Source organism: Anaerobacillus sp. ABA4_114 (assembly GCF_056159065.1).
On the sequence record NZ_JBSWUM010000001.1, the window covers coordinates 286,801 to 402,143 of the forward strand.

115 protein-coding genes and 1 riboswitch (1 of these 116 running past the window's edge) are annotated in these 115,343 nt (G+C 43.6%); of the genes, 91 read left to right on the forward strand and 24 right to left on the reverse strand.

Annotation, left to right across the window (positions count from 1 at the left end):
- The first annotated feature begins 58 nt into the window (after positions 1-58).
- Entirely contained in the window at positions 59-487 is a 429-nt protein-coding gene (locus ACXAEY_RS01460; protein ID WP_474809970.1) for a YwiB family protein, read from the forward strand.
- Positions 484-2,145, forward strand: coding sequence for an arginine--tRNA ligase (gene argS / locus ACXAEY_RS01465; RefSeq protein WP_474809972.1), 1,662 nt, complete (start codon positions 484-486; stop codon positions 2,143-2,145). The genes ACXAEY_RS01460 and argS overlap by 4 nt, the downstream gene beginning before the upstream one ends.
- 41 nt (positions 2,146-2,186) lie before the next feature.
- On the opposite strand, the gene ACXAEY_RS01470 is transcribed toward argS, so the two are convergent.
- On the reverse strand, positions 2,187-2,657 hold the full coding sequence (locus tag ACXAEY_RS01470; RefSeq protein WP_474809974.1) for a nucleoside deaminase: 471 nt from the start codon (positions 2,655-2,657) through the stop codon (positions 2,187-2,189).
- A gap of 245 nt (positions 2,658-2,902) precedes the next feature.
- Here ACXAEY_RS01470 and ACXAEY_RS01475 point away from each other — a divergent pair, with 245 nt between their 5' ends.
- Both ACXAEY_RS01475 and ACXAEY_RS01480 read left to right on the forward strand, forming a co-directional pair.
- The gene (locus ACXAEY_RS01475) at positions 2,903-3,073 is read left to right on the forward strand and encodes a XapX domain-containing protein (protein ID WP_474809976.1); all 171 of its coding nucleotides are present in this window, start codon (positions 2,903-2,905) and stop codon (positions 3,071-3,073) included.
- Between the two features lie 136 nt (positions 3,074-3,209).
- Positions 3,210-3,935 carry an alpha/beta fold hydrolase gene (locus ACXAEY_RS01480; RefSeq protein WP_474809978.1) on the forward strand — a complete coding sequence of 242 codons (726 nt, stop codon included), beginning with the start codon at positions 3,210-3,212 and terminating at the stop codon, positions 3,933-3,935.
- Here the strand turns inward: ACXAEY_RS01480 and uvsE are convergent.
- Positions 3,898-4,854, reverse strand: coding sequence for a UV DNA damage repair endonuclease UvsE (gene uvsE / locus ACXAEY_RS01485; RefSeq protein ID WP_474809980.1), 957 nt, complete (start codon positions 4,852-4,854; stop codon positions 3,898-3,900). The two genes, ACXAEY_RS01480 and uvsE, sit on opposite strands and share 38 nt — an antisense overlap.
- 75 nt (positions 4,855-4,929) lie before the next feature.
- On the reverse strand, positions 4,930-6,108 hold the full coding sequence (cls, locus tag ACXAEY_RS01490; protein ID WP_474809981.1) for a cardiolipin synthase: 1,179 nt from the start codon (positions 6,106-6,108) through the stop codon (positions 4,930-4,932).
- Positions 6,109-6,356: 248 nt separating this feature from the next.
- Between cls and ACXAEY_RS01495 the strand changes: the two genes are divergently transcribed.
- From ACXAEY_RS01495 to ACXAEY_RS01540, 10 genes are all read left to right on the forward strand, one after another.
- Positions 6,357-8,462 carry a (Fe-S)-binding protein gene (locus ACXAEY_RS01495; RefSeq protein WP_270180641.1) on the forward strand — a complete coding sequence of 702 codons (2,106 nt, stop codon included), beginning with the start codon at positions 6,357-6,359 and terminating at the stop codon, positions 8,460-8,462.
- 151 nt (positions 8,463-8,613) lie between these two features.
- Complete coding sequence (locus ACXAEY_RS01500) at positions 8,614-9,792, forward strand: acetyl-CoA C-acetyltransferase (protein WP_474809983.1); 1,179 nt, start codon at positions 8,614-8,616, stop codon at positions 9,790-9,792.
- A gap of 19 nt (positions 9,793-9,811) precedes the next feature.
- A complete protein-coding gene (locus ACXAEY_RS01505; RefSeq protein WP_474809984.1) occupies positions 9,812-10,666 on the forward strand; it encodes a 3-hydroxybutyryl-CoA dehydrogenase in 855 nt (284 codons plus the stop codon).
- A 20-nt stretch (positions 10,667-10,686) separates the two neighbouring features.
- Positions 10,687-11,823 carry an acyl-CoA dehydrogenase gene (locus ACXAEY_RS01510; protein ID WP_474809986.1) on the forward strand — a complete coding sequence of 379 codons (1,137 nt, stop codon included), beginning with the start codon at positions 10,687-10,689 and terminating at the stop codon, positions 11,821-11,823.
- A 583-nt stretch (positions 11,824-12,406) separates the two neighbouring features.
- The gene (locus ACXAEY_RS01515; protein ID WP_270180409.1) at positions 12,407-13,549 is read left to right on the forward strand and encodes an acyl-CoA dehydrogenase; all 1,143 of its coding nucleotides are present in this window, start codon (positions 12,407-12,409) and stop codon (positions 13,547-13,549) included.
- A gap of 14 nt (positions 13,550-13,563) precedes the next feature.
- Positions 13,564-14,514, forward strand: coding sequence for a methylmalonyl Co-A mutase-associated GTPase MeaB (gene meaB / locus ACXAEY_RS01520; protein ID WP_270180408.1), 951 nt, complete (start codon positions 13,564-13,566; stop codon positions 14,512-14,514).
- Positions 14,515-14,556: 42 nt separating this feature from the next.
- Positions 14,557-15,174, forward strand: a complete 618-nt coding sequence (locus ACXAEY_RS01525; protein ID WP_270180640.1) for a TetR/AcrR family transcriptional regulator — start codon at positions 14,557-14,559, stop codon at positions 15,172-15,174.
- Between the two features lie 13 nt (positions 15,175-15,187).
- Positions 15,188-18,451, forward strand: coding sequence for a fused isobutyryl-CoA mutase/GTPase IcmF (gene icmF, locus ACXAEY_RS01530; RefSeq protein ID WP_474809988.1), 3,264 nt, complete (start codon positions 15,188-15,190; stop codon positions 18,449-18,451).
- A 284-nt stretch (positions 18,452-18,735) separates the two neighbouring features.
- Complete coding sequence (gene rpoE, locus ACXAEY_RS01535) at positions 18,736-19,242, forward strand: DNA-directed RNA polymerase subunit delta (protein ID WP_474809990.1); 507 nt, start codon at positions 18,736-18,738, stop codon at positions 19,240-19,242.
- A gap of 273 nt (positions 19,243-19,515) precedes the next feature.
- A complete protein-coding gene (locus ACXAEY_RS01540) occupies positions 19,516-21,129 on the forward strand; it encodes a CTP synthase (protein ID WP_270180405.1) in 1,614 nt (537 codons plus the stop codon).
- 35 nt (positions 21,130-21,164) lie between these two features.
- Here ACXAEY_RS01540 and ACXAEY_RS01545 read toward each other — a convergent pair whose 3' ends face one another.
- On the reverse strand, positions 21,165-21,695 hold the full coding sequence (locus tag ACXAEY_RS01545; RefSeq protein ID WP_474809991.1) for a DUF2529 family protein: 531 nt from the start codon (positions 21,693-21,695) through the stop codon (positions 21,165-21,167).
- A gap of 140 nt (positions 21,696-21,835) precedes the next feature.
- Between ACXAEY_RS01545 and ACXAEY_RS01550 the strand changes: the two genes are divergently transcribed.
- From ACXAEY_RS01550 to ACXAEY_RS01590, 9 genes are all read left to right on the forward strand, one after another.
- On the forward strand, positions 21,836-22,204 hold the full coding sequence (locus ACXAEY_RS01550) for a response regulator (RefSeq protein WP_270180403.1): 369 nt from the start codon (positions 21,836-21,838) through the stop codon (positions 22,202-22,204).
- Positions 22,205-22,487: 283 nt separating this feature from the next.
- Positions 22,488-23,351, forward strand: coding sequence for a class II fructose-1,6-bisphosphate aldolase (fba, locus tag ACXAEY_RS01555; protein WP_270180402.1), 864 nt, complete (start codon positions 22,488-22,490; stop codon positions 23,349-23,351).
- A gap of 189 nt (positions 23,352-23,540) precedes the next feature.
- The gene (gene fsa / locus ACXAEY_RS01560; protein ID WP_270180401.1) at positions 23,541-24,194 is read left to right on the forward strand and encodes a fructose-6-phosphate aldolase; all 654 of its coding nucleotides are present in this window, start codon (positions 23,541-23,543) and stop codon (positions 24,192-24,194) included.
- A 114-nt stretch (positions 24,195-24,308) separates the two neighbouring features.
- Positions 24,309-25,598, forward strand: coding sequence for a UDP-N-acetylglucosamine 1-carboxyvinyltransferase (locus tag ACXAEY_RS01565; protein WP_270180400.1), 1,290 nt, complete (start codon positions 24,309-24,311; stop codon positions 25,596-25,598).
- 88 nt (positions 25,599-25,686) lie between these two features.
- Complete coding sequence (gene glpX / locus ACXAEY_RS01570) at positions 25,687-26,655, forward strand: class II fructose-bisphosphatase (protein ID WP_270180399.1); 969 nt, start codon at positions 25,687-25,689, stop codon at positions 26,653-26,655.
- Between the two features lie 409 nt (positions 26,656-27,064).
- The gene (rho, locus tag ACXAEY_RS01575) at positions 27,065-28,330 is read left to right on the forward strand and encodes a transcription termination factor Rho (protein WP_270180398.1); all 1,266 of its coding nucleotides are present in this window, start codon (positions 27,065-27,067) and stop codon (positions 28,328-28,330) included.
- Positions 28,331-28,801: 471 nt separating this feature from the next.
- Positions 28,802-29,008: a 50S ribosomal protein L31 gene (rpmE, locus tag ACXAEY_RS01580; protein ID WP_270180397.1), complete on the forward strand. Its 207-nt coding sequence runs from the start codon at positions 28,802-28,804 to the stop codon at positions 29,006-29,008.
- A 128-nt stretch (positions 29,009-29,136) separates the two neighbouring features.
- The gene (locus ACXAEY_RS01585) at positions 29,137-29,754 is read left to right on the forward strand and encodes a thymidine kinase (protein WP_270180396.1); all 618 of its coding nucleotides are present in this window, start codon (positions 29,137-29,139) and stop codon (positions 29,752-29,754) included.
- Positions 29,755-30,201: 447 nt separating this feature from the next.
- A complete protein-coding gene (locus tag ACXAEY_RS01590; protein WP_270180395.1) occupies positions 30,202-30,579 on the forward strand; it encodes a hypothetical protein in 378 nt (125 codons plus the stop codon).
- Between the two features lie 34 nt (positions 30,580-30,613).
- Here the strand turns inward: ACXAEY_RS01590 and ACXAEY_RS01595 are convergent, their stop codons facing one another.
- Positions 30,614-31,948 carry a CoA-disulfide reductase gene (locus ACXAEY_RS01595; RefSeq protein WP_474809996.1) on the reverse strand — a complete coding sequence of 445 codons (1,335 nt, stop codon included), beginning with the start codon at positions 31,946-31,948 and terminating at the stop codon, positions 30,614-30,616.
- Positions 31,949-32,088: 140 nt separating this feature from the next.
- Here ACXAEY_RS01595 and prfA point away from each other — a divergent pair, with 140 nt between their 5' ends.
- The 5 genes from prfA to ACXAEY_RS01620 all read left to right on the forward strand — a co-directional run bounded on the left by prfA (position 32,089) and on the right by ACXAEY_RS01620 (position 36,443).
- A complete protein-coding gene (gene prfA, locus ACXAEY_RS01600; protein WP_270180393.1) occupies positions 32,089-33,159 on the forward strand; it encodes a peptide chain release factor 1 in 1,071 nt (356 codons plus the stop codon).
- 4 nt (positions 33,160-33,163) lie between these two features.
- The gene (gene prmC / locus ACXAEY_RS01605) at positions 33,164-34,009 is read left to right on the forward strand and encodes a peptide chain release factor N(5)-glutamine methyltransferase (protein ID WP_474809999.1); all 846 of its coding nucleotides are present in this window, start codon (positions 33,164-33,166) and stop codon (positions 34,007-34,009) included.
- 93 nt (positions 34,010-34,102) lie between these two features.
- Positions 34,103-34,705, forward strand: a complete 603-nt coding sequence (spoIIR, locus tag ACXAEY_RS01610; RefSeq protein ID WP_270180391.1) for a stage II sporulation protein R — start codon at positions 34,103-34,105, stop codon at positions 34,703-34,705.
- A 76-nt stretch (positions 34,706-34,781) separates the two neighbouring features.
- Positions 34,782-35,216 carry a GNAT family N-acetyltransferase gene (locus ACXAEY_RS01615; protein ID WP_474810001.1) on the forward strand — a complete coding sequence of 145 codons (435 nt, stop codon included), beginning with the start codon at positions 34,782-34,784 and terminating at the stop codon, positions 35,214-35,216.
- Between the two features lie 186 nt (positions 35,217-35,402).
- Positions 35,403-36,443: an L-threonylcarbamoyladenylate synthase gene (locus ACXAEY_RS01620; RefSeq protein ID WP_474814704.1), complete on the forward strand. Its 1,041-nt coding sequence runs from the start codon at positions 35,403-35,405 to the stop codon at positions 36,441-36,443.
- Between the two features lie 88 nt (positions 36,444-36,531).
- Here ACXAEY_RS01620 and ACXAEY_RS01625 read toward each other — a convergent pair whose 3' ends face one another.
- Positions 36,532-36,792 (reverse strand): DUF2533 family protein, encoded by a 261-nt coding sequence (locus ACXAEY_RS01625; protein WP_474810003.1) that lies wholly within the window; start codon positions 36,790-36,792, stop codon positions 36,532-36,534.
- Positions 36,793-36,933: 141 nt separating this feature from the next.
- Here ACXAEY_RS01625 and ACXAEY_RS01630 point away from each other — a divergent pair, with 141 nt between their 5' ends.
- Positions 36,934-37,491 carry a manganese efflux pump MntP gene (locus ACXAEY_RS01630; RefSeq protein WP_474810005.1) on the forward strand — a complete coding sequence of 186 codons (558 nt, stop codon included), beginning with the start codon at positions 36,934-36,936 and terminating at the stop codon, positions 37,489-37,491.
- Between the two features lie 33 nt (positions 37,492-37,524).
- Here the strand turns inward: ACXAEY_RS01630 and hflC are convergent, their stop codons facing one another.
- Together hflC and hflK are read right to left on the reverse strand one after the other, a co-directional pair.
- Entirely contained in the window at positions 37,525-38,457 is a 933-nt protein-coding gene (gene hflC / locus ACXAEY_RS01635) for a protease modulator HflC (RefSeq protein ID WP_474810006.1), read from the reverse strand.
- On the reverse strand, positions 38,450-39,403 hold the full coding sequence (hflK, locus tag ACXAEY_RS01640; RefSeq protein WP_474810008.1) for an FtsH protease activity modulator HflK: 954 nt from the start codon (positions 39,401-39,403) through the stop codon (positions 38,450-38,452). Before hflK ends, hflC begins: the two co-directional genes overlap by 8 nt.
- 158 nt (positions 39,404-39,561) lie before the next feature.
- Here hflK and ACXAEY_RS01645 point away from each other — a divergent pair, with 158 nt between their 5' ends.
- The 15 genes from ACXAEY_RS01645 (at position 39,562) to ACXAEY_RS01715 (ending at position 51,591) form a co-directional block, all read left to right on the forward strand.
- A complete protein-coding gene (locus ACXAEY_RS01645; protein ID WP_474810010.1) occupies positions 39,562-40,194 on the forward strand; it encodes a low molecular weight protein arginine phosphatase in 633 nt (210 codons plus the stop codon).
- The gene (gene rpiB / locus ACXAEY_RS01650) at positions 40,191-40,631 is read left to right on the forward strand and encodes a ribose 5-phosphate isomerase B (RefSeq protein WP_474810012.1); all 441 of its coding nucleotides are present in this window, start codon (positions 40,191-40,193) and stop codon (positions 40,629-40,631) included. Before ACXAEY_RS01645 ends, rpiB begins: the two co-directional genes overlap by 4 nt.
- Before the next feature lie 14 nt (positions 40,632-40,645).
- Positions 40,646-41,218 (forward strand): TIGR01440 family protein, encoded by a 573-nt coding sequence (locus ACXAEY_RS01655; protein ID WP_474810015.1) that lies wholly within the window; start codon positions 40,646-40,648, stop codon positions 41,216-41,218.
- A 206-nt stretch (positions 41,219-41,424) separates the two neighbouring features.
- Complete coding sequence (glyA, locus tag ACXAEY_RS01660) at positions 41,425-42,672, forward strand: serine hydroxymethyltransferase (protein WP_474810017.1); 1,248 nt, start codon at positions 41,425-41,427, stop codon at positions 42,670-42,672.
- A gap of 204 nt (positions 42,673-42,876) precedes the next feature.
- Positions 42,877-43,506: a uracil phosphoribosyltransferase gene (gene upp / locus ACXAEY_RS01665; protein WP_270180381.1), complete on the forward strand. Its 630-nt coding sequence runs from the start codon at positions 42,877-42,879 to the stop codon at positions 43,504-43,506.
- Positions 43,507-44,185: 679 nt separating this feature from the next.
- Complete coding sequence (locus ACXAEY_RS01670; protein ID WP_270180638.1) at positions 44,186-44,374, forward strand: AtpZ/AtpI family protein; 189 nt, start codon at positions 44,186-44,188, stop codon at positions 44,372-44,374.
- Complete coding sequence (locus ACXAEY_RS01675) at positions 44,375-44,743, forward strand: ATP synthase subunit I (protein WP_270180380.1); 369 nt, start codon at positions 44,375-44,377, stop codon at positions 44,741-44,743. It abuts the gene before it with no gap.
- 19 nt (positions 44,744-44,762) lie between these two features.
- Positions 44,763-45,476 (forward strand): F0F1 ATP synthase subunit A, encoded by a 714-nt coding sequence (atpB, locus tag ACXAEY_RS01680; RefSeq protein WP_270180379.1) that lies wholly within the window; start codon positions 44,763-44,765, stop codon positions 45,474-45,476.
- 70 nt (positions 45,477-45,546) lie between these two features.
- Positions 45,547-45,759, forward strand: coding sequence for a F0F1 ATP synthase subunit C (gene atpE, locus ACXAEY_RS01685; protein WP_224884350.1), 213 nt, complete (start codon positions 45,547-45,549; stop codon positions 45,757-45,759).
- Between the two features lie 110 nt (positions 45,760-45,869).
- Positions 45,870-46,385 (forward strand): F0F1 ATP synthase subunit B, encoded by a 516-nt coding sequence (gene atpF / locus ACXAEY_RS01690; RefSeq protein ID WP_474810021.1) that lies wholly within the window; start codon positions 45,870-45,872, stop codon positions 46,383-46,385.
- Complete coding sequence (locus ACXAEY_RS01695) at positions 46,382-46,936, forward strand: F0F1 ATP synthase subunit delta (RefSeq protein WP_270180377.1); 555 nt, start codon at positions 46,382-46,384, stop codon at positions 46,934-46,936. The genes atpF and ACXAEY_RS01695 overlap by 4 nt, the downstream gene beginning before the upstream one ends.
- Before the next feature lie 19 nt (positions 46,937-46,955).
- The gene (gene atpA / locus ACXAEY_RS01700; RefSeq protein WP_270180376.1) at positions 46,956-48,464 is read left to right on the forward strand and encodes a F0F1 ATP synthase subunit alpha; all 1,509 of its coding nucleotides are present in this window, start codon (positions 46,956-46,958) and stop codon (positions 48,462-48,464) included.
- Positions 48,465-48,514: 50 nt separating this feature from the next.
- Entirely contained in the window at positions 48,515-49,378 is an 864-nt protein-coding gene (locus tag ACXAEY_RS01705) for a F0F1 ATP synthase subunit gamma (RefSeq protein ID WP_270180375.1), read from the forward strand.
- A 181-nt stretch (positions 49,379-49,559) separates the two neighbouring features.
- Positions 49,560-50,972, forward strand: coding sequence for a F0F1 ATP synthase subunit beta (gene atpD, locus ACXAEY_RS01710; RefSeq protein WP_474810024.1), 1,413 nt, complete (start codon positions 49,560-49,562; stop codon positions 50,970-50,972).
- A 217-nt stretch (positions 50,973-51,189) separates the two neighbouring features.
- On the forward strand, positions 51,190-51,591 hold the full coding sequence (locus ACXAEY_RS01715; RefSeq protein ID WP_270180373.1) for a F0F1 ATP synthase subunit epsilon: 402 nt from the start codon (positions 51,190-51,192) through the stop codon (positions 51,589-51,591).
- Positions 51,592-51,610: 19 nt separating this feature from the next.
- Here the strand turns inward: ACXAEY_RS01715 and ACXAEY_RS01720 are convergent, their stop codons facing one another.
- The gene (locus tag ACXAEY_RS01720) at positions 51,611-52,087 is read right to left on the reverse strand and encodes a YbgA family protein (protein ID WP_474810026.1); all 477 of its coding nucleotides are present in this window, start codon (positions 52,085-52,087) and stop codon (positions 51,611-51,613) included.
- Positions 52,088-52,268: 181 nt separating this feature from the next.
- Between ACXAEY_RS01720 and ACXAEY_RS01725 the strand changes: the two genes are divergently transcribed.
- The 23 genes from ACXAEY_RS01725 (at position 52,269) to ACXAEY_RS01835 (ending at position 73,047) form a co-directional block, all read left to right on the forward strand.
- Entirely contained in the window at positions 52,269-52,598 is a 330-nt protein-coding gene (locus ACXAEY_RS01725; RefSeq protein ID WP_270180637.1) for an NADH-quinone oxidoreductase subunit A, read from the forward strand.
- Positions 52,589-53,107 carry a NuoB/complex I 20 kDa subunit family protein gene (locus tag ACXAEY_RS01730; RefSeq protein WP_270180371.1) on the forward strand — a complete coding sequence of 173 codons (519 nt, stop codon included), beginning with the start codon at positions 52,589-52,591 and terminating at the stop codon, positions 53,105-53,107. Before ACXAEY_RS01725 ends, ACXAEY_RS01730 begins: the two co-directional genes overlap by 10 nt.
- Complete coding sequence (locus ACXAEY_RS01735; protein ID WP_474810028.1) at positions 53,104-54,330, forward strand: NADH-quinone oxidoreductase subunit C; 1,227 nt, start codon at positions 53,104-53,106, stop codon at positions 54,328-54,330. The genes ACXAEY_RS01730 and ACXAEY_RS01735 overlap by 4 nt, the downstream gene beginning before the upstream one ends.
- 2 nt (positions 54,331-54,332) lie before the next feature.
- Positions 54,333-55,433, forward strand: a complete 1,101-nt coding sequence (locus tag ACXAEY_RS01740) for an NADH-quinone oxidoreductase subunit D (protein ID WP_474810030.1) — start codon at positions 54,333-54,335, stop codon at positions 55,431-55,433.
- Positions 55,430-56,437 carry an NADH-quinone oxidoreductase subunit NuoH gene (gene nuoH, locus ACXAEY_RS01745; protein ID WP_474810032.1) on the forward strand — a complete coding sequence of 336 codons (1,008 nt, stop codon included), beginning with the start codon at positions 55,430-55,432 and terminating at the stop codon, positions 56,435-56,437. Before ACXAEY_RS01740 ends, nuoH begins: the two co-directional genes overlap by 4 nt.
- A gap of 34 nt (positions 56,438-56,471) precedes the next feature.
- Positions 56,472-56,891: an NADH-quinone oxidoreductase subunit NuoI gene (gene nuoI / locus ACXAEY_RS01750; RefSeq protein WP_270180367.1), complete on the forward strand. Its 420-nt coding sequence runs from the start codon at positions 56,472-56,474 to the stop codon at positions 56,889-56,891.
- Positions 56,888-57,403 (forward strand): NADH-quinone oxidoreductase subunit J, encoded by a 516-nt coding sequence (locus ACXAEY_RS01755; protein ID WP_474810035.1) that lies wholly within the window; start codon positions 56,888-56,890, stop codon positions 57,401-57,403. Before nuoI ends, ACXAEY_RS01755 begins: the two co-directional genes overlap by 4 nt.
- On the forward strand, positions 57,400-57,714 hold the full coding sequence (gene nuoK, locus ACXAEY_RS01760) for an NADH-quinone oxidoreductase subunit NuoK (RefSeq protein ID WP_270180365.1): 315 nt from the start codon (positions 57,400-57,402) through the stop codon (positions 57,712-57,714). Before ACXAEY_RS01755 ends, nuoK begins: the two co-directional genes overlap by 4 nt.
- 16 nt (positions 57,715-57,730) lie before the next feature.
- A complete protein-coding gene (nuoL, locus tag ACXAEY_RS01765; RefSeq protein WP_474810037.1) occupies positions 57,731-59,593 on the forward strand; it encodes an NADH-quinone oxidoreductase subunit L in 1,863 nt (620 codons plus the stop codon).
- The gene (locus ACXAEY_RS01770) at positions 59,590-61,074 is read left to right on the forward strand and encodes a complex I subunit 4 family protein (protein WP_474810039.1); all 1,485 of its coding nucleotides are present in this window, start codon (positions 59,590-59,592) and stop codon (positions 61,072-61,074) included. Before nuoL ends, ACXAEY_RS01770 begins: the two co-directional genes overlap by 4 nt.
- A gap of 4 nt (positions 61,075-61,078) precedes the next feature.
- Positions 61,079-62,602: an NADH-quinone oxidoreductase subunit NuoN gene (gene nuoN, locus ACXAEY_RS01775; RefSeq protein ID WP_474810041.1), complete on the forward strand. Its 1,524-nt coding sequence runs from the start codon at positions 61,079-61,081 to the stop codon at positions 62,600-62,602.
- 196 nt (positions 62,603-62,798) lie between these two features.
- Complete coding sequence (locus tag ACXAEY_RS01780; protein ID WP_270180361.1) at positions 62,799-63,032, forward strand: DUF1146 family protein; 234 nt, start codon at positions 62,799-62,801, stop codon at positions 63,030-63,032.
- A 110-nt stretch (positions 63,033-63,142) separates the two neighbouring features.
- The gene (locus ACXAEY_RS01785; protein WP_474810044.1) at positions 63,143-63,889 is read left to right on the forward strand and encodes a YwmB family TATA-box binding protein; all 747 of its coding nucleotides are present in this window, start codon (positions 63,143-63,145) and stop codon (positions 63,887-63,889) included.
- Positions 63,890-63,918: 29 nt separating this feature from the next.
- Positions 63,919-65,241, forward strand: coding sequence for a UDP-N-acetylglucosamine 1-carboxyvinyltransferase (gene murA, locus ACXAEY_RS01790; RefSeq protein WP_270180359.1), 1,323 nt, complete (start codon positions 63,919-63,921; stop codon positions 65,239-65,241).
- Between the two features lie 260 nt (positions 65,242-65,501).
- A complete protein-coding gene (gene spoIID, locus ACXAEY_RS01795; protein ID WP_474810046.1) occupies positions 65,502-66,509 on the forward strand; it encodes a stage II sporulation protein D in 1,008 nt (335 codons plus the stop codon).
- Between the two features lie 166 nt (positions 66,510-66,675).
- Positions 66,676-67,590 carry a peptidoglycan DD-metalloendopeptidase family protein gene (locus ACXAEY_RS01800; RefSeq protein WP_474810048.1) on the forward strand — a complete coding sequence of 305 codons (915 nt, stop codon included), beginning with the start codon at positions 66,676-66,678 and terminating at the stop codon, positions 67,588-67,590.
- 415 nt (positions 67,591-68,005) lie between these two features.
- Positions 68,006-68,305, forward strand: coding sequence for a DUF4212 domain-containing protein (locus ACXAEY_RS01805; RefSeq protein WP_474810050.1), 300 nt, complete (start codon positions 68,006-68,008; stop codon positions 68,303-68,305).
- A gap of 14 nt (positions 68,306-68,319) precedes the next feature.
- Positions 68,320-69,981, forward strand: a complete 1,662-nt coding sequence (locus tag ACXAEY_RS01810) for a sodium:solute symporter family protein (RefSeq protein WP_474810051.1) — start codon at positions 68,320-68,322, stop codon at positions 69,979-69,981.
- Positions 69,982-70,496: 515 nt separating this feature from the next.
- Positions 70,497-70,769, forward strand: coding sequence for a sporulation transcriptional regulator SpoIIID (gene spoIIID / locus ACXAEY_RS01815; RefSeq protein ID WP_224880233.1), 273 nt, complete (start codon positions 70,497-70,499; stop codon positions 70,767-70,769).
- Positions 70,770-70,904: 135 nt separating this feature from the next.
- The gene (mreB, locus tag ACXAEY_RS01820) at positions 70,905-71,906 is read left to right on the forward strand and encodes a rod shape-determining protein (RefSeq protein WP_270180354.1); all 1,002 of its coding nucleotides are present in this window, start codon (positions 70,905-70,907) and stop codon (positions 71,904-71,906) included.
- Between the two features lie 51 nt (positions 71,907-71,957).
- The gene (locus tag ACXAEY_RS01825; RefSeq protein ID WP_474810053.1) at positions 71,958-72,236 is read left to right on the forward strand and encodes a DNA-directed RNA polymerase subunit beta; all 279 of its coding nucleotides are present in this window, start codon (positions 71,958-71,960) and stop codon (positions 72,234-72,236) included.
- 18 nt (positions 72,237-72,254) lie between these two features.
- Entirely contained in the window at positions 72,255-72,677 is a 423-nt protein-coding gene (fabZ, locus tag ACXAEY_RS01830; RefSeq protein ID WP_224880227.1) for a 3-hydroxyacyl-ACP dehydratase FabZ, read from the forward strand.
- Between the two features lie 196 nt (positions 72,678-72,873).
- Entirely contained in the window at positions 72,874-73,047 is a 174-nt protein-coding gene (locus ACXAEY_RS01835; RefSeq protein WP_474810055.1) for a hypothetical protein, read from the forward strand.
- Between the two features lie 39 nt (positions 73,048-73,086).
- Here the strand turns inward: ACXAEY_RS01835 and ACXAEY_RS01840 are convergent, their stop codons facing one another.
- Positions 73,087-73,419: a helix-turn-helix domain-containing protein gene (locus tag ACXAEY_RS01840; RefSeq protein ID WP_270180351.1), complete on the reverse strand. Its 333-nt coding sequence runs from the start codon at positions 73,417-73,419 to the stop codon at positions 73,087-73,089.
- 289 nt (positions 73,420-73,708) lie between these two features.
- On the opposite strand from ACXAEY_RS01840, the gene ACXAEY_RS01845 reads away from it, so the two are divergent.
- From ACXAEY_RS01845 to ACXAEY_RS01855, 3 genes are read left to right on the forward strand one after another with little or no spacing between them, the layout of a single operon-like run.
- The gene (locus ACXAEY_RS01845; protein WP_270180350.1) at positions 73,709-73,831 is read left to right on the forward strand and encodes an anti-repressor SinI family protein; all 123 of its coding nucleotides are present in this window, start codon (positions 73,709-73,711) and stop codon (positions 73,829-73,831) included.
- A gap of 12 nt (positions 73,832-73,843) precedes the next feature.
- The gene (locus ACXAEY_RS01850) at positions 73,844-74,107 is read left to right on the forward strand and encodes a hypothetical protein (protein ID WP_474810058.1); all 264 of its coding nucleotides are present in this window, start codon (positions 73,844-73,846) and stop codon (positions 74,105-74,107) included.
- On the forward strand, positions 74,104-74,421 hold the full coding sequence (locus tag ACXAEY_RS01855) for a DUF5658 family protein (protein WP_474810059.1): 318 nt from the start codon (positions 74,104-74,106) through the stop codon (positions 74,419-74,421). The genes ACXAEY_RS01850 and ACXAEY_RS01855 overlap by 4 nt, the downstream gene beginning before the upstream one ends.
- A gap of 46 nt (positions 74,422-74,467) precedes the next feature.
- On the opposite strand, the gene ACXAEY_RS01860 is transcribed toward ACXAEY_RS01855, so the two are convergent.
- Positions 74,468-74,803, reverse strand: coding sequence for a helix-turn-helix domain-containing protein (locus ACXAEY_RS01860; protein WP_270180347.1), 336 nt, complete (start codon positions 74,801-74,803; stop codon positions 74,468-74,470).
- Between the two features lie 100 nt (positions 74,804-74,903).
- Complete coding sequence (sinI, locus tag ACXAEY_RS01865) at positions 74,904-75,041, reverse strand: DNA-binding anti-repressor SinI (RefSeq protein WP_270180346.1); 138 nt, start codon at positions 75,039-75,041, stop codon at positions 74,904-74,906.
- 21 nt (positions 75,042-75,062) lie between these two features.
- Positions 75,063-75,159, reverse strand: a riboswitch (cyclic di-GMP riboswitch).
- A gap of 213 nt (positions 75,160-75,372) precedes the next feature.
- Here sinI and ACXAEY_RS01870 point away from each other — a divergent pair.
- The 17 genes from ACXAEY_RS01870 (at position 75,373) to ACXAEY_RS01950 (ending at position 108,392) form a co-directional block, all read left to right on the forward strand.
- Complete coding sequence (locus tag ACXAEY_RS01870) at positions 75,373-76,140, forward strand: SDR family oxidoreductase (RefSeq protein ID WP_474810061.1); 768 nt, start codon at positions 75,373-75,375, stop codon at positions 76,138-76,140.
- A 49-nt stretch (positions 76,141-76,189) separates the two neighbouring features.
- Positions 76,190-76,576 (forward strand): SMU1112c/YaeR family gloxylase I-like metalloprotein, encoded by a 387-nt coding sequence (gene gloA2 / locus ACXAEY_RS01875; protein ID WP_270180344.1) that lies wholly within the window; start codon positions 76,190-76,192, stop codon positions 76,574-76,576.
- Positions 76,577-76,747: 171 nt separating this feature from the next.
- Positions 76,748-82,273, forward strand: a complete 5,526-nt coding sequence (locus ACXAEY_RS01880) for an alpha amylase N-terminal ig-like domain-containing protein (protein ID WP_474810064.1) — start codon at positions 76,748-76,750, stop codon at positions 82,271-82,273.
- 731 nt (positions 82,274-83,004) lie between these two features.
- On the forward strand, positions 83,005-83,862 hold the full coding sequence (locus ACXAEY_RS01885; protein ID WP_474810065.1) for a DNA-processing protein DprA: 858 nt from the start codon (positions 83,005-83,007) through the stop codon (positions 83,860-83,862).
- Positions 83,863-84,203: 341 nt separating this feature from the next.
- Positions 84,204-88,166, forward strand: coding sequence for a cell wall-binding repeat-containing protein (locus tag ACXAEY_RS01890; protein ID WP_474810067.1), 3,963 nt, complete (start codon positions 84,204-84,206; stop codon positions 88,164-88,166).
- An 88-nt stretch (positions 88,167-88,254) separates the two neighbouring features.
- Positions 88,255-90,702, forward strand: coding sequence for a cell wall-binding repeat-containing protein (locus ACXAEY_RS01895; RefSeq protein WP_474810068.1), 2,448 nt, complete (start codon positions 88,255-88,257; stop codon positions 90,700-90,702).
- A gap of 137 nt (positions 90,703-90,839) precedes the next feature.
- Entirely contained in the window at positions 90,840-92,462 is a 1,623-nt protein-coding gene (locus tag ACXAEY_RS01900) for a cell wall-binding repeat-containing protein (protein ID WP_474810070.1), read from the forward strand.
- 94 nt (positions 92,463-92,556) lie between these two features.
- A complete protein-coding gene (locus tag ACXAEY_RS01905) occupies positions 92,557-94,353 on the forward strand; it encodes a cell wall-binding repeat-containing protein (RefSeq protein ID WP_474810072.1) in 1,797 nt (598 codons plus the stop codon).
- Positions 94,354-94,388: 35 nt separating this feature from the next.
- On the forward strand, positions 94,389-94,511 hold the full coding sequence (locus ACXAEY_RS01910; RefSeq protein WP_474810073.1) for a hypothetical protein: 123 nt from the start codon (positions 94,389-94,391) through the stop codon (positions 94,509-94,511).
- Between the two features lie 219 nt (positions 94,512-94,730).
- A complete protein-coding gene (locus ACXAEY_RS01915; RefSeq protein WP_474810075.1) occupies positions 94,731-96,596 on the forward strand; it encodes a C40 family peptidase in 1,866 nt (621 codons plus the stop codon).
- Between the two features lie 121 nt (positions 96,597-96,717).
- Positions 96,718-98,583: an LTA synthase family protein gene (locus tag ACXAEY_RS01920; RefSeq protein WP_474810077.1), complete on the forward strand. Its 1,866-nt coding sequence runs from the start codon at positions 96,718-96,720 to the stop codon at positions 98,581-98,583.
- 181 nt (positions 98,584-98,764) lie between these two features.
- On the forward strand, positions 98,765-100,192 hold the full coding sequence (locus ACXAEY_RS01925; protein ID WP_474810079.1) for a cell wall-binding repeat-containing protein: 1,428 nt from the start codon (positions 98,765-98,767) through the stop codon (positions 100,190-100,192).
- Positions 100,193-100,482: 290 nt separating this feature from the next.
- The gene (locus tag ACXAEY_RS01930) at positions 100,483-101,862 is read left to right on the forward strand and encodes a cell wall-binding repeat-containing protein (RefSeq protein WP_474810081.1); all 1,380 of its coding nucleotides are present in this window, start codon (positions 100,483-100,485) and stop codon (positions 101,860-101,862) included.
- A 77-nt stretch (positions 101,863-101,939) separates the two neighbouring features.
- Complete coding sequence (locus ACXAEY_RS01935) at positions 101,940-102,962, forward strand: D-glucuronyl C5-epimerase family protein (RefSeq protein ID WP_474810082.1); 1,023 nt, start codon at positions 101,940-101,942, stop codon at positions 102,960-102,962.
- 73 nt (positions 102,963-103,035) lie between these two features.
- Positions 103,036-105,267, forward strand: a complete 2,232-nt coding sequence (locus ACXAEY_RS01940) for a cell wall-binding repeat-containing protein (protein WP_474810084.1) — start codon at positions 103,036-103,038, stop codon at positions 105,265-105,267.
- A 236-nt stretch (positions 105,268-105,503) separates the two neighbouring features.
- Entirely contained in the window at positions 105,504-106,907 is a 1,404-nt protein-coding gene (locus ACXAEY_RS01945; RefSeq protein WP_474810085.1) for a cell wall-binding repeat-containing protein, read from the forward strand.
- A 201-nt stretch (positions 106,908-107,108) separates the two neighbouring features.
- Complete coding sequence (locus ACXAEY_RS01950) at positions 107,109-108,392, forward strand: D-serine ammonia-lyase (protein ID WP_474810086.1); 1,284 nt, start codon at positions 107,109-107,111, stop codon at positions 108,390-108,392.
- 50 nt (positions 108,393-108,442) lie between these two features.
- Here ACXAEY_RS01950 and gvpU read toward each other — a convergent pair whose 3' ends face one another.
- The 12 genes from gvpU to gvpJ (ACXAEY_RS02010) all read right to left on the reverse strand — a co-directional run bounded on the left by gvpU (position 108,443) and on the right by gvpJ (ACXAEY_RS02010) (position 113,934).
- Complete coding sequence (gene gvpU, locus ACXAEY_RS01955; protein WP_474810088.1) at positions 108,443-108,862, reverse strand: gas vesicle accessory protein GvpU; 420 nt, start codon at positions 108,860-108,862, stop codon at positions 108,443-108,445.
- Positions 108,863-108,889: 27 nt separating this feature from the next.
- Entirely contained in the window at positions 108,890-109,213 is a 324-nt protein-coding gene (locus ACXAEY_RS01960; RefSeq protein WP_270180327.1) for a gas vesicle protein, read from the reverse strand.
- A gap of 27 nt (positions 109,214-109,240) precedes the next feature.
- The gene (locus tag ACXAEY_RS01965; RefSeq protein WP_270180326.1) at positions 109,241-109,525 is read right to left on the reverse strand and encodes a gas vesicle protein K; all 285 of its coding nucleotides are present in this window, start codon (positions 109,523-109,525) and stop codon (positions 109,241-109,243) included.
- Positions 109,491-109,757 carry a gas vesicle protein gene (locus ACXAEY_RS01970; RefSeq protein WP_270180325.1) on the reverse strand — a complete coding sequence of 89 codons (267 nt, stop codon included), beginning with the start codon at positions 109,755-109,757 and terminating at the stop codon, positions 109,491-109,493. Before ACXAEY_RS01970 ends, ACXAEY_RS01965 begins: the two co-directional genes overlap by 35 nt.
- Before the next feature lie 17 nt (positions 109,758-109,774).
- Positions 109,775-110,569 (reverse strand): GvpL/GvpF family gas vesicle protein, encoded by a 795-nt coding sequence (locus ACXAEY_RS01975; RefSeq protein ID WP_474810091.1) that lies wholly within the window; start codon positions 110,567-110,569, stop codon positions 109,775-109,777.
- Positions 110,570-110,578: 9 nt separating this feature from the next.
- Positions 110,579-110,833, reverse strand: coding sequence for a gas vesicle protein GvpG (locus ACXAEY_RS01980; RefSeq protein WP_474810093.1), 255 nt, complete (start codon positions 110,831-110,833; stop codon positions 110,579-110,581).
- A complete protein-coding gene (locus ACXAEY_RS01985; RefSeq protein ID WP_474810094.1) occupies positions 110,830-111,594 on the reverse strand; it encodes a GvpL/GvpF family gas vesicle protein in 765 nt (254 codons plus the stop codon). Before ACXAEY_RS01985 ends, ACXAEY_RS01980 begins: the two co-directional genes overlap by 4 nt.
- A 15-nt stretch (positions 111,595-111,609) precedes the next feature.
- Positions 111,610-112,530: a gas vesicle protein GvpN gene (gene gvpN / locus ACXAEY_RS01990; protein ID WP_474810096.1), complete on the reverse strand. Its 921-nt coding sequence runs from the start codon at positions 112,528-112,530 to the stop codon at positions 111,610-111,612.
- A 21-nt stretch (positions 112,531-112,551) separates the two neighbouring features.
- Positions 112,552-112,818 carry a gas vesicle protein GvpO gene (gene gvpO, locus ACXAEY_RS01995; protein WP_474810098.1) on the reverse strand — a complete coding sequence of 89 codons (267 nt, stop codon included), beginning with the start codon at positions 112,816-112,818 and terminating at the stop codon, positions 112,552-112,554.
- 66 nt (positions 112,819-112,884) lie between these two features.
- Positions 112,885-113,145 (reverse strand): gas vesicle protein GvpJ, encoded by a 261-nt coding sequence (gvpJ, locus tag ACXAEY_RS02000; protein WP_270180319.1) that lies wholly within the window; start codon positions 113,143-113,145, stop codon positions 112,885-112,887.
- 21 nt (positions 113,146-113,166) lie between these two features.
- Positions 113,167-113,619: a gas vesicle protein GvpQ gene (gvpQ, locus tag ACXAEY_RS02005; RefSeq protein WP_474810099.1), complete on the reverse strand. Its 453-nt coding sequence runs from the start codon at positions 113,617-113,619 to the stop codon at positions 113,167-113,169.
- A 57-nt stretch (positions 113,620-113,676) separates the two neighbouring features.
- Positions 113,677-113,934 carry a gas vesicle protein GvpJ gene (gene gvpJ, locus ACXAEY_RS02010; RefSeq protein WP_270180317.1) on the reverse strand — a complete coding sequence of 86 codons (258 nt, stop codon included), beginning with the start codon at positions 113,932-113,934 and terminating at the stop codon, positions 113,677-113,679.
- Positions 113,935-114,135: 201 nt separating this feature from the next.
- On the opposite strand from gvpJ (ACXAEY_RS02010), the gene ACXAEY_RS02015 reads away from it, so the two are divergent.
- The 4 genes from ACXAEY_RS02015 to ACXAEY_RS02030 all read left to right on the forward strand — a co-directional run.
- A complete protein-coding gene (locus ACXAEY_RS02015) occupies positions 114,136-114,435 on the forward strand; it encodes a hypothetical protein (protein WP_474810101.1) in 300 nt (99 codons plus the stop codon).
- Positions 114,436-114,463: 28 nt separating this feature from the next.
- Entirely contained in the window at positions 114,464-114,862 is a 399-nt protein-coding gene (locus tag ACXAEY_RS02020) for a nucleoside 2-deoxyribosyltransferase (protein ID WP_474810103.1), read from the forward strand.
- Complete coding sequence (locus tag ACXAEY_RS02025; RefSeq protein WP_474810105.1) at positions 114,846-115,166, forward strand: nucleoside triphosphate pyrophosphohydrolase; 321 nt, start codon at positions 114,846-114,848, stop codon at positions 115,164-115,166. Before ACXAEY_RS02020 ends, ACXAEY_RS02025 begins: the two co-directional genes overlap by 17 nt.
- Positions 115,167-115,332: 166 nt before the next feature.
- Positions 115,333-115,343 carry the beginning of a hypothetical protein gene (locus tag ACXAEY_RS02030; protein ID WP_474810106.1) on the forward strand. Its footprint extends 406 nt past the window's final position, so only the first 11 of its 417 coding nucleotides appear in the window; its start codon is at positions 115,333-115,335; its stop codon lies beyond the right edge, outside the window.

The following is a 115,343-nucleotide window of genomic DNA, read 5'->3' on the forward strand; positions in this document are numbered from 1 at the left end:
TACAGCCTCTTTTTCTCATATAATAAGAAAGTTAACGATGTGTAAGGACGTGAATGCGATGAGTGATCATCCGATCGATTTAACGATTGAATCTAGAATTCAATCAGGTAGAGAAAAAGAATCTTCTAATCATACCGTTCAAGGTAAACTCGTTGAGAAGGGCGACTCCCTGTATCTGCGATATGAAGAAAACCTTGAGATTGGACAGGTTTCCACAACTGTGAAAATAGATAACGAGCAGGTAACGGTGATCCGTAGAGGAGCACTTTCGATGCGCCAGGGATTTGCGCCTGGACAGCTCTCTGAAAGTTTATATAAAACGCCGTTCGGTTCCATGCCGATGCAGATTCGTACAGAACGAATCGAGCAGCTGGTCGATCGAGAAAAAAACAAAGGGCGTTTGACCCTTCGCTATATTCTTTATCTAGAAGAAGATGAAACACAGCGACACGAGCTGTCGTTAAGCTGGAAAGGAGCAAGGCAATGAATAGTGTTGAACAAAAGAAAGAACAGTTAAAAGAGCAGATTAAACTTGCCGTCATTCAAGCGGGACTCGCAAGTGAAAATGAGATTCCAGAAGTCATTCTAGAATCACCTAAAGATAAGGCTCATGGGGACTATGCAACGAACATGGCGATGCAGCTCGCGCGTATTGCGAAAAAAGCGCCTAGAGCGATTGCGGAAGACATTAAAGCAAATCTAGATATGGACAAAGCATCCATCAAGCAAATCGATATCGCTGGCCCAGGCTTTATCAACTTCTTTATGGATACGAGCTACTTGAATGAGCTTATTCCGACGATTTTAGAAAAGGGCAGTGATTACGGGAAATCTGCCAGCAAAAACGAAAAGATCCAAGTAGAATTTGTTTCAGCTAACCCTACCGGAAGTCTTCATTTAGGCCATGCACGTGGTGCGGCTTACGGTGACACGCTTTGTAATATCCTTGACCGTGCAGGATATGACGTTTCAAGAGAATACTACATCAACGACGCAGGTAATCAGATCCATAACCTGGCTCTTTCTCTTGAAGCACGTTACATGCAGGCTCTCGGTCAAGAAAAAGAAATGCCTGAAGATGGCTATCTAGGTCAAGACATCGTTCAGTTCGGAAAAGATTTAGCCGAGAAAGAAGGCGACCGTCTTTTAGAGCTCGAAGAAAAAGAACGTTACAATTACTTCCGTGAATACGGACTTGAACGCGAACTTGAGAAATTGAAAAAAGACCTTGCTGAATTTGGCGTTGAGTTCGATGTTTGGTTCTCTGAAACATCTCTTTACACGTCCGGTAAGATCGATAAGGTACTGAAAAAGCTTCATGAGCGCGGAGAAACATTTGAAGAAGACGGCGCTACATGGTTCCGCTCAACTGAATATGGCGATGATAAAAACCGTGTCTTAATCAAAGGCGATGGTTCATATACGTACCTAACACCAGACATCTCGTACCACCAAGATAAGCTCGATCGTGGCTTCGATAAGCTCATCAACATCTGGGGTGCAGATCACCACGGCTACATTCCTAGAATGAAAGCGGCGATCGAAGCGCTAGGATATAAAAAAGAGCAGCTAGAAGTAGAAATCATTCAGATGGTCAACCTGTTTAAAGACGGCGAAAAGATGAAGATGAGTAAACGTACGGGTAAAGCGGTTACCCTTCGTGAATTGATGGACGAAGTTGGCATCGACGCGATGCGTTATTTCTTCTCTATGAGAAGCTCAGACTCTCATCTCGATTTCGATATGGACCTTGCCGTGTCTAAATCAAATGAAAACCCGGTTTATTATGTGCAATACGCTCATGCGAGAGTGTGCAGCATGCTCCGTCAGGGAAGAGAGATGGATCTTAGTGATGATGCAGATCTTTCACTCATCACGTCAGAAAAAGAGATCGACCTTCTGAAGAAACTTGGAGAGCTTCCTGAAGCAATCTCTGAAGCAGCTGAAAAACGCATGACACACCGCATCACGAACTATGCGTTCGAACTTGCGGCGGCGCTGCATAGCTTTTACAATGCGGAGCGCGTACTAGATCCTGAGAATCTAGAGCTTAGTGCAGCTCGCTTCAAATTGATGAAGGCAGTTCAACAAACGATTCAAAACACGCTTGAAATCATCGGTGTAACAGCACCTGAAAAAATGTAAGTCACACAAAAACGTCAGGATTGCTCCTGACGTTTTTGTACTTAATAATGGATTCGACTATTGTTGCTTCCCCACACGTCAAAAGGATCTTTGCTTTCCATTAAACCGATGTGATGAAAGGGAATGATGCGTTTCTCAGGCGGTTTTTCTATTTCATTATAGATCAGCGCATCATCAAAACCTGACGCTGCAGCTTCAAGTCGAGTAGCAGCAAAATATACCGTATCGGTCCTTGACCAGTAAATGGCTCCAAGACACATCGGACATGGTTCGCAGCTAGAATAGATCGTGCATCCAGAAAGCTGATGAGATCCAATGTTCGTGCATGCATTTCGTATCGCAACAACTTCCGCATGAGCGGTAGGGTCGTTCATAGACGTCACTTGATTATTCCCTTGACCAACGATTTGTCCGTTTTTTACAACGATGGCACCAAAAGGTCCGCCTTGATTGGTCACAACGCTTTTTGTTGCAAGCTTAATCGCCTCTTTTAACCAGTCTTCATGTGTCATCTTCACCACACTCCTTGTAATACACTATTAGACAAAGAAGAGGATATACCTATCGTTAGTATCTTTTGTAAGCGACAACGTTATGTAAATAATTCCATGGCTTCAAGGGTTATGTTTTTGATAGAATAGTCAAGTTGCAACTTTGAGCGGATTAACAACCAAGCTTTTGAAAGCCAGAGTGCTTCAAACGTCTTCATATTCCTCTTTAACTACGGGGATACTATTAAATAAAAGGAGCGATTTTTATGAAAATGGTTTTACTTGCAATTTTGACCGGATTTATTGTCGGTTTGGTATTTGCGATTTTTAAGCTACCGATTCCTGCTCCTCCAGCATTTGCAGGGATTGCAGGGATTATTGGTATTTACCTTGGCTTTAGGGCTTATGAGTATTTCTCAGGAGCTTTCTTTAATTAACAATTATTTTGTAAGATAACAATGCTTTCGTTCAAACCTGACGAAAGCATTTTATGTATTCAAGATAAGGACTGATGATATGCCATATGTACATTCTAAAAACACCCGAATATTTTATGAAGACGAAGGAGAAGGTTTGCCATTAATTTTTCTTCATCCTCCTGGAATGGGGCATGCTGTTTTCCATAAACAGAAGGAACTCACACGTTTTTTTCGTGTTCTTCTGTTTGATATGAGGGGACATGGAAAGAGCTCATCTGGTAACGATGAGCTATCAATCTCCCTGCTTGCAGATGATCTGAAAAACTTCATGGATGCTCTTCATATCGATCGAGCTGTTATTATTGGTTATTCCAGTGGAGGCAGTATCGCTCAGGAATTTGCCATTAATCATCAACATCGCGTGGTTGCCCTTGTGTTATGTGGCGGGTTCCCTGAGGTGAATGACCCTTTTCTTAACCTGGAGTTTAAAGCAGGAATTTCTCTTGCATATAACCTGAAGGCTCTTTCCTGGATTGTAGCGAAAAGCCATGCAAAAACGGAGGCTGAGTTTCGAATACTACGATCTTATTTTCAATTGACAGATCCAGAGGTATTAAAACAGTTTTATGTGAAAGGGCGCTTGTACACCTGTGTAGAAAAGCTTCCCAATTTACACATTCCGATATTACATTTAACGGGTGAATTTGCATTTTATTTTCATCATTATCAGACGATGTATGAAAAAGCTGTTCCGTCTGTAAGGACTGTTAGGGTATCAAATACATTTCATGAAATACCAACAAAATCATTTAGAGAATTTAATCATGCCGTACTCGCATTTCTCACTTCCATAAAAGCGTACTCCCATCCAATCGTTTAACTCCACGAATCGATGAAAGATCTTCTACCAGTTTAAGGGCTGCAAGGTCTTTTTTCTTTGCTTCGATCATAATATCCGCATCCTCACCATATTCCTTAAGCATTTTTATAAAAGGTATGGCGAACTCTGGATCAACGTAGTCCGCATGGCTCCGGTAGGCACTTTCTGATTTAGGCGACGATAAGTGATACTTCACCGGAACGCCTCGACCTTGCCACGTCTTTTCAACTCGTTCGAAAAAATCATTTGATAGGCCGTTTCCTTCATTGGCCATATGATGGTGATAATCAAAAATAAACGGTACTCCCGTTTTTTCACAAACTTCAAGTGTTTCTTCGGCGTCGTAGGTTTTGTCGTCGTTCTCAAGCGTAATCCTTTCCTTTATTCGGTCCGATACTGAGTTGAAGTTTTCATAAAAACGTCCTAGCGTTTCTTCTTTGTCACCGTATGCACCACCTATATGAATGTTTGTAATCGATCGATTATCGAGTCCCATCAGTTCAAGCATGGACGTGTGATAATCCAAGTCTGTGATGGCATTTTCGGTTACCTGCTTCCTAGGACTTGTGAAAAGTGTGAATTGATTCGGGTGAAAGCTCACTCTAAGGTTATGTTTTTTAACGAGGTCACCAATTTCTTTAAACTTATCTCGAAATGGCGTTTTATAATCCCACTTCGCTTCAGGGTGTGTAGCGAGGGGAACGATTGAAGAAGACATTCGATAAACTTTTATTTCATGTGCGATATTATAATGCAGTGCACGTAATGTATTCGTTAAGTTTGCATCCGTAACGGAAAGAAGCTTTTCCATTCGTTCTTCTTCAGAAAGTTTACTATAGCGAGCAAACGTCATCGTTCGAGCAGGGGTTGCTTCATATAGTGCAAGTGCATGTGAGACATAGCCAAACCGCAGTTTCATTAAGAGCATCCTTTCATGTGTGTTACTACTTTCATTCCCTCGTACAATTGAACGAAACCGTTCGTAGAGCGTCGCTTATAGAAACGGAGAGAGTACCCTCGCAAGCGGTCCGATCAGGCGGTTTTTCAACGTCCGATTTTTGAGCCTTTTCATATCCAGTAGTTCTGACTGAACGATGTCTCTGTCGATCGTTTCTTTGATTTGTTTGAGCATCTCTTTATCACGAAAAATGCAGTTGATTTCACCGTTAATCGTAAAACTTCTTCGATCGAAATTAGCTGTTCCGATGTCACATATTTCTTTATCGATCAACAGCACTTTAGCGTGAAAAAATCCATTCATGTACTGGTGAATTTCACAGCCGGCTTCAATAAGTTCTGTCAAATAAGGATACGATGCTTCTTGCACGAAAGGATGGTCCGCTCGAATCGGAAGGATAATCTTCACACTCACGCCTCGATGAATCGCATTCAGTATCGTTTTCTGTAATTGAGATCCTGGAATGTAGTAAGGTGTTCCGATATAGACGGTGCTCGTAGCTTTGTCGATAAGAGAGCAAAACACCTCTTCGACGTTGTTCCCATCCGTAACGTGAAGTTTCACAGTTGTTTCTCCTTTAGTTAAGGGTGGAAATAGGGCATCAGCTAGTTTGGCATCAGGATTTTCAAGTGACCAGTCTTTGAAAAACTGTTTTTGAAGTTCGTGGACCACTTCCCCTTTTAGACGCAAGTGGTAGTCACGCCAGTAGCCGAACTTCGGATCTTTTCCTGCATATTCATTTCCAATATTAAAACCGCCCATATACCCGATTCTTCCATCGATTACGGTAATCTTCCGATGATTTCGTTCGTTTAAAGACGTAAACAGAAGAGGAAATGATGCTTTTTTAGAATATGAGAAGCGCACACCGCATTCCTTCATCCGTTTAATTGTCGAACGTTTGATGCTTTTACTTCCTATAAAATCAGCTAACACGTTTACGCTCACGCCTGATGACGCTTTTTCACAAAGCTTATCGATGAACTCATTTCCTGTTTTATCATCTCGAATAATAAAAAACATCATATGGATGGTATTTTCGGCTGCATCAAGGTCTTTAAGCAGTGATCGAAAGAAATCGTCACCATCTGCGAAAAATTCCAGGTCGGCCTGTACAGACTTCATAGACGAACCGTTTTTTCTTCGTTTTCTTGCACCTAGAAAAAGGTCCAATCCGATCCATAACACGAAAGCAATCACTAATAAAAAGACCATTCAACACACCTCGATTCAACTAAAATCCATAAAAATAGTTTGCCCAAAATAATAAAAACTAAAAAAATCCCTGACTGAATGCTCATTCAGTGAAAAATATGTTATACTTTATTCAGAAAATTACTTTCATTCTGACTTAAAAGCGTTTTCATAAAATGTTCGAACAGTCGGGGAGCACAACTCTTGTTCAACATCCAAGGTAAAGCGTTCTTACAAGAAGGAATGACATGAAAGGAGATTTTGCCAACATGGATGTTTTATTGATCATCAACTGGATTGCTTTCATTGTTGTAACCGCTTACGCATTCTTTTTATTTGGGTACGTTGTTAAAACGCGTTATGAATTTATTAAGCTAGGAAAGAAAGCAGAATTCGATCGCTCCATGAAAGAACGCATCGAAGCGATCGTCGTAAAAGTATTTGGGCAAAAGAAATTGTTAAAGGATAAGAAAAGTGGAACGATCCATGTCATGATGTTCTATGGATTCCTTCTCGTCCAATTCGGCGCGATCGACATGGTCATCAAAGGTCTTTCGCCTGGATCTCATTTACCGCTCGGACCACTGTATCCAGCGTTTACGTTCTTCCAGGAACTTGTGACCGTCATGATCCTCGTAGCCGTAATCTGGGCGTTTTACAGACGATACATCGAAGCGATCGCTCGTTTGAAAAAAGGATTTAAAGCAGGACTCGTTTTACTTTTCATCGGATTGTTGATGGTTTCTGTTCTTTTTGGGAACGGGATGGAAATCATTTGGCATGAAATCGGCTATTCGTGGAGTGCACCTATCGCATCTGCGATCGCATTTCTTTTTTCTTGGATCAACGAGACTGCGGCTATCGCACTATTCTTTTTCTCATGGTGGATTCACCTTCTCGTACTGTTAACGTTCCTTGTGTATGTACCTCAGTCCAAGCATGCTCACTTAATCGCTGGACCTGTAAACGTATTTCTTGGTCGTACACATAAGGTTGGACAGCTTGCTTCGATCGATTTTGAAGATGAAAGCAAAGAAACATACGGCGTTAACACGATTGAAGATTTTAACCAAAAGCAGCTCGTCGATCTCTATGCGTGTGTAGAGTGTGGCCGTTGTACAAATATGTGTCCGGCGACAGCAACTGGGAAAATCCTTTCCCCGATGGAGCTGATCGTAAAGCTACGTAACCATCTAACAGAAAAAGGTGCAGCGGTAACGTCAAGAACACCTTGGATGCCAGCATATGCTTTCTCAGATACATCTGGTAATCAACTCGCTTATCAAGCGCGCGGCCAGCAGGAAACAGCAGCTGCAGCGGAAGGTCTTGTAAGTGATGAGTTGATTGGAAACGTTATCACAGAAGAAGAGATCTGGGCTTGTACGACTTGTCGTAACTGTGAGGACCAGTGCCCGGTCGAAAACGAACACGTAGATAAAATCATCGACATGCGACGTCACTTAGTCTTGATGGAAGGTAAGATGGATAGCGACGTTCAACGTGCGATCACAAACATCGAGCGTCAAGGTAACCCATGGGGCATCAGCCGTAAAGAGCGTGAAAACTGGCGCGATATGCGTGATGATATCGTCGTGCCTACAGTAAAAGAGAAAGAAAAAGCAGGGGAAGAGTTTGAGTACCTCTTCTGGGTAGGTTCGATGGGCTCTTACGATAACCGAAGCCAGAAAATCGCAGCTTCATTCGCTAAAATCATGAACGAAGCAGGGATTTCATTCGCAATCCTAGGTAACAAAGAGAAGAACTCGGGAGATACGCCTCGTCGTGTCGGAAATGAATTCTTGTTCCAAGATCTTGCACAGAAAAACATCGAGACGTTCCAGAAGCATAATATATCTAAAATCGTTACGATCGACCCTCATGCTTATAACTCGCTTAAAAATGAATATCCAGAGTTTGGACTTGAAGCAGAGGTTTATCACCATACAGAGCTTTTATATGACTGGATTAAAGAAGGAAAACTGAAGCCGAAGCACGAAGTGAATGAACGAATCACCTATCACGATTCTTGTTATTTAGGAAGATACAACGAGGTTTATGATCCTCCGCGTGAAATCTTACGTAGTATTCCAGGGGTTGAAGTCATCGAGATGGATCGCAGCCGTGAGAATGGAATGTGCTGTGGTGCAGGCGGTGGCCTCATGTGGACAGAAGAAGACACAGGTTCACGAATCAACGTAACACGAACTGAACAGGCACTAAGCGTTAAGCCGTCCGTTATCGGAAGTGCATGTCCTTATTGCTTAACGATGATGAGTGACGGAACAAAAGCAAAAGAAGTAGAAGAAGATGTATCAACGCTAGATATCGTCGAAATTCTTGAACGTTCGATCGTGCAGCGTGAAATCGTTCAATAGTCAGCACAAAAGGTAGCTTATGCGGGAGGAGACTCCGGCATGAGCTCCTTCCTTTGTGTGTTATGAAGTGGATACACGGTGAACGAGCGTTCAGTCGCTAAATAACTTGTATTTTGACAGCGTTTTCAACTATATTGAGGAGGTTTTCAAGATGGGCAAAACAGTAATCGTAAGCGGTGTTCGAACACCATTTGGAAAATTTGGAGGTGCACTCAAGTCACTAGAAGCTCCTGAGCTAGGCGGTATTGCGATCAAGGAGTCCTTGAAACGAGCTGGTATCGAAGCAGATCAAGTCGGTGAAGTAATCATGGGTTCCGTTCTCCAAGGTGGTCAAGGTCAGATTCCTTCGCGTCAGGCGGCGAGACACGCAGGAATTCCATGGGAAGTAAAGACAGAAACGATCAATAAAGTATGTGCGTCAGGTTTACGCAGTGTCACGATGGCGGATCAAATTATTCGCGCAGGTGATGAAGAAGTGATCGTTGCAGGTGGAATGGAATCGATGAGCAATGCCCCTTACATTTTGAAGGACGCGCGCTGGGGCATGCGAATGGGTGATAAAAAAATCGTCGACCTTATGGTGCACGATGGCCTGACGTGTTCGTTCGATGGATGCCATATGGGCGTGTACGGAAATACGACAGCAAAAGAATATGAAGTATCTCGAGAAGACCAGGATAAATGGGCGTTCAGAAGCCAAGAGCGTGCTGTGAAGGCAATGGAAGAGGGGATTTTTGCAGAAGAAATCGTACCTGTAGAAGTGCCTCAGCGTAAAGGGGATCCTCTATTGGTGGAACATGATGAAGCGCCTAGAAAAGGAACGACTGTTGAACAGCTTGGTAACCTGAAGCCTGTTTTTGGTGCTGACGGTACAATCACTGCAGGGAATGCACCTGGTGTGAACGATGGAGCGGGTGCTCTTGTATTGATGTCTGAAGAACGTGCTGAGAAAGAAGGAAAGCAGCCGATGGCTACAATTCTCGCTCATACAGCGATCGCAGTAGAAGCGAAGGACTTCCCACAAACGCCAGGACTTGTTATCAATGCGCTATTAGAGAAAACAGGGAAAACACTTGAAGAAATCGACTTGTTTGAAATTAACGAAGCGTTTGCGGCCGTTGCACTCGCTAGCGGAAAGATCGCTTCGTTAGATGAAGAGAAGGTGAACGTTCATGGCGGTGCAGTGGCACTAGGCCATCCGATCGGAGCGAGCGGCTCTCGTATCTTGATCACATTGATCCACGAGCTTAAAAGACGCGGCGGTGGCGTAGGTATCGCAGCGATTTGCAGTGGCGGCGGTCAAGGCGACGCAATCATGGTGCAGGTATAACGGAAAGGGAGGAATGAACATGGAAATCAAATCAGTAATGGTGATCGGTGCAGGACAAATGGGATCTGGGATCGCGCAGGTGTGTGCGATGTCTGGCTACAAGGTGTATTTAAACGACCTTAAGCAGGAGTTTATTGATAAAGGTCTTTCAAGAATCGAAAGCAACCTTTCGAAACAGGTGAAAAAAGAGCGGATTTCTCAACAAGATTTGGTCGCAGCGATGGATCTTCTGCAAGGTACGACAGATCTAAATGATGCAAAAGAAGTTGATATCGTCATCGAAGCAGCGGTCGAAAACATGGAAGTAAAGTGCAACCTCTTTTCACGACTTGATGAAATTGCAAAAGACCATACGATTCTTGCGACGAACACCTCATCTCTTCCGATCACTGAAATCGCGGCGGCTACAAAGCGTCCAGGTAAAGTCATCGGCATGCACTTCATGAACCCTGTACCTGTCATGAAGTTAGTTGAGATCATCAAGGGTCTTGCAACGACTGATGAGACGTTCTCTGCTGTAGAAAACCTTGCTCATGACCTTAAAAAATCGCCAGTTGAAGTGAATGACTTTCCAGGTTTCGTATCGAACCGCATCTTGATGCCGATGATCAACGAAGCGATCTATACCGTTTATGAAGGTGTTTCTTCACCAGAAGATATCGATCAAGTGATGAAGCTCGGTATGAACCATCCCATGGGACCACTTACTCTTGCTGATTTTATTGGACTCGACACGTGTCTATATATTATGGAAACGCTCCATGAAGGCTTTGGGGACGATAAATACCGCCCATGCCCGCTTCTCCGCAAATATGTGAAGGCCGGCTGGTTAGGACGTAAGACTGGAAGAGGATTCTACCAGTATCAGGATTAACATCACGAGGAGGAACAGAGATGGAGCTTGTTTTTACAGAAGAACAAAAAATGATGCAGAAGATGGTCAGAGATTTTGCTGAAAAAGAAATTGCGCCATTCGTAGAAAAAATGGAGGAAACGGATGAGTTCCCGCGCGACATCATCAAGCGAATGGGTGAACTTGGTTTGATGGGAATCCCTATTCCAGAAGCATTCGGTGGAGCTGAAATGGACTATACGTCTTATATCATCGCGATCCATGAGCTTTCAAAGGTTAGCGCAACGATCGGTGTCATCCTTTCGGTGCATACCTCTGTAGGCACTCTTCCGATTCTTAATTTTGGAACAGAAGAGCAGAAACAGCGTTTTGTTCCGAAGCTCGCTTCAGGTGAGTACCTTGGCGCGTTTGCACTGACTGAAGCTAGCTCAGGATCCGATGCGAGCAGCATGAAAACTCGTGCTGTCCGAGACGGTGATCACTATAGACTGAACGGGTCCAAAGTCTTCATCACAAACGGAGGCGAAGCAGACACATACGTCGTGTTCGCACGTACGAATCCTGATGAAAAAGGAAGTAAAGGTGTTACAGCGTTTATCGTTGAAAAAGACACTCCAGGCTTCAGTATTGGAAAAAAAGAAAAGAAAATGGGCTTGAACGGTTCAAATACAGTGGAGATCATTTTCGAAGATGCTCGCGTACCTGTTGAAAATCGCCTCGGTGAAGAAGGGCAAGGCTTCAAAATCGCAATGGCAAACCTCGAGAGCGGCCGGATCGGAATCGCCGCACAATCTCTTGGAATTGCAGAAGCTGCATTAAATTATGCCGTTTCCTATGCAAAAGAAAGACAGCAATTCGGAAAGCCGATTGGCCAAAACCAGGGTCTTGGCTTCAAGCTTGCCGACATGGCAACAGAAGTAGAAGCTGCAAAACTACTAACCTATCGCGCAGCAGATCTCAAAAACCAGGGCATCCCATGCATGCAGCAAGTATCCATGGCAAAACTATTCGCCTCAAAAGCAGCCGTAAAAGCATCGATCGAAGCCGTCCAAGTATACGGAGGCTACGGCTACACAAAAGACTACCCAGTAGAACGCCTCTTCAGAGACGCAAAAGTCTGCGAAATCTACGAAGGCACGAGTGAAATACAGAAGATCGTGATTAGTAGGGGGTTATAACGAAAAGCGGAAGCGCCCGTTAAGCCCCGACAAGCGCTGGAACCTTTCAAAATGAACACGCTCTTTGTGTTCAATTTGAAAGGTGAAGCGACTCGAGGGGCTGGGCGCTGCAGCTGGACAAGAAAAGCGGAGGGGAGCGTTCAGAAACGGCAATATTGGAACTCTTGAATGGGAACACGTTCTTTGTGTTCCTATGAAAGAGTGAAATATTGAAGTTTCTGCGACCCGCAGCTAGACAAGAAAAGCGGAACGGGCCGCTTAGCCCCGACAGGCGCTGGAGCCATATCAAATGAACACGTTTTTTGTGTTCAATTGAAATGGTGAAGCGACCCGAGGGGCTGAGCGGAGGGGAGCCCACATCCCCCTCTCAACCCTAGAACAATCCCAATTAGCTAATAAAATCAAATATTAGACAATAAATCTCGTTTTTGGACAATAAATTCTCATTTTAGCTAATAAATCTCAGTTTTGGACAATAACCTGTCCATCGCACCGTCAAAACGCTAATCCAGGAGCCGCAACCAAGACGATCACCATGACAAAACGCTCCACCGACACCTAAATCAAAAGGAGAGAACCTCATATGAACTTTCAACTTTCAGAAGAACACGAAATGCTACGGAAAATGGTCCGTGATTTTGCAAAGAAAGAAGTAGAACCAACAGCGGGTGAGCGTGATGAAGAAGAACGCTTCGACCGTGAACATTTTACGCATATGGCTGAGCTTGGCTTAACAGGTATCCCGTGGTCAGAAGAATATGGCGGCATTGGGTCTGACTATTTGAGCTATGTGATTGCTGTTGAAGAGCTTTCGAGAGTGTGTGCTTCGACAGGGGTTACACTTTCAGCACATACGTCTCTCGCTGGTTGGCCAGTAAATGCATTCGGAACGGAAGAACAGAAGCAGAAATTCCTTCGTCCGATGGCAGAAGGAAAGATGATGGGGGCGTATGGCTTAACGGAGCCGGGCTCTGGTTCAGATGCTGGCGGCATGAAAACGACCGCTAAACTAGACGGAGATCATTACATCCTCAATGGCTCAAAGATCTTTATCACAAATGGCGGCGAAGCAGAAATCTATATCGTCTTTGCACAAACGGACAAAGAAAAGCGTCATAAAGGGATCACAGCGTTTATCGTAGAGAGCGATACGCCAGGGTTCTCTGTAGGGAAAAAGGAGAAGAAACTAGGAATCCGTTCATCTCCAACGACTGAAATCATCTTTGAAGACTGCCGTGTTCCGGTTGCGAACCGTCTTGGCGAAGAAGGGCAAGGGTTTAAAATCGCAATGAAGACGCTAGATGGTGGTCGAAACGGAATTGCGGCTCAAGCAGTTGGAATTGCTCAAGGAGCACTAGATGCTGCTACGGCATATGCAAAAGAACGGAAGCAGTTTGGGAAACCAATCGGTGAAAACCAAGGGATCGGCTTCAAGCTTGCTGATATGGCGACAAAGATCGAAGCAGCAAGACTATTAACCTACCAGGCAGCTTGGAAAGAGAGTCAAGGACTTCCGTACGGAAAAGAGTCCGCGATGTCCAAGTTGTATGCAGGCGATATCGCGATGGAAGTAACAACAGAAGCGGTTCAAGTGTTCGGAGGCTATGGTTACACGAAAGATTACCCGGTTGAACGTTTTATGAGAGATGCAAAGATCACTCAAATCTACGAAGGAACAAACGAAATTCAGCGTCTAGTTATTTCAAGGATGCTATTGGCTGATTAAGAAGGATGAGTAGCATGGATTCTCTTGCACAACGAATTTCAAAACGCGATGAACGTGCACTTGCGAAAGCGATCAGCTTAGTTGAAAACGATGCAGAAGGAAAACTAGAGCTGTTAAAGGATATCCATTCGATGACAGGTCACGCACATTACATCGGATTAACAGGATCTCCGGGGGCAGGAAAGAGTTCACTCGTCAATCGACTCATCACCTACCTCAGGAAGCTTGATCTCACTGTTGGCGTTGTAGCAGTCGATCCAACGAGTCCATTCAGTGGGGGTGCGCTTCTGGGAGATCGCGTTCGAATGGCAGAGCATTTCACTGATCCAGGAGTCTTTATTAGAAGTATGGGTACACGAGGTAGTCTTGGGGGGTTATCACGTACGTCAAAAGAAACGGTACGGCTAATGGATGCGTACGGATTCGATGTCATCTTGATAGAAACCGTAGGAGTCGGACAGTCAGAACTAGACATCATGAAGATCGCTGATTCCATTGCTGTGTTATTGAATCCTGGAAGTGGTGATGTGGTGCAGGTGTTCAAAGCTGGCATCATGGAGATCGCAGACATGTTCATCGTGAACAAAGCGGATTTGTCAGGTGTACCGAAATTACTAGCAGAGCTTGAAAGCATGCTGGATATTGTAAAGCACGATGCAGATTGGCGCCCACCGATCGTGAAGACGGTCTCGGTTCAAAACCAAGGCATCGATGAGGTATGGGAGCGGTTGAAGGAGCATCTCGCTTATTTGAAAAAGTCTGGTGAGCGAGAGCGACGCCGTAAAACATCGCTAGAACGTGAAGTGATCGAAGTCGTTCATGCTGAAATGATGAAGCGGCTAATCGAGCAAGAGAAAGAGAACAGAAGCTGGGTAGAAGAAGTTAAGGAGGGGTCGATCGACCCTTATTCAGCTGCAGTCAGACTACTGGATGACTATTACGGAGAAAAAGTAGACAAAAGCTGACGGGAAGGGGCTGGGTATGCGGTGAGAAAGAACGTTCCTTCGATGGTGAAGGATGAAAAGCTGATTCAGAAACGACGGGAACAAATGATAAAAGCGGCTGTGAGCCTTTTTAAAGAAAAAGGGTTTCATCGAACGACGACGCGGGAGATCGCTCGGGTAGCGGGCTTCAGTATTGGAACGCTTTATGAATACATTCGAAAAAAAGAAGACGTTCTCTATCTCGTATGTGACAGTATCTACGATGAAGTTAGAGAGCGGTTAGAAGAACAGATCAAGCCGGGTGTGAAGGGAATCGATCGTTTGAAGCAGGCGCTGCATGCGTTTTATCAAGTGATGGATGACTTTCAAGATGAAGTGCTCGTCATGTATCAAGAAGCGAAGTCATTACCGAATGAAACGCTGCCTTACGTGTTGAAGAAAGAGATCGGAATGGCAGAAATCTTTGAGAAGTTGATTCAAGATTGTGTAGATGAAGGCATGCTTCAGTTAACTGAAGAAGAAGTATACGGAGCATCCCACAACATTCTTGTGCAAGGGCAGATGTGGGCGTTCAGGCGTTGGGCGCTCCGCTCTCATTACACGATCGAAGAATTTACGAAGATGCAAGAAGCGTTCATCATTCAAGCGCTTAACCCTATTAATACTGCGAATAGAACGTGAAGGAGGAAACAGTGTGAGTGTAACTGAAACGAAAAAGCCTGTTAACCATGTCCGTTTTGTAACGGCTTCTAGCTTGTTCGATGGTCATGATGCGTCGATCAACATCATGCGCCGCATTCTACAAGCGAGTGGTGCAGAAGTAATCCACCTAGGTCACAATCGTTCCGTAGAAGAAGTTGTAAACGCTGCCATCCAAGAGGATGTTCAAGGAATCGCGATCTCTTCTTACCAGGGCGGTCACATGGAATATTTTAAATACATGTACGATCTATTGAAAAAAAATGGTGCGTCTCATATCCGCATTTATGGTGGAGGCGGCGGTGTTATCATTCCAAAGGAAATCAAAGAACTTCATGAATATGGGATTTCGAGAATTTTCTCTCCGGACGATGGGAGTGACCTCGGTCTTCAAGGCATGATCGATCTTATGATGAAGGAATGTGACTTCCCAACATTTAAGCAAATCGATAATCAGCTTGAGCGCGTGAGCAAGCGTGACCCTCAGGCTGTATCAAGCTTGATCACTCTTGCAGAGAGTTTTGGTGCTAAGCGATCTGAAGAAGTAGCTGCAACGGCTGAGAAAGTCTTCACAGAGCTTAAAGGAATGGAAACATCAGCGCCTGTCATCGGAATCACCGGTACAGGTGGTGCTGGTAAGAGTTCATTAACGGACGAATTGGTTCGTCGATTTATCAATGAATACGAAGATAAAACTGTTGCGATCCTTTCGATCGATCCAACGAAACAAAAAACGGGTGGTGCACTTCTTGGTGACCGCATTCGTATGAATGCGATCCATAACGATCGCGTCTTCATGCGGAGCCTTGCTACGAGGAAGTCTAAGACAGAGCTATCTCTTTCCATTCGAGAGGCGATGGCTGTCGTCAAAGCGGCTGGCTATGATCTCATCATTATCGAAACGAGTGGAATCGGGCAAGGCGATGCAGAAATCGCTGAGATCGCGGACGTTTCAATGTACGTGATGACAAGTGAATTTGGTGCCCCTTCGCAGCTAGAAAAAATCGACATGATCGATTTTGCTGACCTTATCGTAATCAATAAGTATGAGAGAAAAGGCTCAGAGGATGCACTTCGTGATGTGAAAAAGCAATACCAGCGCAGTCATATGCTGTTTGAACAGGACCTCGATAAGATGCCTGTGTATGGAACGATTGCGAGTCAGTTCAACGACCCTGGAACGAACACGCTGTTCAAAGCTTTGATCGATACGATTCAGAGGAAGTGTGGGAATGACTGGGCAACCAATATCGAAACGAGTGAGATCGTTGAAAAGCTCAACCTGATCATTCCTCCACAGCGCCAGCAGTACTTACAAGACATTTCAGGCTCTGTACGCCGCTATCATGAGTATGTTGAGAAGCAGGTACAGCTCGCACGTAAAGCCTTCCAGCTTCAGGGTACGATCGAGATGCTTCAAGGGAAAGAAGAAAACGAAGAAACGATCAAGATGCTTTCCAAGATGAAGGATGACAACATGGATGACATGCATCCTGAAACGAAGAAAATTATTGAGAGCTGGCCAGAGGTTAAAGAAAAGTATAGCGGTAAAGAATTTGTCTCTGTAATACGTGACAAAGAGATCGTAACGGAGCTTACGACGAAGAGTTTGTCAGGGATCGATATCCCGAAGGTTTCTCTTCCGAAATACGAAGATTGGGGAGAAATTGTCCGTTGGGTATTAAAAGAAAACGTTCCTGGTTCGTTCCCTTACACTGCTGGCGTGTTTCCGTTTAAGAGAAAAGGAGAAGATCCAAAGCGCCAGTTTGCTGGTGAAGGTACTCCTGAACGGACGAATCGCCGCTTCCACTATCTATCAAAAGATGATGACGCAAAACGTCTGAGTACGGCTTTTGATTCCGTGACGCTTTACGGAGAAGACCCTGACTACCGCCCTGATATTTACGGGAAAGTTGGAGAGAGCGGTGTAAGTATATGTACACTCGATGATATGAAGAAGCTGTACGCCGGATTTGACCTTTGTGCGCCATCAACGTCCGTTTCAATGACGATCAACGGGCCTGCGCCTATCATCCTCGCAATGTTCATGAACACTGCGATCGAGCAGCAGGTTCAGCGATTCGAAGAAAAAGAAGGGCGTAAGGCGACAGAAAAAGAGCTCGCCGAGATTAAGGCGATGACGCTCAGCACCGTTCGTGGAACGGTTCAAGCTGATATTTTAAAAGAAGATCAGGGGCAGAATACGTGTATCTTCTCTACTGAATTTGCACTTCGTATGATGGGTGACATTCAGGAATACTTCATTAATAATGAAGTTCGAAACTACTATTCGGTCTCTATTTCCGGATATCATATCGCTGAAGCTGGCGCGAATCCGATTTCGCAGCTCGCATTTACACTTGCGAACGGGTTTACGTACGTTGAGTATTACTTGAGTAGAGGAATGGACATCAACAAGTTTGCACCAAACCTTTCATTCTTCTTCAGTAACGGATTGGATCCTGAATATACGGTGATCGGTCGTGTAGCAAGACGAATCTGGTCGACTGTGATGAGGGAGAAATATGGTGCGAACGCTAGAAGTCAAAAGCTTAAGTACCATGTTCAAACGTCAGGACGCTCTCTTCATGCACAGGAAATGGACTTTAACGACATTCGTACAACGCTTCAGGCGCTGATGGCGATTCAGGATAACTGTAACTCACTTCATACAAACGCGTATGATGAAGCCGTTACGACACCTACGGAAGAATCCGTGCGTCGAGCGATGGCGATTCAGATGATCATTACAAAAGAACACGGACTCAGTAAGAACGAAAATCCACTTCAAGGATCTTTTATTGTTGAAGAACTAACGGATCTCGTTGAGGAAGCGGTTCTGACAGAATTCGAACGCATCAATGCACGCGGAGGCGTTCTCGGTGCGATGGAAACTCAGTATCAGCGCGGTAAGATTCAAGAAGAATCGATGTATTATGAGATGCTGAAGCACACGGGTGACCTTCCGATCGTAGGGGTGAACACATACAAGAATCCAAATCCACCTGCTGAGGAAGAGTGGAACATGGAGCTTGCAAGAGCAAGTAAAGAAGAGAAAGAACAGCAGATTTCAAACCTTAAGGAATTCCAGGAAAGAAATGCTGGTGAAACGGAAGATGCTCTTCGCCGTTTGAAGCAAGCTGCTCTTACGAAAGGAAACATCTTTGAAGAATTGATGGAAACGGTAAAAGTGGCGAGCCTCGGTCAGATCACGACTGCGCTCTATGATGTCGGTGGGAAATACCGTCGAAATATGTAGACGGGTAATAGCTTGTCAAACGAATCGGTTCATATTATTGTAGGAGGAAGGATAGTCCTTCCTCCTATTACGTTTGCGAATAGACGCCTTTTTTGGACAAACCCTTCGATTGAACTAGATTTGTTTAAAAATCGTAGCATAGATTGAGGAAATTTGTTTATAATGAATGGTATGATTTTTATAAAATAAGAAAAACTATCTATTTGGATACCTAACATAGCTTGTTTTTCATATCATTCGGGTAAAGTATTCAGAGGAGAGAATTGAAAGGGAGTGCCGATACTATGAGTACCTTAAATCAGTTGTCTGCTGATGACATTCAAGAGACATCAATGATCGATATTATGTTTTATATTTTGCAAGATGAGAGAAAACCAGTTTCTTTCTACACGCTAATGAGCCAGATTGGAGATATGAAGGGACTTTCATCTGAAGAGGTTCAGGGACGTCTTGCTGAAGTTTATACGAACCTAAATACAGATGGTCGCTTCGTAACACTTGGCGATAATCAGTGGGGTCTGAAAAGCTGGTACCCTGTTGAGCAATCCCAGGAAGAGCTCGCTACGACGATCAAGCCAAAGAAACGCAAGAAGTCTGAAGACGACGAAGACGTCTTCGATGATGACCTTGAGGACGAATTGGATGATCTAGAAGTTGACGATCTTGACGATGACTTCGATGCAGATTTCGATGACGATGATGCAGAAGAGTTTGATGATGAAGATATCGACGATGAAGACGATGATGATGATGACGAAGACTTTGAAGATGACGAGGAAGACACCAAATAATTTGTGTCAGTTCTTGACTTTCAGGCTCGAAGTCGGTAGAATCATTTTTGGGCTTCACCAATAAACGAATAATATAATGATTAATATAAAACAAAAGTGCCCCCCATCTATGGGACAGGTGTCACTTTTGTTTTTTTTATTTTATTAAAAAGCACCTGACAATACATTCGAATAGGAACACGTCGGTCAATCGTCTTTTAAGAAACAATGGCAATCGAATGAATCCTTTCCCTTTTTATAAGGGTAGAATACTAACAACGAGGGGGCATAAATATGACAACAGGTAAGCAGAAGAAGTATATATTTGTAACAGGCGGGGTTGTATCGTCACTTGGAAAAGGGATTACAGCAGCATCACTCGGCCGCCTTCTAAAAAATCGCGGAATCAGCGTAACAATTCAAAAATTCGATCCTTACATCAACGTTGACCCTGGAACGATGAGTCCATATCAGCATGGTGAGGTATTCGTAACAGACGATGGAGCGGAGACTGACCTTGACCTAGGGCACTATGAGCGTTTCATCGATATTAACCTTTCGAAGAACTCGAACGTAACGACTGGTAAAATCTACTCATCCGTTCTTCGTAAAGAGCGTAGAGGAGATTACCTTGGAGGAACAGTTCAGGTAATCCCACACATCACGAACGAAATCAAAGAGCGCGTCTTCCGTGCGGGTAACGAAACGAATGCTGATGTCGTGATCACTGAAATAGGTGGAACAGTCGGTGACATTGAAAGTCTTCCTTTCCTAGAAGCGATTCGTCAGATCAAGAGCGATATCGGTAAAGAAAACGTGATGTACATTCACTGTACGCTCGTTCCATACTTGAAAGCTGCTGGTGAGATGAAAACTAAGCCAACTCAGCACAGTGTGAAAGAATTGCGTAGTCTTGGCATTCAGCCAAACGTCATCGTTGTGCGTACAGAACAGCCGGTTCCTCAAGATATGAAGGATAAGATCGCATTGTTCTGCGACATCGATCCTCATGCTGTAATCGAAGCACAAGATGAAGAAACACTTTATCAAGTACCACTTTCTCTTCAAGCACAGAAGCTAGATGAGATTACGTGTAACCACCTTAAGCTAAACTGTCAGGAAGCAGACATGGTAGAGTGGAAGCAGCTTGTTGAAAAGGTACAAAACCTTTCTAAGAAAACGAAGATTGCCCTTGTTGGTAAATACGTTGCCTTACAGGATGCTTATATTTCCGTTGTTGAATCCATGAAGCACGCAGGATACGCGTTCGATGCAGATGTGGATATTAAATGGGTAAACTCTGAGCATGTTACGCCTGAAAACGTACATGAATTGCTATCAGATGTTGATGGTATTCTTGTGCCTGGTGGATTCGGAGATCGTGGAATCGAAGGAAAAATCACGACGATTCAATATGCTCGTGAAAACAAGGTTCCTTTCCTTGGAATCTGTCTTGGTATGCAGCTAGCTTCTGTTGAGTTCGCACGAAACGTTCTTAACCTTGAAGGAGCTCACTCTGCAGAAATTAAACCGACGACAAAATATCCGGTCATCGACCTCTTGCCTGAACAAAAAGACGTTGAAGATCTTGGTGGAACGCTTCGTCTCGGACTCTATCCTTGTAAGCTTGTTGAAGGAACGAAAGCTTTCGCAGCTTATGAAGATGAAGTTGTCTACGAGCGTCACCGTCACCGCTACGAGTTCAGTAACCAGTACAGAGCTGAAATGGAAGAGGCAGGATTCATCTTCTCAGGTACAAGCCCTGATGGCCGCCTAGTTGAAATTGTGGAAGTTCAGGACCATCCTTGGTTCGTGGCATCTCAATTCCACCCTGAATTCACATCAAGACCAACTCGCCCTCAGCCATTGTTCAAAGAATTTATCGGTGCATCAATTGAAAATCAATAATAAAAAACAGGGTGTCAGCTGACACCCTGTTTTCTCTATATCTCGACTCCGTGCTCATCAAGAATTTCCTTTGTTGTTAAATAAATCGCATGGTATACAAACAGCGCGACAAGAAGGGAAGGGTGACCGATCCGTTCACCGTCTTCGTCCGGAACGAGTCCTGTTGTAAGCCCTGTGTTAATATAAAAGTGAACTGTGTCTTCGAGAGCTTGAGCTTCATCTTTACGACTTGCGGCAACACCTACGACGGATGCTCCACTTTCTTTATACTCTGTAGCGAGCTGTGCAAATGATGAGTCGTCATTAAACTTGCCAAACATCAAGACGGTATCGCGATCAGTCAGCTCTGTGTTCGGTTCAAGAATAGCGCATGATGGGAGAGCGTCCGCTCCATCGATCGCTTCGAGAGCAACGCCCTGAAGTTCGTTTTGCCCTTTAAAATAAACCTTACCGCCACCGGTAATCGTTTGAGCTAACAGGCGTGATATATCTTCAATGACCATCTCGTGGTTATCTTGTATATGTTTGAACTTACCCATCAATTGCGTTGTAAATATCTTTAGCATAAGGTCACTGCCTTTCTTTAAAAATGGTTCGATACATATTATAACGTGATAGCAAGATGGAAGCGAGCCGTGACAAGAAGGATAATGCTTGTAAATAGCGAATTCATACTAAATAGAATCTGTAATCGGGAGGCAATGATATGAAAAAGAAAATCTTAATAGTTGATGACCAATACGGAATACGGATCCTCCTTAATGAAATTTTTCAAAAAGAAGGCTACCAAACTTATCAAGCTGCCAATGGAGTTCAAGCATTGGATATCGTGAAGAATGAAGATCCTGATCTTGTGATTCTGGATATGAAAATTCCAGGCATGGACGGATTGGAAATCTTAAAACGGATTAAGAAGATGGAAGCAAGAGCACTCGTCATCATCATGACTGCTTACGGTGAGCTCGACATGATTCATGAGGCGATGGATCTCGGAGCGATCACGCACTTCCCGAAACCTTTTGATATCGATGAAATTACAGAAGCTGTAAAAAAAGAATTGTCTGCGATCTCTTAGCAGAAGAGGTAGCGCTTACATAAACAAATCCTATTAAATCAAGCTTTTTCCCCTTCTTTTGTAGATTTGATATGCTATAATAGAACCGTGTTTTTGGAGTGTTTGCACAAGTGACGATTGAAATTTCACGGTACATACATAAAATTTATGTGTTTGTGCCATCTTGAATAAGACCGATTATTTCGAGAAGGCATTTTGTGAGCTCTAACAACAAGTATCTCTTTAACAACGATGCTTTAGGTTCCGACCGAGCAATCTTATTTAATATCAAGGAGGAAGTACCATGCCTTTAGTTTCTATGAAAGAAATGCTAGAAAAAGCTAAAGCAGAAGGCTACGCTGTTGGCCAATTTAACCTGAACAACCTTGAGTTCACTCAAGCGATCCTTCAGGCTGCTGAGGAAGAAAAATCTCCAGTAATCCTTGGAGTATCCGAAGGTGCTGCACGTTACATGGGTGGTTTCAAAACCGTTACGACTCTAGTGAACGCATTGATGGAAGAATACAACGTAACAGTTCCTGTTGCGATTCACCTTGACCATGGATCAAGCTTCGCTAAGTGTATGCAAGCGATCAACGCTGGCTTCACTTCTGTTATGATCGACGGCTCTCACTACCCGCTAGATGAGAACATCGCTCTAACTTCAAAAGTTGTTGAAGCTGCACACGCAGTAGGCGTTTCAGTTGAAGCAGAGCTTGGCCGTATCGGCGGACAAGAAGACGACGTTATCGTTAGTGATGCAGAAGCTGCATACGCGATCCCTGAAGAGTGTGAGCGTCTAATCAACGAAACTGGTGTGGATTGCTTCGCTCCAGCACTTGGTTCTGTACACGGTCCATACAAAGGTGAACCAAACCTTGGATTTGACCGCATGGAAACAATCAGCAAGATGACTGGTGTTCCTCTAGTTCTTCACGGTGGTACTGGTATTCCAACTGCTGACGTGAAAAAAGCGATCAAATTTGGACATGCGAAAATTAACGTTAACACTGAAAGTCAGCTTTCTTCTGCAAAAGCAGTTCGCTCTGTACTAGAAGAAAAGCCAGAACTATACGATCCACGTAAATACATGGGACCTGCACGTGATGCGATTAAAGAAACAGTAATCGGTAAAATGCGTGAATTCGGTTCTTCTCAAAAAGCATAAATCTTCATAAAAGATGGAGATAGTATAAACCGCTCGAATCCGGGCGGTTTATAATTTCCATAAACTTCCCCTTCCACCTACTTGACGACTATTTTTCAACTAATTTTAGGCAAACCCGTAAATCAGATAGAAATTTATGTTAAAATTTTTTAGTAAACGCTTTCTAAACAACAGAGGAGGACGTACACAATGAAAATTTTTATAGATTCTGCTAATTTAGATGATATCAAACAAGCTTATGATATGGGAGTTGTAGCTGGAGTAACGACTAATCCATCACTTGTTGTTAAGGAAAACGTAGACTTTCATGATCGTTTGAGAGAAATAACAGACTTGGTGAAAGGCTCAGTCAGCGCTGAAGTCGTATCCATGAAAGCTGAGGATATGATCGAAGAAGGCAAACAGCTTGCAAACATCGCTCCGAACATCACTGTAAAAGTACCGATGAACCAGGAAGGTCTTAAAGCAGTAAAGGCATTTTCTGAGTTAGGAATAAAAACAAACGTAACGCTAGTCTTTTCTTCAAATCAAGCGCTACTTGCAGCTCGTGCCGGTGCTTCTTATGTATCACCGTTTCTTGGAAGACTAGACGACATCGGACACAACGGGTTAGATTTAATCTCTGAGATTTCTGATCTATTTGCTGTACATGGAATTGAAACTGAAATCATTGCCGCATCGATTCGCCACCCGCTTCACGTATCTGAAGCAGCATTAAGAGGAGCAGACATTGGTACGATGCCACTGAAAGTTGTTCTACAAATGCTAGAGCACCCTCTTACAGACAAAGGTATCGATAAGTTTCTTTCTGATTGGAACGAAGTACAAAAAGACTTGGATTAATCGAGATGGAATTGGCATGAACTTCCTGTTTTTGCCCATACTATTCTTATGGAGTTTCACATTTCGACAAATCCATTGCCAGGAATAAGATGCGGACGAAGAAGGGAGACCATTATGGAAAAGTTGATGATCGCCGGAGGCCATCGCTTAAGTGGAACCGTTCAGGTGAGCGGGGCCAAGAATAGTGCGGTAGCACTCATCCCGGCGGCTATATTAGCCGAATCCACTGTCACGATCGACCACCTGCCTAACATATCAGACGTTGGAATCCTACGTGATCTTTTAGAAGAAATTGGGGGACAAGCTGAGCTGGATGGCAATACGCTTACGGTAAACCCTCAAGAAATGATTGCAATGCCGTTGCCTAACGGAAAGGTTAAGAAACTACGTGCCTCTTATTATTTGATGGGCGCGATGCTCGGACGATTTAAAAAAGCAGTTATAGGCCTGCCTGGTGGATGTAACCTAGGGCCACGTCCAATCGATCAGCATATCAAAGGTTTTGAAGCCCTCGGTGCGAAGGTGACGAATGAGCAAGGTGCGATCTACCTTCGTGCCGACGAATTGAAAGGCGCGCGTATTTACCTTGATGTAGTTAGCGTTGGCGCAACGATCAATATCATGCTCGCTGCCGTTCGTGCAAAAGGACGAACAGTGATTGAAAATGCTGCAAAAGAACCCGAGATCATCGACGTTGCCACATTGCTTTCTAGCATGGGTGCAAAGATCAAGGGGGCTGGAACGGACGTTATTCGAATCGATGGAGTCGACGAACTTAACGGTTGCTATCATTCTATAATTCCTGACCGTATCGAAGCAGGCACCTACATGATCATGGCAGCAGCAATGGGGGACGAGGTCGTAATCGACAACGTCATCTCACAACACTTAGAGTCACTCATCGCGAAGCTTCGTGAAATGGGCGTAACGGTCGAAACGAATGAAGATCAAGTGTACATCAGTTCACCACGTCAAGGGTGGAAGAGCGTCGATGTCAAAACGCTCGTATATCCTGGTTTTCCAACTGATCTTCAACAGCCGTTCACCTCACTCCTCACAAACGCAGAGGGTAGTAGTGTTGTAACCGATACGATCTACGGAGCGAGATTTAAGCACATTGATGAGCTTCGTAGAATGGGAGCGAATGTTAAAGTTGAAGGTCGTTCTGCTATCATCAACGGAGCAACGAGACTTCAAGGTGCAAAGGTTCGTGCATCAGACCTTCGCGCAGGAGCGGCCCTTGTCGTAGCTGGATTGATGGCTGAAGGCGTAACGGAAGTATCTGGGCTTGAACACATCGATCGTGGTTATGAACGACTTGTGGAGAAGCTCAGTGACCTTGGCGCACGCGTTTGGCGTGAGAAGTTGGATCAAGAAGAGCTAAAAGAAGTAGAGAATACGTAAGAAACAGAAGAAGCGGTTTGAGCCGCTTTTCTGTTTTTAATAAAAATGAAAGCGTTTTACTGCTGGGTACATTGGGGAGGAGAGCATAATGGAAAGAAGTTTGTCGATGGAACTCGTTCGAGTAACAGAAGCTGCCGCACTTGCTTCTGCTCGTTGGATGGGTCGTGGGAAAAAAGAAGAGGCAGATGATGCTGCTACGTCTGCTATGCGCGATGTGTTTGATACCGTTCCGATGAAAGGAACCGTCGTGATCGGAGAAGGAGAGATGGACGAAGCACCGATGCTTTATATTGGTGAAAAGCTAGGTACAGGTTATGGTCCACGTGTGGACGTTGCTGTCGATCCACTCGAAGGAACAAACATTGTAGCTGCCGGTACATGGAATGCTCTCGCTGTCCTTGCTGTTGCGGACCATGGAAACTTGCTTCATGCACCTGACATGTACATGGACAAGATCGCGGTAGGACCAGAAGCTGTTGGAAAAGTCGATATTAATGCTTCTGTTCTAGATAATCTAAAAGCAGTAGCAAAAGCAAAAAATAAAGACATCGAAGACTGCGTGGCGGTCATATTGGATCGCAAACGTCACGAACAGATTATAGAAGAGGTACGTTCTGCTGGTGCAAGAATCAAGCTCATCACAGATGGAGATGTCGCAGCTGCGATCAATACGGCTTTTGAAGATACTGGAGTCGACATCCTGTTTGGTTCAGGGGGAGCCCCTGAAGGTGTCTTAGCTGCAGTTGCACTCAAGTGTCTCGGTGGTGAGATCCAAGGTAAACTGCTTCCACAGAACGAAGAAGAGATGCGCCGCTGCCGTGAGATGGGAATCGTAGACGTTTCTCGCGTATTGCGCATGGAAGACCTCGTTAGAGGAGAAGACGCCATTTTTGCTGCAACAGGCGTGACTGACGGTGAGCTATTGAAAGGCGTTCGCTTCAAAGGAACGGCTGGAACGACTCAATCTGTTGTTATGCGAGCAAAATCTGGAACCGTTCGCTTCATAGATGGCAAACATAGCTTGAAAAAGAAACCCGACTTAGTGATAAAGCCTTAATTTTTGGAAAGAGTGGTGCTGTGATAGCAGCATCGCTCATTTCATGTTGAATATTCTTAAAGAATCTGGTAAAACTATAAGGTGCTACATTATTTTGCTGTACTTTAAGAAGATTTAACCCTATCATGAGGTTTAACCTATAAAATTTTAAACTATGTTTAATTGAGCACAAGAGAAACGATCGTTTAGCAATACCTTCGTTGTGCACTTCCTCTACTCTCACATAAGAGATACCTGCATGGAAAAGAATACTAGCCTCTCATGGGATCTCACAAACTCTTTCTTTTTTCGTACGTAACTTTAGTTAGAAAGCAATAACAGCTATTCATATCCGTAGTACTCTCTTCTCCTTTAATCCTTTTTTCTAGGAAAAACTAGCATTATTATAAATTAAAAGTGTGGTGTCAACATGGCAGTAAATTTATCTGATTTAGAACAAATGAATTTAAAAGAACTGTATGAGCAGGCTAGGAAATACAAAGTCTCCTACTACAGTAAGCTGAACAAAAAGGAACTTGTATTTGCGATACTAAAAGCGCAGGCAGAGCAGTCTGGTCTTCTTTTCATGGAAGGAATTCTTGAGATTATTTCATCTGAAGGATTTGGCTTCTTACGTCCGATCAACTATTCACCGAGTGCCGAAGATATTTATATATCTGCATCTCAAATCCGTCGATTCGACCTTCGAAACGGTGATCGCGTATCTGGTAAGGTGCGTCCACCGAAAGAAAACGAACGTTACTATGGTCTTCTCCATGTAGAAGCAGTTAATGGGGATGACCCAGATTCATCAAAAGAACGCGTTCATTTTCCGGCTCTAACGCCTCTGTACCCTGAGAAGCGAATGGAATTTGAAAACAAGTCCAATAACCTTTCGACTCGTATTATCGATATGATCGCTCCTGTAGGATACGGTCAGCGTGGTTTAATCGTTGCACCTCCTAAGGCTGGTAAAACGATGCTTCTAAAAGAAATCGCAAATAGTATTACAACGAACCACCCTGACACGGAGCTCATAGTTCTTCTGATCGACGAACGACCTGAGGAAGTAACGGACATCGAACGTTCCGTAGACGGAGACGTTGTTCACTCGACGTTCGATGAGACGCCAGATAACCATATTAAAGTAGCCGAGCTCGTCCTTGAACGTGCGATGCGTCTTGTTGAACATAAAAAAGACGTTGTCATCCTTCTCGATAGTATTACACGTCTTGCTCGTGCTTATAATCTTGTGATTCCACCAAGTGGAAGAACACTTTCTGGTGGTATCGATCCAGCAGCATTCCATAGACCAAAACGATTCTTTGGTGCTGCCCGTAACATCGAAGAAGGCGGAAGCTTAACGATCCTTGCAACTGCACTTGTGGATACAGGCTCTCGTATGGATGACGTCATCTATGAAGAGTTCAAAGGAACAGGTAACATGGAGCTTCACCTCGATCGCAAACTGGCTGAGCGCCGCATGTTCCCGGCAATCGATATTCGCAGATCCGGAACAAGAAAAGAAGAACTTCTTCTTCCAAAAGAACAGCTTGAAATGCTCTGGACGATCAGAAAGAGCATGGACGACTCGTTTGAATTTGTCGATAACTTCCTGAAGCGACTAAGAAAGACAAAGACAAACGAAGAAATGTTCAACTTGTTTGAGAAAGAGAAAAGCGGAGCTGGCCGTTAAGACCCTAAGGCGGTGGAAGCTTTTCGAAGGAACACGATTTGTGTGTTCAATCGAAAAGGTGAAGCGCCACGAGGGTCTGGCAAGCGAAGCTGGATCAAGAAAAAGCGGAGCTGGCCGTTAAGACCTGAAAAGCGAAACGAGCCCGTTTAAATCCGTAGGTCGTTGGAGCCCGCGAGGATGAGACGTTTTTTGTCTCGCCCGAGGGGGTGAAACGGCCGAAGGATTTGGCTTGTGTAGCTGGACTTCGACAAGCGGTGGAAGCTTTTCGAAGGAACACGAAACACGAGGGTATAGCCTGTTTAGCTAGATCCCCAGCGGAAAGACAACTGAAAATGGCTTTCTTATGATCGATTGCATTGTGGTATGCTCCCTGCTATAATACTTCTGTATGTGCAGAAAACCGTCAGCTTCGTTTGTCGGTTTTAGATAACTCTGTTTCCTAAGGAATCAGGGCGGAAGGAGATGAAATTCATGAAACAAGCAATTCACCCAGGTTATGAGAAAGTAATGGTTAAGTGTGCTTGCGGTAACGAATTCGAAACAGGATCTACAAAACAAGACGGGGTCAACGTTGAGGTTTGCTCAGAGTGTCACCCGTATTACACAGGACGTCAGAAGTTTGCTGACGCTGGTGGACGTGTAGATAAGTTTAGAAAAAAATACAACCTTAACGGTTAATGATAAGAACAGGCAAGTATCCTTCTTGCCTGTTTTTTTAACACTTCAAGGAGTTTTAAACCTTTAAAAGGGGAATATATAGATTAGACGATGTCTTTTCGGGATAGGGAGAAAGGAGAAGCGGTTGCATGCATGTCATGAAACACAACGGCTGGATTGAGGTCATTTGCGGTAGCATGTTTTCTGGAAAATCAGAAGAATTGATCCGCCGTGTAAGAAGAGCAACTTATGCGAAACAGAAAGTTCAGGTCTTCAAACCAAAAGTTGATAACAGATATAGTGAAGAGTCCGTTGTGTCTCATAATGGCACATCGGTTATTGCTGTGCCGGTAAACGACTCAACAGCGATACTTGATCGTGTGGCTGAAGATACAGATATGGTCGCAATCGATGAAGTGCAATTTTTTGATGATGGAATTGTGGAAGTTGCCCAGCAGCTTGCTGACGAAGGCGTGCGCGTCATCGTGGCAGGTCTTGACCAGGATTTCCGTGGTAAAGCATTTGGACAGGTTCCAGAGCTTCTCACAGTAGCTGAGTCCGTTACAAAGCTTCAAGCCATTTGTGTAGTCTGCGGCTCACCAGCAAGCAGAACACAGCGCCTGATCGACGGCAAGCCAGCTCACTACGACGACCCGATCATTCTAGTCGGAGCTTCAGAGTCATACGAGCCACGGTGCCGCCACTGCCACAAGGTTCCAGGCAAACCAACGGCTAGAGATTTACAACAAGAAGAAGTTACAAGATAGTTAGAAGAAAAACCCGGGGAACCGGGTTTTTTTAGTTAGAAGTTAGAAAAGCGGAAGTGAGCGTTTAGAAACGGATATATTGGAGCTCTCGAAAAGGAACACGTTCTTTGTGTTCCATTGAGAGAGTGAAATATAGGAGTTTCTGCGAACTGCAGCTAGCCAAGAAAAGCGGAAGCGTCCGCTTAGACCCGCTCCCAAACGATAATCACTCTAATTAGCTAATAAAAACTCATTCTGGACAATAAAACCCCCGATTTGGCTAATAAAATTTCATTTTAGACAATAAATCACGATTTTGGACAATAAACACTGCCCACTCCGGCCCAAGAACCCCCATTCCCGCACAAAACCCCTCACAGCAACTCGAAATCGCCCTCTAACTAACATAATTTAACTGCTTTACCCTCCTATAAAATCGGACACCTTAAGAACAGGAGGTGTTTTAGAATGAAAGTGGTTTGCGCAGTTTTACTCTCATCACTAATGCTTTTCACTTCGGCATGTTCCCCTCTTAAGCCACCTGAATCAAATGGTGCAGCTGGTGAAGGTCAACAATTGAACACGGATATCAATCTGAACCCAAATTCGTACCGAAATATGGGTGTAGAAAAGCCGACGATCAGTGATGACCAGAACAAAATACGTGAAGTAGTGGAAGCAGAAGGGCTAGATGCTGGCGCTGTTTCGATCAATGGAAATCACGTGTGGGTGAATGTGAAGTTTGAATCCGTAGAAGCGATGGATTTGAATGAGCAGCGACGAAGATTAGCTAAGAAAATTTATCAAGCGGTGCCAAGATACAAAGTGCACGTTCGAGCTAGATAAAAGCCCTCTCCCAACTATGTGGGAGAGGGTCATTTTAATGTTGTGCTCTTCTTGCTCCTTGTTGAATCGGGTCCCATACGCTGTTATATGGAGGAGCGTATGCGAGGTCAAGGTCTTCGATATCATGAAGCGTCATTTGGTGGAAAAGGGCAGTGGCGAGAACGTCGACGCGTTTATCCACGCCATGCTTTCCGATAAACTGACCTCCTATAATGCGTTCGTTGTCATCGCGGTAAATGAGCTTTACATTAAGCTCTCTCGCGTCTGGGTAGTATCCAGCAATATCAGTTGCCCGAGTTGAGCAACTTGTGAACGGTAGATTTAGCTCTTCTGCTTCTTTAGAAGATAATCCAGTTCGTCCTAATGTTAAGTCGAAGAATTTAATAACGGACGTGCCTACGATTCCTTTAAACGTGTTTGAGTGTCCGATCATATTGAGTCCTGCGATACGGCCTTGTTTATTGGCTGTTGTGCCGAGAGGGATGAAGTCATCGCGCTCTTTAACACGATGGTAGTGTGTTGCACAATCACCTGCCGCATAAATATCTTCTATGCTCGTCTCCATATAACGATTTACTTGGATGGCGCCATTCTTAGCAGTATGAAGCCCGCATTCTTGAGCGAAAGCTGTGTTCGGTTTTACTCCGATCGAAACGAGAACGAGGTCAGCATCATATTCCCCTTTATCTGTGACAATTTTTCTAACCCGTGTATCTCCTTTCAGTTCCTCGACAGACTCATTCGTGTGAACAGAAACGTTATTTCGTTCTGCTTCTTCGTGAATGTGTTCAGCCATATCTTCATCAAAGATGCCGCCGAGATAGGGACCTCGTTCGATGATGCGCACTTCTTTACCGATCTCGCGAAATGTTTCTGCCATCTCGAGACCGATATACCCGCCGCCGATGATGGCAACGTTCTTTATCGATTCTGTTGTATCTTCCATCACCTTTTCTGCGTCTGGGATCGTTTTTAGTGTATGTACACCTTCGAGGTCAATTCCTTTCCAGTCTGGCTTGATGGGACTAACGCCTGTTGCAATCAGTAATTTATCGTAGCTTTCTTGGAAGTTCTCACCGGATTGAAGGTTCTTTCCCTTTACAATCTTGTTTTCCGTATCGACCTCTGTTGCTTCATGATAGACTCTTGCATCGATACCGTACTTCTCACGGAACGTATCGACAGTTCGCGCGATCAGTTTTTCTGTGGATTCAATTTTTCCACTAATCACATAAGGTAGCCCACATTGGCCGTATGAATAAATATTTCCTTTTTCAAGTGTCACGACCTCTGCTTCTTCATCGTTTCTTACGATTTGCATCGCTGCGCTCATACCTGCAGCATCTCCACCTATAATCACGACTTTCATGGAAACAACTCCTTTTAAGTAAAAAATACTGTAGTTAGTTTACCCTATTCATAGAAAGTTCAAGCTATTTTTGCTTTTGACGAGCCATTTATCCTATACTATAATTAGAATGTTATGCAACGAAAACGAGGTGAAAGATCTTGTTAGAACGGTTAGAAGCTGTAGAAGAACGTTATGACAAATTGAACGGGCTATTGAGTGATCCTGAAGTGATCAGTGATACCCAGAAGTTACGTGAATATTCCAAAGAACAATCAAGTCTTGAGGAAACGGTACAGGTGTATCGTGAGTATAAGGAAGTGCTTCAAGGAATCAAGGATGCGAAAGCGATGCTTGAAGATGAGAAAGATCCTGAAATGCGCGAAATGGTGAAGGCTGAACTTGCTGAACTTACGCCGCAGGAGGAAGAGCTCGCTGAAAGACTTCGCATTCTCCTATTGCCTAAGGATCCGAACGATGATAAGAACGTTATCATCGAGGTTCGTGGAGCAGCTGGTGGAGATGAAGCTGCTTTATTTGCTGGTGACCTTTATCGCATGTACAGCCGTTATGCAGAAGCACAGGGCTGGAAATCTGAAGTGATCGAAGCAAGTTACACAGAGCTAGGTGGATTTAAGGAAATCATCTTCATGGTAAACGGTGAAGGTGCTTATTCTAAAATGAAGTACGAAAACGGTGCTCACCGTGTGCAACGTGTGCCTTCTACTGAATCAGGAGGGCGTATTCACACATCTACTGCAACGGTTGCGGTACTTCCTGAAGCAGAAGAAGTGGAAGTTGATATCCATGAGAAAGATATCCGCGTGGATACGTTCACTTCGAGCGGACCAGGAGGACAGAGTGTTAATACGACGATGTCAGCTGTCCGTTTAACACACGAACCGACTGGTGTCGTTGTATCTTGTCAGGACGAAAAGTCACAGATCAAGAACAAAGAGAAAGCAATGAAAGTTCTTAGAGCACGTGTATATGATAAGTTCCAACAAGAAGCTCAGAAAGAGTACGATGAGAATCGTAAATCAGCTGTAGGTACAGGGGATCGCTCTGAGCGAATCCGTACGTATAACTTCCCACAGAACAGAGTTACGGATCACCGTATCAACTTGACGATTCAAAAGCTTGATCAAATTCTGCAAGGTAAGATGGATGAATTTATCGATGCTTTGATTACAGAAGAACAAACTCGCTTGATGGCTGAAGCTGGAGAGTGACCTTATGAAGACAGTATTCGAAGCCCTTACGTGGGCTTCTTCTTTTTTAGAAGACCATGGACGAGAAGCTTCTTCAGCTGAGTGGCTGCTGAAGCAAGAGTTAAATGTATCACGAACAGAGTTGCTGCTTAGAATGAGAGAGGAAATGCCTGACTTTGAGGGCTTTGCACAAAAAATACGCGTTCATGCATCAGGAGTACCAATTCAGCATCTTGTGGAGCGAGAGGAATTCTATGGGCGAACGTTTCGGGTGAACAAGCATGTGTTAGTACCTAGACCTGAAACGGAGGAGTTAGTAGAAGGAATCGTCTCTCGCGGACAAGCGTTATTTGGTGAAAAGTCGCTCTCTATCGCTGATATCGGAACGGGGAGCGGAGCGATTGCGATCAGTTTAGCGCTCGAGCTTGACCGTGCTTCTGTAACGGCAGTCGATATTTCTGAAGAAGCGCTGACTGTAGCGAAAGAAAACGCGAAGACACTGAAAGCACCGGTTTCCTTTTTACACGGCGATTTAGTAGATCCTCTTAAAGGAAAGCAGTTCGATATTGTGGTTTCGAACCCACCATACATTTCACAAGAGGAGTATGAAGAGCTAGATTCCCTTGTGAAAGATCATGAGCCAATTCTTGCCCTTGTGGGTGGTGAAGATGGATATGATTTATACCGCCGCCTTGCAAACGACCTGCCAGACGTAATGGGAAGTCCTGGTCTGATTGGATTTGAAGTAGGGGAGAAACAGGCGCGTACGGTTGCTGAAATGCTTCGTGTTTCATTCGGAGATCGCATAGAAGTAGACGTTGTAAACGATATAAGTGGTAAAGAACGCATGGTGTTCGGCGCGATAAAATAGCCCCGTCGAATCGGCTCGCAATCTGGTGAAGAGTTCAATGTTTAAAACATTGTATTCTGGCCAGAATGAGTGCTAGAAGGGACGGGGATACAAATGAAAAGCGGACTTATAAATCTATTAATCTCATCTTTTATTCTTTTTTCAAGTCTTCAAGGGTCAACTAGTCTTGCAACAGAGCAGCAGATCATTCCAGACGAAGCGATTCGTCTTCGTATATTAGCAAATAGCAACAGTGAAGCGGATCAAAATGTAAAGCGTCGTATCCGCGATGAAGTGAACGATTCTATCAATACGTGGGTTGCGAACTTAACGTCAATCGAAGCTTCTAGAACGGTGATCAAGGGACACTTGAACGAAATTGAAGCGATCGTTAAGAAAGAGCTAGAGGCGATTGGCAGTAACGATACGTTTAAGGTGGAATTCGGAGAAATCGCTTTTCCAACTAAGCTTTATGGAGATATGGTATACCCAGCTGGAACATACGAAGCGGTACTGATCACGATTGGTGAGGGTCTTGGCGATAACTGGTGGTGTGTATTGTTTCCTCCACTTTGTTTTCTAGATTTTTCGAACGGTGATGCAGTACAGGCTGAAACAGCTGAGCCTGTAGAAGAGGCTGAGGAAGTAGAAGTAGAGTTCTTTCTAGTACAAGTGATTCAGGATTTGATAGATTGGATCAAAGGATTGTTCGCTTAACTGTTCTATTATCCTTCTTTTTCGCATAAAACGTTAACAGAACAACTTTTATGCATCGAAAAGGAGGATGATAGATTTGTTTCTTGTAAGAGAGGCGACTTCCAAAGATGAAGAAGCAGTGAAAAATATTGTGAAACGATCAGGGCTTGAAGTGGACTTGCTTCCTGATATAGAATCATTTTTGATCGCAGAAACAGAGTCGAAAGAATTGTTCGGGGTCATTGGCCTTGAGAAACATGGGCGATCGGGTCTGCTTCGTGCGCTTGTGTTAAATAGTGCTGAGTCCACTTCTGAACGACTTTTACGTTTCTTCGATCAAGTGATTGCATATGCGAAGAAATGTAAGCTAGAAGAGCTTTATCTAACCTCGAATGAGGAATCATTTTTCTTTCAAGTTTTTGGTTTTTCGACAATTAGTCGCGAAGAACTATCTGTAGACATAAAACAAAATAGGTTATTCAGAGAGAATTCTTCGAACAGGGTGATCATGAGGCGCCAGTTGAACTTCTAACTTCTCCATCAACAGATTTATACACAGATTGATCGTGTTTTATCCACATTATGTGGACTAATTTGTTGAGAATGAAGAAAGTGTTTCTGCAAAACATGTAGAATCCTGCTGAATAACCTCTCTTTATCCCGAAACCAATGGGTTTATCGGCAATATGTGTATAAGAGGGTGAATAACGTGGGAGGTATCCACACAAATGTTTGGTATGTGGATGGTGATGTGGATATAGATAAACATTATCCACAGATTGCAGAAGCAGCCGAAGTGTTAAAACAAAATGAAGTTGTTGCGTTTCCGACTGAAACGGTATACGGACTTGGCGGGAATGCACTCTCAGAGCAGGCAGTCGCAAAGATTTTTGAAGCGAAGGGAAGACCAGCGGACAATCCGCTCATCGTTCACGTTGCAAGTCGTCCACATGTGGAAAAGTTAGTACCTGAAATTCCGAGCGAAGCGGCTCAGTTGATGGATGCTTTCTGGCCAGGTCCATTAACGATCGTCCTACGTGGAGGAAGAGGGGTTGCGACAAACGTTACCGCTGGGCTTGATACAGTGGCTATTCGCATGCCTGATCATCCTGTCGCGCTTGCTTTACTAGAAGCAGCAGATATCCCGTTAGCTGCGCCTAGCGCGAACCTTTCCGGTAAACCGAGTCCTACGACCGCAGCGCACGTAATTCATGACTTAACTGGAAGGATTTCTGGTGTTGTGGATGGTGGAGCGACAGGAGTAGGACTCGAATCCACGGTAGTTGATTGTTCTAGTGATACGATTACAATCCTGAGACCAGGCGGAATTACGAAAGAACAGTTAGAAGAAGTGGTCGGTCATGTTGAAATCGATCCAGCGCTAACTGATGACAGTCATAAACCTAAATCTCCCGGTGTAAAATACAAACATTATGCACCTTCTGCACCAGTAACACTTGTGGATGGGACGAGCTCTTTTCTCCAAGCGATTGTTGATAAACGGAGGGAACAGGGTTTTAAAGTAGGCATATTAGCAACGGAAGAATCAGAATCTGGATATCTAGCAGATGTCATCATACCTTGTGGATCAAGAAGTGATCTCGTCACAGTCGCTAATCGCTTGTATGATGTTCTTCGGAACTTTGACGAAGCTGAAGTAGATGAGATCTACAGTGAAGTTTTCACAGAAGAGGGCGTTGGTGCTGCAGTAATGAACCGGTTATCAAAAGCTGCTAGCGGAAACGTAATAAAAGAATAGTAAAGTGCGAGCATCCAGTTAGGGTGCTCGTTTTTCTTATTCTCAATATAAAAATCACCCGATCGCCGGGTGATTTTGGGTGCTAGTCCTATTTTCGCTTTTTCTGAACAAATTCTTCAATCATCGTTTTCGTTACGTAAGAACGTGTTGGAATCGATCCTTGTTTAGCGAGTTCGTTTATTTCGGAAGTTAATTCGTTGATTCTGTCGAGTGAATAAGGTTCATTAGCATGACAATGGTCGATTGCCTTTTCAATTGCTGCTTCTCGTTCTTTATCTAATTGTATAAATAGGTTGATTTCACGATTTTTTCTTTCAAGCTGTGATGAAATGTCTCTGTGTACGCTCATTGAGTATAGCCTCCAAAAGTTTGACTTATCCTAGAATCATTTCCCTTATCCTACGACTCTTAACCTATTATTGCGCCTTTCCCTTCTATTTTCAAGTGGACGTGCATAAAAGTGGAATAGCACGTCCCGGGAGGGGAGAGTATGATTTCCACGGCGCTTATTGGAGAGCTCGCGACATTGAGTATCATGGCATTGGCTCTCGGAATGGATGCTTTTTCAGTTGGACTAGGTATGGGAATGATTCCGCTTCGTCTTAGACAGATTGTTAAGATCGGTATCGTAATCGGGTTGTTCCATATGGGGATGCCCCTTGCTGGTTTGTTGATCGGAAAAGTAATATCCGTTCATTTCGGTAGTATTGCATCGATGATCGGAGGAGGTTTGCTCCTCATCTTAGGGTTGCAGATGTGTCTCTCTTCGTTTACATCGAATGATAAGCCTTTCGTAAAACCGCTCGGGATCGGGTTACTATTGTTTTCTCTTAGTGTAAGCTTGGATAGTTTCTCGGTAGGGTTGAGTCTAGGTATTTATGGCGCAAGAGTAGTCGTTACAATCGTCTTGTTCGGTCTGATCAGTATGATGTTGACGTGGGCTGGGTTAATCATAGGTAAAAAGTTTCAGAATGTAATAGGATCATATAGTGAGTTATTCGGTGGATGTATCTTGTTCGGATTTGGATTAAAGCTTCTAGTAATATAGAAGATGATGCCGCCCTAAGGCGACATCATAGTGTTATTCTGAGATTCCCTGTAGAAGTTGAGCATAAGGAGAATCGGAAGGTAGCATGATGACTGTTTCATCATTTAGTGTTGTGCGATAAGACTTCAGCGTTCGATAAAGCTCGTAAAACTCTGGGTCTTGACTGAACGCTTCGTTATAAATCTTAGCTGCTTCAGCTTCCCCTTCTGCGACGATTTCTTGCGCATCAGCATCGGCTTTCGCAAGAATCGTAGCTACTTCTCTATCTGTTTCTGCTTTGATTCGGTCTGATTCTGCGTCCCCTTGAGAAAGGTATTCTTGCGCTTTCGATTCACGCTCAGAAATCATTCTTTGGAAAACGGACTTTTCGTTCGCATCCGGAAGGTCTGTCCGTTTCATTCTGACGTCAGTAACGCTAATTCCATACGCGTCTCGATCGAGCAATTCGTTTACGCGGTCGCGTACACGGTTGTTAAAACTACCTCGGCTCGATTTTTCTTCATTAATAATTTCATCGTATGTTAACTGACCAAGCTCTGATCGAATAACGGAGAAAATGAATTCTCCCATCTTCGCTTCAGCATTCTCAATCGTTCGAGCATTACTAATCATACTTTGTGGATCCTTGACTGACCATACCGCATAGTTATCAACAGTCATCCGTTTTTTATCTTTCGTCGTGATTTCTTCTGGATTCACATCATATAGCATTTGATATTTTGGTAGTGTTGTAATCGATTGAATGAAAGGAATCTTAAAGTTTAAGCCAGGGCTCGTTTCAATTCGAACAACATCACCGAATTGACGAACAACCTTGTATTCGCCTTCTTTCACGACGAAGATGGAGCTAAAGATTCCACCGATAACAATAAGAAGTGCGATGATGAGGAGTGCGCTTTTAATCAGTTTAGATGGGTTGATATTCTTTCGGTGCTCATCCATATTAAAAACGTTATTATCACTCATTCGATTCACTTCCTTTCGGCTTTGTTTCAGTTTTACCAGGCTGAATCGGAAGGTATTTCACAGTGTCTCCGCCTTCATCGGTAATGTAGATCTTCGTATCAGGTAAAACTTCTTCTAGCGTCTCTAGGATGAGACGTTTTTTCGTTACGTCAGGGTTATTTTTATACTCGTTGTATAGTGCGTTAAATGTTGCAACGTCACCACGCGCTTGCTCGATACGCTGCGCCTTTTTACCTTGTGCTTTAGAAATACGCGCATCTTTCTGTCCTTCTACAACGCTTAATTCCTGGTTTTTGTATTTTCTTGCACCGTAAATCGTCGTTTCTTTTTGCTCACGAGCGTCAACGACGTTTGTGAATGCTTTTCGAACTTCGTCGTTTGGTAACTCAACATCCTGTAGCTTTACGTCCAGGATCGAGATGCCGATTTCATAGTCATCGATAAGCTTCGTGAGAATTTCACGTACGTTTCCTTCAATTTCGGCTTTCCCAGAGGTGAGCGCTTCATCGATTTCTGAGCTCCCAATAACCCCTCGCAGTGAAGCAGATGTTGCGTTATAAAGGATTTCTTTTGGTTGATCAGAATAGTAAAGATATTTCTTTGGATTTGTGATTCGCCATTGTACAACGAGGTCAGCGAGAACGATATTTTCGTCTCCAGTTACCATTTTCGTTTCTTTTGGAAAATCTACGATCTCTCCATCTTTTTCATCGTATCCGAACGTTAAACTAAACGTTTCTCTCGGTAATATATCAACTTTTTGTATTGGCCACGGCAACTTAAAATGAAGGCCAGCATCGCTAATCTCTTCATCTACTTTCCCAAATGTCATGATTACAGCTTGTTCGGATTCATCGACCGTGTACCAGCTCGTAACAAGAACGAGTCCAAGCACTAGAAACAGGACGATAGATCCGGCGATCACTGCTATTCTTCTTTGTGACATTGACTTTCCCCCCTTGGTTTTGCTTGTAACAAGTATTACGTATACTTGTTACAAAAAGTTTCATTTACATTAAAAATTATTTCACAGATTGGACGTAGTTGAACAGGGTGGATTTATCGCCTGACATCTCTCATAATAAAGGTAGAAGGAGAGTGGCTATGTTGAAAGTAGTATTTATCTGCACAGGGAATACATGTCGAAGTCCGATGGCGGAAGCGATCGTAAAACATAAAAACAGAAATATAGAAGTTAAATCTGCAGGCGTCTTCGCTGCAAATGGGTCCCCAGCGAGCCAACAGGTTGAAACCTTATTAAAAGATAAGAACATTTCCTTTTCTCATAGTGCTCGTTTACTAGACCGGGAGCTTGCGGAATGGGGGGACCTGCTCCTTACGATGACAGAAAGTCATAAAGCATTAGTTTTGAGAGATTTCCCAGAGCTATCGCATAAAGTAAGTACGTTAAAAGAGTATGCGTTTGGAGAAGAGATGTATGATCCTTATCAAAAAAAAGCAGCAGAACTCGAAACGAAGCGTGCCACTTTTGTACATGAATTGAATGGACTGAGTGGTGAAGAAGAAGAGAAGAAAAGAAAAGAATTTGAACAAGAGCTTATAAAAGAAATAAAGGAATTGGAAAAGTTAGAGAGTAGCCTACCTTCGATCGATATTTCAGATCCCTTCGGTGGATCGTTAAAGCACTATCATGAAACGTATAATGAAATTGAAGATGCGATCGAACGATTAATCGAACGATTAAAAGAGGAAGATAATGAGGAGGATGAACGGTGAGAGTAGCAATCGGGGCGGATCACGCAGGAGTTATGATTAAGGATGACATTATTGGAGTGATAAAAGAATTAGGAATGGAGGTCATCGATCTTGGGTGTGATTGTAAAGAATCGGTGGATTATCCTGACTATGCGATTCCAGTAGCAGAGCATGTTGCGAATGGGACAGCGGACCGCGGTATCCTTATTTGTGGTACAGGCATCGGCATGTCGATCGCAGCCAATAAAGTTGAAGGTATTCGATGTGCGCTCGTTCATGACCTTTTTAGTGCAAAAGCAACGCGCCAGCATAATGATTCGAATGTACTTGCGATGGGCGAACGAATCATAGGACCAGGACTCGCGAAAGAAATCGCCAAAGTGTGGCTTGAAACAGAGTATGAAGGCGGTCGTCACGCAAAGCGCGTTGGTAAGATCACTGCTTACGAAACGAATTAAAGGAGGAATGAGCTATGGATGAGAAAATGGCTCAGCAGATTTCTCTGCATACCCGTGAAGCACTAGATGATTTACAAGTTGATGCACGCTTGTCTAAACAGCATCTGTTAGTGGTAGGGATGAGTTCGAGTGAAGTGATGGGAGAAAGAATCGGAACAGCAGGCACTACTTTTGCTGCTGAAGCTGTTTATGAAAGCATTGGGTCATTTCAGAATGAGACTGGTGTTAGCATCGCCTTTCAATGCTGTGAACATTTAAATCGTGCCCTTGTTGTAGAACGTGAAACAGCGGAAGCAAGAGGATACGAAATTGTAGCCGCTGTACCGACTGTAAAAGCGGGTGGCTCGATGGCGACGTATGCTTTTCAAAGAATGACTGACCCTGTCCTCGTTGAATTTATCTCAGCAGATGCAGGGATCGACATCGGTGATACGTTTATCGGCATGCATATTAGGCACGTGGCCGTTCCAGTCAGAGGCAGACACAAGATGATCGGACATGCTCACTTAACGATGGCAAGATCTCGTCCTAAGCTGATCGGGGGAGAACGAGCATCTTATCCAAGTAAGAATGAACATTGTTTCTAAGAGATATTAATAGTGATCAGGAGAAGGCTATATCCTTCTTATAGCAGCAATAGGTACAAAAGCAGTAAGTGAAAAGGCGAACATTCGAAACATTTTGAGATTTAATATACGGTCTTCAAAATCTGTGATACAATGCAAGCGAGATTGATTCACGACTATTCAAATTATAAGGATAGAAATATGTGTGAGATAGAAAGGGGATATCAATGCAACAAGTAGCAAAGCATGATCAAGAGTTATTTCAGGCAATTCAGGACGAGCTAGGTAGACAACGTAGCAAAATTGAACTAATTGCATCAGAGAACTTTGTTTCTGAAGCTGTAATGAAAGCGCAAGGATCTGTCCTAACGAACAAATATGCAGAAGGCTACCCAGGGCGCCGTTACTACGGTGGTTGTGAATATGTAGATGTAGCTGAAAACATCGCAAGAGATCGCGCGAAGCAGTTATTTGGAGCAGACCATGTTAACGTACAGCCTCACTCTGGCGCACAAGCAAACATGGGCGTGTACTTCACTGTTCTAAATCATGGAGATACGGTTCTTGGTATGAACCTTTCACACGGAGGTCATCTCACACATGGAAGCCCTGTAAACTTCAGTGGTGTTCAATATAATTTTGTGGAATACGGTGTAGATAAAGAGACACATCGCATCGATTACGATGATGTGCTTGAGAAAGCAAAAGAACATCGTCCGAAATTGATCGTTGCAGGTGCGAGTGCATACCCTCGTGAGATCGACTTCAAGCGTTTTAGAGAGATCGCTGATGAAGTAGATGCTTATTTGATGGTCGATATGGCGCACATTGCTGGCCTTGTCGCAACTGGACACCATCCTAATCCAGTTCCATATGCAGATTTCGTAACAACAACGACTCACAAGACGCTTCGCGGTCCACGCGGTGGAATGATTCTTTGTAAAGAAGAATTCGCGAAGAAGATCGATAAGTCTATGTTCCCAGGTCTTCAAGGCGGTCCTCTCATGCACGTGATCGCTGCAAAGGCAGTGGCTTTTGGAGAAGCACTATCTGATGAATTCAAGCAATACTCTGAGAACATCATCAAGAATGCTAGAAAACTAGCTTCTTCTCTTGAAAAGGAAGGCATTAACCTAGTCTCAAATGGAACGGATAACCATCTCGTACTATTAGACCTTCAAAGCTTAGACATTACTGGAAAAGTTGCTGAAAAAGCGCTTGATGATATCGGTATTACTACGAATAAAAATACAATTCCGTTCGATCCACAAAGTCCTTTCGTAACGAGCGGACTCCGTATCGGAACGGCTGCAGTTACGTCACGTGGCTTCGGTGAGCAAGAAATGGAAGAAATCGCAAGTATCATGAGCGACGTTCTTCACAACATTGAAGACGAAGCTGTGCTTAAGAAAGCGGAGCAGCGTGTCATTGATCTAACAAATAAATTTCCAATGTATGAAGATCTTTCCTATTAATAGTAAAGATTGAAAACACCCAGGGGCTATCGAGTACATTCGATAGCCTTTTTTTACTGTCTTCGCATTGCATATGACCTATTTTCGATCAATGAGTGCGAATATTTTATCATCTTAGAAAACCTTGAATAAGTCCTCGTTTTTCTGTAAAATTGCGAAGAAGATTGTGGAACGATACTAAAATGAGAAGGGGAGATTGTACAAATGGGTAAAGTATACGTGTTCGATCATCCATTGATTCAGCATAAGCTTACATACATTCGAGACGAGAAAACAGGCACTAAGGAATTTCGTGAATTGGTCGATGAAGTTGCTGCTCTGATGGCTTATGAAATTACGAGAGAACTTCCAACTGAGGAAGTCATTGTGAAGACTCCTGTAACTGAAGCGAAATCGAAAGTCCTTTCAGGTAAAAAACTCGGACTTGTTCCGATTCTAAGAGCTGGACTCGGTATGACAGACGGAATCCTTAAGCTTATTCCTGCTGCAAAAGTAGGACACGTTGGACTTTACCGTGACCCTGAAACACTTCAGCCGGTTGAATACTACGTAAAGCTCCCTGCAGACATTGAGGAACGTGAATTCATCGTGATCGACCCGATGCTTGCTACTGGCGGATCCGCTGTTGAAGCGATCAACTCGATCAAGAAGCGCGGTGCACAAAACATCAAGATGATGTGCTTGATCGCAGCTCCAGAAGGTGTTGAACTTCTTCAAGAAGCTCATCCAGATGTAGACATTTTCATCGCTGGTCTCGATGAAAAACTAAACGAAAAAGGATATATTGTTCCTGGACTAGGCGACGCTGGTGATCGTCTTTATGGAACGAAGTAATCGAGAACCTCTCCAACATGGAGAGGTTTTTCTTTTGCTATCAGAAATGTAGTGACTTCCGCTCCAGGATGCTCGCTTTCCGCGGGGCAGAGGGAGCCTCCTCGTCTCTAACGCTCCTGCGGACCCGTCCCGCACATTCCGCAGGAGTCGACCATCCTTCCCCTCCAAATCAATGTCACTAAACTTCACTCAAACCCGGTCCTTTTAAAAGCAAATTAGTGACAGAAGTAAAAAGTAGTTACTTGAACGTTGAAGGAAAGGTTAGCTTCGCTTTATCTTGTTGGGGTCTGTACTATTCACAAACTGAAAAGATTATAAAAATCTTACAAGCTAACCCTCTTCTAATTAGAACGGTTTTTGTTTTAAAAACTGTCCCACTCACATAAAATGTGAAAAAAAAGTGACAATATTGTTCGAGTTTATCCGCTAAATTTTACCTCTTTTCTATATAAGGTTTCGCAGAAGACTTGAAAGCGTTATAATCCTTGTGTATATGGGGATTTTGGGACGCATTTCGATTTGTGAAGTTCATCACACCATTTGCTTGAAACACATTGACATGGTTGGATGCCTATTGTATCCTTACAAAGGGTATAGTGATAAGGTTTTCATCCGCACAGGAGAGACGATCTCTCCCTAAACTAACCTCAACAGAAAAGGGGCGCTTCATTTGAAGGCGATGGCACTTTACTCAACCATCCTGTCTTACCTTGTCGGATCGATACTCACAGGGATCTTCCTTGGAAAATGGATGGACAGCCTTTTCGACACTTTTCCACTTTTTCTTGTCATCGGACTCCTATTAGGGCTCGGTGGAGGAATATATGGACTAGTTCGTCTTCTACATAAGTTTACAGGGGAAGATTAAATGACAGAATATAAACAACATTTCCGCCGCTACTTACAATACACCCTGTATCTGCTCGCAATCTTCGTTCTAGGTTGGGGAGTTACCTCAAGCAAAGCATTATTCCTCGGGTTAATACTAGGAACCATATTTAGTATTTATAACCTATTCAACATGTTCCGTAAAATAAATCGACTTGGACAAGCTGCTGAAGAAGGGAAGAAAGCAAAATCTCTCGGCTTCTTAACAAGGTTAGCTGTGGCTGGACTAGCTGTTGCAATCGCGACTCGATATCCGGAACTGTTCAACTTGCTAGGTGTGGTAATTGGGTTGATGGTGACCTACATTATCATTCTCATAGATTCAATACTTCAAATACGCTTTAAGTAGGAAGAGAGGTGAAAAGCTGTTGGAACATAATGCACCTACAACTGGCGAAATATTAGGCATTACTTTTAATCTTTCCAATGTACTCATGATTACGATCGCATCCGCTATCGTTTTCATCCTTGCAGTTGTAGCAACTCGCTCACTAGCAATGCGACCAACTGGTTTGCAGAACTTTATCGAGTGGGTGATGGACTTTGTGAAAGGTCTGATCTCAAGCACCATGGACTGGCAAACAGGAGGACGATTCTTGTTTCTTGGGATGACGCTACTCATGTATATCTTCGTCTCAAACATGCTTGGTCTTCCATTCGCCATTTCGTTTAATGACGAACTATGGTGGAAGTCTCCAACTGCAGACCCGACGATCACGCTGACACTAGCAACGATGGTCGTGGTGCTCACACACTATTACGGTGTGAAAATGAAAGGTGCAAAGGAATACGGTAAAGGATTCTTTACCCCAATGAAATTCCTATTTCCTTTCAAGTTAATCGAGGAATTTTCAAACACATTGACGCTTGGTCTTCGTCTTTACGGAAACATTTTTGCCGGTGAGATCTTGCTTGGACTCCTAGCTGGACTTGGAGCTGCAGGAATCGGCGGAGCGCTTGGAGCCTTTCTTCCTATGCTCGCATGGCAAGGATTCAGTATCTTTGTCGGTACAATTCAGGCGTTTATCTTTGTAATGCTAACCATGGTTTACATGGCACACAAAGTGGCAGACGACCACTAAAAAACAGTATTAATGAACTTTTCATTATATAAAAAATCTATTTTTATGAATATTAAGGAGGAAATTTAGCATGGGTTTAATCGCAGCTGCAATTGCAGTAGGTCTAGCGGCAGTAGGTGCCGGTATTGGTAACGGTCTTATCGTAGGACGTACAGTAGAGGGAATCGCTCGTCAACCAGAACTTAGAGGTACTCTTCAAACTACAATGTTCATCGGTATCGCACTAGTTGAGGCACTTCCGATCATCGGTGTAGTAATCGCATTTATCGTAATGGGTCAATAATTACTTACGAAACTTTATAGAAAAATCGTAACGTTTCATGATGGCGGAGAAAGTTTCGAAATGAAACCTTCGCCATTCGTTTTGTATGATCTCTGAAGGGAGTGAACACGTTGTTCAACAGTCTAATTCTTGGAGCTGGCACAGGGATTCACGCTGGTGATATCCTTTATCAGCTTTTCGCATTTATCGTGCTTCTTGCTCTATTGAAAAAGTTCGCTTGGGGCCCGTTGATGGGTATCATGAAAGAACGAGAGCAGCATATCGCTAGTGAAATCGAATCTGCTGAAAAGAACCGTAAAGAAGCTGAAGCTTACTTAAATGAACAGCGCGAAGAAATGAAGCGTGTTCGTCAAGAAGCGCAAACTATGCTTGAGAACCAAAAGAAAATGGCTGACCAAAAAGGTCAGGAAATGATTGAAGCAGCACGTCTTGAGGCTGAACGCTTGAAAGAAGCAGCAACAGCTGACATCGCTCGTGAACGTGAAACTGCTGTAGCATCACTGCGCGAGCAGGTTGCATCTCTATCTGTAATGATCGCTTCCAAAGTTGTTGAGAAGGAACTGGACGAGCGTTCACAGCAGAAGCTGATCGATGACTACCTTTATCAGGCAGGCGGTCAGAAATGAGCAGGGACCTTGAAGTAATCGCAAAACGTTATGCTAACGCTCTTTTTGAAATTGCTCATGAGCAAGGAACCGTTGAGCAAGTGAAGCAAGAGCTTGCAGTCGTTAACGATGTATTCAATGAAACTGACGACTTGATGGAAGTGTTCGCACATCCTAAGTTTACAAATGCGCAAAAGAAAGAAGTCATCCAAAACAGCTTTGGAAAGTCACTTTCAGCGCCAGTTTTAAATACGCTTCTCACATTGGTTGAACGAGATCGTATCGCGATCGTTTTCGATCTCATCAACCACTATCATATGTTCGCAAATGAGCAGCAGCAAACAGCTGCAGCTAAAGTGTATTCTGTAATGCCTCTTTCAGAGGAAGAGCAGAACAAGATCTCTGCAGTTTTTGCAGAACGAGTAGGCAAGAAAACACTTCAAATCGAAAACGTGATCGACCCAACTTTGATCGGTGGTATCAAAGTACGTGTCGGAAATCGCATTTTTGATGGAAGTATCAGCGGTAAACTTAAACGCATGGAACGTCAATTAGTTTCAGCGAAAGGCTAGAAGATAGGGGTGAATATGCATGAGCATCAATGCTGAAGAAATCAGTACTCTGATAAAGCAACAGATCTCAGATTATCAAGCTGATATTAAAGTTGATGATGTAGGTACCGTAATCCAAATCGGTGACGGTATCGCTCGTGCCCACGGTCTTGATAACGTGATGGCAGGAGAACTTGTTGAATTTTCAAATGGTGTAATGGGTATGGCTCAGAACCTGGAAGAAAATAACGTAGGTATCATTATTCTTGGACCTTACACGGATATTCGTGAAGGTGACGAAGTTCGTCGTACTGGCCGTATTATGGAGGTTCCAGTTGGTGAAGAGCTTCTTGGCCGTGTTGTTAACCCTCTTGGACAGCCTGTTGATGGACAGGGTCCACTTGGTACTTCAAAAACACGCCCAATCGAAAGTCCGGCTCCAGGTGTTATGGATCGTAAATCCGTACACGAGCCTCTTCAAACAGGAATCAAAGCAATTGACTCTCTTATTCCAATCGGACGTGGACAGCGTGAGTTGATCATCGGTGACCGTCAGACTGGTAAGACATCAATTGCGATCGATACAATTCTTAACCAAAAAGAAGAAGACATGATCTGTATCTATGTTGCGATCGGGCAAAAAGAATCTACGGTTCGTGGTGTTGTTGAAACACTTCGTAAGCAGGGTGCACTTGATTACACAATCGTTGTAACTGCATCTGCATCTCAGCCGGCTCCACTTCTTTTCCTAGCACCATATGCTGGTGTAACGATGGGTGAAGACTTCATGTATAACGGCAAGCACGTTCTTGTTGTATACGATGACTTAACAAAGCAGGCTTCTGCATACCGTGAACTTTCCCTATTGCTACGTCGTCCTCCAGGTCGTGAAGCATATCCAGGGGATGTATTCTATCTTCACTCCCGCTTACTTGAGCGTGCAGCGAAGCTTAGTGATGCAAAAGGAGGCGGCTCACTAACAGCCCTTCCATTTATTGAAACGCAAGCTGGTGACGTATCAGCTTATATCCCAACAAACGTTATTTCCATCACGGATGGACAGATCTTCCTTCAATCTGACCTCTTCTTCTCGGGTGTACGTCCGGCGGTTAACGCAGGTCTTTCCGTATCCCGTGTAGGTGGATCCGCTCAGATTAAAGCGATGAAGAAGGTTGCGGGTACACTCCGTCTTGACCTTGCATCTTATCGTGAACTAGAAGCATTTGCTCAGTTTGGTTCTGACCTTGATAAAGCGACTCAGGCTAAGCTAAACCGTGGTGCACGTACAGTTGAAGTACTGAAGCAGGGACTTAACAAGCCGCTAGCAGTAGAGAAGCAGGTTGCGATCCTTTACGCATTGACTCGCGGATTCCTTGATGATATTCCTGTTGAAGACATTCAGCGTTTTGAATCAGAAATGATGACTTGGATCGAACACAATAAGAAAGATCTTTTCAATACAATTCGCGAAACAAAAGCTCTTCCAGACGAAAAAGAATTCAACGCAGCAATCGAAGAATTCAAAAAGAGCTTCGCAGTTTCTGAATAAGAGGGATGCGGCGGAAACGCCGCGGCCAGCTTAAAAGGTGGTGAAAATGAGTGGCATCTTTACGCGATATTAAGTCGAGAATTACATCGACTAAGAAGACAAAGCAGATTACAAAAGCGATGCAGATGGTTTCAGCAGCGAAGCTTAACCGTGCAGAAATGAATGCAAAGTCATTCGTTCCTTACATGGAAAAGATTCAAGATGTTGTAGCTAGTATCGCTACTGGATCAAGCGGCGCTAGTCATCCGATGCTTGAAAGTCGTGACGTCAAGAAGACAGGTTATGTTGTTATCACATCTGACCGTGGTCTAGCTGGCGCATACAACAGCTCGGTTCTACGCCATGTATATCGAACGATCAATGAACGTCATAGCTCAAAAGACGAGTATGCCATCATCGTAGTTGGTAAAGTAGGACTATCCTTCTTTAAAAAACGCGATATGCCTGTAGTGGAAAGCATCGTTGGTCTTGCTGACCAGCCTTCCTTTGCAGACATTAAAGACATTGCATCTAGAACGGTTAAGATGTTTGAAGATGGTGCCTTCGATGAGCTTTATATGTACTATAACCACTATGTAAGTGCCATTCAGCAAGATTTAACGGAGAAGAAGCTTCTTCCGTTAACGGATATTGAGACAGGTGAAAGTAAGTCACTCGCTAGCTATGAGTACGAGCCTTCTGAAGAAGAAATTCTTGAAGTCCTGCTTCCTCAATATGCTGAAAGCTTGATCTACGGTGCGCTTCTCGATGCAAAAGCAGCAGAGCACGCTTCCCGTATGACAGCGATGAGAAGTGCGACTGACAATGCAGACGACCTCATCGGCAGCCTTACACTTTCATACAACCGTGCGCGTCAGGCAGCGATCACTCAGGAATTAACTGAGATTGTTAGTGGGGCGGCGGCATTAGAATAATAACGAAAAGCGAAAGTGGCCGTTAAGGCCCGAAAAGCGCTGGAAGCTTTTAAAATGAACACGATTTTTGTGTTCAGGTTAAAAGGTGAAGCGATCGAGGGACTGGCCACTGTAGCTAGACACTTATCTGAGATAAATGCTTTATTTCAAAAGCACTTAAAGCAAGTTAGGAGGGAACAGGATGAACAAGGGATACATTACCCAGGTTATGGGTCCGGTTGTAGACGTAAAGTTCGATAGCGGAAAGCTTCCAGAAATCTACAACGCCCTTACAGTTAACTATAAAGCGGAATCCGGTGACGAGAAGAGCATGGATCTTACGCTTGAAGTCGCGCTTCACCTTGGCGATGACTCTGTTCGTACCGTAGCGATGGGTTCAACAGATGGTCTTGTACGTGGAGTTGAAACGATTGATACAGGTGCACCGATCTCCGTTCCAGTTGGAGATATTACACTAGGACGTGTATTTAACGTACTAGGAGAAAACATTGACCTTGACGAAGCACTAAGTGCTGACGTTCGTCGTGACCCTATTCACCGTCAAGCTCCTACATTTGAAAACCTTGCAACATCTACTGAGATCCTTGAAACAGGAATCAAAGTAGTAGACCTTCTTGCTCCATACGTAAAAGGTGGTAAGATCGGTCTGTTTGGTGGTGCAGGTGTAGGTAAAACAGTACTTATCCAGGAACTGATCAACAACATCGCACAGGAACACGGCGGTATCTCCGTATTCGCAGGTGTTGGTGAGCGTACTCGTGAAGGTAACGACCTTTACTACGAGATGACAGATTCCGGAGTTATTAAGAAAACTGCAATGGTATTCGGTCAGATGAACGAACCACCAGGTGCACGTATTGCGTGTTGCCTTTTTGGTCTGACAATGGCAGAATACTTCCGTGATGAGCAAGGACAAGACGTTCTACTCTTCATCGATAACATTTACCGCTTTACTCAGGCAGGTTCTGAGGTATCCGCATTGCTTGGCCGTATGCCATCAGCAGTAGGTTACCAGCCGACACTTGCAACTGAGATGGGCCAACTTCAGGAACGTATCACATCGACTAACAAAGGTTCCGTAACTTCCATTCAGGCAATTTACGTACCAGCCGATGACTATACTGACCCGGCTCCAGCGACAACGTTCGCTCACCTTGATGCTACGACGAACCTTGAGCGTAAGCTATCTGAGCAAGGTATCTACCCAGCGGTGGATCCACTTGCATCAACTTCTCGTGCACTTTCTCCAGAAGTTGTTGGTGAAGAACACTATACTGTTGCTCGTGAAGTTCAGCAAACGCTACAGCGTTATAAAGAGCTTCAAGATATCATCGCAATCCTTGGTATGGATGAGCTTTCTGACGAAGATAAGCTAACTGTTGCACGTGCTCGTCGCATTCAGTTCTTCCTTTCTCAGAACTTCCACGTTGCTGAACAGTTCACTGGTCAGCCAGGATCTTACGTACCAGTTAAAGAAACGATCAAAGGATTCAAAGAAATCCTTGACGGCAAACACGACGACATCCCTGAGGATGCATTCCGTCTAGTAGGCCGCATCGAAGAAGTAGTAGAAAAAGCAGAACAAATGGCATAAAGAAAAGCGGAGGCGACTGGTCAGGTCCGCCGGCACTGGAGGCTTTCCACAGGAACGCGATTTGTGCGTTTCAGTGGAAAGGTGAAGTGACGAAGGACCTAGGAGCCGCAGCTAGACATGGAGCAACGGCGCAAAGAGACTTCTCTAGCAACGCTACCGATGTCTAGCTCTAGGCGCTTACGCTTTTCAATCATTACCACACCCAGGGAGGGGTACGATGAATACATTGGAAGTCAGTGTAGTCACCCCTGACGGCCCGGTATACCAAGGGGAAGCTGAATTAGTCAGTGTAAAAGCGCAGAGCGGAGAGCTCGGCATTTTACCTGGTCACATTCCGCTTGTTGCCCCTCTTACCATCAATGCAGTTCGCTTCAAAAATGGAGCTGATACTCATGTACTGGCCGTTAGCGGTGGGTTTGTTGAAGTAAGACCTAAGCAAGTAACAATCCTTGCAGAATCTGCTGAAAACCCTTCTGAAATCGACGTTGAACGCGCTCGTGCAGCAAAGGAAAGAGCAGAGCAGCGCCTGAACCAGGCAAAGCAGGATAATGTTGACTTTAGACGTGCTGAGCTAGCACTTAAGCGTGCAGTAAACCGTCTAGATCTTGCAAAGAAATAATACAGATACGCTAAAAGCATCAGAGTTTATTCTCTGATGCTTTTTTATAATCTTCTTTTGTTATACCCTCAATATTATCTTCATGAAACACAACGCTCCACCCAGAATCTACTTTTATGAAATGACTTTGAGATAAATAGTCTGAAGGGTATTTTTTCAATAAATTTTCAACTAGAGTTTTTAGCTGAGCAATATTTTCTTTCGAAAGGTTTTGTTCACTCTCTAAAACGGTATTCATTGTCCTGAAGAACGCTTGCTTTTCTTCCTCATCTGCACGTTTTTTAAAATAACCCCACATATGCTCGAGGGTCGTCCGCATACCTTTTTTAGTATGAGGCAACTGTTCAGCTTCCCCAATCATCGTATATACATTAAACAAATCATCGATCGAATGCGCCTCTTTAAAAGCAGCACCGATTCGTTTGTAGTGCTCATATCCTTTCGCCATCACACTATATTTATTTCTTGCCCAAAGTTTTTCTGTTACTTTTCTCATTTCTTTATACGAAATACTGATCACCTCTGTTCGAAATTTTAAAAAAACTTTTCCAGAAAAGCAAGAATAATGGTAAAAATGTTGAATTAGTATACGAGAGTAGTAAACCGCATGATGAGAGGAGAGATCCTGTTTGGGTGAATCGCTTAACGTGTACCAAAATAGTTACCTCCTGGTGCTGATGTTCCTTCTTCTTGGCTTATTACTACCTATTGTCGCACTCACAGCCGGGAAAATCCTCCGCCCCCATAAGCCTACCGCAGAAAAACAAACAACTTACGAAAGCGGCATCGAGCCGTTCCATCAAAGCTGGATACAGTATAATGTCCGATATTATTTATTCGGGCTTCTATTTGTCATATTCGATGTAGAAACCGTTTTCTTATACCCATGGGCAGTCGCTTATCAGAAACTCGGTTTCTTTGCGTTTATTGAGATGATGATTTTCATCGTCATGCTTCTAATCGGGTTAATTTATGCTTGGAAAAAGAAGGTGTTGAAATGGATATAAGAATAGAAGATATCACGCCCGAAGAATTCGAGGAAATGAAGCAGAATGTCTTTCTCGCAACACTAGAACAAGTAAAATCCTGGGCACGTAGTAATTCGCTTTGGCCGCTTACGTTCGGCCTTGCGTGCTGCGCGATCGAGATGATGGGGTCCGGAGCTTCGCATTATGACTTAGATCGATTTGGGACGTTTTTTCGAACGTCTCCAAGACAATCAGATGTGATGATCGTATCAGGTACGGTGACAAAGAAAATGGCACCTGTATTGAAGCGTCTCTATGATCAAATGCCAGAACCTAAATGGGTAATCGCGATGGGCTCATGTGCAACTGCAGGAGGACCGTATATCAACTCATATGCCGTTGTGAAAGGAGTCGATCAAATCGTACCGGTCGATGTGTACATACCGGGATGTCCACCGAACCCTGCAGCACTCATCTATGGAATAAATAAATTACAGGAAAAGATTCGTTACGAAGCAAAGACCGGAAAGCGGGTGACGAATAAATGACGGATGATTCACGTGAAGACCTTGCTGAACAGAAGCGAAAAGCTGTAGAAGAAGCGAAACGAAAAGCAGCTGAATTACGGAAAGCTCGAGAGGAAAAGAAAGCAGAGGATTCAGGGGATAGAGTAGAAGCATCACAGGAAGAAGATTCTGAGCTAGCGAAAAAGAAAGCCGCTGCAGCAGCGAAAGCAAAGGCGGCAGCGTTAAGAAAGAAAAAAGAGCAGGAAGCATCAGAAACGGAAGAAGACCCCGATCTTGCGAAGAAAAAGGCAGTCGCAGCGGCAAAAGCAAAGGCAGCTGCTTTAAGGAAGAAAAAAGAGCAGGAGGGTGAAGCGTCAGAGACGGAAGAAGACCCCGATCTCGCAAAGAAAAAGGCAGTCGCAGCAGCAAAAGCAAAGGCAGCTGCTTTAAGGAAGAAAAAAGAGCAGGAGGGTGAAGCGTCAGAAACGGAAGAAGACCCAGACCTTGCAAAGAAAAAGGCAGTTGCAGCAGCGAAGGCAAAGGCAGCTGCTTTAAGGAAGAAAAAAGAGCAGGAAGCGTCAGGAACAGAAGAAGATCCAGATCTCGCAAAGAAAAAGGCAGTTGCAGCGGCAAAAGCGAAGGCAGCTGCTCTGAAGAAAAAGTCTGGATCTAGTGACGATGAGAAAGCAAAAGCAGTTGCAGCAGCCAAGGCAAAAGCAAAAGCCGCCGCAGCGGCGAAAGCGAAAGGAAAGGCAAAGGAAGAAGAGCCAGAAGAGGTCAAGCCCTCTCCAAGTCAACCTCTTTTAGATCGCTACCTCGAAATAATAAAAGAAAACTTAGGTGATGATTTAGTCGAGGATGCTTACATTAACCGCCTTGCGAAAGATGTGCCGACGCTCGTAGCAAAGAAAGAGTCGTATTATCGATTGGCAGAGTTCCTGAAATTTAACGAACTTCTCGCTTTTGACTACCTATCCGAAACGCACGGCACAGACTTTGAAACACATATGGAAATCTACAATCATTTCTATTCTTATATAAATAAACAGAGTGTTGCACTTAAAGTAAAAATCGATCGTGAGAACCCTGTGATTCAGTCGATCACACCACTTTGGTCAGGAGCGAATTGGCCAGAGCGTGAGGCATACGACCTCCTTGGGATCGTGTTCGAAGGTCATCCAAATCTGTCGAGAATCATGATGCCTGATGATTGGGTAGGGCATCCTCTTAGAAAAGACTACGAGCCATACGATGTGGAGGTGTAACGATGATTCGTACTGAGGAAATGCTTTTGAATGTAGGGCCGCAGCACCCCAGTACACATGGCGTGTTTCGCATCGTCCTCAAGATTGATGGTGAAGTGATCAAAGAGGCAACACCTGTCATCGGTTACCTCCACAGAGGAACTGAGAAGATTGCTGAAAACCTACAGTATACGCAGATTATTCCATATACAGATCGAATGGATTATCTCGCTGCGATGACGAATAATTATATCCTTTGTCATGCTGTAGAAACGATGATGGCGATGGAACTTCCAGAACGAGCCGAATATTTGAGAGTGATCGTCATGGAACTTGGAAGAATAGCGAGTCACCTTGTCTGGTTCGGTACGTATCTCTTAGATATTGGAGCCATGAGCCCCTTTCTTTACGCGTTTCGAGAGCGTGAAGTCATTATTAATCTATTGAATGAGATATCTGGAGGACGTCTCACGTTCAACTATATGAGGGTGGGCGGTGTGAAGTGGGATGCACCAGAAGGCTGGCTTAATAAGGTGCGTGAATTTGTGCCATATATGAGAGAGCAGCTAGCAGGCTACCACAATCTCGTTACAGGAAATGAGATCTTCATGGCTAGGTTAAAAGGAGTCGGAACCTATTCGAGAGAAACGGCACTCTCTTACTCTCTTAGCGGAGCGAACTTGCGCTGTACAGGGGTAGAATGGGATCTTAGAAAAAATGAACCTTACTCCATCTATGAAAGATTCAACTTTGATGTGCCAGTCTTTCATGAAGGAGATGCCCTTTCACGTTACTACTGCCGGATGGGGGAAATTGAAGAAGCGTTGAAAATCGTTGAGCAGGCTGCTGATCAAATTCCTGAGGAAGGAGCCATCATGGCGAAAGTGCCGAGAATTATTAAACCACCTGCTGGTGAAACGTATGTAAGGATCGAATCTCCACGTGGTGAGATCGGCTGTTACATAGCTTCCAAAGGGAAAAAAGAGCCGTATCGCCTCAAGTTTCGAAGGCCATCCTTTTATAACCTTCAGATTCTCCCTGAATTACTTGAAGGAGAAAATATATCCAACTTGATCGCAATTTTAGGAGGGATCGATATCGTTCTCGGGGAGGTGGATGGTTGATGGGTGAATGGCTCACTTCCACACCAGGATACTGGCAAACGGGAGGGTTTTTCCTTGCTGGTGCAGCAATGCTGATGGTCGTTCTTGGATTTGTAACGTATGCCATCTTAGCGGAGCGGAAAGTGCTCGGCTTCATGCAGCTCAGACACGGTCCGAACAGAGTCGGCGGCAGGTTTGGTCTTCTTCAGACGGTTGCAGATGTTCTGAAACTATTATTGAAAGAAGATACCATTCCTAGAGACGCCGATCGTCCGCTTTTTATCATCGCACCTGTCATTGCGTTTGCTCCTGCCTTCATCATAATTGCCGTACTACCGTTCACCGAACGGATATCGTTTGCAGATATCGGAGTAGGATTGCTTTTTTACATTGCGATATCAGGAATAACAACGATCGGCATTCTTGCTGGAGGGTGGGCATCGAACAATAAATATGCGTTGTTAGGGAGCATGCGATCAGCGGCTCAAATGATCTCTTATGAAATCCCACTCGTCATGAGTGTCATCGGAATCATTCTATTAACGGGCACTCTTAATCTGAACGAGATTATTATGGCGCAGGAAAACGTCGCATTCATCTTCAAGCAGCCGCTCGCATTTTTCATCTTTCTGATCGCATCTGTAGCAGAGCTTAATCGAACGCCATTCGATCTACCGGAGGCCGAGTCAGAGCTCGTAGCAGGCTATCACGTTGAATATTCGGGGTTCAGGTGGGCGTTCTTCATGCTCGCTGAGTACGTCTATCTTTTTGCCATGGCATCGTTAACTACCATTCTTTTTTTAGGGGGATGGCAAGCGATTCCGTTTTTAGATTTTGTACCAGGATTTATCTGGTTCGCACTTAAATTCATCTCTATCGTATTCGTCATGATCTGGATCAGGGCGACATTCCCACGTCTTCGAGCAGATCAATTAATGTCATTTGGATGGAAGGTACTCCTTCCACTCGCACTAGCAAATATCTTTATTACGACGATTTTAATCGAACTATTCCGGTCGTTTTAAATCAGATTCGGTTTAAAAAGGGAGGAAGCAGAGCATGCGAGGACTAGCGAAAGGGTTAGCTTACACCCTTAAGAACCTAACGAAGGAAAAAGTTACGTATGGCTATCCAGAGAAACCGCTCGAAATGCCCGATCGATTTAGAGGCATTCAGAAATTCTACCCTGAGAAATGCATCGTTTGTAATCAATGTGCAGCGATTTGTCCGACAGATTGCATCACCTTAACGGGAAAGAAGCATCCTGACCCTTCAAAAAAAGGGAAGATCATCGATACGTACGACATTAATTTTGAAATCTGCATTCTATGTGATCTCTGCACAGAGGTTTGTCCAACGGAGGCGATTATTATGACGAATAACTTTGAACTCGCTTCTTATAGTAGAGACGATCTGTTCAAGAACCTAGAGTGGCTGGACGAAAATGATACGAATCTTAGAAAGGAAAACAAGGTATGAATGGAGAGCTAATCGTCTTCGTCATCCTTTTTCTAGTCACGATCACCGGTGCCTTGCTCATGCTAAATCTCTCAAAAGTCGTTCACATGGTGATGGCGCTCGTTCTAACGTTTCTAGGTATAGCTGGACTTTACGTTATGCTCGCAGCGGAGTTTGTAGCTGTTGTTCAGATTTTAATCTACTCCGGTGCCATCACGATCATCATGCTTTTCGGAATTATGCTCACGAAGCATACCGGAGAAGAGAAAAAGACAGGCTTCGTTAAGAAAGGAATCGTTCTATCTGGAATAACCGCTTTCTTTTTAATCATGTTTTTTGCTGTTAAAGATCTATCACTAGGCGGTCAGGCCACTACCCTACATGAAAACAATACGGAGCAAATCGGGATCATGCTTTTCACAGAATATGTCATCCCGTTTGAGCTCGTATCGGTCGTTCTACTGGTCGCTCTCGTTGGAGCGGTAATCCTCGCTAAGAAAGAGGAAACCAAGAAAGAAGGTGAGCAGTCATGAGTTCGATACCGCTTTCTGCTTACCTTGTCACGGCGTTATTACTTTTCTGTATGGGACTTTATGGTGCACTAACGAAACGAAATGCTGTAATCGTTCTGATATCGATCGAGCTCATGCTGAATGCTGTGAACGTAAACCTTGTTGCTTTTGCTAAATACGGCGTAGGTGCTTCGATTCGTGGGCAAGTCTTCTCCTTGTTCACGATCACGGTAGCAGCGGCAGAAGCTGCGGTCGGGCTTGCTATTCTGATTGCTCTATATCGCAATCGAGCAACGGTTAATGTCGATGAAATGAACACATTAAAAAAGTAGCAAAGGGGGGTTATAAATGGATTATGTCTGGCTGATTCCGGTTCTACCACTTCTATCCTTTCTAATCATTTTGTTTACCAGGCCGGTCATTTATAAAAAAGCTGGCATCGTAGGTACCCTGTTTTCCGGCGCTGCTTTTGTTGGAGCACTCATCGTTCTTTTCAGTCATCTCGAAAACGGTAATTTCCTAGTAGAAGGAAATTGGCTATCGATCGACGCACTCACTCTAACGTTCGGGTTAGAAGTGAATCCATTGAACGCACTTATGCTCGTCATCGTTACCCTCGTTAGCTTTCTTGTACATATGTATTCGATGGGGTACATGGCAAATGACGAACGGATCGCAACGTTCTTCGGTTATCTAGGGCTTTTTACATTTTCGATGACGGCTCTTGTGTTGTCACCGAACCTTCTTCAAATCTATTTCTTCTGGGAGCTTGTTGGAGTGTGTTCGTTCCTATTAGTAGGTTTCTACTTTTATAAACCTGAAGCAAAGGCAGCAGCAAAGAAGGCGTTCATCGTAACGAGGATCGGAGATGTAGGATTACTTGTTGCAATATTCTTGCTGTACTGGCAGACGGGAACGCTTGAACTAGACGGAATCTTTAGCGCTGCAGAAGCGGGTGAACTAACGCCAGCAATGATTACGTTAACGGCAATCCTCATTTTCGTAGGAGCAGTCGGGAAATCGGGACAATTTCCACTTCATACGTGGCTTCCTGATGCGATGGAAGGTCCTACACCAGTATCCGCGCTCATTCATGCAGCTACGATGGTAGCGGCTGGTGTTTATCTTGTAGCAGTGATGTTTCCACTTTTCACAGCATCTGATGTTGCAATGATGACTGTAGCGATCACTGGTGGTGTTACGGCCGTCTTTGCAGCGACGATTGCCCTTGTTCAAAACGATATCAAACGGATATTGGCATACTCCACAATCAGTCAGCTTGGGTACATGATGCTTGCCTTAGGTACGGCTGGGTATACCGCAGCAGTCTTTCACCTCACGACACACGCTTTCTTTAAAGCACTTCTGTTCCTTGCTGCAGGAAGTGTGATCCATGCAGCGCATGAACAAAACATCCACAAGTTAGGTGGACTCGGTAAAAAGTTGAAAGGAACGGCACTCCTGTTTCTAATAGGGAGTTTAGCGATATCTGGTTTTCCGCTGTTCTCGGGCTTCTTTAGTAAGGATGAAATATTGGCTTCTGCGTTCTCGAACGAAAGCTATGTTCTCTTTGGGTTAGCTCTTCTTACAGCGTTTCTCACGGCTTTTTACATGTTCCGCCTTTACTTTCTGGTCTTTAGCGGAGAGCGTGAGCGTAATGAAGAAATCAAAGAATCTCCGCGTACGATGCTTATTCCCATGATGATTCTGGCCGTGCTCGCCGTTTTCTCAGGGTTTATTCATACACACTGGTTCGGAGCGTTTCTCGGTGATTGGCTTGAAACTACTCCTTATCCAGTGCTGTTCAGTTCCATCGATGCGCCATATTGGATAATGGTTCTGGCTAGCGCGTTGTCGATTGGAGGAATTGCTCTCGCATGGTTCATGTATGCAAAACAAAGTATCCCAAGAAATTGGCTATACGGATCGATGCAAGAAGCACATCGCCTACTGTATCGAAAGTATTATGTTGATGAACTTTACCGCAATGTATTTGTAAAAGGGCTCTACGCGCTTAGCTACTTCTGGAGCTATTTTGATCGTTTCATCGTTGAAGGAGGGGCCGCTGCAGTAAAGGGACTCGTCTCACAACTTGGTAAAACGGGTGTGAAAGTTCAGTCTGGCCAGGTACAGACTTACGGTGCCGTTGCGTTTTCAGGACTCGTCCTCGTCCTTCTAGTCATCGCGGCGTTAGGGGGGTATTTCCAATGACCGGTTTACTTTCAATTCTTGTGTTCTCGCCGCTATTAGGAATCATTCTACTTGCGATTCTATCTCCTGAAAGTCATTTGGTAAAACGGATCGGTACACTCGCTACGGCATTACCGCTTCTTCTCGCCATCGTCGTGTACTCATTGTTTGAACGAGGCGTTGAAGGGATTCAGTTCCAAGAGACGGTTACGTGGTTTGAAATGATGACGTCGATCAGTCCGAACGAGCCTTATATCATCTCATATGAGCTTGGCGTCACGGGTCTATCGGTTTTGTTCTTGTTTCTAACCTCTCTCATTACGTTTCTTGCTTCCTTTGCCGTCCATCGAATAACGAGTGGAACAAAAGGGTTCTTCATATTATTTCTGGCACTTGAACTCGGCATGCTTGGGGTTTTCTCAAGCGAGAACCTGTTCCTCTTTTTCTTGTTTTTTGAAGTAACGCTCGTCTCAACGTTCTTACTTCTCGGGAGATGGGGTGGTTTTCATAAAGAAAGGGCTGCTTTTTCATTCTTAATCTACAACGGGATTGGATCGGTGCTGCTTCTCATTGTTATCATCACTCTTTTTGTCGAACTGCATACGACGAATATCACGGAAATTACTTCGATGCTGAAGGAAACGGATTCATTTGAGTTTCTCTCATATGACATGAGAATGTGGTTGTTGGTTCTACTACTCCTCGCTTTCGGGACCAAACTTCCAATCGTACCCCTTCATTCATGGATGGTACGCGTACACGTTGAAGCGCCGATCGCTCTTGTGATGATTCATGCAGGAGTGTTATTAAAAATAGGTGCATATGGATTGATTCGTTTCGGAGGAGGCTTTTTTCCACAACAGCTGCAAGACATCGCACTTGTCCTTGCCATTCTTGGATTAATCAACTTGTTGTATGGCGCATTCATCGCGTTCGTTCAAACTGAACTTCGAGCGCTGCTTGCCTATTCGTCTATATCCCATATGGGCATCGTGTTACTTGGATTAGCTTCGTTTAATTCAGCTGGTGTTCAGGGGGCAATTTTTCAAACCATCTCACATGGTCTCATTGCAGCACTCCTCTTTCTTCTGATCGGAGTCCTCCTCGACCGATTTGGGACGACGAGAATCAGTGAACTTGGAGGCATTGCTAGTCAGACCCCGTTATTTGCTGGTTTCTTTTTAGCGGCAGGACTTGCATCTCTAGGGTTACCGGGCATGAGCGGCTTTATTAGTGAATTTCTAGCGTTTCTAGGATTATTTGAATCGATGCCTGTGATCGGTGCGATTGGTGTCTTAGGGATCATTCTAACTGCTGTCTATATCTTGCGAGCCGTACTAGCGGTGACCTTCGGTGAACGGCGACCATCCTTTGATCGGAAAAGGGATCTATCCGCAACTGAAGTCGTTTCATCAGCAGTATTACTGATCCTGATCATCTGGATCGGCGTTTATCCAGCAATCTTGTCTAACACGCTGAGAACGATTGGGATAGGGGGTTAGCGTAATGAATATGTCGACTTTGATGCAATACAACTGGGGAAGTATGATGCCTGAATTTATTATAATCATTACTGCCGTAACAGTCTCCTTGATCGATCTTTTTACGACGAAAAAAAGTCGTACCATGCTCGTATGGTTTGCACTAGCGGGTGTTGGTTTAGCTACGATCTTTCTTTTTCTGCAGTTAGACGACGGGGTCGTTTCAATTTTAGGTGAAACGTTCAGGCTTGATTCGTTTGCGAAAGCGTTCAAACTGCTCATGTTGATCGGTACAGGTTTTGTCCTATTGCTCGGACTTCCGTCTAAGGGTGATCTAGAGGATGTAAAAGGGGAATACTACTATCTCATCTTAACGGCTCTTCTCGGTGGGATGATGATGGCGTCTAGCGCTGACCTTATCACATTATTCGTTGGTCTTGAGCTATTGAGCTTATCTTCATATATCCTTGTTGGAATTCGTAAAACGAATCATTTTGCGAACGAAGCTGCCTTTAAATACCTCGTCAACGGAGGGATCGCCACCGCGATCACACTGTTCGGGATGAGCTATGTATATGGACTTTCAGGTGAAACGAATCTGTATGCGATTCAGTCTGCTATGGCAAGCGACATCGTGGCAGATAATCGGTTTCTCATCGTGTTTGCATTTCTAATGATTTTTATCGGACTACTATTCAAGATAGCAGCAGCTCCGTTTCATATGTGGGCACCTGACGTCTATCAGGGAGCTGAAACTCCAGTCACCGCTTTTTTAAGCGTCGTTTCAAAAACAGCTGGATTCGCCATTATCCTTCGTCTCCTCATGGTACCGTTTGTCTTTGCACCTGGGACAGGAAAAGTAATTACGCCTGAGGGAATGAGTTTTGAATCGCTACTCGTATCTGTTCGCCCTTACATAGCGATCATAGCGATCTTAACCATCATCATCGGTAATATTATTGCGCTTAGGCAGTTGAATGCGAAACGCCTCTTCGCTTACTCGAGTATCGCTCATGCAGGTTACATCCTTATTCCTTTTGCGGCATTATCGGAGATGGTGTTTGAAGTCGTATGGTTCTACTTATTGGCGTATCTCCTGATGAACCTTGGGGCGTTTGCTGTAATTCATGCTGTAACGAAGGAAAGAGAAGACGTGACAATTGCTTCGTTTGCAGGAATGTTTAGACGCTCACCGTTCATTGCGATCACGATGACGATTTTTCTATTGTCTCTTGCTGGAATACCGTTTACGGCTGGATTCATTGGGAAATTTGAAATATTCATGAGTGCGCTGGGAACAGAGCCAAAGCGTTATTTTCTAACGGTAGCGATGCTTCTAGGAACCGTTCTATCGTACGTATACTATTTCGGCTTGTTCGTACAAATGTACTTCAGACCGTCAGATAAGAAGCCGATAACGATTTCAGCAGGGGTGACAGCTGTATTGACGATCACAGCTACAGCTACACTTGTTATTGGAATTTTTCCGTCAACGGCATTAACGTTCATACAAGAGTACTTTCAATTCATGGAAGTGTTTAATCAGTAAGGACCGCAGTCTCATTGGGATTGCGGTTTTTTTATTAAGATTTAGGAAAAAATAAAAATATTGTCGAAATTGATGGTAAAATGTAAGTTAGAACTTATATTTATGGGGTTAAAGTCCGATATTCATTACGTACGATATCTTTTATAATTAGCAAATAGAAATTGATACAAGTGTGCAAATGAGAGGGGGTAGAGAGATGACGGAAGCACTTGCGCAGCAGTCGATTTTTTCGATTTTTATTCACCTGGTGTTTTTATTGATAACCTGGTGGGCGCTACAAACTGTTCGCTTCGATGTGTTTGTTAAGAAGCCGAATAGTCCACAGGCCAAAGTCCTCATGATACTCCTGACCATCAGCATCGGTTCCCTCACTAGTAGCTTCTTTCTCGATTACTACAACTGGTCTATCCGCCTAAAATACTTATTCTAACTTAAAAGTCACATTTGGAATTTGTCGGTTAATGACTACAAATTCCATGTATGCCCTAGCCCTCAATGGTCACAATGAAAGTAAGAGACCTGAACGGGGAGAGGGTTAAGATGAAGCTTATGATCGGATTACTGTCAATCATGCTTCTTGGAAGCTTTTCACATGGTACATCAGTAACGTTTGAAGATGATACGGAAGCAAAGACAGCCGAGATTGCGAACATTTTAATAGACAATGATGTCACAATAAAAAGTTGGTCACTTCATACAAAAGGAAAAATGGGTTTTAAAAGTATTTCCTCAGGGAAGAGACTAACTACGTCGGAGCTTCAAGCTGATTCGCCAGAGTATAACTGGATCGAAAAGGTGGACGGTGACGGCATTGTGAAGTTCATTGGCACAAAACTGGATTCGAAATTAGGCATCAAAGACACTGTAACCCTTATTACTTATCCGGAGAATGATCGTAATAGCTCTTATCTTATCTATAATATGGAAGTCTCCGGATTCCACCAGGAGGAATGGCGAACAGCTTACGAACACTTTACGTCACAAAAGTCACAATTTTTCCATGAAGATGCCCCTGTCTTCACTTGTTTTAAAGGGGTGAAAGATGATAAAATGAACATTGTTTTGTACAAAGAGGCGGACAAGCTTTTGAGCGATTTTGGAGCCTCGAAAGTTGAAGAAGTCAATGAAGAGACGTTTGTATCACTTTCCGCATACCATAAGAAGTGGAAAGAAACAATTACAACGAACAACCAGAGAATGAACTTACAGATAGCATTACGAGATACAGGAATGGGCGGCGCAACTACCGTCACAATTGGCACACCGATAATTACGACTGAATATTAATATACAAATTGGACGCGGAGGGGAATACGTTGGAAAAAATCATCGTCCGAGGTGGCAGGAGACTGACTGGCTCTGTAAGAGTCGAGGGAGCTAAAAATGCAGTCTTGCCCGTCATCACAGCATCTGTATTAGCACATGAAGGCACGAGCACGTTAAAAGATGTGCCGGCCCTTTCAGATGTACACACGATTAGCGAAGTATTAAGTTATTTGAACGTAGAGTCAGAGATAAATGGAAATACAATTCATGTGGATGCAACAAAACCACTAAAAACAGAAGCACCTTTCGAAGCAGTACGTAAAATGAGAGCTTCGTTTCTAGTTATGGGACCATTATTGGCCCGCGTGGGTCATGCCCGCATCGCACTTCCTGGTGGCTGTGCAATTGGATCAAGGCCGATCGATCAGCACCTTAAAGGCTTTGAAGCAATGGGTGCAGAGGTTCAAATCGGTAATGGATTTATTGAAGCTTCAATTAAAGGAAGACTTCAAGGAGCGAAGATTTACCTTGATTTCCCAAGTGTTGGAGCGACTGAAAACATCATGATGGCAGCAGTTCTTGCGGAAGGTACAACGATTCTTGAGAACGTTGCGCAAGAGCCGGAAATCGTCTGTCTAGCGAATTACCTGAATGCGATGGGTGCGAAAGTACGCGGAGCAGGTACAGGTACAATTCGAATCGAAGGTGTCGAGAAGCTATACGGTGCTGAACACACTGTTATTCCTGACCGCATCGAAGCAGGTACTTTTATGGTAGCATCTGCTATTACAGGCGGAAACGTTCTTGTCGAGAACGCTGTTTCTGAACACCTACGCCCTCTTATTGCCAAGATGGAGGAAATGGGAGTTGAGATTACAGAAGAAGGTAACGGTCTACGAGTAATCGGTCCTGAAACACTCAAACCAGTAGATCTTAAGACGATGCCACACCCAGGTTTCCCTACAGATATGCAGTCACAGATGATGGCACTGTTGCTTCAAGCAAAGGGTACAAGTGTGATCACTGAGACAGTATTTGAAAATCGATTCATGCATGTTGAAGAATTCCGTCGCATGAATGGAAACATCAAGATCGAGGGTCGTGCCGCAATCATTGAAGGTCCTTCTGAGCTACAAGGTGCTGAAGTATCAGCTACTGATCTTCGCGCTGGAGCTGCATTAATCCTTGCTGGTCTAGTTGCTGACGGCTACACTCGTGTAGATGAGCTTAAGCACTTAGATCGTGGTTATGTGAACTTTGCTGAGAAGCTTGCTGCTCTTGGAGCTGACGTTGAACGCGTCAAGCTTGAAGAAACAGAGCAAACAGCAGAAACTGTAGCTGAAGAAACAGACGTTAAACCAAAATTAGCCTAAGTGAAAACCGTAGCGATGAGCTACGGTTTTTTTGTTATGAACGGAAGCTCTTCCCCTATAAAATATTCATTAAAAGTTAAACATTAGGAGCTTTATGATAAAAGCTTCAACAAAAGAAAAATATTGAGTAAAACCGTTAACAAACCCTTCCTCACGTCCCTCAGCATTGCACCGATACCTCGTTTCGTTTCTGTTCTAAATGGTTGTCCACTTCCATAAGGTGTTAGTGGAGATACAATTTAGATGACGGGGGCATGCGAATGAAAAAGATCCTTCTTATCCTTATCTTATTTGCTGGCATTATAATTCTTTTGCCATCTATGTTAGTGCTACCATATGGATCATCTGGGGGATCACCAGTGACTACTGACTCGAAAAGAGAAAGTAACAATATGCCAACTGCAAAAGCCGTGAATGTCGATGTACCGGTCTATCGAGCACAGCTTGAGAAGACGGTGAACGTTCCAATTGAAGAATATGTAACAGGAGTAGTAGCAGCTGAGATGCCAGCAGAGTTTAATCTAGAAGCTCTGAAGGCGCAGGCGTTAACAGCAAGAACGTTCGTCGTTACGAGGCTTGCAAATCCCACAGAAGAACTTCCTGGGAACGCAATCGTCACTGACACGATCCAACACCAGGTATATAAAAGTAACGATGAGTTGAAGAAAGCATGGGGAAAAGAGTTTGAGAGTAAGTATGCTAAGATCGAAAAGGCTGTTGAAGAAACAGTCGGTCAGATTTTAACGTATGAAGGCAGTCCGATCTACGCTTCATTTTTCTCAACGAGCAACGGATACACGGAGAACTCGGAAGACTACTGGGAAAATGCTGCTCCATATCTTAGAAGCGTAGAAAGTCCGTGGGATAAGCAGTCGCCTAAGTACTCCGACGAAATATCGTTTTCGAAAAGTGAGTTCGAACAAAAGCTTGGTGTTACGCTTCCATCGGATGGATCGGTCGGAACGATAAAGAACCTCACGACTGGGAAGCGGGTTGGGGAAGTTGAAGTAGCTGGTAAATCCTTTACTGGAAGAGAAATTCGAGACCTTCTTGGTTTAAGGTCTTCTGACTTCACCTGGGAGCGGAATGGAGATCGAATTTCTGTCACGACGAAAGGCTATGGACACGGCGTTGGAATGAGTCAATATGGTGCGAACGGAATGGCTGAAGAAGGAAGAGACTACGATGAAATCGTGAAACACTACTATAAAGGTGTGGCGATCAGTGAGATGGGCCGCTATGTTGATAACTTAACAGCACACCGTTAACAGCCGCAGCAATGCGGTTTTTTGCTTGTTAAGACGGCGTATTTTGAGAAAATGAAAAGAAAATGCATAAAAATAACGGACTTGTCGAAAAATAAATAGATATTTTTTCAGGAATGTGTATAGAAACCTTGTAACCTGACAACAATGGTTGCTGAGGTGATGATAAATGGGAGATGAAAACAAAAAATCTCATCCTATTGAAAAAAGCGCTTCTAAATGGCAAAAGCTAGCTAGAAAGCGTTGGATTTATCCAGCAGTATACCTTGGATTCGCAGCACTAGTACTAACAGCAGTGCTTTGGATGCAAGGCGGTCAAGAAAATGCAGAAGAGCCCCGTGACTTGAGTGGTATTGATTCTGACAGAAGTGCCTATGATGCTGATGAAAAGTCTGTCCCGGTTCTAGGAGATTCTGAAGTCTTTAAAGTACCTGCTTCTGAAGATAGTGGCGTATTTGTTCAAAAGCAATATTACGACGCTGAAGCTAGCACTGACGAACAAAAAGCTGCTCTCGTATTCTATAATAATACCTACTACCAGAATTCAGGAATCGACTATGCGAAAGAAGATGGAGCAAGTTTTGAAGTCGTTGCTGCAATGAGTGGTAAAGTTGTGAAAGCAGAAAAAGATCAGTTGCTTGGTAACGTTGTACACATCGAACATGCAGATGGCGTTGTAACTGTTTATGAGTCTCTTGATAAGCTTGAAGTTGCTGAAGGCGACAAAGTGAAGCAAGGTGATGAGTTAGGTACAGCTGGAACGAACACATTCGACACTGATGCTGGCGTACATGTACATTTTGAAGTACGTAAAGACGGTACACCAGTTAACCCGCTTGATGTATTCAACCAACCATCCTCTGCTGTAGAAGTACAGGATAGTGAAGAGAAAGCTGGTAACCCTGTAACAAATCCTTCTGCTTCAGAAGGAAATCAGGGAGTAGACTCTGAGAAAGACGCTGAAGAGAAAGCTGAAAAAGACGCGGCTGAAGAAAAAGGTTCAAAAGACACAGAAGATGCAGATGAAAAAGGTTCGAAAGACTCAAACACCAACAATGAAAAAGGGTCAAAAGACTCTCAATAAGAAACAGGCCTCCGAGCGATCGGGGGCTTTTTCTCTGTTATCAATGAATATTTTCAACATTAATCGACCTTTCCCGGGAAATAGGAGGTGATTTTATGTAGGATATTCATGAACGATTGGAAGATTTGTGGAAAATTAATCTTGACTTATAGGAGTAATAACTTGATAATGAAAAATATGATTTAAATATTCAGATAATTTAGACGAAAGGAGAGACTGCCATTTTATACGTTTTTATCGTCGCGGTATTGATCAGTATCGTCGTTACTGTTCAGAAAAGAAAGCCTCTATTTTTACTAATGCCCATCGGCCTATTGGGTGTTTATCTCATTGTTGAGATTGCCAGAGTTCCTCTAGGTTTTGGAGAAACTGTGGAACTTATTTTTAACTTAAAATAATTGGAGGTGGAAGTAGAGTGAAGAAGATTGATAAAAAGACTGCAGATGCTTATATAAAAGCTAGATTTCGTCTGACCACTGTTCTATTAATCATTTGGTTGACCGTCTCGTTCGGCATGGTCTTGATTGCTGAAACGCTTGCGCAGTATACGTTCAACGGCTTTCCACTGCATTATTTCATGGGTGCTCAAGGTTCGATCGTCGTGTTTATCATTCTATTATTTGTTAACGCTTACATATGCGACCGTATCGATGAGAAATACAATCTAGTAGAGAAAAAGAGTAAGAATGTAAAGGGACAAACACTTAGTCAATAAGAGGGAGGATATGAATGGATTCTCAGTTTCTAGTATCATTACTACTTATTATTGCCTCGTTTGGATTGTATATTGGAATAGCCGTTTACAATAGAGCTAAGCAAACGTCAGAATTTTTCGTAGCGGGTCGTGGGGTTCCATCGGTCTATAATGGGATGGCGATCGGCGCTGACTGGATGAGTGCAGCTTCATTCATCGGTTTAGCAGGAACCGTTATGGTACTCGGCTATGATGGACTTGCTTACATCATGGGCTGGACAGGCGGCTATTTGCTTCTAACATTTCTATTAGCACCTCAACTCCGTAAATCTGGGCGATACACAGTTCCAGAGTTCATCGGAGATCGGTTTCAAAGTAAAACAGCACTCGTTATTGCGGCGATCGCAACAATTATCATCAGTTTTACATACTCGATCGGTCAGCTCGCAGGTTCAGGCGTTGTTATCGGAAGACTTTTTGAAGTAGATGCGAAGATTGGCGTTATGATCGGGGTCGTAATCATTGCAATCTACGCAACGATGGGCGGGATGAAAGGGATTACCTGGACTCAGGTAGCTCAGTACATCATCTTGATCATTGCCTATCTTGTTCCGATCATCTTCATGTCTCTTCAAATCACGAACAATCCACTACCATGGTTAAGTTATGGAAACATCGTATCTGAATTAGGAGAACTCGATCGGGAGCTCGGAATTTCGGAATATTTTACGCCATTCGATACCGGTTCAAAGTGGCAGTTCCTCGCACTGATGTTTAGTTTGATGGCCGGAACAGCAGGATTACCGCACGTCATCGTCCGTTTTTATACTGTATCGACGATGAAAGCTGCTCGATGGAGTGGTGCATGGGCACTGTTGTTCATCGGATTACTCTATCTCTCAGCACCAGCGTACGCTGCTTTTTCTCGCTTCATCTTGATGAAACAAGTAGCGGGTAGTCCGATCGATAACTTACCTGGCTGGACTGAGAAATGGATCAACACAGGCTTACTCAGTATGGCAGACGGAAACTCTGATGGCATTCTTCAGTGGCAAGAAATTGCCATCAGTAATGACATTGTTGTTATGGCTACTCCGGAAATCGCAAATTTAGGAATCTTTGTGATCGGCCTTGTAGCTGCTGGGGCGATGGCTGCAGCTCTTTCAACCGCAGGCGGACTTCTGATGGCCATTTCTTCATCCTTTTCACATGATATCTATTTCCGTATTATTAATCCGAATGCCTCTGAGAAGAAGCGTATGGCCGTCGCACGCTGGTCGATTCTGATCGCAACGATCGTAGCAGGCCTTGTGGCGTTGAATCCACCTGGGGTAATCACTCAAATCGTTGCCTGGGCGTTTGCGCTCGCTTCTGGTACATTCTTCCCTGCGCTCATATTAGGAGTATGGTGGAAACGTGCAAATGCATATGGAGTTATTTCTGGAATGATTGTGGGCCTTCTCGTAACCTTAACGTATATCTTCCTAGCGAAGTTTGGTGGAGTTACAGTATTTGGAATCATTGACACAGGAGCAGGCGTGTTCGGCGCGATAGCTGCTTTCTTAACGAATATCATTGTTTCACTAAGCACAGCCCCACCATCACAGAAAACGCAAGAAGAGGTGTTGGACCTAAGATACCCTGAACAATTGAAGTACAAAGATGGGGAAGTATGGAAAGATGATGAAGTCATTTAACGTGCTAGCCTCGGATACAATGGTATCCGGGGCTTTTTATTTTTATTATCTTTTCTATAGATGTGCTTAGAAGATTGAAGAAAACTTGTTAATACGATACTTCAAAGTTGATTAGAGCGTAAGGTGCTCGCCTTCTGCGGGACTAGCGGGACAGGTGATACCCTAGAGGCGCATAGGTCTTCGCAGGTGGCTCAACGCCCGCCCAGCTAAAGCGAGCACCTGCAGCGTATATCAACCACTACTCACAGATAATGGCTATTATTTTAAAGAAAATTTAATAAAATCACTTGTCCCTCTTGACTTTTTGGTATATAACTATCCAACCCCTAATAAAATGTTACAAAACTTAGTAAATGAGGGGCAGAGGTGAGAAGTTGTGGTAAGGCTTCGAAGTATTCTTGTACACAATTCTCCTGACATCATGTAGATCGACTTGATGACTTGAGCTTCGTAGCATGATCACTTTATCAGTCTCATTTCGCATCTCTCACATCCAATTTAGGGAGGCGAGTGGTGTGCACGATTACATCAAAGAGCGAACCATCAAGATTGGAAATTACATCGTGGAGACGAAGAAAACGGTGAGGGTGATCGCCAAAGAATTTGGAGTGTCAAAAAGCACCGTCCATAAAGACCTTACTGAAAGACTCCCAGAAATCAATCCTGACCTGGCCAACGAGGTGAAAGAAATTCTTGAGTATCATAAATCGATACGACACCTTCGAGGCGGGGAAGCGACTAGAATAAAATATAGAAAGGATACTGAGAAGGAAGAAGCTGTAAAATAGGTGAAAAACGACAATTTTTTCTAAATCTTTTTCTTCCATGTTCACTTTTGTGATACAATATACTAATGGATATGAACTCTATACATACTAGGAATGGAACTATAGATGAGTGATTGAACACAGGGAGGATAGATCATGTTATCACGTGATATAGGGATTGACTTAGGTACTGCGAACGTACTGATTTATTTAAAGGGAAAAGGGATTGTCCTTGATGAGCCTTCTGTTGTAGCGATCGACACCACAACGGGTAAAGCACTTGCCGTAGGTGAAGAAGCAAGGCAGATGGTAGGCCGGACGCCTGGAAACATCGTTCCTACCCGTCCATTGAAGGATGGGGTCATCGCTGACTTCGATATTACAGAAGTGATGCTTAGACATTTCTTGAACAAGATCAATGTGAAAAGCTTTTTATCGAAGCCGCGTATTTTAATTTGTACACCGACGAACATCACATCGGTTGAGAAAAAAGCGATCAAAGAAGCTGCTGAAAAAAGCGGTGGGAAACAAATTTTCCTAGAAGAAGAGCCAAAGGTTGCCGCAATTGGTGCTGGAATGGATATCTTCCAACCGAGCGGAAATATGGTAGTGGATATAGGCGGTGGGACGACTGATATCGCAGTACTATCGATGGGCGATATCGTCACCGCCTCTTCCATTAAGATGGCAGGGGACAAGTTCGATTACGAGATCTTAGACTATATCAAGAAAGAGTACAAGCTATTGATCGGTGAACGAACGGCAGAACAGATCAAGATCAATGTTGCAACGGTATTTCCAGGTGGTCGGAAAGAAGAGCTCGACATACGCGGACGTGACATGGTTACTGGACTTCCTAGAACCATCACAGTGAAATCTGATGAAATTCAGCAGGCGTTACAAGAACCGATCTCTCATATGGTGATGGCAGCGAAAAGCGTTCTTGAACGTACTCCTCCTGAACTTTCGGCAGATATCATCGATCGCGGCGTGATCATGACAGGTGGAGGCGCGCTTCTTCATGGAATCGATCAATTGTTTGCTGAAGAATTGATGGTTCCTGTATTAGTTGCTGAAGAACCAATGAGCTGCGTTGCAAAAGGGACAGGCTTAATGCTAGAACATATGGACAAAATCGCTAAAAAGAAACTAGTCTAACTTATCGGAAGTTCTTAGGTAACGGAAACTATTCGTAAGGGTGTTATCATGATGGCGAACAACCATGAAAACGTAAATGAAACCTCAGAAATTAACATGAATGATGAGGAGAAAAAGACAAAGAATAAGAAAATAAAAGAGCGTATGCCTAGAATTCGGTTGATCCCGATTTGGCTGCGCCTTATTCTCGTTGTACTCCTTCTTGCCTTTTCACTGGCTGCAGGAGCTATGATTGGATACGGGGTCATCGGAGAAGGAAGCCCGGGAGACGTCTTCAAAAAAGAGACCTGGGTGAAGATCTCTGATATTGTTAAGAAAGAAACGGAGTAAAAGAAGGGAGCACTCGTGATGATGGACATTCAAGATATCAAATCGATCATTCCACATCGCTATCCTTTTCTACTTGTCGACAAGATCGTTGAAGTAGAGGAAGAAGTGAGAGCGATCGGAATTAAGAACGTTACAGCCAACGAAGAATTTTTCAACGGTCACTTTCCTGATTACCCTGTCATGCCAGGTGTTTTAATTGTAGAAGCACTTGCGCAGGTCGGTGCGGTTGCTATGCTTAAGAAGGAAGAGAACCAAGGGAAGCTTGCTTTCTTTACAGGCATCGATAAATGCCGCTTTAAGAGACAAGTTAAGCCAGGCGATCAGCTCCGCTTAGAAGTTGAGATCATCCGTATTAAAGGACCTATGGGCAAAGGAAAAGCGACAGCGACGGTCGATGGTGAAGTTGCTGCGGAAGCGGAAATCATGTTTGCCCTCAAATAACGATCTTTCAAGCATCTCGAATTTCGAGGTGCTTTTTTTAGTTCAATTGTAAAAACGTTGTGCGATTTTGTTAAGCATTTAAAGGCTTTATTGAGACTCTGTTAATTGCCACACATGGGAGAATTTTGTTGTTATGATTTGGTCAACCGCTTATTCAGTAGCCGCGGTCAAACTTGGTTAGGGAGGAATTTTGATAATGAATAAGAAATTCATGGCCAAAATTGCAACTTCGTTTCTAGCTGTTATGCTCATCACTGCTTGTAGCGGTGGAGAAGAAGAAGGAAACAATAATACGACCAATAACGGAAGTAATACGGAAGAACCTGCTTCGAACAACGGATCCACTAACTCTGAGAATTCTGCTGAATAAGTTGTTAAACTCCCGTCCACTCCAGGCGGGAGTTTTTCATTAGCCTTTCTTGTTTAATTGCCACTTCCTAAACTCGAGAAATTCCTCAAAGTCTTCTTTCGTGATGCCAGACCGCATCGCTTCTTCGATCAACGACTGCCATTCAGGATCTAGATTGGGTTCTCTTTCTTCGAATTCATCTTCATGAATGAACACATCCATAGGCACCTTTAATACAGCCGCGATTTTTTCGAGGAATTGTATGGAGGGGTTGGCCTGTTGATTGCGCTCGATTGAACTGAGGTATGATTTTGCTACCCCAGCTCGCTTCGCTAATTCAGTTAATGACAGTCCCATGCGATTTCGGTAAAGCTTAATCTTTTCACCTATCATCCCCAATACCTCAACTTTGTTAGTATTTGATAATTCGATTTTATCAAGAACATCATGTTCTGTAAACAGAACAAAAGTCTTAAGTTAAAAACGTTAATATATGGAATTATAAGAAAAATAAAGCATAGGTTAGAAAAGGCTAGGTTTTCCACATAAACACAAATAAAATAAAGAATTTTCAGTCTTTTACAATCGATCTGATAGGCTTATATTAGAGTTATATTCTAAATAAAGAACAAAACGTTCTTTATAATGTCGGATTATGGAGAAAAAAGTAAGGAGGTTGAAAATGAGAGCGTATGGTGGAGAAAAATTGGACTTAGAGTGGATCAACCTTATTTCGAAAGCGAAGAAGTTAGGGCTAAGTAAGGAAGAGATTAGACAATTCCTCGATAATTCCTCAAAAAAATAAGGGGGAATTTAGATGATCAAGCTTGGAGATCGCACGTTTGTATCGTACATCACAGAGAAGAGAGTCAAAGTCGTTGCACTCGATGAAAGGATCGGCAAACTTTATATTAACGATGAATACAAAGGGCGCTGTGACTTAGACTTTATTCTTAAAAAGATTAAGGAGCTCGAATTGCAGGAGGAAAATAGAAGGTGGCTTTTTGAGGACGAGCGGAAACTTTATAACGAATTAAGTGAAATCATTAAGAATCAGATCATTTCCTCGAACTCAGAATGAGTAGGGATACACGGTCTTCCCTTCAATCCATCATGTACTATTTGGCATGCTGTAATTTCATCGATGGCGTCATTACATACTGGGGCGTACAGAACAACGTGATAGAAGAAGCGAATCCACTGATGAACCTATTATTTAGTATCCATCCATCTGTCTTTCTATGTTTTAAGATCATACTGTCGATCTTACTTGTGTTTATGGGAAGCATAAAGAATGACTTTCAAACGCGGTTAATAAGATGGCTGTTGAACGTCGCAATTGTTCTTTATACTGCGATATTACTCTATCATGCCTACTGGCTCTTTTTACTGTAAATCATAATAAAAAGAGCCTTCACCTAAGGCTCCCGTGTCAGATCGATTATTTGTCGCTTCCTTGCTTTGCACGCCACTTGTTAAACTCTAGAAATTCTTTGAATTGTTCTTTACTAACTCCCGAATTCATCGCTTCTTTAACAAGCTTTTTCCACTCTGAATCCAACTCGCTTTGATGGATGAGGTTATCTCCTTGAAGAAGTACCTCTACGGAAACATCTAATACTCCTGAAATCTTCTCCAAAAATTGAATAGAAGGGTTAGATTGTATGTTTCGTTCGATTGAACTCAAATAGGATTTTGCTACACTAGCGCGTTCAGCTAATTCTGAAAGTGAGAGGCCTTTACGTAATCGATACTTCTTTACTTGCTCTCCTATCATGTCTTACCCTCCCATACGTCAACATCATACTCAGTTACTAAATATTATATCAGTATGGGTATGTTCCGTAAATAGAACAAAAGCGTTAATCGCCCTCCACTCATTCCTTCGAATCCCTGACTATTTCCTCCTTTTTAATAAACGCTTTCACCTCTTCCACTGATAATCCTAATTCCTTCGCAGTAAGAATTAGAAATACCCATTCCTCATCGAGCCTCACTTTTTCACTTGTTTCCATCCTCACTCCTCCTCTATGTTCCCAGGTAGTTCAGCCATCTTAGGAAACATCTTACGCCTCCCTTAGATCTGATAACTTTGCGATCTACTTCTTTCAAAGTAGGGTGCCTTTTTGCTGGAGGATACCTGATACTTTAGACCTATGTAAACGAATGATGTTATACATCTATCATAGTCCGAAAATGGTAAGAAATTTGTTGTTTTTTGAAAGCTATAACAACTTTTTTTGTCATTTCATAAATAGTTACAGTGAAACGTAAAGGATGCCGGTTATTTTTTTAGACTGACCCACCGAAAGAATGGGTATAGAAGGAAGACGAGGAGGGAAATTCATGAAGAAAATTGCGGTGATTACAGGTGGCGGATCTGGTATTGGAGCAGCAGCTGCAAAGCGGTTCGCAAAGGAAGGCATCACAGTTTGTTTGTTCGATGTAGAAGAAAGTCGTGTAGAAGAAGTAAAAGAGGAGATCATCTCCCTAGGCGGTGAGGCGTTCGCATATGAAGTCGATGTGTCTGATGAAGACCAGGTTGTCAGTAAGCTTCAAGAAGTAAGCGAAAAAACAGGTGCGATCGATTATCTCTTTAACAATGCTGGAATCAACGGGACGCTTCAACCGATTGAAGAAATGAGTGTAGACAATTGGGATCAAACGATTCAAACGAATTTGAGAAGTACGTTTCTCATGGTGAAGCATACTGTTCCATATATGAAGAAGCACGGAGGGAGTATGGTCATCACAAGTTCGATCAATGGAAATCGAACGTTCTCGAACTTCGGGATGTCTGCATACAGCACATCGAAGGCAGGGCAAGTTGCGTTTATGAAGATGGCTGCGCTTGAACTAGCGAACTATAACATAAGAGTGAACGCGATTTGTCCTGGAGCGATCGAAACCAATATCGATGAAAATACGGATCAAAAGGAAAGTGTTAAAGAAATTGAAATACCTGTAGAGTATCCAGAAGGTAGCCACCCGTTAGAAGAAAAAGCAGGAAAGCCTGAACAAGTCGCTGATGTCGTTTATTTTCTCATTTCAGATGCATCCAGTCATGTGACGGGAACAGCGATGTACGTTGATGGAGCGGAGTCACTTCTGTAGCTTGACGTAAGAACGAACCGTCGCTAAGTTAGTATAGAGGTGATCGAAGATGTTTAAAAAGGTACACCATGTTGCCATCATATGTTCAGATTATCAACGCTCGAAAGATTTTTATGTGAATGTACTGGGATTAACGGTATTAGAAGAAACGTACCGGAACGAAAGAGAGTCATACAAACTTGATCTAGCGGTTGGAGAGCATACGCGAATCGAACTGTTCTCCTTCAATTCCGCTCCTCTGCGCCCAAGCTATCCGGAAGCACGTGGACTTCGGCATATTGCATTTGAAGTGGACGACATCGAATGGGCTGCACAGGAGCTTAGAAGGAAAGGTGTCACTAGCGTTGAAGAAATTAGAGTAGACGAGTTAACAGGGAAGCGGTTCACCTTTTTTCAAGATCCAGACGAATTACCTATCGAAATGTATGAAAATTAGCACATTTAACCAAAAGGAGTTGATTACCTGCCAAACCTGTGGCATCATAAGTTTGAAAGCGTTTGCTTATTTAGTGAGATGGTTTTTGTGCAACTTTGCGCAATCGATTTCACTAACGTTTTTGTGCAAACGGTTTCACAAACTGTAGATTTAAATTAAAGGGGGATATCGATGAAACGGCGTAATCGAAAACGGCTTTCTTTGTCGCTAGCAATCGTACTCGTGTTGCAGTTGCTGGCAGGAGCAATGCCGGGTGTCGAAGCTGCAACGCTTACGAGTCCGGTAATCGAAGGATCGAGCGCAACGTTCAACTATCAGGGAGACGGTAGCAAGACGTCTGTCAAAGTCGCTGGTGATTTTACGGATTGGGAAAACGGCGCTCTTGAGATGACGAAAGGTGAGGGAGATGTCTGGAGCCTTAAAGTCGATGATCTATCGAACGGAATGCACCAGTACAAGTTTATCGTCGATGGTGAATGGATGAAGGATCCTCTCAATTCTAATGGAGGAGAAAACAGCGAATTTCAAATCGGCGATGCGGATGCGAAACGTACCGTTACACTAGTCGGTGATCTCCAAGATGAGCTAGGTGCAGAAGCTGATTGGAAGCCTGATGCATCTGAAACGATCATGGAAGACAAAGGGAATGGATTCTATGAATTTACGGCAGAGCTTCCTGCTGGTAAGTATGAATACAAGATTGCGATCAATCAATCTTGGGGGGAGAGCTATGGGAAAGATGGAGGAAACATTCCGCTAGAGCTTTCTGAAGCATCGAAAGTAACGTTCTATTACCATGATGGCACGCATGCAATAGCAGATTCCACTTTTTACAGTAAAATTTCCGATGAAAAACAACCGAGATTAGTAGGTTCTATCCAGCCTGCGATCGATGCTGGAGATGAGTGGAGTCCCAAAACATCGACTGCGTTATTCACCGATGATAATTTCGATAACATTTACACATACACTGCAGATGTTCCAAAAGGAAACTATGAATACAAAGTTGTGTTAGGAAGCGACTGGGGCGAAGAGTATCCTTCGAATAACGTTGCACTAAACGTAATTGCTGATGCAACGATCACGTTCCAATTTAACGCTGAAACGAAAAATGTTAGTTCTGATTATAGCCCTGAGGGTTCTGATGGAGCGATCAACAAAGAAAAACTTCTACATAACTCCTGGGAAGAAACTTACCGAGCTCCGTTTGGTGCTGTAAAAGAAGGCGAAACCGTTACGCTTCGTCTTTCAGCCAAAAAGGATGATCTAACAAAAGCAGAATTGTATATCAAGAATCAAAATACGGGTACAAGTAAGCTTGTTCCGATGGAAAAAGCGGCGACTTCTGACGGAATGGACTTTTTTGAGGCAGACGTAAAGCCAGAAGTCAAAGGTCTTTATGGCTACAAGTTTATTGTACGTGATGGTGCGGCAAAAGCTGAGTATGGTGAAGATACACAGCAGGGATCGAAAGGAAAAGCGACCGATGCAAACGCAGAACTGTATCAACTAACTGTGTTTGACCCTGGCTTCAAAACGCCTGATTGGATGAAGGAAGCAGTCGTATATCAAATTTTCCCTGATCGTTTTTATAACGGAAATGAGAAGAACGATGATGCAAAGAAATATGCACGTGGTGATGAGCCGATCGAACATAAAGAATGGGATGAGCTACCTGATAATCCGAGGTTAGCTGATCGTTCTGGATATGAAGGAGATGGAATCTGGAGCAATGATTTCTTTGGCGGTGACGTGAAAGGGATTCATGAAAAGCTAGATTACATCGAATCGTTAGGTGTTAATACGATTTACCTCAATCCGATCGCAGAAGCTGCATCGAACCATAAATACGATGCAACGGATTGGAAGGATATCGACCCATTGTTCGGTACACCTGAAGAATTTGAGGCATTCACAAAAGAGCTTGAGAAGCGCGACATGCATCTGATCATGGACGGGGTGTTTAACCACGTAGGTGATGATTCGATCTATTTTGATCGTTACGGAAAATATGACGTTGTTGGCGCGTACGAGTATTGGTCTCTAATCTATGATCTTATGAATGATAAGGGACTGTCTGAAGAAGATGCGAAAAAAGAAGCACGTAAACAGCTTGAAGAAGAAGGCCAGACATTCAATGATGAATATGGTTTTCACAACTGGTTTAATATTAAAAATGAAATCGTGACGGATGAGAACGGAAACGAACGCTACGATTATCAGGCGTGGTGGGGTTATGACTCGCTTCCTGAAATTAAAAGCATCGAGGGCGATGCCGTCGATTATGCGAGTGAACTTAACAACCAGAAATTCTCGGATTACATCATGTATGACGACGATTCAGCAGCGAAAAGCTGGATCACAAACGGTGCATCCGGGTGGAGACTCGATGTAGCGAACGAAGTGGACATGGAGTTCTGGCGTGAATTCCGCGATGAGCTGAAATCAGACAGCATTGCAGGCGCGGGTGCAACGCTTAAAGAAGGAGAAGAACCATTGATTCTCGGAGAAATCTGGGATGATGCGTCTAAGTATTTTCTTGGAGATCAGTATGATTCGGTTATGAACTATCGTTTTGAAGGAGCGATTTTAGACTTCTTGAAAAATGGTAACGCTGCGAGTGCAGATGAGAAGCTGAAGGCTGTGCAGGAGGACTATCCTGATGAAGCGTTTCGTGCTCTCATGAACTTGATGGGATCTCATGACACGCCTCGTGCTGTGTATATCCTCGGTGGTGGGACAGACACGTATGAGCGTGCTGAATTCGATCCGAACTATAATCATGAGCTTGGGGTAAAGCGACTCAAGCTAGCGGCAGTGCTTCAGATGGGGTACCCAGGCGCGCCGACGATCTACTATGGTGATGAAGCGGGAGTAACAGGATCTAAAGACCCTGACGATCGCCGCACGTATCCATGGGGTGAAGAAAACGAAGCGTTAGTGAAGCACTATCAAAGTGCTGGTGAGGTAAGATCAGAGAATGCCGATCTACTCGCATATGGAGATCTAAAAACGTTACATGCTGATGGCGATGTATATGTTTATGCCCGTACAAATGCGGAAGGTGCAGCAGTGGTCGCGGTGAATCGCGGAAACGATAACAAAACAGTTGAGTTAGACGTAGAAGGTATCGTAAAGAACAATATTTCGTTCACCGACGGACTTGCGAAGGACTACAGTACAGCTGTAAAAAGCGGCAAGATGAGCGTGACTGTACCTGCGATGACAGGACGCATGCTGATCGCTGATGGCGGCCAGAACTTTGAGCTTCCAAAACCAGTAAGTGACCTTAATGCGAAAGCTTTAGAAGGAAATGTAGAGCTTAGCTGGACGGGGGACGCAGCGCAGTACAAAGTCTATCGATCTACTTTACAAGGTGCGATGTTCGAAGAAGTGGGGACGACAGATAAAACATCGATCGTCATCGATGGATTAACAAATGGTCAGTCGTACTACTTTGCTGTGACGGCAGTAGATGGTGAAGGAAATGAATCACCTTTGACTGAAACGACAAAAGCAGCAGTTCCGCACTATGAGTGGAAAGATGGAAGCTATGATCTGACAGATGTTAATAAAATCGAAGACGGTGTGCTCGATCTTTCCAACACATTTAAGATCGAAGCAGGAGTAAAAATTGACGGCGCGACTGAATCAGGTTTAGCTCAAGGCTTGACGGCGAAGTTACAGGTGAAGCAAGACGGCGAATGGACCGATTCAAAAGCGACCTATAAAGGACAAAGTGGGGACGGAAATGCATATAACCTATTCACGGCTGACTTCCGCCCGATTGAAACTGGAACATACCAATACCGCCTTGCATTTTCAACAGATCGTGGTGAAACGTGGAAATCGACGAACGTAGAAGAAGTGACGTTGTCGCAAAACCAGAATGATACAAAAGCGCCTGCTGAGTCAGTTACGCTTGAAGAACCGCTAAAAGAGTCTGGACAAGTCACGTTGAACTGGAGCCTCAGTGGCGCGGACGACCCTTATCTTTTTGCCATTGAAAGAGATGGGAACGTTATCGAGAGACTGAATGATGCAGAAAAAGTAAGCTACACAGACTTTGCTGTTGAGAATGGTAAAACGTATGAGTACAAAGTAGTGGCATACGACCGCTCAGGAAACAAAACGGTTTCGAATGCCGTAACGATTACACCAGATATCGTCATGGTCGATGTGACGTTCAAAGTTCATGCTCCGGATTACACGCCGCTAAGCGCGAAGGTTACGATGCCAGGCAGTGAGAACGGATGGAGCACGAGTGCGTGGGAAATGTCACGTAACGGAGCGGTTACAGCTGATTGGGAACTTACCAAAACATTCCCTGAAGGCACGATCTTAACGTACAAGTACGCGAAAGGTGAATCGTGGGATCAAGAAGGTCTAGCGGATCATACACGTTCTGATAAGACGGACGACGACGTTAGTTACTATGGTTATGGTGCGATCGGGACGGATTTAAGCATCACTGTCACTAATCAAGGTGGCAACAAGATGGTCGTTGAAGATGAAATTCTTCGATGGATCGACATGCCGGTCGTTGTCGATGCACCAGAAAACGGTGCAAAAGTAGATGGTGACACCGTCACGTTCAAAGGAAATGCGATCAAAGAAGGCGTTCTAACGATTAATGGTGAAAATGTAACAGTGAATGACGATATGTCGTTCAGCCATGAAGTGAAACTTGAAAATGGGGAAAACAACATCCCAATCACGATTGAACCATCGGAAGAGAACAAGTCTGAGATCTTTAACAATGATGGTGGCGCGATCGCGAAGAACACGAAAGAATACACGTGGACGGTTACATCGGGCGGAGGGGAGCTGGCAGAGCCAGACCGTTTGTTCGGAAAAGACCGCTACTCAACAGCTGTTGAGATCTCAAAGAAAGGCTGGGATCAAGCAGATACAGTTGTTTTAGCTAACGGAACCGACTTCGCAGATGCGCTTGCAGGTGGTCCGTATGCTTACAAACTAGATGCCCCGATCTTATTAACTGGAAAGGATCGCTTAACAAACGTTGTAAAAGAAGAAATCAAACGCCTGAAAGCTAAGAAAGTCATCATTCTTGGTGGGAAAGGTGCAGTATCCGATTACGTTGCATACGAACTTCGAGGTCTTAATGTGAAAGTAGACCGCATCAGCGGAAAGGATCGTTTTGAAACTGCAGCAAATATTTCAGCCCGTATGGGAGCAGCTGATCAAGCTGTTGTTGTGAATGGTCTAGATTTCCCAGATGCATTGTCTGCAGCGTCGTATGCAGCAGAACACGGGAACCCAATCCTGTTCACATTAAAAGACAAAGTACCATCCGCTACACAAAAAGCGCTCGATTCTATGAACACTTCGATTGTAGTTGGAGGTTCTGGGGTAGTCGGCGAGAGCGTTCTTTCTAAACTACCTGAACCTAAACGTGTATCTGGTAAAGATCGTTTTGGTACAGCAGCTGCAGTAGCAACTGAACTGAATCCATCACAGCATGTGTTTATCGCAACAGGAATGGATTTTGCAGATGCACTAGTTGGATCAGTACTTGCAGCAAAACAAGATGCAGCGATGCTCCTGGTTCAACCTAACAAACTACCACAATCTACCGGGCAAGCGATTAAAGATTTGGAAGCAAATGAGTTTACAATACTAGGGGGAACAGGCGCAGTAAGCGAAGAAGTCGTGAGGGAAATGATAGAACAGTAAATAAGTTTTCGAGGGGGGTCAGATGCGTATCTGACTCCCTTTCCATTCTTTTTTTTTAAAATATTTCCAAATATTTTAAAATTTTACTATTCCCAAATTATAGAAAGTGATATACTACAACTATCGACCACGCAATAGTATAAAATCCCCATCTTCCTCTCTTAAAACCGCATTTCGAATGACTCGATTTCCAGGAGGCGAAGGATCATATCGATTGCCGAAGGAATCGAAAAGTATCAGTCTAACAAGTGGAAGGATTTACAAAGTTTCTAAGTTTTTACCGCTTTCCGTTACACGTATACTGCCTCATGACGAACCATGTGCAACTCTCCATCGAAACCTTCGATTACCCACCAGGTGAAATCATGAAATCATCAACGCCAGCAATTCCAATAAGAAATATGACTAAAGACACGTACTTCAAACCCGCTACACATCTGAGCTGCTTGACTCCCTTTTGTATGGAAACCACCTAAGTTAATCATTATACCTGTATCTAGTCAATGAGATGGTTTTCCATCCAACAATGTCTGGAGTCGTTATGGTGCTCATCTTTCATACATAAAGGATTTGCTCGTAGATCCCGCATACATATTCTCCTAGAAAGGTAGCAAAAACCATAGTTAGAGGCCAGGGATCATATATCCGATCAGCTATGAAGAAAATAGCAGTCCCTAAAACACATTCTCAAAAGATGTAGTTAAAAATCCATAAAGAAAGAGAAGACAAGAATGGAGCATTGGATTTGGCTTTGTTCAATCCGAAATGTAGGTCCTGTTTCTCAAAAGAAACTACTGACCGCATTTGGAAGTCCTGAGCAAATCTATGAAGCTTCTTCTTTAGAGCTGCAAGAAGTGAAGGGAATTTCTCAGCGTGTCCGGGAAGCTGTTTTAGAGGCTCGGTCACTCGAAGATTGTAAGCGTATTCTTGAACGTGCTCAAAAAGAAGAAATCTGGCTTTTGCCCCGGGATGACCCCCTTTATCCGTCGTATGCTAAAGATTTACCGGAGTCACCAGCACTATTGTATTATAAAGGCCTTATACGTTCATTCACTCCTTCTGTAGCAATCGTAGGTTCTAGAAATTGTACAGAGGAAGGAAGACGGGCTGCCGAAGAACTTTCGTACACACTTTCTAATAGAAAGATTCCTGTGATCAGCGGACTAGCGAAAGGAATCGATCGAGCTGCACACGTTGGCTGCCTCGTAAATCGTGGTGTACCGATCGCTTTCCTTGCAAGTGGGGTCGATCATTGCTATCCGAAAGAGCACCGCTCGCTCTACGAAGCGATTATTGAAAAAGGAGCCGTGATTTCTCAGTACGCACCTGGAACACGTCCAATTCCAAAGCAATTTATACAGCGAAATGCGCTGATCAGTGCGTGGTCGAGTCACGTAGTTGTCATTGAAGCTGGCGTGAAAAGTGGTGCACTGTCCACCGCCCGCTTTGCACGAAAGCACAATCGAAACGTTTTCATGCTTCCGCGTAGTGATGCGCTATCTGAACAGATACCAGGCTGTTCGATAGAGGATGGGTATGAACCTTATCCAGGAGTTTCAGCCTTTGAAGCGGTGTTGAACGAACTCTAGCATCACTACGATTAATTGCTTATACCCAACCTCTATAAACCGATTACCCTTCAGTACCTCCGCAGTGATCCCTCTAGGATCTTCAAGCCCATCTCCCTACAAGAGCATGGTGGCTAGTAGCCCTCAGGGTAGATGAGAAAGAGAAGAAGATAAACCTTCCCCTATACCACTAGATCGAGCCATCGATCTGGTGGTTTCTTTTTGTTTAGGGTCAGGTCCAGATCTCGTCTCCCTCAACAAACAATTTACATGGAAATTACAGATTTTTCTTGGATTTTATTGTATACTGCAAGAGGCGGATAATTTTCGCCATAATCTGACTAATTCCGGGGGGATATAAGTTGAAAAGGAAGTCTTCGAGTCACACGATTAGCTTCTTGCTGATCTTTTCGATGATTTTGAGCTTTTTCGCTGCTCCTGTTTCTCAGTATGCATCGGCTGCTGAAGAGACGTTTCAGAATGTTATCATTTCTGAATACATAGAGGGCGGAGGTTTTAACAAAGCAGTAGAGCTTTACAACGGTACAGGGAGTTCAATAGATTTAACTGACTACAAGCTAGAACTCTATACGAATGGGGAAGCACCTGCTAAGTATTCTGAAACCTTAAATGGTACGTTAGCAGATGGAGAAGTCTATGTACTTTCCCACGATAACGCTGACCAAGTGATTCTCGATCAGGCCGATACTACGAATCAATCCGTTACGAATTTTAACGGGAACGATACGTTAGTACTGAAAAAGAATGACACGATCGTTGATTCTTTGGGGCAAATCGGCAATAATGCAGATTTCGCAAAAGACGTTACCCTCGTTCGTAACGACTCCATTAAGTCAGGCGATACGAACCCGAACGACGCATTCGATGCTTCAGCAGAATGGACAACCTACGCAAAAGACACAACGACTTACCTCGGTTCTCACCTATCAGATGGTGGAACTGATCCAAAACCAGTAGAACTTTCTACGATTGCTGATGCACGTTCAAAAGCAGTCGGTTCAGCAGTGAAAGTAAAAGGGATTGCAACAGCTTCCTTTCTCGCTGGAGGCAGTACAAACCTTTACATCCAAGACAACACAGCTGGAATCATCGTGCGTGCTGAAGGAATCAAAGCAAACCCTGGTGATGAAGTCACTGTAGAGGGCAGCCTGAGTGATTTTAAAGGTATGGCACAGATCAGCACAACTTCTTCAAATATCGCAATTACGACGCAAAATGCAGGTATTCCACAACCACAATCGATCCAATCTAGTAATCTAACAGCCGAAAACGGTGAAGCCGTTGAAGGAGAATTCGTAGAACTTAAAAACGTTACGATCAAATCAGACGCAGGATATGGCGAGTTTAATGCAACTGATTCTGTTGGCGAATTCAAAATCGATAACCCTAATGCAGAAAACCTTGAGATAGGGAAAACCTACGAGATTCTTCGTGGCGTCATCAACTATGACTTTGGTGAATACAAGCTCGTTTTCCGTAGCTCATCAGACATCATTGAAAACGCTTTCTCAGTTGTGGCTAGCCCTGGTGCTGGTTCAGTAACAGAAGGAACGAAAGTGACGCTTGAAACGGCAACTGAAGGAGCAAAAATCCATTACACAATGGATGGTTCAACTCCAACAGACCAAAGCACTGAATATACAGCACCGATCACACTTACAAAAGATACAACGATTAAAGCGATCGCTTCAAAAGATGGCAGAACAAGCGAAGTCGGAACGTTCAGCTACACAGTACTGAAGCCAGCAGACAAACTGAACATTCATGATATCCAAGGTGCTGGACACGAATCTCCTTATAAGGACAAGCCAGTATCACAGGTACAAGGAATCGTAACAGCGAAAGCTGGTGCGAACGGCTTCTACATGCAGAGTGAAACGCCTGACGAAAGCATCGCAACATCAGAAGGAATCTTTGTTTATAGCAAAGGTAATTCTGTAAAAGTTGGCGACAAAGTATCCGTTGACGGTAAAGTCTCCGAGTGGAGAGAAGATGGATATGATGATGCAAAAGATCTATTAACAACTCAAATCTCAGCATCTAACGTCACTGTTGTTTCATCTGATCAAGAGGTACCTGCTCCGATCGTAATTGGAACAGACCGCACGCCTCCAACGGAAAACATTGAAGATGACGGTATGACAACATTTGATCCCGAAACAGACGGATTAGATTTTTATGAAAGTCTAGAAGGAATGCTGATCGAGATTCCTGATGCAACGATTTCTGGACCAAAGAAATATGATGAAGTTCCTGTTTTCGTAAATACAAGCGACGATCAACTGCGTACGCGCGCTGACGGGCTTTTAATCTCACCAGAAGATTACAACCCTGAACGCATGCTGATCGATGTTGATGGAATCGACGTTACTGTAAAAACGGGAGATATGTTCGATGGTTCTATTCTAGGTAACGTTAGCTATGACTATAGCAACTTCAAAATTCGTCCGACGGGTACATTCCCATCCGTGATCGACGGTGGAGTTGAAAGAGAAACGACTGAAATCGAAGTTTCAGAAGAGAAGCTTACGGTAGCAACATACAACATCGAAAACTTCCGTGCTCCTCAAACAGATAAAGCAGAAAAAATTGCAGAGTCGATCGTTTCAAACATGAAAACACCGGACATCATCGGCCTTGTTGAAGTACAAGATAACAACGGTCCGACTGACGATGGCACGACAGATGCAAGTGAATCTTACAAAGCGCTGATCAAAGCGATTGAAACAGCTGGCGGCCCAACGTATGAATTCGCAGATATCGCACCACTTGATAAAACAGATGGTGGGCAGCCAGGAGGAAACATCCGCGTAGGATTCATCTACAATCCTGATCGGGTTGATTTCTCAGACAAGCCTGCTGGAGATGCAACGACTGCTGTCGGTGTCGACAAAGATGGCCTTACGCATAACCCTGGGCGTATCGATCCAACGAACGAAGCGTTCGACGATTCTCGTAAAGCACTCGCTGGAGAATTTACATTCAACGGTGAAAAGGTAATCGTCATCGCTAATCACTTTAATTCTAAAGGTGGAGACGGCGGACTATTCGGTAGCGAACACCCTGTCGTTCTTGGAAGTGAAGTTCAGCGTATGAAACAAGCAACTGTTATCAATGACTTCGTTAACAGTGCAGTCGAAACGATGGAAGATGCGAATGTAATCGTATTAGGCGACTTGAACGACTTTGAGTTCTCTGATCCGATCAACACGCTTGAAGGCGATGTACTAACGAATATGATGGAGAAACTTTCTCCTGAACAGCGTTACACGTACATCTATCAAGGAAACTCTCAAGTTCTCGACCATATTCTCGTAACAAACAATCTAGCAAAACATACGGCGATCGACAGCATTAACATCAACTCAGACTTTAGTGAAGCTGATGGGCGCGCGAGTGATCACGATCCAGTTTTAGCTCAGATCCAATTTGGTAAAAAAGTTGAGCGTACGAGTGGGGAAGATCGCTACAAAACAGCGATCGAAGTTTCAAAAGAAGGTTGGGAGCAGGCAGATACAGTTGTGATCGCTCGCGGTGACACGTATCCGGATGCTCTTGCAGGTGCACCACTTGCTTACAAGTACGATGCTCCAATCCTCTTAAATCCTGAGAACAAACTGAATGCAGATGTACGTGCTGAGCTTGATCGTCTATCGCCTGAAAAAGTTATTATTCTTGGCGGAACAGGCGCGATTTCAAATTACGTAGAATACCAGATTGAAGGTCTTGGTATGAAAGCAGAACGTATCTCAGGGAAAGATCGTTTCGAAACAGCTGCTAACATTGCAGCACGTCTTGACGGTAACCCAGCAAAAGCTGTCATCGCTGATGGCTACAATTATCCAGATGCGCTTGCTGTCGCTTCATACGCAGCGAAGCAAGGCTATCCGATTTTACTAACTGGTAAAAACGAATTGCCTAAAGCTACAAAAACAGCTCTACGTTACATCGACGAAACGATCGTTGTCGGCGGAACAGGCGCGATCGGTGAAGACGTATTTAACGAGCTTCCTAAACCAAAGCGCTATAGCGGAAGCGACCGCTACGCGACTGCAGCAACGATTGCGACTGATCTTGTCGGACCAACGAACAAAGCATTCATCACAACTGGAAGCGAATTTGCGGATGCACTAACTGGATCTGTACTCGCTGCAAAAGAAGATGCAGTTATGCTTCTCGTTCAACAAAATAAAGTGCCAAAAGCGACACAGACTGCGATCGATGAACTCGACATCATGAACTTCCGCATTCTTGGTGGAACTGGTGCTGTAAGTGAAGACGTCATGAATCAACTGAATAAGTAATAGGAGCGGGGGTACGTGCTGAGAGCAGTGCCCCGCCCAACTAGCAATCTATCATACTTAATAAAAGGAAAAGGAAGTGTCTTACCATATGAACATGAAGAAGCCATTTATCGCAGTACTATCATCTGCTGCCCTTGCGATGGGAATCGCAGCTGCGGCACCAGCAACACCTTCTGAAGCGGCTACAGGGAATTTTGACTTAACGATCATGCACACGAACGACACGCACGCTCACCTCGAAAACGCTCCAAAACGTTTGACTGCGATCAAAGACATTCGTGCAAATCGCGAGAACTCGATCCTAGTAGATGGTGGAGATGTATTTTCTGGTACGCTTTTCTTCAATAAATACAAAGGACTTGCTGACGTTCAGTTCATGAACATGATGGAGTACGATGCAATGGTTCCTGGTAACCATGAATTCGATGAAGGACCTAAAACGTTCTCTGAGTTCGTGAAAAAGACTCAGTTTCCAATCGTAAGCTCAAACATCGATTACAGTCAGAATGAAGACCTTAACCCTCTTTACAAAAATGAAGTTGGTACACCTGGAGACGGTGGTACGATCTACCCAGCTGTTATCCTCGATGTGAATGGTGAAAAGGTCGGTGTGTTCGGTCTAACAACAGAAGCGACACCTGAACTTTCTGGCCCTGGAGATACGCTAACGTTTGAAGATCATCAGGAGCACGCTGCAGAAATGGTGAAAATGTTTGAAGAGAAAGGAATCAACAAGATCGTCGCTCTTACTCACCTTGGAAAAAACACAGAGGTCGATCTTGCTGAAGCAGTTGAAGGGATCGACGTTATCGTTGGTGGACACAGCCACACTGAGCTTCCGGAGGGCATTGTGGTGAATGAAGACGAAGAGCCAACAGTGGTAGTACAAGCGTTTGAATACGGCAAATACCTAGGTGACCTTCAAGTAAGCTTCGATGCGAACGGTGTCCTCACTGACTGGGACGAAAACCTCATACGCGTTGATTACAAAGGAACGATGGAACCAGATCCTGAAGCTCAGAAGCTTTATGAAGAGTTGAAGAAGCCACTAGAAGAAATTGAAAAAGAAGTCGTTGGTCATACAGACGTATTTCTTGATGGTGAGCGCGACACAGTACGTTCTGGTGAAACGAACCTTGGAAACTTGATCACAGACGCAATGCTTTCTAAAGCACAAGACTTTACTGATGCGACGATCGCAATCCAAAACGGTGGCGGTATCCGTGCTTCCATCGATGAAGGACCGATTACGATGGGTGAAGTACTGACGACGATGCCATTCGGTAACAACCTTGTAACGCTTGACTTGACTGGTCAAGAAATCATCGATTCTCTTGAGCACGGTGTTAGTGGTATTGAAGACGGCCAAGGACGTTTCCCTCAAGTTTCTGGCATCATGTACTCGTACGATGAAGAAGCAGAAGTAGGTAAACGTATCCTAGATGTGAATGTGAAAACTGAAAAAGGCTACGAAGACATCGACCCTAATGCAACGTACACAGTTGCAACAAACTCCTTCATGGCGACTGGTGGAGATGGCTACACCGTAATGGGTGAAGCAGCTGAAGAAGGCCGTATGGAAGAGCTCTTCTTCGTTGACTACGAACTCTTTGTTGAATACATCGACGGTAAAACGATCGAAATGGGTCAAGAAGCAAGAATCGTTGAAGAAGAAGCAACACGTCTTTCTGGTGAAGACCGTTATGACACGGCGATAGAAGTTTCTAAAGCTGGCTGGGTAAGTGCAGACACTGTCGTTCTAGCTCGTGGCGATGCATTCCCTGACGCACTTGCTGGTGCTCCACTTGCATATGAACTAGATGCTCCAATCTTGCTTACTGGTAAGGATTCTCTTGATAAAAAGGTAAAAGAAGAAATCAAACGTCTTGGTGCTAAGGACGTAGTCATTCTAGGTGGAACAGGTGCGGTAAGTAATTACGTAGAATACCAAGTAGAAGGTCTTGGAATCGACGTTGAACGTATCTCAGGAAAAGATCGTTTCGATACAGCAGCAAACATCGCAGCACGCCTGGGTGGTTCTCCTGAGCAAGCGGTTGTAGCAAACGGAATGAACTTCCCAGATGCGCTTTCCATCGCATCATACGCAGCACGTAACGGCTATCCGATCCTATTATCAGAAGACGATAAGCTTCCTAATGTAACGAAGCGTGCTCTTACGAACGTCGATATGTCGATCGTTGCTGGTGGAACTGGTGTGATTAGTGAAGAAGTAGAAGGAATGCTTCCAAAAGCAACTCGTTATGCTGGGAAAGACCGTTTCAGCACAGCTGCAACAATTGCCACTGATCTAAATCCATCAGCTCGCGTATTCGTAGCAACTGGCATGGACTTTGCAGATGCGCTATCAGGCTCTGTACTTGCAGCGAAGCAAAATGCATCGATCCTACTCGTACAACCAAACAAGCTTCCTGAAGCGACTGAAAAAGCAATTGCTGATCTAGAAGCTTACGACTTCACAGTAACTGGTGGAACTGGTGCTGTAAGTGACGACGTATTTAATAAGCTTTCAAAATAAAGAAATACTAAAGGGAGTGCTGCGGCGCTTCCTTTATTTTTATTTCATGCAGGACTTTTGGATGAGGTAGCAAATAGTATAAACGACGTTCTTTATAATGCATACGATAAAGAACACCAATCAAAGGAGGGAAACGATTGAAGCAAAGTGTTCGAAAAACGCGATTACTGTTTATCCTGTCCCTTGTACTGATGTTATTTGCTCCGTCCATTGCATATGCTGCCCAGTCAAACAATGTTCATGATGAATGGAAATATGTTGCCCTTGGGGACTCATTGGCTGCAGGAGTTCAGTCAGATGGAACACTTGGCGATAGCTATGCTGATTACATAGCAGATGATTTAGAGAATATCGATCGATTAGAATCTTTCACAAAGAAGTTTGCCGTTCCAGGTTTTACGACTGATGACCTTCTGGAACAGTTAACGACGAACGTTGAAGCACAACAAGCTGTAGCGAGTGCTGACCTCATTACGCTCACGATCGGAGCGAATGATTTTCTTAACCTTTTAAAAACCAGTCCAGAAGATCTTGAGAACGAAGAGGTAGTGAAGGCATTATTTACGAAAGTTCAAACGAACTATGTTCAAATCATGGGCATCATTCGTACATTAAACCCTGATGCCAACGTATTCATCCAGGGCTACTACAACCCGTTCTACGCTTATCCAGCTGAACAGCAAGCGGTCTTTACTCAACTGATGACTTCTTTAAATCAAATGATTGAAGCCATTGCTTTAAAATCAGGCAGTGGATTTGTTCCTACGTATGATGTCATTGCAGCGAACTATACGAAATATTTACCGAACCCTCAAAATGTTCACCCTGGTCAAGCAGGATATGAAGTGATAGCAGAAGAGTTTTGGAAGCATATTAAGGTAGTCGTACCAGTGAAAGTCGATCGAATCTCTGGCAAAGACCGATATGAAACGGCTGTTTCCATTTCTGAACAAGGGTGGGAGTCTGCTGAGACCGTCATCATCGCAAGGGGAGACGACTTCCCGGATGCGCTCGCAGGAGCTCCACTTGCATTTAAAATGGATGCACCGATCTTGCTAACTGGTAAAACGCTACCTCAAACGGTAAAAGACGAGATTGCTAGATTAAATGCGAAGAAGGCGTATGTCCTTGGAGGAACAGGTGCTGTCTCAACATATGTCTATAATGAGCTCAAAGGATTAGGTCTCGATGTCGACCGCATCGGTGGTTCTGATCGTTTTGAAACGGCAACAAACATCGCAGCTGTTCTCGACGGTGATCCAGCGAAAGCCGTCGTAGCGAACGGAATGAATTTCCCAGACGCGCTTTCCATCGCATCTTATGCGGCAGAGAACGGCTATCCAATCCTTTTAACAATGAAAGACACATTACCAGATGCAACGAAAAAAGCGCTAGATGAATTTGAATCATCCATTGCAGTAGGAGGGACTGGCGTTATTTCTGATAGCGTTTTGGCACACCTTCCTGGAGCAGATCGCTACGGTGGAGAAAACCGCTACGCTACTTCTGCAAAGATCGCGACGATGCTCAACCCTGCTGACAAAGCGTTTATTGCGACAGGAGCAGACTTTGCAGACGCTCTAACTGGCTCTGTCCTCGCTGCGAAAACGGACAGCACATTCTTACTCGTACCACCAACGAGTGTAGACGATTCCATTTCAGCAGCAGCTAGTGAACTAGGAATCAGGCACTTTACTATTCTAGGCGGTGAAGGAGCAGTTAACAGCAACGTTGAATCTCTGCTCGAATCGATTAACTAATGGTATAAGAGGGTCAGGTAGGGGATCGTCCCCCACCTGACCCTTTTTCATGTTACACTAGAAAAAGTTGGTAAAAGGGGAAGGGGAGAATGTGTTGAAAAAGTTTTTTATTTCTATGGTTATTGCGTTACTTGTAATTAGTAGTTTTGGTAGTTTGCAGCTAGGGGGCAAGGACGTTCAAGCAGCTGAAGATCTTACATATGAAGAAATTGGACAAATTCTTACTGAAGAAGCGATTAAAATGGATATTCCACCTGAAGTAGCGAAGGCGATTGCATATGAAGAAAGCGGCTGGAACCAGGAAAAGGTTTCGAGTGTAGGAGCGCTTGGGGTTATGCAGGTGTATAAGCCAAATGCATCAGATGCAGAAAAGGAGAAGCTTAAGAGCAACACCCGTTATAACATTCAAGAGGGCTTGAAGATCCTGAACGACAAGTTTGAAGGGAAGAGCGGAAAGCTTCCTACCGTGAACGATAACGATCGTGATGTACTTGAAAGCTGGTATTTCGCTGTTCTCGCGTATAATAGTGTCGTTCAAAAAAATAGCCCGATTATCAAAAGTGATGGTTCTGGCGATCGTAACCTCGATGCTTATCAAGAAAAAGTCTATCAATCTATTGAACAATTTAGCATAGCTGGGAACGTCCAACCGATTCCATTTACGTTTGAACTCGATGATTTTAGCTATGGAGAAAAAAATCAGCTTTACTTTGAAACGTTCCATTATGAACTGCCTGAGGAAGTTCTTCATAAAACAGCTCAGAACTACAAAAATCAAGATATTGTCATCACAGCTAAAGGCGCTAACTTCAGAGACGCGCCGTCTTCAAAAGCCAAGAGCCTTGCATCGACTTCAGAACGAGAGCCAGTGACGCTTTCAAGCAATCGTGTTTATGACCAATCGCCTAAATACGGTGTAAGCGATGCGAGCATGGTATTCAAACACTACGTTTGGTATAAAGTTGAACTTGAAAATGGTAAAGAAGGCTACATTGCTTCTGGTGATCTTCTTCAACTTGGACAACGCTTATCGGGTCCTGATCGATACAAAACAGCAGCAGCGATTGCGCAAGATGGGTGGCCGAACGGCGCGGATACAGTAGTCATTGCTAGAGGTGGGGATTATCCAGATGCCCTTGCAGGAACGCCTCTTGCACACCAACTAAATGCACCGATGCTGCTAACACAAGATAATAAGCTAACAGCATCAACGAAAGCAGAGCTAGATCGTTTAAATCCTAACAATGTCATCCTACTTGGTAGTGCAGGTGCAATTACGAACGATGTGAAGACGGCAATCGAAAGTATGGGGATCAAAGTAGACCGTTACGGTGGATCTGATCGTTTTGAAACAGCAGCGATCATTTCAGAGAACCTACCGAGTAGTAACACGGCGATTCTCGCATACGGTCTAAACTTCCCGGATGCTCTCTCCATCGCTCCATATGCAGCAAAAAACGGCTATCCGATCTACCTAGCTCTAAAGGATAAACTACCAGAAGCTACTGCAAAAGCAATCAAAAACTATGACAACGTGATCGTAGTAGGAAGTAACGGGGTTATAAGCGAAAAAGCATTGGCGGGTATTTCAAATTACGACCGCTATGCAGGTAAGGATCGCTATAAAACGAACGTTGATATCCTGAAAAACCTTCCGCTTGGAAATGAGCAAGCGTATGTAGCAACAGGTAAAAGTTTCCCTGATGCTCTAACAGGAGCAGTGCTCGCAGCGAAAAACAACGCTCCGTTGATTCTTTCCACACCAAACACTCTACAGGATGTGACAAAGTCGCTCCTTGAGAACTCATCTTACGATCGCTTCGGACTCCTAGGGGGTAACGATGTGATTGATGTTGAACGTGATTTAACAAAAATCATCATAAACAAGTAGCAGCAGCGCAGAATGCAGCTCCTAAGTTCCTTGTGATGAAGGATAAAATCCCTGCAGAAATTATGGCGCTTATAAATGAAAGAAAAGCCAAATCCTACGTAATCTTAGGAGGCAGCAGCGCAATCGATGAGGATGTAGAAAAACTTCTTTCTGAATAACCAAAAGCCACTGTTCGATTCAAGAACAGTGGCTTTTCTTATGTCATTGTACCTACTACTATCTACCAAAATTCGCTACTATTCGAAAAAAACCCCCTTTTTTAAAGAAAAATTTAACATATTTAAAGGATTACTATTCAAACTTAGCGAATAATAGCCGATATTGTTAAAAGCATATGTGGGTTAGTCATTGCAGTGAAACCATTAAGGGGGATGTACATGCAAGGTTCTACGCTAAAGAAAACGGTAGTTGGATCAGCGCTTTTGTCTGGTTTTTTTTATGTTCAAGCCGGGGAAGTAGAAGCAGCCCTTGGTAATCAGGAATTAAAGCTCGGAATGAACAATTCTGATGTAAAAGAACTGCAGGACGTTTTGAAAGAAAAGGGTTACTTTACATATCATACGTCAACAGGGTACTTTGGCCCGATTACCGAGAAAGCCGTTAGCGACTTTCAAAAAGCAAAAGGTTTATCCGTAACAGGGACAGCAAATGCGGAAACGCTAAATGCGTTAAAGGGAAGTGCGAAAGCTGCTTCTACTTCTTCAAATACACTCACAGTTGGAGAGCGTGGTCAGGCTGTAAGCGATGTTCAATCTAAGTTGAAAAGCAAAGGGTATTATAACTACAACGTCGATGGCATCTTTGGTCCGATTACAGAGAAAGCTGTGAAGCAATTTCAATCTGCAAAAGGTCTATCCGTTACTGGAATTGTCGATCAGGCGACCGAGAATGCATTGAACGCTGCATCGACAACCAAGAAGCCCACACAGGAAGCAGAACAAACGCTAAAAGTCGGTGCTAGAGGTGCTGAAGTTTCAACCGTTCAGCAGAAGTTGAAGAACAAAGGCTATTATAACTATGCCGTTGACGGTATCTTCGGCCCAATTACGGAGAAAGCTGTGAAGCAGTTCCAAAGTGCAAATGGCTTATCGAGCACGGGCGTCGTGGATGGCAAGACGAAGGAAAAGCTTTCAGGTGCAGCGGTACAAGAAAAGAAAGAGGAAAAAGCAACAGGCCTCACGATCGGTGCAAGGGGAAGTGCAGTCACTGCACTGCAGCAAGGACTTAAAGATCGCGGGTATTATAATTACAATGTCGACGGTATCTTTGGTTCGATCACTGAAAAAGCAGTGAAAGAGTTCCAAAGCGTAGTCGGCCTTAAGGTAACGGGCGTGGCAGATGATGCGACTCTTGATGCGTTAAAGTCTCGCGGTGGAACAAAGACAACTGAACCAGTGATGAAAGTAGGTTCAAGAGGTGACAATGTTTCGAAGCTTCAGCATGACCTCAAAACAGCAGGAACGTTTCATGTTGGCGTAACAGGTTACTTTGGGCCGATAACTGAAAAAGCCGTAAAGGATTTCCAAAAAGCAAAAGGCTTGACTGTGACAGGTACAGCAACGAAGGAAACCCTCGATGCACTGAGTAATAACGGTCCAGCGGTTCATCCTCCTGTTCAAGACACTTCAAATGACGATGTCTTAAAAGTAGGTTCAAAAGGTGAGCTTGTTGTTGAACTTCAATCGAAGCTGAAAGCACTCGGATACTATAACGGCGGTGTAGACGGCGCGTTTGGGCCGCTTACGGAGAGTGCCGTGAAGACGTTCCAATCGCGTAATAAGCTAACGGCGAATGGAATAGTAGATTCATCCACTTGGGAGAAGCTCAAGCAGGGAACATCCTACGACGGCGGCGGAACGGGAGATTCCAACACCGGTTCATTCAGCGTCATGGACCTGATCGCGGATGCTTCTGAATTCATTGGTGTACCTTATACGTGGGGCGGCAACACGCCGCAATCTGGTTTTGACTGCAGTGGCTTTCTCGTTTATGTTTTCAAAAAGCAGGGAGTTTCCTTGCCGCGTACGATGGCACAGATGTGGAATGTGACGACGCCAGTCAGCAGCCCATCCGTTGGGGACATCGTGTTTTTTGAAACCTATAAGCCAGGTGCTTCCCACGGTGGCATCTACATCGGAAATAACAAATTCATTCACGCCGGCTCTTCAAGTGGTGTTACGATAAGCAGCATGGATTCTAGCTATTGGTCACCGAGGTACCTTGGTGCAAAGAGAGCTCATTGATAGGGAGACCGATCTATTCGTAGATCGGTCTTTTTTATTTAGAGTCGGCAAGATTTGTTAATAGATTGTAAATTTTATGTTACAATGTGAGGTAAAACTATGTAAAAAAAGGAATTTTCTCATGATAAAATACATACCTATCATTCTTTGGTCACTTGTTCTACTTGGAGGATGGACGTTTAAAAATACCTACTTCTCCCATCAAATCATTGGTGAAGCACACCTAGGTCTTATTTTTCTTGGAGCGCTTGGCCTAACGCTTGTATTAATAAGCTTCCAAGTGATGTCTGGCAAGGTGCGGTACGCAATTCTAGCATTCTCTCTTTATCTGCTCGTCTCGTTCTTACTATACGGAGACGTACTATACGAACGGTACTATTCTAGTCTATTGTCGCTAGAGCTTCTGAATCAAGCGGGTCAGACTGCGGAAGTGGGAGATTCGATCGTTACCCTGATTGAACAAAGCGACCTTCTTTACATAGTAGACATCATCGTTTTGATTCCTTTGTTGATTGTGATGACGTTCAAACGCCAGGCTGAGCAGAGTCGATTAATCGGAACAAGTTTTCTAGCGGTTGGAATCATTACATTAACGCTGTTGTCCATGTTCTCGATCGATGCGCAGTACAGCGATCAATATAAAGTGGCGAAAGCAGGAATCTTGCCGGCGCACTTACACGCAAGCACGATCTATTTTAATGAAAATAAGGTCGCACCTGCGATGGGGCAAGGCTATTCAACGGAAGAGCTTGAAGAGATCAACGAGTACTTTACTAAGCATAAAGGTCAAGAATCCCCTTACTTTGGTGTCGCAGAAGGTAAAAACCTCGTTGTTGTTCAAGGTGAATCTCTGAATGAATTCGTCATTGGCTTAGAAGTGGACGGAGTGGAAATTACCCCGAATATAAATGATCTTGTTGAAAAAAGCTTTTATTACAATCAATTCTACACCCAGATTGGGAGAGGAAATACGTCAGATGCGGAGTTCATCGTGAATAACTCCCTGTTTCCGTCGGATCGTGAGAGTGGATACATTGGCTATGAAGAGGGCGTTTTTCGCTCATTGCCAGTCATCCTTGGTGAAGAGGGCTATCAAACGAGCGTAGCTCACGGAAATGATCCTGAATTTTGGAATCGGAAGGCAGCATATCCTGCGCAAGGGTTCGATGAATTTTATAGTGCGATCTCAGAGAGTATTGACGCTAGTGATCAGCTAGGGATGGGTGTTTCGGATGAAAGTATGTACGCTCAGCTAGCTGACATTTATGAACAAAAAGCGGAGCGCGGTCCATTTTATAATTTCTTTATCACCCTCTCGCAGCACCGCCCTTTTAAATTACCTGAAGAGAAGAAGTACCTCGACTTGCCAGAGCGATTCAACGATACAGCGGTTGGAGACTATCTTCAAAGCTCAAAGTATGCCGATGAAACACTAGGTGTATTTATCGAGGACTTAAAGGAAAGAGGTCTATGGGAAGATACGCTATTCGTTTTCTACGGCGATCACTATGGACTCCTACCTGAAAAGAAACAAGAATTAGATGAACTCCTCGGAGTGACGTTCGATCGGAAAGAAATGTATAACGTTCCACTCGTGATCCACTATCCAGGTCAAGAAGAGGGCGAAGTGAATGACGTGATCGGTGGCATGGTCGATGTTAAGCCGACGATTACAAATTTACTAGGCCTAGAGAACTCTATCTACCACGTTGGACAAGACCTTACCACAAAAGAAGAAGGTTTCGTCGGATTTCGACATGGATTTACAACGTACACTTTCTTTGGGGAAACTTTTTCATTCGATATGTCCCCAACAGGAGAGTTTACAAAGGGGACGTGTACCAGAACAGAAAGTGGAGAAGTAGTAGATGTAGAGAAGTGTCGTGAAGGATACGAGCAAATCAAAAAACACATCGAAATGTCAGATGAAATTTTAGAAAATAACCTTCTCGAAAGGTTACAGAGCATACGTGAAGAATCAATATAAGAGCGCCTTAACAGGTGCTTTTTTTTGGTGAAATTTATCGAAAAAAAGAGATAGTAATTATTTGGAATCTCGTATATAATCCTCTTAGCAATAGAAAATGGAAGGTGAAGCTGCCGACTAGGCGTGTTCTTTTTTCGTTAAATCTCCAAAAAATACAACAATATCCGGGGGAATGAATGTAGTGAAGAAAGCGTTAACGATTTTGTCGTCTGTTGTTTTGGCTGCTAGTATGATAGCCAGTCCTACTGCATCTGCAGCAAGTGATCAACCAGACTTAGAAACAGTGAAAAAACTTGTTAAAGAAAAGAAGCTTGATGAAACCGTCGAACTGCAAGGCTACAATGAAGACGGTGATTTTGAAGAAGAAGAGCCGAACGATCTTTTTGAGCAAGCAAACGCGATCGAACTTGATGACTATGCGATCGGGACGCTTGCTGATCAAGATAAAGATTATTATAAGGTCGAGATTGATGAAGATGAAGATGTTCATTTCATCGTTTCCCTTTATTCAACTGAAATTGAAGGCTCAGAGATGGAGCTTAACGTGAATTTATATAATGAAGACAAGGAAGTGTTAGAAGCTGAATTTGAAGTTTCTGATGAGTTCGGATACTTATCTGCCACAACGCTAGACCCAGGTGTCTATTATCTTGAAGCGTCGGATCTTGCTAATCTTAACAATGGAGAAAACTACTATTTAAATGCTTTCTTGTTCGACCCTGAACCAGAGTTCCAGCGTATTGGTGGGAAAGACCGCTATCATACCGCTGCAAAAGTAGCGATCCGTTCCCATGGTGGGTATACGACAGAGAACGTGGTACTTGCGACAGGAAGTGATTTCCCTGATGCACTAGCTGCAGCTCCACTCGCGTATTCATTGGGTGCCCCAATCTTGTTAACAGGGAAAAATACGTTACCTAACTACACAGAAACAGCATTGGATCTGCTAGAAACGTCTCATGTCACCATCGTTGGTGGAACTGGCGCCATTTCTAAAGATGTAGAAACCTACCTTGAAGAAGAATTAGGAATTGAGGTCAATCGAATTTCTGGAAAAGATCGATATGAAACAGCTGCAAAAATCGCTGGTGAAATCTCATATGGAGGACCAGTTGTTGTAGCTGACGGAACGAACTTCCCTGATGCGTTATCGATCGCACCAGTTGCTGCAGGAAATATGATGCCGATCTTGTTAACGCAGAAAAACAACGTTCCATCAGCAACAACTAAAGCGCTTAGAAACTTCGATTCTACTATTGTAGTAGGAGGAAAAGGTGTCATCAGCAATTCTGTTTTCGAAAAACTACCTGATGCTGAGCGAATCTCAGGAAAAGACCGTTACGGAACATCTGTAGCAATCGCAGAAAGATTTGATCTAGATCGAGAATTTGTTTTCCTTGCGAACGGAAGAAGCTTTGCAGATGCTCTTTCAGGCTCAGTGTTTGCAGCAAGCCTGAATGAGTCAATGCTTCTCACGCCTAAAGATCAGCTTGATCCTGAAGTAAAGCAGTTCTTTGAAGACCACAACACATTTTACTTTAGATTACTAGGTGGTACAGGTGCTGTTGGTGAAGGCGTAGAAGATGATATTTGGAGTATTTTTAAATAACCTTGATAAAAATAATATATGTAAACAGTGCGAGTATCCCTAATTTGGGTGCTCGCTTTTTGTATTTGCAAAGGTATGAAATATGCTTAGAGCTATATTTTTCTAAGCATAAAGGAGCATGTGGGAGGATTGGTGTGGTCTAGCTATCATTGTATGGATACACTTCAAAAAAATAGTTATTTTATTACGAATGTTACATTTACATTACACAGAGGGTATAGTATAGTAGTTTACGAGTTCAAAATTGGTATTTTAAGGATAAAAATGAGTAACCATAAAACGGAGGGTGTATGAATCGAGTGAAAAAATCAATCGGAATCTTTTCTTCAGTCATTATGGCAACGAGCTTACTAGCAGGTCCTATCGCACATGCGGAGGGAGATCTACCAACCAACATGGAAGAGTACACTTATATTAATGAAGTGGAGCTGAATGATACGTTTAGTAGTGCGAACCAAACTCTTTCAAACAAAACGGCTGTTCACGGGACTTTTTCTGAAAGCGACGTGGATTATTATAAAGTAGAAGTCGGTGGAGAAGGGTATCAACAATTGCTTTTAGCTTTATATCCAGACGGGGTTAACGAAACGGATATGAAAATGCACGTAAACGTTTATAACAGTAATAAAGAAGAAGTTCATCCGTATTCTGCGTTTAATATGTTTTCTGGAACGTATTATGTAAAGCCTGGTACTTACTATCTTGAAGCTCAAGACTTAGCAAACATTAATAATGGAATGAAATATGAGTTAGTGACTTATGTGACAGAAGAATCAGAAGATGTTGTACGTTGGACTGCTGGAAAAGATCGATATTGGACGGCTGCGCATATAGCGATCGAATCAAGAGCTTATGGCTACGCAGAAAATATCGTACTAGCATCGGGTGAAGACTTCCCAGATGCTCTAGCTGGATCACCGCTCGCTTACCATCTTGACGCTGAATTGCTATTGACACAGAAAGACAAGCTGCCATTAGCAACTGAAAAAGCGTTGAAAACATTCAAAACTAAGAATGTAACGATTATAGGTGGAACAGGTGCTGTATCAAAAGAAGTTGAGAACTATCTAAAGAATGAACTGAACATGAAAGTTGATCGAATTTCAGGAAAAGATCGCTATGCGACTGCTGCTGCTGTTGCTGCAGAGCTTCCAGATTCAGAGAAAGCAGTGGTTGCTTATGGCAGTGACTATCCTGATGCGCTCTCCATCGCTCCTTATGCAGCCAAAAACAGCATGCCTATTCTTTTAACTGGAAAGAATGAGACTCCTGAAGCCACAGAAGAAGCACTTAAGAATTACGGCAAATCAATTGCTGTTGGCGGTACTGGTGTTATAAGTGAAAACGTATTTAATAACCTGCCTGACGCTGAACGAATCTCAGGAAAAGATCGTTATAGCACATCGGTCGCTGTAGCAGAATATTTCGATTGGACAATCCCTACTGTTAACTTTGCTACAGGTGAAGGATATGCAGACGCACTCGCTGGGTCGATTCAGTCGGCAAAACTTGGCGCTCCAATGGTGCTTACACCTAAGGACAAGCTCGCTCCATCAACAAAGCAGTATCTTAAAGAGAATGAAGCGAATTACTACAGGTTGTTTGGAGGAGAAGGAGCAATTTCAAGGAGCGTCATAGATGAGTTAGTTGAAATTCAGCAAAACAAATAGTGAGAACCAGACCACCGTCTGGTTCTCTCTTATTTGGAATCTATTTTATATCGACAGTAACATGGGGGATAAAAGCAGTGAAAAAATCAAATAAACGAATACTAGTTTTATCATCATTAGTTGCACTCATTATCATCTTTGGAAGTGTATTCATGACACGATCAGAAGAAACGGCTGGGACAGCTAATCAGAAAGGTGAACCAGCTGATCTTGCAGCTCAATTAGAACACGTAGCGGAAATAAACGAAGAATTTGGCTTTCGTATCGGTTCAACTGACATTGTAGACGTTCCATTAGATAAAGTCCCGTATGTCGGGGCAGTCGTGCCACTAGAGCCTGATGAGCCAACAGATGAGAATGGGATTGTGATGTATAATCAAGAAGGTGAGCTGCATTACCATCCTTTGAAAATAGGAAAATATGCAAAATCCTTTCTAGTTAGCTATGAAAAGAAAAAAGAAGATGCATTTTTAGAAAAAGCCATTCTACATGGAGATAAGCTATTAGAAATGGCTGAAGAACATAATGGCGGACTTTATTTTCCTTATACCAATCATTTCGACCTGCATGGATTTGGAGAAGATATAATGGAAGGACCTTGGTATTCGGCAATGACGCAAGGTCAAAACCTCTCGACATTTACAAGGTTATATAACTATACAGGTGATGAGAAATATTTAGATGCTGCACATAAGGTGTTTCAAAGCTTGAAAAATCTTAAGAGCGAGAATGATGTGTGGGTTTCATTAGTAGACGATGAGAGTTACTTATGGCTAGAAGAGTTTCCTCGTGAAGAGCCAACCTACGCACTGAATGGCTTCCTATTCGCGATTTTTGGCGTGTATGATTACTATTTATTGCAGCAAGATGAGGAGACAGAAAGTTATCTAAAGGGTGCGATCACTACTGTTAAACACTATCTTCCTGTATATCGAGTGGAAGGGGAAATCAGCTACTATTGTCGCGATCATCATGTGCAGAGCGACCGTTACCACATGATTCATATCGCTCAACTTGAGTATTTAGATCGAATTACAGGAGGTTCTTACTTTGAAGAGCAAGCTTCAAAGTTTAGAGCTGACTTTGAACTATCATCGTAAATAAGGACGGATCAGGCACGTTCCTGGAACGTGCTGAACCTATTATTAAACAGGTAAAAGGAGAACGAATCTAGTGAAAAAATCGATTGGAATCTTATCTTCAGTTTTGATGGCCACAAGCTTACTTTCAGGGCCCGCGGTCCATGCAAATAGCGAGTCAAAATCAAATCAGCATAACTACATAGATGAAGTAGAAATAAACGATACGTTTAGCAGTGCAAATCAAACACTGACAAACAAAGATTACGTACATGGTACTTTCTCTAAGGATGATATAGACTTTTATAAAGTAGAGGTAACGGGTGAAGGCTATCACGATTTAGCGTTACTTCTTTCGCAAGAAGATGGAAGAAAAACGGATATGAAGATGCATGCAAACGTATATAACAGTGACAAACAGGAAATCCATCCTTTTCATGTTGATCCGACGTTTAGATCCTGGTATTTGGTTCAAGAAGGGACGTATTACATTGAAGCTTCAGATGTTGCCAATAAGAATAATGGTAAGAAATATGAGTTGAATGCATATGTACCAAAGGAAAATGAAGGGGCGATCTATCGAATCTCAGGAACGGATCGGTATGAGACTGCTGCAAAGATTGCGATAAACTCACGTGCACATGGCAGAGCTGAAAACATTGTTCTTGCATCAGGTGAGAATTTTCCGGATGCACTAGCAGGCTCACCTCTCGCGTATCACCTCGATGCTGAGCTTTTATTAACTCAGAAAAATAAGCTACCAGAAGCAACGGAATCAGCATTAAAATCGTTTGAAACGAAAAAGGTCACGATCGTTGGTGGAACGGGGGCGGTGTCAGAAGACGTTGAGGATACCCTTGAAAAGAAACTAGGTATCGAAGTTGATCGTATTTCAGGAAAAGACCGCTACGCAACCGCAGCTGCTATCGCATCAGAGCTTCCAAACACGAACAAAGCTGTCGTAGCCTACGGAAGCAACTTTCCTGATGCACTATCGATCGCTCCATACGCTGCAAAGAGTAACATGCCTATTCTCTTAACTGACACAAAACGTATTCCTGAAGCTACAGCCAGGGCTTTAAAAGCGTATGAAGGAACACTTGCTGTTGGAGGAACAGGTGTGATCAGCGAGAAAGTGTTTAAAGAGTTACCTGATGCCGAACGAATTTCAGGAAAAGATCGTTACAGTACGTCAGTTGCGATCGCTGAATATTTTGATTGGCCAACACCTTCATCTAACCTAGCAACAGGAACAAGTTTTGCAGATGCTCTTGCAGGTTCAGTTTATTCAGCAAAACAATCAGCACCATTGCTGCTAACGCCAAAAGATGAGCTACATGCAGCCACGAAAGACTATTACCAGAATAATAGAATGTATAAGTACACACTTCTTGGCGGCAAGGGAGTATTATCTGAAGGTTTATATGAAGAACTTGCATCAGATCAAATCAAACATACTAGCGAAATAAACGAAGACTATGGCTTCCGTATCGGGTCGACTGAAATCATAGAAGTGCCATCAGATGAAGTTCCATATATAGGAGGAGTTGTGCCATTAAATCCCGATGAGCCGACAGATGAGAATGGTATCGTACAGTATAATCAAAATGGTGAATTGTATTACCATCCTTTAAAAATTGGACGCTATGCAAAATCCTTTCTCATTAGCTATGAACAAAGTAATGATGAAGCATTTTTAGAAAAAGCAATCTTGCATGGAGATAAACTACTAGAAGTAGCTGACGAATATAACGGTGGGCTCTATTTTCCTTACGAAAATGATTTTGATCTGCATGGGTTTGGTGAGGATATTATGGAAGGAACGTGGTATTCAGCAATGGCGCAGGGCCAAATCCTTTCATCATTCACAAGATTATATCAGGTCACTGGTGAGGAAAAATATCTTGATGCAGCGCATAAGACGTTTCAAAGCCTAAAGAATCTTAGAAGTGAAAATGATGTATGGGTTTCGATGATCGATGATGAGGGTTACCTATGGCTAGAAGAGTTTCCGCGAGAAGAACCAACGTATGCCCTGAATGGTTTCTTATTCGCGATTTTTGGTGTGTATGATTATTATTTGCTGCAGCAAGATGAGGAGACAGAACGTTATCTGCAGGGGGCGATCACGACAGTTAAACACTTTCTTCCTGTCTATCGAGTCGAAGGTGAAGTGAGTTATTACTGCCGCGATCATGATGTGCAGAGTGTTCGCTATCATATGATTCATATCGAACAACTGGAGTATCTACATCAGATCACTGGTGATCCTTATTTTGAGAAGCAAGCTTTGAATTTCAAGGAAGACTACGATGTAGAGGGCTAAACTCTACTAATCGTGCTAGAGAGAATCAGACTATAGTCTGGTTCTCTCTTTTATATGTTAATTAATGGAATGTAAGGGTGTTAACAGAATATAAGAAGTGCCATTTATTTACTAGGTAAAGATCGGTTAATTTCTGATAAATTACAAATGTTACATTTACATTACAAAGAGGGCGTGATATAGTTGGGCAGTAGGAAAATAATGGTTGAAATTAAAATGTGAAAGGGATGGTGGGATTGAAGAAAAACGGTAGTATTCTATTTTCTTTGCTTCTAGTAGCTAGTTTACTAGTAAGCCCTTCTGCTAGTGCGGAGGCGAACAGTAAGACTGAAACTCCTGCAGAAGAGGTGTTCAAACAGGCTGAGAACAAGCAAAATGCCGACAAGAAAGAGCGTGAACCAAACGATACGTTTGAAAATGCGAATGAAATTGAAATTGGTGAGTCTTACAAAGGCACGTTTACAGAAAGCGATAAAGATTTTTACAAAGTTACAGTAAAGGGTGACGAAAGAAAAGATTTAGTCGTTTCTCTACATGAAGAGGGTACATCATCCAAGGATATGGACTTTAACGTAACGGTGTACGACTCTAATAAAAATGAGATGGATTTTTACAAGACTAAATCATCGATGTACTTTTATAACACTTATTATAAACTTCAACCAGGAGTCTATTACATAGAGACGTCTGATCTGTTGAATAGTAACAACGGAGAAGACTATAGTCTTTATACAGATATTATGCAACATGAAGAACCTTCTGTAGCAAGAATGGATGGCGCTGATCGGTATGAAACTGCTGCACTCATCTCTTTTGATGCTGAAGGAAGAGGGTATCCTGAGAATGTCGTGCTTGCAACAGGAGAGGACTATCCAGATGCACTTGCTGCTACACCACTTGCCCAATATCTTGGAGGGCCGATCTTATTGACGACACAGGATGAGCTCCCTGAAATCACTGAGGAGGCTTTAGACCACTTGAGGGCAAAGAACATTACAATCGTTGGTGGTACGGGAGCAGTCTCAGCAGGCGTTGAGAATTATTTGAGAGATAAACTAGGATATCATGTTGATAGAATAGCAGGTAAGGATAGGTATGAAACTGCCGCTGCAGTAGCAGAAGAATTACCAGATTCAGATACAGCAGTTGTAGCTTATGGTAAGAATTTTCCGGATGCAATCTCAGTCGCTTCTTACGCTGCTCATAACATGATGCCGATTCTGTTAACAGAAACAGACGAAGTTCCAGAAGCAACGAAACAGGCTATAGCAAACTATGATCATTCTTATGTTATTGGCGGAAAAGGTGTCATTAGTAAAGAGGTAGCACAGAGACTGCCTAACCCAACTCGCCTTTCAGGAGAAGACCGGTATGCGACTTCTGTTGCGATTGCAAATCATTTTAAAGCTGACATTAACTTTGCCTCAGTAGCAACAGGAGAGGGCTTTGCGGATGCATTAGCTGGTTCAAGACGTGCAGCAGGTTATAACCACACATTACTATTAACACCTAAAGATCACCTGCATCCTGCAGTAGAAGCGTACTTTAAAGCTAAGGAAACACGCTATTATACAATCCTTGGTGGCAAAGGTGCTGTTGGAGAGGGAGTAGAAAAGGATATTTGGGAATTAGTAAAATAAAGATTAGGAATTGTGTTACTTTCATGACCTCTTAGATAAATAAAGGAGAGAGAATCAGACGATTGTCTGGTTCTTTCTTTTTTTAGGAGAAACAGGAGCTGTAGAGAAGAGTGTAGAAGGAGAGAAGATGGAGTTATTTGAATAGCTTAACAGACGGGGCAGGCAGGTGCTTGCCTTTAAACATAACAAGGAGGAAGCGCTATGTTAATCGCAGGGAAATCCCTTCAAGATTGGAAAATTAAATATCCTCTACTAGAAAACCTCATTCAATACAAAGAAGTATTTTGGCAGAATCCAAGCAAGGGTTTCTCACCCTCAGGACTCGATTTAACGCTTGAAGACATCAAGGAAGCAGAGGCACGCTTCAAACGATTCGAGCCTTATTTTAAAAAGGTTTTTCCCGAAACGGACGGTGTGATTGAATCGCCTTTAACGGAAATAGACAAAATGAAAACGGCTCTTGAACAGGAGTACGGCGTGACACTGCAAGGGAGTCTTTTACTCAAACAAGATGACCGCCTTCCCATCGCAGGAAGCATTAAAGCGAGAGGCGGCTTTCATGAAGTAATCAAACATGCGGAGAAGCTCGCACTCGGTCATAACATCTTATCGAAAGAGGATGACTATAGTGTGCTAGCTGACAAAAAGTTTAAAGAGTTCTTTTCAGCCTTCTCGATCATGGTAGGTTCGACGGGAAACCTTGGCCTTAGTATCGGCATTCTATCTGCAAAACTCGGATTCAACGTTACAGTACATATGTCGAGTGATGCAAAGCAGTGGAAGAAAGATTTACTACGAGAAAAGGGTGCAACCGTAATCGAGCATGAAGGAGACTTTAGTGTTGCGGTCGATGCAGGAAGGGCGCAGTGTGAAGAAAAGCTCACCTGCTACTATGTCGATGATGAAAATTCGAAAGATCTCTTCATGGGGTATGCAGTTGCAGCGCTTCGGTTAAAGAAGCAGCTGGACAAACGGAACATTAAAGTAAATGAAGAAAATCCATTAACCGTTTATCTCCCATGTGGTGTAGGTGGAGGACCTGGCGGCATCGCCTTTGGACTCAATCAAGTCTTCGGTGATCACGTACATTGCTATTTCGCCGAGCCGACGCATTCACCGTCAATGTTGATCGGGCTGATGACGAACCAGCACGACAAGGTATGTGTGCAAGACTTTGGCATGGACAACCTGACAGCTGCAGACGGTCTTGCAGTGGGTCGGCCATCGAAGTATGTAGGTCAGCGGGTGAAAACGTATATTGATGGTGTGTATACGATTGAGGATGAGAGACTGTACCGCCTCCTGCATATGCTTTATAACGCAGAAGGAATTATGCTCGAGCCATCCGCACTAGCTGGGATGATTGGTCCTGTTCATGTAGTGAAACACGGTAGCGGGATAGGGACACATGTTGTGTGGGCGACTGGTGGAAGGTTAGTACCAGATGAAGTGTGGAAAGAAGATTATGAGAAGGGAAAGTTGTAAAGCAGTGGTGCCGGAGTGGGGCTAGCTCCCATTCCGGCACCGCTGAAAATTCACCCATTCTGCTGATCTTTTGACTTTGATTCTGAAATTCTTCCAAGAAAGAAGCCATCGACCTCCGTGAGTTTACCTCTCCATAGGATGCTTCCTTTTGATGGAGTAGGTTTCGTATCTCCGCAATACACCCTCGCATTTTTTAGATGAATGAACTGTGCATCCGGAACACTGCTGCCTTCAACAGCTTCCCCCGCCTTCGTTAATTCTTCACTTAGCTTCTGAGAAACGTCACCTTCATCTTCAAACGATTCACTTAGGGTCGAAAAGTATTCACCGGCAGAAACGAGGGTGCCTGTCACCATCGCCCCTTTTAGATTCAACGTGATGTCTAAAGAGAAGTCGTGCTTGTTCGATGCTTGTACAAAAAATTCAAGAACACTGTCTTTTTCAGCGGTAGCAGCTGTTTCAACGCTCATAATTTTATTCTCCCTTCAAATTAACGGCTAGTACCGTGGTTTCGCCTCGCTCGTTTCAAGTCTTCTTTCAAGCTGTTCGAGTCTTTCATGCAGCTTTTTATTTTCCTCCTCAAGCGCCTTCGTGTTCTGGTCGGCTGCCTTCGAGCTTAAGTAAGGATCGTTTTCCCACCAATCCATGCCGATTTCCTTCGCTTTATCAACCGAGGAAACGATCAAACGAATTTTAATTGTTAAAAGCTCGACATCCGCAATTCCAACGCGAATATCACCAGCAACAACGACGCCTTTGTCCAACACTTTTTCTAATACATCGACAATCGTATTCGATTGTACCGGGTGTTCAACTCCCATCGTGACACCTCCACATCTCCATGAATATCATAGCAAGCTTCCTAGTGGACCGAGATCGATGTTCAGGTCTTCCGCTTCAAGACCGAATACATCACGTAACTCTTCCATTTTTTCTTCCAATGTCATAAGAGCAACGCCAAGGTTTTCGACTTGTTCATCGGTAAGGGAACCGCCTTCGACGCGCCTCATCGCATTTCGCTCAACGATCTGCCTTAGTAATTCGATTACCGTGAGAACAAGCTGTGCTAATCCTTTTTCAGCATTTTCTTGATCGATATTAATCCTTCCATCTGTCGACTTGGCCAGTTGCATGAATCAAATCCTCCCTTTCTTCATCAAATTGTTCCGAACTAAGTGCCCCCACCTGCTGCTCGACAAGCGTTTCAACAGATGAAATCAACACTCGTAAATCTAAGTACACGAGATCAACGCCCGCAATGGATATAAGTAAATCGCCCTTAATGGCAACACCCTTGTCGAGAATCACATCTAGAATATCGATCAGTGCAATGTCTTTGTTTTCGAGGGACTCTTTCACAGGCATGGCGCATCCTCCCTTTTTTATGAAGTGAAACTAGAGAAATGATAGGCAGGCCAAGGACCTGAGGCCTCGAATTGCCACCCTGAGGCGGTGAATTTCTCTTCATAATCTTTAAACGTTTTAATGAAGGCTTCCACCTCATCTTGGGGAAGGAGAAACACACTGTTCCAAGCCATTTTTTCTTGTCTTCCCGTCACGTCTTTGTTCCAGTTTTTCTTGATGTTTCCTAAGATCGAATGTGTTTTTAACGCTTCATGAATTCCTTCACAGAATGAGGTCTTTTCATTCTCAAGCTCCTGGTCGATGTACTGATCCATTTTCTTACGCTCAAAAAACTTTTTCCCTGGCGAAAGCGCCTCGATTTCTTCTCGTTTTGCTTGTATAGAAGGACTTTGTTCGCTAATTTGCTTTCGCATTGCTTTATCATCGCAGTAGATCTTCACGTTCCATTCTTCATTGCCTTCTAATAGGGAGAAAGTTTCCCGCAGCTTTTCCTGGTTGCTTTCGACGGTGTTTCGCAAACTATCTTCTGATTTATACAGCGTACAAAATTTTAACGGAATTAACGTATAGACTTTGGTAAGCTGCAGCACCGTTTCATGGTGGTGAAATGCTTTTTCCTGAAGCCATTTTACGTCTTGATCCATCTTTTCTTTTATCGTTTCTTCAGACGCCGCGACATCACACACGATTGCGGTCACGTCACCGATTGAGATTATATATAGTTCGCGATCACCATCGAATCCTTTTAAAGAGGGGAGCGGCTGGTTAGATTCACTTGTTGGAATAAAGCTATATAAATAGAGAAGACTCATCGATTACCCTCATTTCTTTTTCGTTAATTCTTCCCACTGTTCCATTTCTAAACGCTTCGCTGTCTCGTAACGTAGGAGCAGCTCTTCTTCTTTTTCTTCATACGCTTCTTCAGGAATTTCGCCTAGCTCGTACATCATCTGCAGCTGAATTAGCTTTTGCTGAATCGTGGGCAGGTCGTATAGTTCTTTGTCTGCTTCTTCTTTTATTTTCTCACCGACTTTGATCACAAGGTTGATGGGTGAGGTCACCAATTTATGGATCATGCACCTTCTTCAACCTTCAAGCGAATATTGACGAAGTTGTAGGCAGGCCAAGGCCCGGTATAACGAAACTCAACTTTGTCTTTCCACTTATCATGCGCCTCATTGACCACTGCATCGAATGCTTCCTCTTTTTCCCGGTCAACGAGGAACGAAGCGTTCAATAACATCTTTTCTCCAATCGGATCATTTGCTTTTGAGGCTTCAGCCGTTTCGTCTAATGGGTTAAAAATGTCTTCTTTGATTTCTTGTTGAATGGAAGCAAAAAGCTTCTGCGCCATTCCACCGAGCTGAATTCGTTCGTAGTAGCCAGCCGCTTCGGATTTTCCTTTTACATTAGATGCCATCTTCTCAACCTCTGGATTTTCGTTCACTCTTGATTCGAGCCATTCGCTCTTACCGATCACTTTTAGCCCAACTTCAATCTTCCCTTTGATGGCAGGAAAAAGCTTTTCGAACTGAGGATAGAGGTTTTCGAGAAGAACTTTTACATCTTCCTCTGAATGAAAGACGTTCCCAAAGCTGATCGGAAGGACCGTATCACTTTTTTCCATCACACGAGAAACGGTGCTCTGATGCATCATCAGATTATCTTTCTTCGGATGATAAATTTTCATCGGTACTTCCGCTGCAACCATCGCAGCGTCTTGATAGTGAATCGTAAACGTTTCATGATCGACGCCTTCAATCGTCACTGCGCCGAATTGCTGTTTCTTGTCTGTTTGAATCGCACAAAAAATATAAATGCCTGTGTCTTGGCTCATTCTTAAACCGCTCCTTTACGACTGGTGTCTCATATTGCTGCATGCCTCTATGATGCGTTCTTCCGCATCGGCAATCGGATTCTCAGAATCCAACTCCCGGCTCAACCCATCCCCTAAAATATCGATGCATAAGCGCTGGAATTCTGGGTGATTCCCTTGAATTGGAATGTCTGCTTCCTCTGTAAGACGGGCAATCATGAGAGAGGCGCGTATGCTTGGTCCGTGGTTCTCATTTGAGTAGTGGCTCCGGATTTGGTGCACAAGAGAGGTGATCGCTTTCGCTTCATCCGAAGAAAGATCGAATTTGTTCTCAAGAATACGAGCTTCTTTGTCAGTATCATTTAACGTCATGTTGATCGTAATCAAGCGATCGCGCAGCGCATCCTGCGTCTCATAAACGCCTGCATATTCAGCAGGGTTGCTCGTGAAAATAACCGCAAACTTTGGGTGAACACGAACGAACGGTTCAGTTGCTTTTGTTCCGTATAGAGGGAGCACGCCTTCTTCCAAAATGGATAGAAAAAGATTGTTCGTCGACGGCTTTGAGCGAGTGAACTCATCGTATACGAGCGTATACCCGTTCTTCACCGCTTCAAGTAACCGCCCGTTCCGCCACTTTTCAGAAACGTTTTCATCCTTTTTGTAGACTGAGCGAACGTACTGATCGATCACGGTTTTACTTGAATAACCCGTGAAATTCCCAATCAAGTCGCGATTGTTCAATTCGTGATTGCCATGCATCAGCATGACAGGTCGCTTTCGTCTCTTGGCTAGTGCAAGTGCAACCGTTGTCTTCCCGACCCCTGATGGACCGGTGAAATGAACAGGGTACCCTGCTTCAATGTAGGTTAGCGAGCGGTCGATAAGCTTTTTTGTTGCATCATCTTCAAGAAGTGCTCGGTTATCTTTTTTTATCTTTTGCGTTAAAACTGACATCGTGTCGACCTCCTGATCTCGCTATGCTTCCTCGCCAATCGCACTGCGATAACGAACGTCTCTGCGTTTGAATGAGGTTACTTCTTTGTTTTCATTTAAAAGCACATCGTATGAGCCGACCAATTCATCCTTGGCATATCGCTTCATATATTCTTTCTCTTCAATGACTTCAGCCGTAACTCTCCAGCCTTCGTTTTCATTCACCTCAACTGAGGTTATCTTATGAACGGGAGCAACGTTTTCATTAAGAAACTCGGCAACATTGCCCATGATCTGTTTAATTTCCATAGTGGCCTCCTGCAAACGTAATGGAAGGGAAGAGGTGCCTTATTAAGACACCAATCCCCGTTTGGATTAAATACTAAATTGAGGGCTGCGTTCGTTCTGCTGATTCGCTAGTCCGTTCTCTTGTACGTCATCGCGAAGTAACCCAACCGCCTCCGCATAACGTAACCAAGTATCTACACTTGCGATGACGACACGTGCTTCAACTGTTAAAATTTCAATTCCTACAACTGAAACTCTTGCGAACGCATCGATTACGATTCCTTTATCGAGGATGCGGTCGATTACCTCTGCAAGACTTGAACTTTCTGCGCTTTTTTGAATAGCCATGATGTTCTCTCCTTTCAGTGGTTATGAACTGATCGTTTTGATGTCTTTGGATGTTTTAATGTTCTGATAACTCTTGATATTCGTAGAGCTTTTGATGTTTGTTGAACTCTTGATGTCATGCACGCCTTTAATCGTTTTACTTTCGCGAGAAGAGGAGACTTCCTCTTGGAATGCCTCACCAGCTTCCTTTGCCGTCGACACCTTTTCTTTTACAGAGAGAAGAGCATCTTGGACTTTTTCTTTCGCTTTCTCTGCCGTGCTGTGAACCTTGGAAGCATTCTCTTCTTTTGTGTTTTGAAGCTGTTCAGACGCCTGATCTACCTTTGATTGAACACCTTCCTGTACGTTTTCCTTAAACGTTTCATGCGCATGATCTTGAACCGTGTTCTTTACCTTTTCTTTAATGTGCTCAGGCGTATGTTCAACAACTTTTTCTGTGACTTTATCCAGTGCTTTTCCAAAGGGTTTACTCATGAGATACCCCCTCCGTGGTACGAATTACTCAATTTTCCGAAAAATGAATCCAACGTACTACATGCTAAACTGTGCGCGCTCGTTTGATTGCTGAAGAAGACCTTCTTCCTGAACGTCATCTCGAAGTAGTCCGACGGCTTCCGCGTAACGTAACCACGTATCGACACTTGCGATAACGACCCTTGCCTCAACCGTAAGAATCTCGATCCCAACGAGCGAAACACGCGCGAATGCATCGATGACAATACCTTTATCAAGGATGCGGTCGATCACTTCTGCAAGACTCGAACTCTCTGCACTCTTTTGAATACTCATCACGTCACTCCTTTTTAAGCTGTAGAATGCCTAACCATCTCAATAAATGAAATGGTTGGAAAGGAAAACAATTCACATGAGTATACCTCGGAAATGAATTGTTTAAACAAAGCTTCAACGCTCTTTCTCCTTTTATGAAACAAATGACCTAGATGGTCCGTATATAAAAATAATAGTAGAAGAGAGGAAGGAGAACGGCACGTGGAACTTTTTCTGGAAATTCTCGCAAATTTAGGTGGGATATTTGGCTTTGGTGGAGGAGAAGCACCTGATGAGGAGAAGATTGAAGAAAACATCATCGCACTCATGGCTTTCGCGTGGTTTGTAGACCTTACAAAAATGCCTGAAGCGAAGCCGCTCATCACGAAAAATGAGTCTGTTCGATATGTAATCGGGAAGATGCGGGTGAAGAAGATGAAGAAGTCGCCGATGTATGAAGTGAGGATGGAAAGGAAATTGAAAAAGGAAATGAACAAGCAGCTTGCTGTAAAATCAGGATAGATATGAAGGAAAGGTGAGGAGAAGAACAATGAAATTCTATATCGCATCAAGTTTTCAAAACAAAGCGCAAGTTCAAGAGCTTCGTGATCTATTAAAGAATGAAGGGTACACACATACATATGATTGGACGATGAATGAAAGAGCGACAACGTTTGAGGAACTTGGGAGAATAGGCACTTCAGAACTCGACGCAGTGAAAGAGTCCGATTTTCTTATCGCTCTTCTCCCTGGTGGGAAAGGGACGCACATTGAGATTGGCATTGCACTCGGCAGTGGTATTCCGGTCTATCTTTATTCTGAAGAGGAAATCACTGACCCTGTGACTTCGAGTTCTTTTTACCATACGAGTGGTGTGACGAGATGCTCAGGTTCGCTAGAAGATCTATTTCATATCGTTCGGGAGAAAAACCATGCCGGTATACAATAAACTAGTAAGGAATCGCATTCCTGACATCATTGCGAATAGTGGAAAAGTCTATGAGGCTTCCATTCTATCGGATGAAGAATACAAAATTGAGCTACAGAAAAAACTAATTGAAGAAGTGAATGAATACATAGAAGCAAGGACTGATGAAGAATCTACTATGGAGCTTGCTGATGTTCTTGAAGTGGTCTATTCGCTTGGAAGTGTTCACGGTAAGGATGCTGAAGAGATCGATGCGGTTAGACGGAAGAAAGCGATGGAGAGAGGTTCGTTTTCAGATAAGGTTTTCTTGAAGTCAGTTGAGTAAATGATGAAAGGCAGAAATGAGGGGGCTGGAATTTTACTTTAATGTTGCAAGTATGACAGGTTCGGTGTCTATTGTCCTGAAGAATGAAATCTGTCGAATTTAGTGATCTAAATGTGATCCTCCTCCGAAAGCTAGGTGTATCAAAATTTAAAGGAGGATTTTTATCATGTTTAAAAC

Coding starts and splice junctions, on each gene's coding strand:
- nuoI (WP_270180367.1), top strand. CDS start 56,472: ATGCGAGGACTAGCGAAAGGGTTAGCTTACACCCTTAAGAACCTAACG.
- ACXAEY_RS01585 (WP_270180396.1), top strand. CDS start 29,137: ATGCATGTCATGAAACACAACGGCTGGATTGAGGTCATTTGCGGTAGC.
- ACXAEY_RS01470 (WP_474809974.1), bottom strand. CDS start 2,657: ATGACACATGAAGACTGGTTAAAAGAGGCGATTAAGCTTGCAACAAAA.
- ACXAEY_RS01755 (WP_474810035.1), top strand. CDS start 56,888: ATGAATGGAGAGCTAATCGTCTTCGTCATCCTTTTTCTAGTCACGATC.
- ACXAEY_RS01670 (WP_270180638.1), top strand. CDS start 44,186: ATGGCACTTTACTCAACCATCCTGTCTTACCTTGTCGGATCGATACTC.
- ACXAEY_RS01825 (WP_474810053.1), top strand. CDS start 71,958: ATGGCGAACAACCATGAAAACGTAAATGAAACCTCAGAAATTAACATG.
- ACXAEY_RS01590 (WP_270180395.1), top strand. CDS start 30,202: ATGAAAGTGGTTTGCGCAGTTTTACTCTCATCACTAATGCTTTTCACT.
- ACXAEY_RS01715 (WP_270180373.1), top strand. CDS start 51,190: ATGAATACATTGGAAGTCAGTGTAGTCACCCCTGACGGCCCGGTATAC.
- fba (WP_270180402.1), top strand. CDS start 22,488: ATGCCTTTAGTTTCTATGAAAGAAATGCTAGAAAAAGCTAAAGCAGAA.
- fabZ (WP_224880227.1), top strand. CDS start 72,255: ATGATGGACATTCAAGATATCAAATCGATCATTCCACATCGCTATCCT.
- ACXAEY_RS01800 (WP_474810048.1), top strand. CDS start 66,676: ATGGGAGATGAAAACAAAAAATCTCATCCTATTGAAAAAAGCGCTTCT.
- gvpJ (WP_270180319.1), bottom strand. CDS start 113,145: ATGGCTATTCAAAAAAGCGCAGAAAGTTCAAGTCTTGCAGAGGTAATC.
- gvpU (WP_474810088.1), bottom strand. CDS start 108,862: ATGAGCGTTGAAACAGCTGCTACCGCTGAAAAAGACAGTGTTCTTGAA.
- hflC (WP_474810006.1), bottom strand. CDS start 38,457: ATGAGTGATAATAACGTTTTTAATATGGATGAGCACCGAAAGAATATC.
- ACXAEY_RS01625 (WP_474810003.1), bottom strand. CDS start 36,792: ATGAGCGTACACAGAGACATTTCATCACAGCTTGAAAGAAAAAATCGT.
- prmC (WP_474809999.1), top strand. CDS start 33,164: ATGAAGACAGTATTCGAAGCCCTTACGTGGGCTTCTTCTTTTTTAGAA.
- atpE (WP_224884350.1), top strand. CDS start 45,547: ATGGGTTTAATCGCAGCTGCAATTGCAGTAGGTCTAGCGGCAGTAGGT.
- sinI (WP_270180346.1), bottom strand. CDS start 75,041: ATGGAAACAAGTGAAAAAGTGAGGCTCGATGAGGAATGGGTATTTCTA.
- gvpO (WP_474810098.1), bottom strand. CDS start 112,818: ATGGAAATTAAACAGATCATGGGCAATGTTGCCGAGTTTCTTAATGAA.
- meaB (WP_270180408.1), top strand. CDS start 13,564: ATGGATTCTCTTGCACAACGAATTTCAAAACGCGATGAACGTGCACTT.
- ACXAEY_RS01950 (WP_474810086.1), top strand. CDS start 107,109: ATGTTAATCGCAGGGAAATCCCTTCAAGATTGGAAAATTAAATATCCT.
- ACXAEY_RS01885 (WP_474810065.1), top strand. CDS start 83,005: ATGGAGCATTGGATTTGGCTTTGTTCAATCCGAAATGTAGGTCCTGTT.
- ACXAEY_RS01980 (WP_474810093.1), bottom strand. CDS start 110,833: ATGATCCATAAATTGGTGACCTCACCCATCAACCTTGTGATCAAAGTC.
- atpA (WP_270180376.1), top strand. CDS start 46,956: ATGAGCATCAATGCTGAAGAAATCAGTACTCTGATAAAGCAACAGATC.
- rpoE (WP_474809990.1), top strand. CDS start 18,736: ATGAGTACCTTAAATCAGTTGTCTGCTGATGACATTCAAGAGACATCA.
- ACXAEY_RS01695 (WP_270180377.1), top strand. CDS start 46,382: ATGAGCAGGGACCTTGAAGTAATCGCAAAACGTTATGCTAACGCTCTT.
- ACXAEY_RS01810 (WP_474810051.1), top strand. CDS start 68,320: ATGGATTCTCAGTTTCTAGTATCATTACTACTTATTATTGCCTCGTTT.
- ACXAEY_RS01720 (WP_474810026.1), bottom strand. CDS start 52,087: ATGAGAAAAGTAACAGAAAAACTTTGGGCAAGAAATAAATATAGTGTG.
- ACXAEY_RS01770 (WP_474810039.1), top strand. CDS start 59,590: ATGACCGGTTTACTTTCAATTCTTGTGTTCTCGCCGCTATTAGGAATC.
- ACXAEY_RS01985 (WP_474810094.1), bottom strand. CDS start 111,594: ATGAGCCAAGACACAGGCATTTATATTTTTTGTGCGATTCAAACAGAC.
- ACXAEY_RS01850 (WP_474810058.1), top strand. CDS start 73,844: ATGATCAAGCTTGGAGATCGCACGTTTGTATCGTACATCACAGAGAAG.
- fsa (WP_270180401.1), top strand. CDS start 23,541: ATGAAAATTTTTATAGATTCTGCTAATTTAGATGATATCAAACAAGCT.
- ACXAEY_RS01740 (WP_474810030.1), top strand. CDS start 54,333: ATGATTCGTACTGAGGAAATGCTTTTGAATGTAGGGCCGCAGCACCCC.
- nuoL (WP_474810037.1), top strand. CDS start 57,731: ATGGATTATGTCTGGCTGATTCCGGTTCTACCACTTCTATCCTTTCTA.
- ACXAEY_RS01780 (WP_270180361.1), top strand. CDS start 62,799: ATGACGGAAGCACTTGCGCAGCAGTCGATTTTTTCGATTTTTATTCAC.
- ACXAEY_RS02020 (WP_474810103.1), top strand. CDS start 114,464: ATGAAATTCTATATCGCATCAAGTTTTCAAAACAAAGCGCAAGTTCAA.
- hflK (WP_474810008.1), bottom strand. CDS start 39,403: ATGTCACAAAGAAGAATAGCAGTGATCGCCGGATCTATCGTCCTGTTT.
- ACXAEY_RS01785 (WP_474810044.1), top strand. CDS start 63,143: ATGAAGCTTATGATCGGATTACTGTCAATCATGCTTCTTGGAAGCTTT.
- ACXAEY_RS01505 (WP_474809984.1), top strand. CDS start 9,812: ATGGAAATCAAATCAGTAATGGTGATCGGTGCAGGACAAATGGGATCT.
- ACXAEY_RS01960 (WP_270180327.1), bottom strand. CDS start 109,213: ATGGGAGTTGAACACCCGGTACAATCGAATACGATTGTCGATGTATTA.
- gvpJ (WP_270180317.1), bottom strand. CDS start 113,934: ATGAGTATTCAAAAGAGTGCAGAGAGTTCGAGTCTTGCAGAAGTGATC.
- ACXAEY_RS01645 (WP_474810010.1), top strand. CDS start 39,562: ATGTTGAAAGTAGTATTTATCTGCACAGGGAATACATGTCGAAGTCCG.
- ACXAEY_RS01510 (WP_474809986.1), top strand. CDS start 10,687: ATGGAGCTTGTTTTTACAGAAGAACAAAAAATGATGCAGAAGATGGTC.
- ACXAEY_RS01735 (WP_474810028.1), top strand. CDS start 53,104: ATGACGGATGATTCACGTGAAGACCTTGCTGAACAGAAGCGAAAAGCT.
- ACXAEY_RS01545 (WP_474809991.1), bottom strand. CDS start 21,695: ATGCTAAAGATATTTACAACGCAATTGATGGGTAAGTTCAAACATATA.
- ACXAEY_RS01725 (WP_270180637.1), top strand. CDS start 52,269: ATGTTCCTTCTTCTTGGCTTATTACTACCTATTGTCGCACTCACAGCC.
- ACXAEY_RS01880 (WP_474810064.1), top strand. CDS start 76,748: ATGAAACGGCGTAATCGAAAACGGCTTTCTTTGTCGCTAGCAATCGTA.
- ACXAEY_RS01845 (WP_270180350.1), top strand. CDS start 73,709: ATGAGAGCGTATGGTGGAGAAAAATTGGACTTAGAGTGGATCAACCTT.
- ACXAEY_RS01655 (WP_474810015.1), top strand. CDS start 40,646: ATGGATGAGAAAATGGCTCAGCAGATTTCTCTGCATACCCGTGAAGCA.
- gvpN (WP_474810096.1), bottom strand. CDS start 112,530: ATGTCAGTTTTAACGCAAAAGATAAAAAAAGATAACCGAGCACTTCTT.
- upp (WP_270180381.1), top strand. CDS start 42,877: ATGGGTAAAGTATACGTGTTCGATCATCCATTGATTCAGCATAAGCTT.
- ACXAEY_RS01525 (WP_270180640.1), top strand. CDS start 14,557: ATGGTGAAGGATGAAAAGCTGATTCAGAAACGACGGGAACAAATGATA.
- ACXAEY_RS01975 (WP_474810091.1), bottom strand. CDS start 110,569: ATGAGTCTTCTCTATTTATATAGCTTTATTCCAACAAGTGAATCTAAC.
- rho (WP_270180398.1), top strand. CDS start 27,065: ATGGCAGTAAATTTATCTGATTTAGAACAAATGAATTTAAAAGAACTG.
- ACXAEY_RS01965 (WP_270180326.1), bottom strand. CDS start 109,525: ATGCAACTGGCCAAGTCGACAGATGGAAGGATTAATATCGATCAAGAA.
- glyA (WP_474810017.1), top strand. CDS start 41,425: ATGCAACAAGTAGCAAAGCATGATCAAGAGTTATTTCAGGCAATTCAG.
- spoIID (WP_474810046.1), top strand. CDS start 65,502: ATGAAAAAGATCCTTCTTATCCTTATCTTATTTGCTGGCATTATAATT.
- ACXAEY_RS01835 (WP_474810055.1), top strand. CDS start 72,874: ATGAATAAGAAATTCATGGCCAAAATTGCAACTTCGTTTCTAGCTGTT.
- rpmE (WP_270180397.1), top strand. CDS start 28,802: ATGAAACAAGCAATTCACCCAGGTTATGAGAAAGTAATGGTTAAGTGT.
- ACXAEY_RS01540 (WP_270180405.1), top strand. CDS start 19,516: ATGACAACAGGTAAGCAGAAGAAGTATATATTTGTAACAGGCGGGGTT.
- ACXAEY_RS01840 (WP_270180351.1), bottom strand. CDS start 73,419: ATGATAGGTGAAAAGATTAAGCTTTACCGAAATCGCATGGGACTGTCA.
- nuoN (WP_474810041.1), top strand. CDS start 61,079: ATGAATATGTCGACTTTGATGCAATACAACTGGGGAAGTATGATGCCT.
- ACXAEY_RS01860 (WP_270180347.1), bottom strand. CDS start 74,803: ATGATAGGAGAGCAAGTAAAGAAGTATCGATTACGTAAAGGCCTCTCA.
- spoIIR (WP_270180391.1), top strand. CDS start 34,103: ATGAAAAGCGGACTTATAAATCTATTAATCTCATCTTTTATTCTTTTT.
- ACXAEY_RS01565 (WP_270180400.1), top strand. CDS start 24,309: ATGGAAAAGTTGATGATCGCCGGAGGCCATCGCTTAAGTGGAACCGTT.
- ACXAEY_RS02025 (WP_474810105.1), top strand. CDS start 114,846: ATGCCGGTATACAATAAACTAGTAAGGAATCGCATTCCTGACATCATT.
- ACXAEY_RS01475 (WP_474809976.1), top strand. CDS start 2,903: ATGAAAATGGTTTTACTTGCAATTTTGACCGGATTTATTGTCGGTTTG.
- ACXAEY_RS01910 (WP_474810073.1), top strand. CDS start 94,389: ATGAAGGATAAAATCCCTGCAGAAATTATGGCGCTTATAAATGAAAGA.
- argS (WP_474809972.1), top strand. CDS start 484: ATGAATAGTGTTGAACAAAAGAAAGAACAGTTAAAAGAGCAGATTAAA.
- ACXAEY_RS01915 (WP_474810075.1), top strand. CDS start 94,731: ATGCAAGGTTCTACGCTAAAGAAAACGGTAGTTGGATCAGCGCTTTTG.
- ACXAEY_RS01595 (WP_474809996.1), bottom strand. CDS start 31,948: ATGAAAGTCGTGATTATAGGTGGAGATGCTGCAGGTATGAGCGCAGCG.
- atpD (WP_474810024.1), top strand. CDS start 49,560: ATGAACAAGGGATACATTACCCAGGTTATGGGTCCGGTTGTAGACGTA.
- gvpQ (WP_474810099.1), bottom strand. CDS start 113,619: ATGAGTAAACCCTTTGGAAAAGCACTGGATAAAGTCACAGAAAAAGTT.
- ACXAEY_RS01515 (WP_270180409.1), top strand. CDS start 12,407: ATGAACTTTCAACTTTCAGAAGAACACGAAATGCTACGGAAAATGGTC.
- nuoK (WP_270180365.1), top strand. CDS start 57,400: ATGAGTTCGATACCGCTTTCTGCTTACCTTGTCACGGCGTTATTACTT.
- ACXAEY_RS01460 (WP_474809970.1), top strand. CDS start 59: ATGAGTGATCATCCGATCGATTTAACGATTGAATCTAGAATTCAATCA.
- cls (WP_474809981.1), bottom strand. CDS start 6,108: ATGGTCTTTTTATTAGTGATTGCTTTCGTGTTATGGATCGGATTGGAC.
- mreB (WP_270180354.1), top strand. CDS start 70,905: ATGTTATCACGTGATATAGGGATTGACTTAGGTACTGCGAACGTACTG.
- ACXAEY_RS01920 (WP_474810077.1), top strand. CDS start 96,718: ATGATAAAATACATACCTATCATTCTTTGGTCACTTGTTCTACTTGGA.
- ACXAEY_RS01855 (WP_474810059.1), top strand. CDS start 74,104: ATGAGTAGGGATACACGGTCTTCCCTTCAATCCATCATGTACTATTTG.
- ACXAEY_RS01495 (WP_270180641.1), top strand. CDS start 6,357: ATGGATGTTTTATTGATCATCAACTGGATTGCTTTCATTGTTGTAACC.
- glpX (WP_270180399.1), top strand. CDS start 25,687: ATGGAAAGAAGTTTGTCGATGGAACTCGTTCGAGTAACAGAAGCTGCC.
- ACXAEY_RS01550 (WP_270180403.1), top strand. CDS start 21,836: ATGAAAAAGAAAATCTTAATAGTTGATGACCAATACGGAATACGGATC.
- ACXAEY_RS01930 (WP_474810081.1), top strand. CDS start 100,483: ATGAATCGAGTGAAAAAATCAATCGGAATCTTTTCTTCAGTCATTATG.
- ACXAEY_RS01895 (WP_474810068.1), top strand. CDS start 88,255: ATGAACATGAAGAAGCCATTTATCGCAGTACTATCATCTGCTGCCCTT.
- ACXAEY_RS01870 (WP_474810061.1), top strand. CDS start 75,373: ATGAAGAAAATTGCGGTGATTACAGGTGGCGGATCTGGTATTGGAGCA.
- uvsE (WP_474809980.1), bottom strand. CDS start 4,854: ATGAAACTGCGGTTTGGCTATGTCTCACATGCACTTGCACTATATGAA.
- ACXAEY_RS01675 (WP_270180380.1), top strand. CDS start 44,375: ATGACAGAATATAAACAACATTTCCGCCGCTACTTACAATACACCCTG.
- gloA2 (WP_270180344.1), top strand. CDS start 76,190: ATGTTTAAAAAGGTACACCATGTTGCCATCATATGTTCAGATTATCAA.
- ACXAEY_RS01970 (WP_270180325.1), bottom strand. CDS start 109,757: ATGCCTGTGAAAGAGTCCCTCGAAAACAAAGACATTGCACTGATCGAT.
- ACXAEY_RS01500 (WP_474809983.1), top strand. CDS start 8,614: ATGGGCAAAACAGTAATCGTAAGCGGTGTTCGAACACCATTTGGAAAA.
- ACXAEY_RS01630 (WP_474810005.1), top strand. CDS start 36,934: ATGATTTCCACGGCGCTTATTGGAGAGCTCGCGACATTGAGTATCATG.
- ACXAEY_RS01730 (WP_270180371.1), top strand. CDS start 52,589: ATGGATATAAGAATAGAAGATATCACGCCCGAAGAATTCGAGGAAATG.